The organism is Microbispora amethystogenes (assembly GCF_016863015.1).
Lineage (GTDB): Bacteria > Actinomycetota > Actinomycetes > Streptosporangiales > Streptosporangiaceae > Microbispora > Microbispora amethystogenes.
Window position 1 is genome coordinate 281,281 of sequence record NZ_BOOB01000009.1, and the last position, 113,236, is coordinate 394,516.

Consider the following 113,236-nt stretch of genomic DNA (forward strand, 5'->3'; position numbering starts at 1 on the left):
AGCGTCGAGGTCCTGTGATGTCCTCCTACCGGCTGCCGGACTTCTACCTCCCGTATCCGCCGAGGCTGAACCCGCACGTCGAGACCGCCCGTACGCACACCCGCGGGTGGGCGGCGCAGATGGGAATGCTGGACGACCCGGACATCTGGACCGAGGAGTCGCTCGACGCGATGGACTACGGCCTGATGTGCGCCTACACGCACCCCGACTGCTCCGCCCCCGAGCTGGACCTGGTCACGGACTGGTACGTCTGGGTCTTCTACTTCGACGACCACTTCCTGGAGACCTTCAAGCGCAGCAGGGATCTCGGCGGCGCCCAGGAGTACCTCGACCGGCTCGACGCGTTCATGTCGGACGACCCGCCCGAGCCGGCCAATCCCGTGGAGCGGGGGCTGGCCGACCTGTGGCCCCGCACTGTGCCCGCCATGTCGGCGGCGTGGCGTCGGAGGTTCGTCCGGGTCACCCGGGATCTGCTCCAGGAGTCGATGTGGGAGTTGTTCCACATCGAGCGGGACGCCGTCTCCAACCCCATCGAGTACATCGAGGAACGCCGGAAGGTCGGCGGCGCCCCGTGGTCGGCGGCGCTGGTCGAGCACGCGGCGGGCGCGGAGCTTCCGGCCCGGCTGGCCGGATCCCGGCCGATCCGGGTGCTGACGCAGTCGTTCGCCGACTCCGTGCACCTGCGCAACGACCTGTTCTCCTACGAGCGGGAGGTGCGGGAGGAGGGTGAGCTGTCCAACTGCGTGCTGGTCTGCGAGCGCTTCTTCGGCTGCGACACCGAGCGGGCCGTGGAGATCACCAACGACCTGCTCACGTCGCGGTTGCACCAGTTCGAGCACACCGCGCTGACCGAACTGCCGGCGCTCTTCGCCGATGAGGCGGTCTCGCCGCCCGAGCAGGGGCTCGTCCTCCGGTACGCCAAGGGGCTGCAGGACTGGCAGGCGGGCGGCCACGCCTGGCACTCGGCCTCCAGCCGCTACACCAAGAACGGCGGGCAGGCGGGGATCTTCGGGATGAACGTCTCCCGCGCCCACGTCACGGGCGCGGGCGGCCTGCGCAACCACACCCACCGGCCCTTCGCGGAGGCCGACGTGCGGCTGCCCGAGCCGTACATGCCGTTCGAGGTGCGCGACAACCCGCACCTGGACGCGGCACGCGCGGCCGACCTGGAGTGGTGCGCGGCCATGGGCTTCTTCGACGGGGTTCCGGGCATCCCGGCGACCGCCGTGTGGGACGAACGGCGGCTCGCCGGATTCGACCTGGCCCTGTGCGCGTCCGGCATCACCCCGGACGCCACCGCCGACGAGCTCGTCCTGGCCACCAACTGGCTGGCCTGGGGGACGTACGGCGACGACTACTATCCGCGGGTCTTCGGCGCGGCGCGTGACCTGGTCGGCGCGAAGCTCATGAACCGGCGGCTCAAGGAGCTCATGCCGCTGGACCTCGTCCCGCGGATGACCCCGTTGACCGGGCTGGAACGCGGGCTCGCCGACCTGTGGCCGCGCACCGCCGGGCCGCTGCCGCCCGGCTCCCGCGAGATCTTCCGTACGTCGGTGGAGGAGATGATCGACAGCTGGGTGTGGGAGCTGGCCAACGAGGCCCAGCACCGGGTGCCCGACCCCGTCGACTACCTGGAGATGCGGCGCGCGACCTTCGGCTCCCGGATGACGATGAGCCTCGCCAGGCTCGCGCCGGGCCGGGTCATCCCGGAGGAGATCATCCTGACCCGGGAGTTCCTCGGCATGACCGACGCCGCGCAGGACTACGCGTGCCTGCTCAACGACCTGTTCTCCTACCGCAAGGAGATCCGGTACGAGGGCGAGCTGCACAACGCGGTCCTGGTGATGTCCACGTTCCTCGACTGCCCGCCGCAGGAGGGCGTGACGGTGGTGGACGGGCTCATGACGAGCCGGATGAGGCAGTTCGAGCACATCACCACCGCCGACCTGCCCGCCCTGCTCGACCGGATCGACGCGGGCGAGGCCGTACGGGAGTCGGTCGCGGCGTACGTGACCGATCTGCGCAACTGGATGGCCGCCATCCTGCGCTGGCACCAACGCTCCCGGCGCTATCTCGACGAGGAACTGCGCGCGGGTCCGGTGGCCCGGTGGACCCAGGGCCCGACCGGCCTCGGCACCGCCACCGCCAGGATCGGCTCCCTCGCGTCCGCGTACGGCGGGCCCGCCGGGGACGGCATCGCGCCCGCGCCCGTGCTCCACCTCACGGCGGGTGCGTCGTGAGCGCGCCGCTCGGGCCCGACGGAGCGTCGCGGCTGGCCCTGAGCACCAGGGCCGCGCGCACCCTGGCGACCACCACCAAGACCCCGCCGCAGATGCGCGAGATCACCCCCCGCCACCTGCTGCGGGTGCTCCCGTGGATCGATGTCCAGGGCGGGGTCTACCGGGTCAACCGGCGGCTGACCTACACCCCGGGAGACGGGCGGGTGACGTTCGTCTCGACCGGGGCCGAGGTGCGGGTGATCCCGGCCGAGCTGTGCGAACTGCCGTCTCTGCACGGGTATGCCGACGCGGACGTGCTGGCCGCCCTGGCGGACCGGTTCGTGCAGCACGAACTGGACACAGGCGATCCGGTGCCGGCCGGTCAGGTGGTCCTGGTCGCCCACGGCAAGATCGCCTGTGTCGGCGTCGGCGAGTACGGCGGCGAGACGCTGCTCCGGGTCGTCGCCGACGGGGATCACCTCGGCGATCTCACCGGCCCGGCGGCGGCCCCCGCCAAGGCGCTCACCCGGTGCATCGTGCTCGTGCTCGAACGGCCGGTGGCCGACGAGCTGACCGAGCGCTCCGGCAGCCTGCGGGAGCAGCTGAACCGCCCCGCGGCCGGCCGCCCGGTGAACCGGTACGGGGAGGCGGAGATCGCGCTGGCGGCGGGGCATGTGGGTGAGGCGACGCTGCCGGGGACGTTCGTGGACTACGAGCTGGGGCCGCGTGAGTATGAGCTGAGTGTGGCGCAGACGATTCTGCGGGTGCATTCGCGGGTGGCGGATCTGTACAACGAGCCGATGAACCAGACCGAGCAGCAGTTGCGGCTGACGATCGAGGCGTTGCGGGAGCGGCAGGAACACGAGCTGGTCAACAACCGCGATTTCGGGTTGTTGTACAACGCCGATCTCAAGCAGCGCATCCACACCCGCTCGGGCCCGCCCACCCCCGACGACCTCGACGAACTGCTGGCCCGCCGGCGCAGCTCGCACTACTTCCTGGCCCATCCCCGCGCCATCGCCGCCTTCGGCCGCCAGTGCACCGCCCGGAGCCTGTATCCGGACGTCACCGAGGCCGGTGGCGCGAAGGTCATGGCGTGGCGGGGGGTCCCGATCCTGCCCTGCGACAAGATCCCCGTCACCGACCGCGGGCTCACCTCGATCCTGGTGATGCGCACCGGGACCGAGAAACAGGGGGTCGTCGGGCTGCGCCGCACCGGGCTGCCGGACGAGTACGAGCCCGGACTGTCGGTGCGCTTCACCGGCATTGACGACAAGGCGGTCATCTCCTACCTCGTGACCACCTATCACTCCGCGGCCGTGCTGGTGCCCGACGCTCTCGGCGTCCTGGAAAGCGTGGAGGTCGGCTGAACGCCGCCGCCCTCCACGGCCGCCGTCCGCCCTCGCCGGAAACCGCCGCACATGCGCGGCGCTCCGGCTAGGGTGGCCGCTGGCCGATCAAGAACTGCTCTTCTGAATGCGACGGCGGAGGTCTGTGATCGTGCTGATGGAACGGTCCGGCAGGGCGGAGACGGCGTCGGCCCTGGGCAGCCTGGAGCGCGGGATCGCGATCCTCTTCTGCCTGGCCGTCGGCATGAGACCGATGAACCTCACCCAGGTGCACCGTTCGACCGGGTTCTCGAAGACGACCACGCACCGCCTGCTCGGCGTCCTGCAGGGACGCGGCCTCGTCACCCGCAGGGGCGGCGACTACACGGTCGACGGCCGCTTCGCCGAACTGCTGTCGCCGCGTGGCTGGCCCGTGCAGGGCCGCCGAGTGCCGGACTGCCGCCGGGCGGTCCTGCCATACCTGCTCCAGCTGTACGAGGCCACCCGCCAGACGGTCAATCTCGCCGTGCCCGACCGCGGCGAGGTCGCGTACGTCGAACGGCTGTACGGGCACAACCGCGTCACCTCGCCCTCGGACGGCCTCGACCGCGCCCCGCTCCACTGCACGGCCGCGGGCAAGGCGCTGCTCGCGCATGACGCCGCACTGCGGAAGGCCTTCTACGCCGGTCCCGCACCCCGGCGGATGACGGGCCGTACGGTGACCGGCCCGGTCGCGCTGGAACGCGAACTCGCGGCCGTACGGGTCGAGGGCGTGAGCTACGCGCGGGAGGAGTTCGCCGAGGGGATCTGCTGCGCCGCCGCGCCCGTCTTCGGGCCGGACGGACGGGTGTGCATGGCCGTCTCCGTCGCGGCCCCGGCGGGCGCCGCGGCGCTGCCGCGGCTGGGCCCGGCCGTGCGCAGGACCGCCCACCAGATCACCGGAGTCCTGGGCACGATCCTGGCGCCCGGACCTGAGCGCACCGGGCCCGAGCGCACCGGGCCCGTGTTCGGCCGTGTGTCGGCTCCCACCGGGAACGCCCGCAGGACGGCCGTACGGCAGTAGACGGCGAACGCGGCCGGTTGCGTTTACCGGTGCCGGGGGAGAGTCTTCGATGCCGGCGTGACCTGCGGGGACAGTCGTGAGGCGCGGCCGCCGGCGCATTCGGGGGCGCGACAGGGAGCTGGTGTCATGCGGGTTGAATCGGGGGCGTTCGTCCTCGCCGGGAGGATCGGCCTCGTCGCCGTGCCGGTGATCGTGCTGTCGACGGCGTGCGGAGCATCGGAGCCGGGGACGCGTTCACGGTCCGAGGCCACGCCCGCCGCCGTGTCCACCACCATGTCCACCACCGTTCCGGTGCCGTCGGTCACCCCCGCCCCGGCGGCCCTTCCGGCCGCCGCCGATCCGGAGGCGTGCCGGAACGCCGACTGCGAGGTGGAGGTCCGCCAGGGAGACCGGCTGCGGCTCGACGCCGCCACCGGCCTGGACGCGCTCACGGTGGCCGCCCTCGACCAGGGCGTGGTGCGCCTGCGCTTCGAGGGCTCCTCCGGCGGCTACCGCGTCGAGGGCATGAACGTCGGGGTCAGCCAGGACTGCGTCAACGGCCGCTGCCGGACCAGGGGAGCGCTGACGCTGACCATGGACCGGCCCGCCCGCATCGGCGACATCCACCTCCGGCTGACCAGCGTGCGGCCCGACGAGGTGGTCCTGGCGATCTCGCCGTCCTAGCGGGCCCTCCGCAGGGCCGTCCGCGGCTGGCCACGGAGGGCGGTCCCACGACGGCCCCCGGTCTGGCCCTGCCCGTGCCCGGGAGAGCGTGCCCGGGAGAGCCCGTGCCCGGGGGAGGCGCGGCTTTGGAAACCCCCAGCCTCCGTTAACCACCAGGCCACCCCGCCTCCTTACGGTCGTGGCCATGCCATGGAAGAGCAAGGTCAACGCCGCCGTCGAAGGGATGACCGGTTACGTCATCACCCGGGCCCGTCCGCGGCCCGCACCGGTCCAGCCGCCGCGGGACGAGCCAAGACCACCCGCCGACCCGGAGATCGACCGTCTCCTCCGCGCGCCGGTGTTCGTGCTCTCCCCGGTCAGGTCCGGCTCCACGCTCTTCCGGGTGCTGCTGAACAGCCATTCCAGAATCCACGCGCCACACGAACTGCACGTCCGGCGGATCGCCGTGACGCTCACCACCGAGCCCGTACGGCAGGCCATGGAGGCGGCCGGCCACCGTACGAGCGACATCGAGCACATCCTGTGGGACCGTCTGCTGCACCGGGAACTGGTCAGGAGCGGCAAGGAGATCGTCGTCGACAAGACGCCCAGCAACGTGTTCGCCCACCGTCGCATCACGACGTGCTGGCCGGACGCCCGGTTCGTCTACCTGCTGCGCCATCCCGCCTCGATCGTCCGGTCCTGGCACGAAGCCGATCCGCAGGCGCGGCCCGTCGAGGAGGCCGTACGGCACACGCTGCAGTACATGCGCTATCTGGAGGAGTCCAGGCGCAGGCACGAAGGGCTCGTCGTCCGGTACGAGACTCTGGTCGACGACACGGAAGGCGAGTTGCGCCGGGTCTGCGCCTGGCTCGGTGTCGAGTACGAGCCCGAGATGATCCGCTACGGCGACAAGGGCCACGGCGAGTTCGTGAAGGGCATCGGCGACTGGCGCGACAAGATCCGCAGCGGGCGGGTGCAGCGCGGCCGTCCGCTGCCTCCTCCCGAAGAGGTGGCCGAGCCGCTGCGGGAGATCGCGGCGGCCTGGGGCTACCTCTGACCTGGACCGGGACGCATGGCGCGGCTCCCCTGCACGCCTCCGGAGCGTGAGCGCACCCGATCTGACCGGGAGCGTCAGCAGGGGTGAATGTTTCAGCAAGACGTGCTCCGCCCGCAGCATGGGGTGCGATGCCGGATGAGGTGGTGAAACGGCTCGTTCGCGGCGAACCCTTCCGGGGAGGGGGACGACCGCGTCCTTGACGCGCCGCTTCGCGTCGTATTGGCTCCGCTGCTGCACCACCATCGGCCCAGGAGCGGAGAGACCCGAGGCTGTTAACGCTAACAACCCCACGCTCTGTGCTGGACCGGCGTGTGCGCATGTCCGCAGTTCGGGATCAGATCTCTCTGGAGGGCTGAGATGAAACCGCCCAGCACCGGGACGGAACGGCATCGCTCACGGACGCGCGCGCGGGGGCCGGCCACGGCCCTGGCCGCCGTCGCCGCCGCCACCGCCGTGGCGCTCAACCTCGCGATCCCCGCTCAGGCGGCCTCGACGTTGAAGGCCGCGGCGGAGGCCAGGGGGAGGTACTTCGGCACCGCGCTGACACGGGGAGACCTCGGTATCAGCGCCGAGGTCAACCTCGCCGCGGCCCAGTTCGACATGGTGACCCCCGGCAACGAGATGAAGTGGGACGCCACCGAGCCGTCCAAGGGCTCGTTCAACTTCGGGTCGGGTGACCAGATCGTCTCCTTCGCCCAGTCACACGGCATGCGGGTGCGCGGGCACAACCTGGTGTGGCACGCCCAGCTGCCCGCGTGGGTCGGCGGCGTGCCGCTCAACCAGGTCCAGGGCGTGATGGAGAACCACATCACCACCGAGGCCACCCATTACAGGGGAAAGGTCTACGCCTGGGACGTCGTCAACGAGCCGTACAACGAGGACGGCACGCTGCGCCAGGACGTGTTCTACAAGGCGATGGGCTCCGGCTACATCGCCGCCGCGCTGCGGGCCGCGCACGCCGCCGACCCGAACGCCAAGCTGTACATCAACGACTACAACATCGAGGGCATCAACGCCAAGAGCAACGGGCTCTACTCGCTCGCGCAGTCGCTGCTGGCCCAGGGCGTCCCCTTGCACGGCATCGGGTTGGAGAGCCACTTCATCGTCGGCCAGGTGCCGTCGTCCCTGCAGGCGAACATGGAGCGGTTCGCCGCCCTGGGCCTGGACGTCGCGATCACCGAGCTCGACGACCGCATCCAGATGCCGGCGGACAGTTCCGAGCTGCAACAGCAGGGCACCGACTACGGCAGGGTCGTGAACGCCTGCCTGGCGGTTCCGCGCTGCGTGGGCGTGTCGCAGTGGGGCGTGGACGACGGCCACACCTGGATTCCCGGGACGTTCCCCGGCTACGGCGCTCCCATGATGTGGGACTCCAGCTATCAGCCGAAGGCGGCTTACCAGGCGGCCCTGAGCGCGCTCAACAGCGGCACCTCCTCACCGTCGCAGTCGCCGTCACAGTCGCCGTCGCAGTCCCCGTCGCAGTCCCCGTCGCGGTCGCCCTCGGCGTCGCCGTCGTCCTCCCCGTCGTCCTCGCCGTCGTCTCCGGTTCCGGGGGCGTGCTCGGCGACGATCAAGACGATCAACAGCTGGGGCGGTGGGTTCCAGTCCGAGGTGACGGTGCGGGCGGGCAGCTCGGCGGTCAACGGCTGGACCGTGAAGTGGGCCTGGCCCGGCGGCCAGACCATCAGCAGCCTGTGGAACGGCGTGTCCAGCGGCTCCGGCTCGTCGGTGACCGTCCGCAACGAGTCCTACAACGGCTCGATCGCGGCGGGCGGGTCCACGACGTTCGGCTTCACCGCCAACGGCACCGCGGCCACCCCCACCGCCACCTGCACCAGCCCCTGACCCTGTCACGGGACGGCCTGTGCCGGGCCGGCACCCCAGGCCCGGCACATGGCCGAGACGGCGGCGTACGGCGTGCGGAACTGTCGGTCCGCGTCCGTACGATGTCCCGCATGACCGGGCATGAATTCACGCTCACCGCCACGGGCCCGTTCGACTTCGGCGCGACGCTCCGCTTCGTCGAGGACTGGCCGGCCACCAGCGGGCTGCCCTCCGACGGCCGGACGCTGCGCTTCGCCTACTGCGCCGAGGCCGACTGGCTGCCGATCGGCGTGGCGGTCACCGCCGCGCCGGGCGGGGTCGCCGTACGGACGACCAGGGCCGCGGGGCCGGAGATCCGGGGCGAGGTGGCCCGCATCCTGTCCCTCGACGTGGACGGCTCGGGCTTCGCCGAGATCGGCGAGTCCGACCCGGTGCTCGGTGAGTTGCAGCGCCGCAGCCCCGGCCTGCGGCCGCTGTGCTTCTGGAGCCCGTGGGAGGCCGCCTGCTGGGCGGTGATCGTGCAGCGCTCGTCGATGCTCATCGCCTCCCGGCTCAAACAGCGCATCGCGGAGCGGTACGGCGCCACGGTCGATCTGGACGGCCGGGCGTACGCCGCCTTCCCGCCGCCCGTGTCGCTGCTGAACGCCGACGGGCTCGGCCTGCCCGAGCAGAAGGAGGAGTGGCTGCGCGGCCTGGCCCGCGCGGCGCTCGACGGCGTGCTGACCACCGAGCACCTGCGCGCGCTCGACCCGCCTGAGGCGCTGGCCGAGCTTCGCGCCCTGCCCGGCGTGGGGCCGTTCTCTGCCGGTCTGATCCTGATCAGGGGCGCGGGCGCGCCCGACGCGTTCCCGGGGGACGAACCGCGCCTGTTCGCGATCCTCCGCGAGGCGTACGGCCTGCCGCCGGACGCCCCGGCGAGCGCGTACCGGAAGGTCGCCGACGCCTGGCGGCCCTACCGCTCGTGGGCCTCGTTCCTGTTCCGGTCGTCGATGTACGGAGTCAGGGAGGACCAGCGGGCGGGTGCCGCGGCCGCCCAGGCGGGAAAGGACGTCAGAGCCAGCCTTTCTCCTGGGCGGCGCGGATCGCGGTGATCCGGTTGGTCGCGCCGAGCTTGGCGATGGCGCTGGACAGGTAGTTGCGCACGGTGCCCTCGGTCAGGTGCAGCGCCGTGGCGATCTGCCGCACCGACGCGCCCTCGGCCGCCAGCGACAGCGCGCTACGCTCGCGGTCGGTCAGCGGGCTGTCGCCCGCCATCATCGCCGACGCCGCCATCTCCGGGTCGAGGTAGCGCCCTCCGGCGTGCACCTTGCGGATGGCCGTGGCCAGTTCGTCGGCCGAGGCGTCCTTGGGGATGAAGCCGCGCACCCCGGCGGCCAGCGCCCGCCGCAGATATCCCGGGCGTCCGAAGCTGCTCAAGATGATCATCGCTTGGCCCGGGAGCCCCTCGGCGGCGGTGAGGCCGTCCATCCCGGGCATCTCGATGTCCAGCACCACGACGTCGGGCCGGTGCTCCCGTACGGCCGTGGCCACCTCGTCGCCCCGGCTCACCTGGGCGACGACCTCCAGGTCGGGCTCCAGCCCGAGAAGGGTGGCGATCGCGCCGCGGATCAGATGCTCGTCGTCGGCGAGGAGGACACGGATCATCGGGCCGCTCATCGGGTCACCGCCTCGGTGAGGACGTGCGCGCGGTCGGTCGCCGGCACGACGGCCCGAAGGACGAACTCGCCCGAACCGGTCGGCCGGGCGGTCAGGCTGCCACCGGCGGCGGCGAGCCGCTCGCTCAGGCCGATGAGACCGGTGCCGCCGTCGTCGGCGCTCTGCCCGCCGACCCCGTCGTTGACCATCTCCAGCACCGCCGTCCCGCCGGTCAGTCTCAGCGTGACGCGGGACCGGGTCGCGGCGCTGTGCCGCAGCGTGTTGGTGGCGCCCTCCCTGACCACCCACGCGAGCAGCGTGGCCGCCTCGCCCGGCGGTGTCCGCTCCGGCAGGTCGAGGGTGCACCGGATGTTCGCCGCCTCCAGCACGGCCCGCACGCTGCCCAGCTCGGCGGAAAGGTCGATGGCGCGGTAGCCCCGCACGGCCTCCCGGATCTCCCGCAGGGCGTCCTTGGCCAGCCCGCGCACCGCCGTCATCTCCTCGGTCGCCTGGTCGGGGGCGGCGCGGGCGAGCTTGACCGCGAGCTCGCTCTTGACCGCGATGGCGGAGAGGCTGTGGCCGACCAGATCGTGCAGATCCCGGGCGAACCGGAGGCGTTCCTCGGTCACGGCGAGCTCGGCCTGCGCCTTCCTGCCCTCGTCGACCTGGATGATCATGCGGTAGATCCACAGCCAGAGCCGGTTGCTGTAGGGGAGCAGCGCCAGCATCGGCAGATAGAAGAAGAGGTCGGTGCGCTGCTCGCCGGAGCCGGGAAGCAACAGGAAGTCGAGGGCGGCATACATGCCCGCGGCGCCCGCCGTCAGCGCGACGGCGGTCCGGGCGCTCACCCCGAGCACCGCCACCCCTGTCCACGTCGTGGTCAGCGTGCTCCAGGAGAACGGCAGCATCTCGGACGCCACGCCGGGCACATCCGCCCCGAGGACGATCATCACCAGGGCGACCGCGCCGGAGACGACCACCTCGCGTACGGCGGTCCGGCCGTCGACGGCGGCGCGGACGACGCGGAGGAACAACCAGCTGAAGACCGGAAGACCGACGGCCACGAGGGCGAGACGGCTCCAGCCCACCCCGCCCTCGGTCCTGAACTCGACCACGATCTGGAGCACCGGGCCGAGCCACGCGAACACCAACTCGAGGGCCAGAGTCCAGAAGGTGATGTGACGCGCCCGCTTGATCCCGGCGTTCATGACCCAACCTTACCTATCAGCCCCGGCGCGGATCCCAGCGGAAGAACGCCCGGGCCAGCAGGGCGGCGACGGCGATCCACACGGCGAGCAGGCCCAGGGAGGGCAGGGCGGCGCCCCAGCGCTCCAGGGCGCCGAGCGGCTCATGACCTGCGCCGATGTAGTTCAGCCCGAGGTAGGCGGTCCGCATGATCTCCACGATGGGCGTCATCGGCAGGAACTCGATCGCCGTACGCAGCGCCTGGGGCAGCATCTCCGGCGGCAGCATCACCGGCGAGCCGCCGACCAGGAGCAGCACGACCGGCAGCGTCGCGATCTGTGCCATCTCCCCCGTGGAGGACAGGCCGGAGACGGCCATGGCGAGCAGGGAGAAGAAGGCGGCGCCGAGAAGCGCGGCGAGCAGCAGCAACGGGACGTCCGCCGGGGCCCCGGTGCCCATGACGGCGGACATGAGCGCGCAGAGGATCACCACCTGGCCCAGATACACGGCGGTCGCGCCGAGGGCGCTGCCGCTGAGGATGGCCGTCCTGGTGGCCGGCCCGCCGAGCAGGCGCTTCAGCACCATCTCCTCGCGACGGGAGGTGTAGAAGCCGGCGAGGTTCATGAACGTCGCGAAGATCAGGATGAAGGCCATCATCCCGGTCATCACGTACTGCGTCGCCGGGATGCCGGCGGTCCCTCCGCCGACGCCGTTGGACGCCAGCGCCCCGGCGATCAGCAGCGGCAGCAGGACGGCGTTCACGAAGGCCGTACGGTTGCGGAAAACGAGGGTGAGGTCGACGCGGGCCAGCCGCACCGCCTGTGCCACGTCGTTCATGCGCTCTCCTTCACCACGGAGTGGAAGACGTCCTCGAGCGAGGCGGTCCGGACGGCGAGCCGTTCGAGCGTGACGCCGCGCTCCGCGGCCCAGGCGAACAGCGGCACCAGCGCCGCATGGGCCCGTGTGGCCTGGTCGCCGTCGGCGATGGTGTACGTGACCACGGGCGTTCCGCCCGCCAGGCTGACGCCGGGGGCATGGCCACCGATCAGCGGAAGGGTGTCCAGCGGGATCTCCGGCGGCAGCCGGAAGGAGACGCGGTCGCCGTGCCCGCCGACGACCTCCTCCAGCGTCCCCTCGACCCGGATCTCACCCTCGTGCATGACGGCGAGCCGGCTCGCGAGGTGCTCGGCCTCCTCCAGGTAGTGCGTGGTGAGCAGGATGGTCGTCCCCTCCGTCACCAGTTCGCGGATCAGGCTCCAGGTCGCCCGGCGCGCCTCGGGGTCCATCCCGGTCGTGGGCTCGTCCAGGAACAGCACCTCGGGACGGCCGATGACCGACAGCACGAGATCGAGCCTGCGCTTCTGGCCGCCGGACAACTGCCGTACCCTGACCCGCGCCTTGTCGGCCAGCCCGGCCAGCTCCAGCGACTCGTCCAGTGAGCGGGGGTTCGCGTGCAGGTCACGCCACAGCCCGATGGTCTCGGCCACCGTCAGGTCGGAGAGGAGGCCGTTCTCCTGCAACATGATCCCGACCCGCGGGCTGAGCGCCCGGCGCCTGCGGTACGGATCCATCCCCAGCACCTCCACGGTGCCGGAGGTGGCGGGGCGATAGCCCTCCAGGACCTCCATCGTCGTCGTCTTCCCGGCGCCGTTGGTGCCGAGCAGGGCGAACAGCTCACCCGTGCGGACGGTCAGCGAGACGCCCCTGACGGCTTCAAACTCGCCGTACCTCTGCCTGAGCTCGGTCGCCGCGATCGCCAGATCCAGACCGACCGCCGTTTCCCGTACGTCCGTCGTCATGGCTCAAGGGTGGGTTCTCCGCCGCTTCCCGCCGTAGTCGCCGATGCCACCAGATCGACATGGACCTCGCGGATCGCCACGATGACAAATGTCAAAGGACGCTTGCCGAAGCGTCCTCCCTCTGATCGTCCACTACCGTCGCAGCCGTGCGAATCCTCATCGTGGGCGGCAGCGGCCTTCTCGGCGGCGAAGTCGTACGGCAGGCCACGACGGACGGGCATGTCGTGGCCGCCACCTACCTGACGCGGCCGGGCACGGCGACGGGAGTCGAATGGCTGCCGCTCGACATCCGTGACCGTTCGGCCGTATTTGGCTTGATCGGCGCGATTGAGCCCGACGTCGTCGTCAACGCGGCCTTTCGCCAGCCGGACTGGGAGACGACCGCCGTGGGCGCCGCTCACGTGGCCGTGGCGGCTTCCGGGAAAGGCGGGCGCTTGGTGCACGTGTCCAGCGACGCCGTGTTTTCCGGACAGGCGATCACCTACACGGAAGACAGTGTCCCCGATCCGGTCACCCCGTACGGAGCGGCCAAGGCCGCCGCGGAGGTGGCTGTGCAGGCGATCGATCCCACGGCGCTGATCGTACGGACCTCTCTGATAATCGGTGACGGCGGCTCCGTACACGAAAGCAGGGTGCATGCGCTTGCCGCGGGTGACACGGAAGGAGTCTTGTTCACCGACGACGTGCGCTGCCCGGTGCATGTGAGCGATCTGGCGGCGGCCCTTCTTGAGCTCGCGAAATCTGATCGCGCGGGAGTACATCACGCGGCAGGGGCCGACGCGATGAGTCGATACGAGCTCGGGCGCCTGATCGCACAGCGGGACGGACTCGATCCGGATCGGCTCCCATCCGGCCGGCGCGCCGGCACCGACGTGCCCGGGCCGATCGATGTCCGGTTGGACTGCCGCCACACTCAGCGGTATCTCACGACCAGGCTGCGCGGCGCGCGGGAGTTCCTGAGATAGCCTCAGCGATCAAGCCGGTACGCGGCCTACCTGGAGAGCGGGATCGCGCGTCGGAAGATCCCGCCCCGGCAGGTGCAAGTTGGTATCGATAGCGATAGTATCTCTATCGATACCATCGTTTGGGGATGTGCCATGCGCCGTTTCATCGGGCGGGACCGGGAGCTGAACGTGCTCCGTAACGCCTTCCAGGCAGTTCGGGATGCTGCCGGGTCGGCCAGGCCAGGGCAGTGCATCCTCATCCGGGGGAGGCGGCGGGTCGGCAAGTCGAGCCTCGTCGAGGAGTTCCTCCGGCGTACGGAGACGCCGAATCTCTTCTTCACAGCGGCGGGTGGCACGGCGGAGAACGAACTGGCGGAGTTGCTCGACGCCGTCGCCAGATCCACGCTGCCGGAACGAGAAGTGTTCTCGGAGGAGACCCCGGGGCAGTGGAATGCGGCATTCAGGCTGCTTGCAGAGATCCTGCCCACTGACAAACCGAGCGTGGTCGTCATCGATGAGGTCCCGTACCTCATGGACCGCGTCGACGCCTTCGAGGGCATGCTCCAGCGCGCATGGGACCGCTCGTTGAGCCGCAAGCCGGTACTTCTCCTCCTGGTCGGATCCGACCTGTCGATGATGGAGGCGCTGAACAGCTACGACCGCCCCTTCCACCAACGGGGCCGGGAAATGATCGTGGGGCCGCTGAACCCCGCTGACATCGGCGAGATGCTCAGCCTTCCGCCGGCTGCCGCCTTCGACGCCGCCTTGATCACAGGAGGTCTCCCGCTGATCTGTGCGGAGTGGCAGGCTGGAGCGGATGTCTGGGAATTCCTCCGCCACTCGCTGGACAACCCAATCTCGGCGCTGCTGGTCTCCGCCGAGCGCTCACTGGCCGCGGAGTTTCCACCGCAGGCGATGAGCAGGGAAGTCCTCCGGGCCATTGGAGCCGGGGAACGCACCTTTACCAACATCGCGCGCGCCGCCGGCGGCATCGCCCACACCACTCTCACTCGAGCTACGGATGTCCTGACCGAGAAACGGGTGGTGGCGGCCGAGCTGCCATTCTCCCTGCGGCCGTCGAAGGAACGCCGCTACCGAGTGGCCGATCCTTACCTGCGGTTCTGGCTCGCGTTTCTGGATCCGCACATGGCGGAGATCGAGCGGATGCGCGGAGATCTCACGCTGAGCCGAATCAAGGAGCAGTGGACGAGCTGGCGCGGCCGCGCGATAGAGCCTCTCGTCCGGGAATCCCTCGCCCGTCTCCTGCCGGACGGGCTCCTGCCCGCCACCCCGGCGATCGGCGGGTACTGGACCCGTAGCAATGACGTCGAAATCGACTTGGTGGGTGTCGACAGGCAACCGGTGGCCAAGCAGTTGCTCTTCCTCGGCTCGATCAAGTGGCTGGAGAATTCCGCGTTCGACAGCCACGACCTGGCCGCGCTGCAGAAGCACCGGGCGGCGATCACCGACGAGCCGGTACCACTCGTTGCGGTCTCCCGGAACGGGACCAGCTGTTCTGGGCTACAGGCGGCATACGGCCCCGAGGAACTGCTCAGCGCATGGCGGAGGGCGTGAGCCGGCATCACCGAACTGCTCGCCGGGGCCGGGTTGATCGTCACCGCCCGGCTCCTTAGGAGCCCGGCGAGGGGGAGACGGCAGCACGTCTACCTGCTGGCTCGCAGACCTCAAACCTTGTCGGACTCGCATGCCAGAATCTCCGTGATCTGTCCCGGAAGAGAACAGGATTCCCATGAGCGGCTATGACTGGCTTGATGACGATGCGTTCTGCGCGACCTTAGTCCGCGGCCTCACTCCACACGAGGCGCTGGCCCGCCTTGGCATTGACGTATTCGATGGTGATGACGAGGAAGGCGAGATCGATGAGGGCCTCATCTCTGCCCGATCGGCCGAGGGCGGGGCAATTCTGAGCGAGTGGAACGGCTTCGCCGGCACGCTGGACGAGGTGCTGCGACCCTTGTCGAATGGGACGGTCACGGCGAGTGTCTTCGTCAATGTGAACATGGTCGCGTCCTTCGTCCATTACGTCGACGGCCGCAGGGTCCTGTCCTTCGATCCGCTGTTTCCCGGCAACGAGGATGGCATTTCGGAGGACTACCTGGCCGACCGCGTCGAGCTCGGGCTCGTTGGCGACAATTCGGAGGGCGGGCTCGCCGCTGCCCTGCTGCTGGCCGAGCGCATCACCAAGGTGCGGCCGAACGCTTCAACTGACATCGTGGCCGCCCACGGCGTTTTCGAGTACTGAGCCACTTCCGCTCTGTTACGCCCATAGCTGCGGCTGTGGGTTCCTCCTCGGCCTTGCGATGCGTCCCCCTGGATCCCCGCTCGCGACCGGCAGAATCTGTCAGACACCCCTGAGAGGCCGTTATGAGAGAACATGGCACTCGACGCATGGCGGCCTCCCGCGCGGCCCTCCGTCTCGGGGGGCCGGCCCTGTTCCTTCTCTGCTCCTGCACGCCCCTCGACAGCGATTTCATCCAGGTGGTGAACGGAACGGGCGAGGTGATCACAGTGTCCCTGCAAGGACACCCGCGCCCATTCGCCACGCTGACTCCGAACGCGGCCACGAGCTTCTACCCGCAGGACGAGCAGTGCGACAGGCCGCGTCCGGACGACGCGATGGTGGCACGTACGGAAAGCGGCACGACCTACACGTACGGCCCTCCCCTGTGCCGGGGTAAGACCTGGAACGTCGGCCGCTGACCACCGACCGGCCAGGGTGTCGGATCAGGTTGTCCTCGACGGCCAGGCCGAACTCGTCTGCTGTACATCGCGAGGGCCCGATCGACGTCATTGGCCACGTGGAGGCTGCCCACGTGGGCGTCCCGCCAGGCCCGCTCGATCGGGTCGCCCCGGCTGAGGGAGGTGCCCTGGCTGTCTTGGCAGGATGTCGATCGCCTCCAGCGCCCGCTCGGTGGCGCGCACCTGGTCTCTGCGCACCGCAGGCGCAGCTCGGCCGGGATCCGCCGCGTCATCGACCTGCTCCGCAACGACCTGGTCATCATCGTCGAGCGAGGCTTCGCCTCGCTCGACGACACCGGCGCCCAACTGGTTTTCCGGTTCGCCGCCGCCTACGAACGCCGCGCGCTGGGCATCGGCTCGCACTGGCCCTTCGACCAGTGGGGCCCGCTTCCTGCCCGAGCACACCACCGCCGTCAGCGTGGTCGACCGCGACGGTGCCGGGACCTCAACCTGGCCACCAGCGGTGACACGCACCCGGCCGTTGACACTTCGGCCTGTCCAGCACTAATCAGTAACCCGCCATGCGCTGGTGCCACCATGCGGCAAACTGCCAGGGAAGCAGTCGGTAAGGACGAGGCTCGGGAAGAGTGCGCCTGCGGTATTCCTCGTCAAGGCGGTACACCAGCCGCCCGAGATCACGACGAGCTGCGGGCGGCAGCCGACGCAGTGCGAGTTCCAGGGCGTCACGCGCCACTGCGGGATCACAGCATGGACACTGATACGGCGAGAGATACAGGGTGCGGCCCCGGCGTCGCAGGAAGCTCTTGTATTGATCAAGGGATTCGGCGACGAAGTCCGTCCCCAGTCCTTGGGCCTCCAGCCGCGCGATCGCAGCGCGAGTCCGGCTGGATATGCCGGGAATCTGACGAGCCGATCGCTCCCCTCTTGGGGCTGCTGCCTGGTGAGCGCGGATGGCGCTGGGCGGCCTACGCGGCATCGCCCTTTCTGATCGTCATGATTTGCATCCTGGCACACCTCAACTCCATAGGCCACCCTGCACCGTGCTCCACGAGGACTCGGGATCTTCCCGGAAGCTGGCAGAATCCGGCTGCCGACCTGCGGAAATGCAGTCAAGATCGCTTCGGGTATATCCCGCGACTGGCGACAAGCGGCGGCTCTCGGTGGCGTACGGCTGCGCATGCGATCACGGCACGATCAAGCAGAAACCCCAGGTCGGAGGCCAACCAGGCTGGATGGGGGAGCGCGCCCTGAGGGATTCGAACCCCCGACCGTCGGATTAGAAGCAGACCGCCACCCACCATCCCCATCACCCTCTTGACCTGCACCGATAGCCTTCGGAACCGGTCCGGCCACCGACGTCATCCCGCGCATATCCCGCGAAGGCCCCTGTCCGGAACTTGCCCGTAGTCCGCCTAATGTGCTGGCAAGTGCGCGTGTCTTTTGCATCTCTAGGTGAATGGATGACCAAGCCCGCGAGTCTGTGACAGACTGTCACCTTCCGCCACCATGCAGTCAACCTTCGACGTCGGACGAGGATCATTCAATATGGGCTTCCAGACGCCCCTCTACGAGTTGGCCGAGTACCTGAAGTGGACCACTAGTGGCCACATTCAGCTCCCTGACTTCCAGCGTGGTTACAAATGGGACGATGAGCGTATCCGTCAACTCCTCGTGACGATCCTGCGCGGCCATCCGCTCGGTGTTGTCATGATGCTGAAGACAGGCAACGATCAGATCCGATTCAAGCCGCGCCCACTTGAGGGCGTCAGTCTCCCGGCGGATACCGAGCCCGAGCTGTTGCTCCTCGACGGTCAACAGCGGCTTACCTCGCTCACTCAGGCTCTGACCGGCGATGGTGTGGTCCATACTAAGGACAGCCGCGGCATACTCATGGATCGCCGCTACTACGTGCATATGGCCACCGCGCTGCTTGGCGAAGACCGCATCGACGACGCCATCCTGTCTGTGCCTGGGGACGGTGTCTTGCGCAGCAACTTCGGCAAGGACATCGACCTCGACCTATCCACGCCTGAGCTTGAGCGAGCCAACGGATACTTCCCTGTTCGCCTTCTCTTCGGCGGGGCAGACATCGTTACGTGGCTCTTCGCCTGTGAGGACACGGACGAGGCGAGCAAGTTCCATGCCAAGGTCATACAGCCCTGCTCGACCTACAACATCCCCGCCATCGAGCTCGATAAGACGACTAGTAAGGCGGCCGTCGCCACCGTGTTCGAGAAGGTCAACACAGGTGGGCTACCGCTGAACGTCTTCGAGCTCCTCACCGCCACCTTCGCTGGCGACAAGAAGTACTTCGATACCCATGGCACGGACTTCCGCCTCAACGATGACTGGCACGCGACCCAGAAGGGCTTCGCCGCGCATCCCGTCCTGGCGGCTGTCGAGAACACGGACTTCCTCCAAGCAGTGAGTCTGCTCGCGACCCTCAAGCGGGCCAAGGGGGACATCTCCGGTCGGCCACCTGCCGTGTCCGCCCGGAAGGAGGACTTGCTCAAACTCTCGCTGGACGACTATCTGGAGTGGGTGCAGCCGGTCCGTGACGCCTTTGCCTGGACGGCCACCTTCCTCGCCGATCATCACATCTTCGAAGCGAAGTTTCTTCCCTACCCGAAGCAACTCGTCCCGCTCGCCGCAATCAAGGTTGTCCTTGGTGACGATGCTGACTTGCATGGCGTCCGCGCGAAACTAGCTCAATGGTTCTGGTGCGGCATCATTGGTGAGCTGTACGGCTCGACCATCGAGACTCGGTTCGCCCGCGATATCGAACAGGTCCCTGACTGGGCATGCGGCGCCGAGACGACGACCCCCCGGACCGTTGCAGACTGCACCTTCGCCGCCTCTCGTCTCCTATCGCTACGTACTCGGAACGCGGCGGCCTACAAGGGAATCTATGCCCTTGTCCTGTCCCAGGGCGCCAAAGACTGGATGTACGACAAGGCGCTCGACAAGGTCCAATATGTTGCTCTTGCCGTCGACATTCACCACATCTTTCCGTCCAAGTGGTGTCTCGACCACGACATCGACCCTATGGAGCGGGAGAGCATCGTCAACAAAACGCCGCTTTCGGCCGAAACAAATCGTGCTATCGGAGGTGTGGCGCCCTCCGCTTACCTATCGAAGATCGAGAAAAAAGCCGGCATCAGTCCTGCCCAGCTTGACGCTCTTGTGGATACCCATCTGGCCCACGCTGCGGAGCTCCGGGCAGATAACTTTAAGGCCTTCTTCAACAAGCGCTTAGAGAAGCTGGTGGCCCTCATCGAGGACGCAACTGGCAAGCCCGTGCAGAACGACATCGATGAGGACAACAGCAGTGAGGTCCTGCAGATGTTCGACCCTGAAGACGTCGCAGTCGTGCCCGACCTTGAGGACCTGGAGGTTTGACATGGCACTGGCGAACCGCTGCCGGCACCCAGTGAGAGGGCATCCACGTTGGGCTACCGTAGAGGCGCCTGAGCTCTCTTCAGGTCATCAGGACGCTGTCGCCATGCACTTTGGCCTGGAGACAGGCGTTCAACTCATGGCAGGACGGATGGGAGCGGATCAAGGCGCGCGTTGAGAAGGCGTAAGGGAGCTACACAGCGGTCAGGGGGCCCGGCTTAGGTTGGGCCCCTTTCGCGTGCTCCGGGCTCTTGGAATCGCTCAGACGCGCGCTGCAAGCCTGGTGCACGGACAGGGCCTGAAGTATCCGCCTCCTAAATCTAATGGCGAGCGAGCCGGTAGCGATGTAGCCTGGAAGGCTTTACTGCGGCATATCTAGCGTCTAGGAGGAGAACTGTGTACGGATGGCTGGCACTGGGAGACGAAGGGGACCCTTTCACTTATCTCAGGCACTCTCTCGTCGCCGATCCACCCCGCGCTCCCGGGCGAGGACTTTCGGCCGAATAATATCACCAATTCGCTCGCGAATCCTTCGGCTCGACTCGGCGGGAATTGATCAATGCTTTTGGGCACTGTAAGCGAGCGATGCACGCACTCATCGACGATCTGTTGCATGGGTACGGACTGTTTGTTCGAAACGAAGGTTCGAATTTTCCTAGGAAATCACAGATGCTCCAAGAAATTGGAGTCCTCGCTCTGAGCATTCTAAAAAATTTGAATCTAGAGCGTAACGCCATGGAGCACGATTATCGCGTCCCTGCCCTTGGGCGTGTTCAAGAGACCATAGATGTTCTCGATCTGCTCGTGTCGGCATTTCGTAATCGATGGAAGAAGATCCCTTATGAATGTGTGGTCGGGCTTAGGGATGGAAAAAGTCATGGGCTGTTACGACTGGATCCGTTGGAGGGATGTGTTTCGCTCCATCTCGTCAATCCGCCGCCTAAGACTCTCGCAATGCAACACGGCATCGAGACGATCTGGACGCCAGTGAGAGGCGTAGAAGGCAAAATCTTCCCGCACTTCGAGGTAAATGATGAACCGGCCTGGAAGTATCCGCTCAAGTTCGACAATAAGAAGGGGGCATGGACTCCCTGGCTTCGGTGAATCGCGATTCTTCAGCACGGAGATGGCAAGGTTAAGGCGCCAGAAAGAAGCGCCATTACTGTCTTCTCTGCTGCCACCGTAGAGATTCCAAATACAGAACACCTCGGGTCATTGTTTCATCTCATCAAGGCCGCGGGTTTCAACTCGTATAAAGATGTCGATAATCTCCCATCGCTTGGTCGAAACCCTTTTCCGGTACACGTTACGGCGGACGACGCGCGCCGTCTCGGGTTGTCGTGAGGGATTCCCAAGTCGGCGGGTAATGCTGCTGTCTCGCTGTGGCTCAACGAGGGATCCGCGCGCCGAAAGCCACCGAGCAGGCTGGCGAGGGAGGGGCAGGATCTACGTCATGTGTATCCGCAGCCAACGCTAGGTCACTAACCAGCGCATAGAGAGCGCGCTCGTCGGGTGACCCTGTCAGTCGCCGTCCAGATGAAGCTCCAGCGCGGGATGTGCTGCGCACTCTCGGGCGAGGTCCTCGAACTCCCGGATCACCTGGACCTCTTTGGCCGTCACGGCGAAGGCTCGAAACCGAGCAAGTTCTTCGATGAACTGCGGCATCTCAGCCGATGTCAGGATCAGGCTCCCGTACGGGTCGATCCTCTCCAGCATCGGATTCATGCTGCGCCCACGGATCTGATCGACGAGGCGAACGAACGAATCAGTGTGATCCAACGCCGTCGCAGCGGGCGTAAGCCTCCTGCTCTTGGGGCTGGACCCCGGTTGTTCCACCTGCATCAGCACGGCGTCGACGCCCATGATCACACCTTACCCAGGGCCCGGTTCCCCGCCGGGCCCTTCGGCGTGCCTGGGCCTCGGGATCGTTCCGGAGAGCGGCGGAATCCGGCTGCCGACCTGCGGAAGCGCATCCGAGATCATTCCGGATATGTTCCGGGAGCGGCCGCCTGGGGCTGCATCTGGTGGCGTCCGGCTGCAGCCTCGGCGGCAGCCCGATCATGTGAAAGGCCAGCTCAAAGGGCATCTGGGCTGGATGGGGGAGCGCGCCCTGAGGGATTCGAACCCCCGACCGTCGGATTAGAAGTCCGATGCTCTATCCAGCTGAGCTAAGGGCGCTCGTGCCTAATTCTGCATGATCCGGGGACCAGGTACACACCCGGTTTCCTGGACATGGGTCGAACCGGCCGGTGGCCGGTGGGGATCGGGCGGCGGGACGGTGGCTCGCGGGTGGCTCGTGACGTGCGTGACAAGGTCCCGGATCGGCCCGCCGGGCGGGGTACTCGGGCCGAGCCAGCAGGCGCGTAGACCGCGCCGCAGGTCGATTCCCGATGACGGCACGCGGCGCAGCCGCCCGGAACCGAAATCGTCGGCGACGGCGAGTCCGCTGAGCACGGCCGGCCCTGTCCCCGCGAGTACGGCGGCGCGCACCGTCGTCATGGTGGACAGCGCCATCACGGGCGATGGTCCAGCGGTACACCGCGGCGACGGCGGAGCGCCGGGCCCGCGAGGCGCACGCCCGGCTCTCGCCCGGCGACCGGATCTGACACGGCGGCGGGCGGACCACCCGGGAGCCGCCCCTTGGCGCCCGATTGGGAGAACACGGAGTTCACCGCGTCGTTCGTGGTGGTGACATGACGTTCATCCGATCGGCCGCTGTCCGCCTCGTGGGTACCGTGAAAAACGCAGCTCTGCGCGAGTGGAGGCGTGATGTCTACCTTCTGGGACCTCAAACATCGGCTGGCCGACGCGATCAACGCCCACGACATGCCGGAGATCCTCTCTTGCTACAGCCCGGACGCCGTGTACGTGGGGCCGTCGGGTGTGGCGGAAGGACTCGACCAGATCGCGTGGATATACGAGCAGTTCTTCACGGCGTTTCCGGACTTCCACGCGCTGGCCTGGTTCGAGCTCGGCGACTGCGAAAACCCTGCCGTCACCGAGTGGACCTACACCGGCACCCACACGGGACCTCTCCTCCTGCCCGACGGACGGGAGACGGCCGGTACAGGTCACCGCATAACTCTCCGCGCCACCTGCTCGTCCTTCGTCGAGAACGGCAAGATCAAGACGCATCGTGAGTATTTCGACCAGCTGGAGCTCTACAGCCAGCTCGGCTTCGGTCTGACGAAGTTGCGCCCTGCCGAATACGACCGTTCCGCTGAGAGGAACGGGTCACCGCGAACGGAAGAAATCCGGCGGCTTGCCCATCGCAATGGAAATCTGGTGGTTAAACTGCGTCGGCATGGCCGTACGTGAGATCCCACTCGTCGGAGACGTCTCCGAGGGACTCGTACGGGTGGGGGCGACGGTACGGCGGCCGATGCGCCCCACGTCGCCGTCCGTCCACGCGCTGTTGCGGCATCTGGAGGCCGCCGGTTTCGACCGGGCGCCCCGGTTCCTCGGGGTCGACGATCGGGGCAGGGCGATCCTCACCTATATCGAGGGCATGGTGCCCGCGCGCCCGCTTCCGGCGTACGCGGTGAGCGAGGAGACACTGACCACCCTGGCCCTGCTGCTGCGACGCCTGCACGACGCGGCGGCGACGTTCGACCCGCCTCACGGCGCGACGTGGGAGGACGGCTCGGCGCCGGAGGGCTCGCCCGAACTCGTGGGCCACTGCGACGTGACCCCCGCCAACGTCGTCTTCCGTGACCGGCCCGGCGCGGGGCCCGTGCCGTACGCGCTGATCGACTTCGACATGGCCAGGCCGACGACGCGGTTGTTCGACGTGGTGACGACGCTGCGGCACTGGGCTCCGCTCGCCGACCCGGTCGACCGGGACCTCGCGCAGCGGTCCCTGGACGCGGCGGCCCGGGTGCGGCTGTTCTGCGACGCGTACGACCTGCCGGCGCAGGATCGGCTGAGGCTGGTGGAGACGGCGCGGACGCGGTTCGGCCGGTCGTACGCGCTGATGCGGGACCGGGCCCGCACGAGGGGCGGCGGCTGGGCGCGCATGTGGGCCGACGGCGTGGGCGGCCGGATCAGGCGCGCCGCCGCCTGGCTCGACGCCAACGAGGAGGCACTCCAGGACCACCTCCTCGGCGACGCGCGGGTCCCTGGCACACCCGCGGAACCCGCCTCCTGAACGCCTGGCAGGCCCACGTCCCGAACGCCCCGCAGCCCGCGTTTTGAACACCCCCAGACCGGAGTCCTGACGGTCCCGCACAGCGGGCTCGCCGACCGGCCACCTCGCCGTTCGAGATGAGCCCCCCGCGCCCCATCGGGAGCGTTGCGGAAGAATGCGGGCGTGATCGGGACCATGGACGGTGCCACGGCGGCGGGGCTGCTGGCCGGGGCGGCGATCGACGCCCTCCTCGGCGACCCCCGGCGGGGTCACCCGGTGGCGGTGTTCGGCAGCCGGGCCGCCGCCCTCGAAAAGCTCATATATCGGGACTCGCGGTTGGCGGGGGTCGCCTACACGACCTTCTGCGTCGGCGCCGCGACGGCCATCGGGGTGGTCGCCGAGCGGGTGACCCGGCCGAGCCCGGTCGCGCGGGCCGCCGTCACCGCCGCCGCCACCTGGGCGGTCCTTGGCGGCACGACCCTCGCCAAGGAGGGTGCGCTGATGGCCCGTTCGCTGCGGGACGGCGACCTGCCCGCCGCCCGCGCCCGCCTCCCGCATCTGTGCGGGCGTGACCCGTCCGGTCTCGACGCGGCCGAGCTGGCGCGGGGCACGGTCGAGTCGATCGCGGAGAACACCTCGGACGCCGTCGTCGCGCCGCTCGTCTGGGGCGCCGTCTTCGGCGTGCCCGGTCTGCTCGCCTACCGCGTGGTCAACACGCTCGACGCGATGGTCGGCCACCGGTCACCGCGCTACGCGCGCTTCGGCTGGGCCTCGGCCCGGCTCGACGACGTTGCCAACTACGTGCCCGCCCGGCTGACCGCGCTGCTCACCACCGGTCTCGCCGGTCTGGTGGGCGGCTCCCCGCGCCGCGCGGCCGCCGTGCTCCGCCGCGACGGGCACCGCCACCCCAGCCCCAACTCCGGACGCTGCGAGGCCGCCTTCGCCGGCGCCCTCGGCGTACGGCTCGGCGGGGCGAACGACTACGGTGGCAGGGTGGAGCACCGCCCGGAGCTGGGTGACGGTCCCCGCCCGGCCGTCGCCGACATCCCCCGGTCCGTACGGCTGGCGCGCGCCGTGTCGTACGCGTCGGTCGGCCTGGCCGTCGCCGCACGCCTGGCCCGCTCACAAGCCCGTCGAGGGAGCCGGTGATGAGCCTGCTCGTCCTGCTGCTGGTCTTCGCGGTCGTCTTCAGCGTCGCGGTCGCGGTGATCGTGGTCGCCGTGCTGGCCGTGCGCGCGTCTCGGCGGCCCGCGCCGCCACCACGCGATCGGAATGATCCGTCCCAGGATTGGTAGGTTCGATCGCATGGGCGGAGAAAGCGGAGACAACCGCATCCTGCTGGTCTTCGACGGCGACTGCGCCTTCTGCCAGACGTGCGTGAACGCCGGGCACCGGGTCCTGGGCTACATGCCCGCCGTACGGGCGTGGCAGGGTCTCGATCTCCGCGCGGCGGGGCTGACCCGCGAGGAGGTCATGACGTCCGTGCAGCTCCTGGGCCCGGGAGGGCTGCGTGCCCACGGCGCGCGGGCCATCGGGGTGATGCTCGCGGTGCAGCCGAACGCCGCCTGGCGCGCGCTCGGCCGCGTGATGCTCGCGCCGCCGGTGAGCTGGGCGGCCGAGGCGGGCTACCGCCTGGTGTCACGCTACCGTCACCTGCTGCCCGGTTCCACGACGTGCGGCGTGCCGCCCGTGTGATCGGTGTCGTTGCCGAAGCCGGGAAGAGACGAGGCCGGTAGGTGTCCGGAAGAAGGCATACCCCGGCACCGGGCCGGAGGTCCACCATTGCGGCATGACAGCAGTGGTGGAGACCGAAGGACTGACGAAGTTCTACGGTACGAGACGGGGCCTGGAGGATCTCACCCTCGACATCCGTCCGGGTGAGGTCTTCGGCTATCTGGGCCCGAACGGCGCCGGCAAGACGACGACGATCCGGTTGCTCCTGGACGTGATCCGGCCGACGTCGGGCCGGGCCACGGTCTTCGGGGCGAGCACCCGGGACCCGCGGGTCCGCGCCCGGATCGGTTACCTGCCCGGCGAGCTGGCCCTGGAGGGCGGCGAACGGGCCCGCGACTACCTCCGGTTCCTCGCCGGCGTACGCGGAGGGGTGAGCCGGAGCAGGATCGACGACCTGGCCGAGCGGCTGGACGCCGACCTGTCGGTCAGGATGGGCCGGCTCTCCAAGGGCAACAAGCAGAAGGTCGGGCTCATCCAGGCGTTCATGCACGAGCCCGAGCTGCTCATCCTGGACGAGCCGACGAGCGGCCTCGACCCGCTGGTGCAGCAGGAGTTCCTGGCGATGGTCCGGGAGGCGCGCACGGCGGGCCGCACGATCCTCATGTCGTCACACGTGCTCGCCGAGGTGGAGCACGTCGCCGACCGGGTGGGCATCGTCCGCGCCGGGCGCCTCGTCGCGGTCGAGGACATCGCCGCGCTGCGCGAGCGGGCCGTACGGCACGTGGAGCTCCACTTCGACGCGCCGGTCCCCCGGGAGGACTTCGAGGGGCTCCCCGGCGTACGGGACGTGTCCGTGCAGGGCGCGAGCCTGCGCTGCACGATCGACGGCAGGCCCGACGCGCTGGTCAAGGCGGCGGCCCGCCACACGGTGGTCCACCTGGTCAGCGCGGAGCCGGACCTGGAGGAGATCTTCCTGACCTACTACAGCGAGGAGGAGGCCCGGCATGCCCACGCTGGTGCGTAAGACCCTGGGGGAGTACCGCCGCGCCCTCGTCGGGTGGACGGTCGGGCTGTGCGCGTTCCTCGGGATGTACATCTCGATCTTCGCGAGCATGATGAAGGACCCCGACACCTTCAGCAAACAGGCGATCGCCAAGTATCCCGGCGCGCTCAGGGACCTGATGGGCGGCATGTCCGACATCGCGACCGGAACCGGCTATCTGCAGGCGATCGCCTACCAGTTGCTGGGCCCGCTGCTGTTCACCATGTGCGCCGTGATCCTCGGCAACCGGGCCCTCGCCGCCCCCGAGGAGGCCAAGACGCTGGAGCTCACGCTGACGCTGCCGATCGACCGCCGGCGGTTGCTCCTGGAGCGCTGGACGGCGCTGGCGCTCGGCCTGCTCGGCGTGGCGCTGGTGACGCTGGTGGTCGCCGCCGGGGCCTCGTCCGCCGCCGGCATGGGCGTGCCGTTCGGCCGCATACTCGCCGCCCACACGGGGTTGTTCCTGCTCGTGCTGTTCTTCGGGACGCTGACCCTGTGCGTCGGCGCGGCGTTCGGCCGCCGGCAGATCGCGCTCGCCGTGGCCGGCGTCTGGGGCGTCGCCGGATACATCGTGGAGACCATGGGTCGTAGCGTCGACGCCATCGCCTGGCTGCGCTGGCTCACACCCGTCCACTACTACCTCGACGGGCGCCCCCTCTACCAGGGCTGGCCGTACGGTGACTACCTTGTCCTGCTGTGTGCGACGGCCGTCCTGCTCATGACGGCGCTGCTCGCCTTCGAACGGCGCGACGTAGGGGTCTGATGGACAGCGTTCTCGCTCGCGTGAGCGAGGCGACCGGGGTGCCCGCCGACCTGCTCGGCGGGTTCCTGTCGGTCCTGGCGGCGTCGGCCGCCACCGGCAGGCTGCCCGGCCGCGCCGACATGGACGGCCTGCGCGAGTGCGGCGCCCTCGCCGCCGAGCGCGGCATCCCCCTGCGCGTGCTCGCGGACGCCTGCCTGCACGCCGCCGAGATGACCGCCGGTGGGGCCTTTGGCGCCGTACGGCGGGGCATCGCCGCCTACATCGACGGATACGAGGAGGCCCAGCGCGCCGCCGTACGGCGGGAGGAGGAGGCGCGCCGCCTGTTCGTCGACGACCTGCTGCAGGGCAGGGCCGACGCGGAACGCGCCGAGCACTTCGGCCTGCGCCTGGCCGGCGCGTACGCCGTGAGCGTGGCCAAACCGGGCACGCCGCTGGAGGCGGGCGACCCGCTTGCCGGGAAGATCGAGCAGTCGCTCGTGGCCAGGTTCGGCTCGCACAACATCCTCGTCGCCGCCCGCGACGGCCTGCTCGTGTGCGCCTTCCCGGCCGGGCTGACCGCGGCGAGCGGGGAGTTCACCCACCACGTGCGGGCGGCGCTCACCACGTGGCGGGTGGGGATCGGCCGCCCGCACCAGGGGCCGGGCGGGATCGTCACCTCCTACCGGGAGGCGGCGGGCGCGATCGACCTCGGCGAGCGGCTCGGCCTGCGGGCGCAGGTGCTGAAGGCGGCCGACCTGCTGGTCTTCCCGGTGCTGCTGCGGGACAGGGACGCGATCGTCGACCTGGTCTCCACCGTGCTCGGCCCGCTGACCTCCGCCCGGGGCGGGCCGGAGCCGCTGCTGGAGACGCTGGAGGCCGTCTTCGCCGCGCAGGGCAACCACACCGCCGCGGCGCGCAGGCTCGGCGTCAGCACGCGGGCGATCACCTACCGCCTGGAGCGCATCCGGAGGCTGACCGGCTTCTCGCCCAGCGACCCGACTCAGCGGTTCACCCTGGAGACGGCCGTGCTCGGCGCCCGCCTCCTGGAGTGGCCCGCCCACCCGCTGACCTGATACGCGGAGGCCGCCACTTTCAACGTATAGGGCATGGGGGGACTTGCGGCAAGACCCCGGTGACGGCGCAGAATCGGGGGCCGTGAGCCGGGCCGGGCCGGACTCCGTCCGGAGCCGCGGACGCGCTCACCTTCACCGTGCGGCCGCCCGGCCGTCACCCATGCCCTTACAGAGCCTTCACAGAGGAGTGCCATGCGCGTGCTTCTGTCCACCATCGGAACCCGTGGGGACGTCCAGCCGATGGTGGCGCTGGCCCTGGCGTTACGGGACCTCGGGCAGGAGGCGCGCCTGTGCGTGCCGCCCGACTTCCGCGAGTGGATCGAGGGGCTCGGATTTCCCGTCGTGCCGATCGGTCCCGAGTTGCGGCAGACCGCGTCGGCCGCGCCGTCGGCCGGCCCCCGGGCCCAGGCCCCGCCCACGCCCGAGCAACGACGGCGGATGCTCGACGGCACGGTCGCCGTCCAGTTCGCCACGATCCCGGCGGCGGCCGAGGGCTGCGACGTCATCGTGGCGGGCGGAGCCCTGTCGATCGCCGCCCACTCGGTGGCGGAGCGGAAGGGCATCGGCTACGTCTACGTGAGCTACTGCCCGGCGACCCTGCCGTCCCCGCATCACGCGCCGGTGCCCGTCTGGGGGCAGGCGCCGCCGGACGGGACGGCGGGCAACGCCGCGCTCTGGGACGAGGACGCGCGGCGCTGGAACGACAACGTCGGCGCCGCGCTGAACTCCCACCGGGCCTCGATGGGCCTGGCTCCGGTCGACGACACGCGACGGCACATCTTCACGGACCGGCCCTGGCTGGCCGCCGACCCGGCGCTCGGGCCGTGGCCCGGGCCCGCCGACCTCGAAGTGGTGCAGACGGGCGCCTGGGTCCTGCCGGACCGGCGCCCGCTGCCTCCGGAACTGGAGAAGTTCCTCGACGACGGCGAACCGCCCGTCTGCGTCGGCTTCGGCAGCGTCCGGGCTCCCCAGGGCGTCGCCCGGGCGACCGTGGACGCGGCCCGCGCGCTCGGACGCCGCGTGATCGTGCTGAGCGGCTGGGCCGGCCTGTCCCCGGAGGACGACGGCCCCGACTGCCTGCCGGTCGGCGAGGTCAACCAGCGGGCGCTCTTTCCCCGGGTCGCGGCCGTCGTCCACCACGGCGGCGCGGGCACCACGACCGCCGCCGCGCTGGCCGGGACGCCCCAGGTCGTCGTGCCCCAGCTTTACGACCAGCACTACTGGGCGCGGCGCGTCGGCGAACTCGGCATCGGGACCGCCCACCCGCCCACCGCGCCGACCGCCACGTCGCTGACCACGGCTCTCGGCCGGGTTCTCCGGCCCGAGGTGCGGGACCGGGCCGGGGCCGTCGCGGGCGAGATGCGCGACGACGGCGCCGTGGCCGCCGCGCGGCGCCTGATCGGCATGGCGCCGTCGTCCCAATGAGGAAGTACTCCGGGGGTCAGGGGACCAGCAGGAGCTTGCCGGTCGTACGGCGGCCTTCGAGGTCGTCGTGCGCCCGGCGGGCCTCGGCCAGCGGGTAGCGTTCGGAGACGCGCACCTTCAGCGCGCCGGAGGCGACCCAGCCGAGCACGTCGTCCGCCCGGGACAGCAACTCCTCCCGGGTGGCGGTGTAGTGCCCGAGCGTGGGCCGGGTGAGGAACAGCGAACCGCCCGCGTTGAGCCGCTGGGGGTCGAAGGGCGGCACCGGCCCGCTGGCCGCGCCGTACAGCGCCATCATGCCGCGCGGGCGCAGCGACGCGAGCGACCCCTCGAAGGTGGCGGCCCCGACCCCGTCGTAGACGACGTGCACACCCGAGCCGGTGATCTCCTTGACGGCCTCCGGGAAGCCCTCGTAGCCGATCACTTCGTCGGCGCCGGCCTGCCGGGCGAGCTTCTCCTTCTCGGGGCTGGAGACCGTGCCGATCACGCGGGCGCCGCGCAGCTTGGCCATCTGCACCAGCAGCAGGCCCATGCCGCCCGCCGCGGCGTGGACGAGCACGTCATCACCCGTGCGGACCGCGTACGTGGAGTGGGTCAGGTAGTGGGCGGTGAGCCCCTGGAGCAGCACCGCCGCCGCGAGATCGGGGGACAGGCCGTCGGGCAACCGGACCACCCTGTCCGCCGGGATCAGCGCCTTGGTCGCGTACGCGCCGATCGCACTGGCCGAGGCGACGCGGTCGCCGGGCACGACGTCGGTGACGTCCGGGCCCACGGCCGTGACCGTCCCGGCCGCCTCCGAGCCGGGGATCAGCGGGAGCGGCAGCGGATAGCGCCCCTCACGGTGGTAGACGTCGATGAAGTTGACCCCGGTCGCCGCCACCTCGATCAGCACCTGGCCCGGGCCGGGCACCGGGTCGGGCCGATCGGCGTACTCCAGCACCGAGGAATCACCGTACGCGGAGACGACGATGGCACGCATGCGCAACTCCTGTCTGAGGCATCTTCTGATCTTCCCCAACCCGCCGGGCCCCGCCCGTTGTTCCCGGTCCGCTGCGGCGGGTCTCAGAAGCCCGTCAATGTGATCTTGCCGATCGCGGTGCCCGATTCGAGGATGCGGTGGGCCTCGCGCAGGTTGGCGGCGTTCACCGGGCCGAGGTCCCGGTTGGCGGTGGTGACGACGACCCCGGCGTCGACGAGCCGGGCGACCCGGTCGAGGATGCGGTGCTGGTTCACCTGGTCCGGGGTCCCGAACAGCGAGTGGGTGAACATGAGCTCCCAGTGGAACGCGATGCTCTTCTGCTTGAGCACGCCGACGTCGAGGGAGTCGTGGTCGTCGATCGCGACGATCCGGCCGAACGGGGCGAGCGCCTCGGCGTACGCCGCGAGGTTGCGGTCGGTGCCGGCCGTGCTGAAGACGTGGCTGACGCCCTCCGGCGCGACCTCGGCCAGTTGCTTCGCCAGCGGTCCGCGGTGGTCCACGACGTGGTGAGCGCCCATCCGGCGGGCGAACTCCACCGTCTCGGGCCGGGAGGCCGTACCGATCACGGTGAGCCCGGTCAGGGCGCGCGCGAGCTGCACGACGATGGAGCCGACGCCGCCCGCGGCCGCGGTCACCAGCAGCGACCCGGTCTGGCCGAGCGCGTCGCCGCGCAGGCCAAGGCGTTCGAACAGGCCCTCCCAGGCCGTGAGGGAGGTCAGCGGCAGCGCGGCGGCCTCGGTGAAGGAGAGCGTGGCGGGCTTGTGCCCCACGACGCGCTCGTCGACGACGTGGAAGAGGGAGTTCGCGCCGGGCCGGTCGATCGCGCCGGCGTAGTAGACCTCGTCGCCGGCCTCGAACAGCTCCACCTCGTCGCCCACGGCGACCACGGTGCCGGCGGCGTCCCAGCCGAGCACCTTGGGCTCGCCGCCCGGATCGCTGCTTCGCCGCACCTTGTAGTCCACCGGGTTCACGGCGACGGCCTCCACCCGGACCAGCAGATCGCGCGGGCCGGGTACGGGCACCGGCAGCTCCACGTCCAGGAGGCTTTCCGGGTCGTCGACGGGAAGGCTGCGCCGGTACGCGACGGCGGGCATGGTCTCGTTCCGGTTCTCGGTCATGTCTGTCCCCTCGCTCTTGACGGACTCCGCGCCGGTCGTACGGCTCGGCGGCACGGGCGGCACGGTATCCACCGACGCCTGGTTACCCACAAGGGACACGAGTACCCATCGGGAAACCATCGAGGTGAGAGGGACTCATGCCCCTGGAGGAACCTGCCCCGAGACCAGGCGACGCAGCAGCGGCAGGTCCACGCTCTCCAGGGTCGGCACCGTCGTCACCCCGCTCGCGGTGGCGAGGGGGCCGACCGCGATGACGGCGCAGCCGGCGGCCCGGGCGGAGGCGATGCCCGTCGGGCTGTCCTCGACCGCGACGCACGCCGCCGGGTCGGCGCCGAGGCGCGAGGCCGCGGCGAGGTACGGGTCGGGGGCCGGTTTGTTCCTCGCGCTGTCCCCGGCCGCCACCGACAGCCGGAAGAGGTGCCCGCCGACGCTCTCCAGCACGATGTCCACCACGGTCCGGGGAGACGCGCTCACCAGTACGGCGGGGACTCCCGCCGCGCGCAGGGACTCCAGCAGCGTGACCGCGCCCGGCAGCGGGGTGACCCCGTTCTCGATCCGCCGGACGAAGGCGCCGGTCAGCATGGCCTCGACGGAATCCCGGCCCGGGTCGTCGTTCACCCGTCCGAGGATGTGCGCCGCGGCGTCCTCGACCGGCAGGCCGAAGAGCGCCTCCCGGTCACCCGGCCGCAGCGGGGCGCCGAGGCCGAGCGCGACCTCGGCGCAGGCGTCCCACCACAGATCCTCGGTGTCCACGAGCGTGCCGTCCATGTCGAACAGCACCGCCGCCAGGTGATCAGGCGACGGCATCGGGTTCGGGGACCGCCGCGGTGACCCCGGTCGCCGTACGGGCCGACACGAGCACGGGCCGTTCGACCAGGCGGACCCGTACGGCGGTGCCGGGCGCCAGGCGCGCGGAGTCGTGGCCGGGCACGTCGGCGAGCACCTCGGCGCCGTCGCCCAGCCGCACCCGCAGGCGGGCGGTGGAGCCGCGGAAGGACGACACCACGACCATTCCCTCGCCTTCGCCGTCGGGGACGACCAGCACGGCCTCGGGCCGTACGAGCACGTCGGCCTCGGGCCCGGCGGGCCGGGGGCCCTCCACCGGCAGCGTCTGCCCGAGCACCGTCACCTGGTCGCCCGACAGCAGGCCGGGCAGGTGGTTCATCGCGCCGACGAACTCGGCGACGAACGGGGTCGCCGGCCGGTCGTACAGGGTGGCGGGATCGGCGACCTGCTCCAGGCGGCCGTCGCGCAGCACGGCGACCCGGTCGGCCATCGAGAGCGCCTCCTCCTGGTCGTGCGTCACGAAGATCGTCGTGATGCCGAGGGAGAGCTGGAGGCGGCGGATCTCCTCGCGGAGCGTGACGCGCACCTTGGCGTCGAGCGCCGACAGCGGCTCGTCCAGCAGCAGCACCCGGGGTTCGAGCGCGAGCGCGCGGGCCAGCGCCACCCGCTGCTGCTGGCCGCCGGACAGCTGGTGGGGATACCGGCCGCCCACGTCGGGCAGGCCGACCAGCTCCAGCAGCTCCTGCGCGCGGGCGTGCCGCCGGGCGGCCGGCGTCTTGCGCACCCGCATGCCGAAGCCGACGTTGTCGCGGGCGTTGAGGTTGGGGAAGAGCGAGTAGGACTGGAAGACCATCCCGGCGTCGCGGCGGTTGGCCGGCACCCGCGTGATGTCGGCGCCGTCCACGAGCACCTCGCCCTCGTCGGGCTGCTCGAAGCCGGCGAGGCAGCGCAGCGCGGTGGTCTTGCCGCACCCGGACGGGCCGAGCAACGCGATCAGCTCGCCGGGCTCCACGGTCAGGTCGAGCCCGTCCAGCGCCACCGTGCTCCCGAACCTCCGGCGCAGCCCGCGGAACTCCACCCGGGCGCCGTTCATGAACCACTCCTTTGCCGTGCGCCGGCGGACGACAGGGCGAGCAGCAGCAGCCAGGTGATCAGCAGGCTGAACACCGAGACCGCCACCGACACCTGGGCGTGCGCGCCGGAGATCGTGTAGATCCAGACGGGGAAGGTCTGGAAGGAGAGCAGCCGGGCGATGGTGAACTCCCCGAGCACCAGCGCCAGCGTGAGGAAGGACGCGCCGGCCATCGCCGACCGCATGTTGGGAACGATCACCCGCAGCAGCACGTGGGGCCACGACGCGCCGAGGTTCCTGGCCGCCTCCGACAGCGTGCGCACGTCGATCGCCCCGAGGCCCGCGTCGAGCGAGCGGTAGGCGAACGGCAGCGCCAGCACGACGTAGGCGAGCACCAGCACTATCGGGAATCCGGGGTCCTGCACCGCGATGATCGTCTGGTAGAAGGGCGTGCTCGCGAGGTAGTCGGGGCCCCACCGCAGCACCGTGCTGATCCCGGCCACGAACGTGATCGGGGGCACGACCAGCGGCAGCGTGCAGACCACCTCCAGCACCGGCCGCCACCGCGGCGCGCCGAGCCGTACGGCGACGACGGCGGGCAGCGTCAGCAGCAGCACGATCACGATCGTGGCGGCCCCGAGCCCGAGCGACAGCAGCAGGCTCCCGGCGAAGCCCTCGGCCGAGAAGATCTCGCCGTACGCGTCGAGCGAGAAGCCCTGGTCCGGCGCCTTCACCGTGAAGACGAACGACGCGATCAGCGGGACGAGGAAGTACACGGCGGCGAGGAGGAGGACCACGCCGCGCCAGACCCGGGGACGGCGCGGCCGGCCCGGCCGGGCGGGCGCCGTGCCGGGGACGGCCGGCGTGGTGACCTGGGGGGTCAGCGAAGCCATCGGGCGCTCCTTCGCCGCAGCGGGAGATAGACGGCCATCACCAGGCCCGCGACCACGATCATGTCGAGGCTGAGGGCCAGCGCGACGTTCTCGTGCCCGATCAGGACGTTGCCGGTGAGCGCGTCGGCGATCTTGAGGGTGACCAGCGGGACGCTGGAGCCCACCATCGCCTGCGCCGTCGCGTAGGCCGCGAACGCGCCGCCGAACAGCAGGATCACCCCGCCGAGCAGCGCCGGGGTCAGCACCGGGACGCCGACGTACCGCCAGAACTGCCAGGTGCTCGCCCCGTTGTTCTGCGCGGCCTCGCGCCACTGCGGGCGCAGCCCGTCGAGGGCGGGCACGACCGTGAGCACCATGAGGGGGACGGAGAAGTAGAGGTAGACCAGGGTGAGGCCCCAGAAGTTGTAGAGGCTCCACCCGTGGTCGCCGAGACCCAGGGTCGTGGTGACGACGCCTGAGTTGCCGAGCGTGGCGATCCAGGCGAACGCCAGCGGCACGCCGCCGAAGTTGGCCAGCACGCCGGAGGCGGTCAGCACCCCCTCACGCAGGGCGCGGAACCGGGAGGTCACCACGGCCTGGGCGAGGAACGTGCCGAGCACCCCGCCCAGCACCGCAACGAGCGCCGAGATCTTCACGCTCCCGATCAGGGAGGTGAGGTACGCCCCCTGGAGCGACTCGGTGAGGTTGGCGGCGCTGGGCGTGCCCTCCCTGGTGAACGTGCCGCCGAGGAGGACCAGCATCGGCACGCCGAAGACGATGACGGCGAAGACCAGCAGCGGAACGACCGCCCACCGGCTCTTCGATCCCGTACGGCTGTCGCCCACGACGTCAGCCGGAGACCGCCGCGCCCCACCCGCTCGCCAGGACCTCCTTGGCCTTGTTGACCTGGTCCGGCGTGGGGAAGGCGGGGGTGCCCTCGACCTTGGGGAGCTGGGCGACGAGGGCCGCGTCGGCGCTGCCGTCCTGCTGCATGGAGGGCAGCAGCACCGGCCGGGCGTAGCCCTTCAGCCACAGGTTCTGGCCCTCGGCGCTGTAGAGGAACTCCTGCCACAGGCGGGCGGCGGCGGGGTGCGGGGCCCACTTGTTGATCGCCTGGGAGTAGAAGTTCGCGTACTGGCCGTCGGAGGGGATGACGATCTTCCAGTCCACGCCCTTGGACGCGAACTCCTTGGCGTAGCTCGCCTGCAGGTAGTCCCAGTCGATGGTGATCGGGGTCTCGCCCTTCTCGACCGTGGCGGGGGTGGCCTCGACGGGGTTGAAGTTGCCGTTCTGCTTGAGCTTCTTGAAGAAGTCGATGCCGGGCTGGATGTCGTCGAAGGAGCCCTGGTTGGCGAGCGAGGCGGCGTACACGCCGGCGAAGGCCGCGCCGGCCTTGGTCGGGTCGCCGTTCAGCGCGACCTTGCCCTTGTACTCCGGCTTGAGCAGGTCGGCGAACGTCTCCGGGCAGCTCTTGACCCGCTTGGCGTCGCAGCCGATGGAGACGTAGCCGCCGTAGTCATAGGACCAGGCGCCGCCGGGCTCCTTCTGCCCGTCGGGGATCTTGTCCCAGCTCTGCACCTTGTACGGCGCGAACAGGCCCTCCTGCGCGCCGCTCAGCGCGAAGGCGCTGCCGAGGTCGAGTACGTCGGGGGCGCGGCCCTGGCCCTTCAGCGTCTTGACCGCGTTGATCTCGTCCTGGCTGGAGCCGTCCGGGTTGTCGTTGACGACCTTGATGCCGTACTTCGCCTCGAAGGCCTTGATGATCTCGCCGTAGTTGGCCCAGTCGGGCGGCAGCGCGATGGTGTTGAGCTGCCCCTCCTTCTTGGCGGCGTCGACGAGCTTGTCCAGGCCGCCGAGGTCCTGGGCCGAGGTCGCGGAGGCGGCCTTGGAGTCACCGGACTCCGAACCGCCACCGGCGGTCGTGGGGGCGGCCCCACAGGCCGCGATCACCGAGGTGGTCATTGCGAGCGCGGCCACGAGACCGGCGGTGCGTGCGAACAAGAGTCCCTCCCATAGGGTTCGTGCAACGAACGTAGGCGAACTTGTACAAACAAGCCAGACCAAGTGAGTCGCACCTCGATGTCGGTCACGTGAACGGAAGGGCTCGGCGCGGATGGCCCGTTATGAACACATCGCCGGTGACCTGCGGGACGCCATCGTGCGGGGGGACTATCCGATCGGCGGCCGGCTTCCCTCGGAGGCCGATCTGGCCCTGCGTTACTCCGCCTCGCGGGGGACCGTACGCCAGGCGGTCGCCCTGCTGGCCGCCGAGGGGCTGGTCGGCTCCCGCCAGGGCGCGCGGCGCATCGTACTGGGCAGCGAGCGCAGTCAGAGCTTCACCGAACTGCACAGCTTCGCCCAGTGGGCGCGGTCCATGGGCTACCGCGCCAGCGGGAGCGTGCTGTCCTCCCGCCGCCGCCCGTGCGCGCCCTCCGAGGCCGTACGGCTGTCGGTGGAGCCGGGGGAGGAGGTGCTCGACGTGCGGCGGCTGCGCCGCCTCGACGGTGAGCCCGTGCTGGTCGAGCGCACCGTCTACGCGGGCTGGATCGCCCCCGCCGTGGAGCGGCTCGACCCGGAGTGCGAGTCGGTGACCCAGGAGCTGTACGAGTCGGCCGGGCTGGTCTTCGCGTACGGCGAGCACCTGATCGACGCGGTGGCGGCCGGGGCCGGGGACGCCCGGCTGCTCGGCGTCCGCCGCGGCAGCCCCCTGCTGCGCCAGCGCCGCACCACCACCAGCCAGGAGGGCCGGCCCGTCGAGTGCTCCGACGACCGCTACCGCGCCGGCAGCGTCGCCTTCAGCATCCGCAACTCCACCGCCGCCAACCCCCTCGTCCGCCGCGCCGGAGACTGACCCGCTTGACGGGTCTGTTCACCGCTTCAGCGTGAGCCTCTTCCTCGACGCGCCCGGGAACACGACGACCAGGTGCTCCTCTCCCGCGTCGCCGAGCCGTACGTAGACGCGGAGCCGGTAGCGGCCCTTCCCGGCGATCGCCAGGTTCGGCATCGGGGCGCCCGCGCCCACGTCTCCGCCCTCTTTCTCCGGCACGGTGAGCGTGCCGCTGCGGCTGACGATCGGCACCTCGGTGACCTGGTCCCACCCGGCCGTCCGCCGCGGCGGCGCGGTGCGGAAGGCCTTCACGGTCAGGCACAGATCGATGATGTCCTCGATGTGCCCGACGAGCGCCGCGCTGCCGGCCACTCCGACGAGCGTGCCGCCGTCGTAGGCCCTGTCCGTCGCCCGCTCCACCGCCTCCTCGGCCGCCTCGTCATCGGGGTCGTAGACCAGATAGCCGGCATCGCCGTCGGCGAAGAGGAAGTAGGTGGCCGTGGCCTGGACGACGCCCCTCGTCCGGGGCCAGGGGTCGGGGCACTTCGCGTTCTGCTCGGCGACGTAGGAGGCCTCCGCCGCCCGCTCTTCGGCGGCCGACCGCAGCAGCTCGGGATGGGTCACGCCGATGATCTCCGGGCAGACGTAGACGAGGTCCCACGGGTCGGCGCCCCAGGCGGGCCGCGCGCTCCCTGCCCGCGTCAGGATCGCCTGCTGCTCGTCGCGGTCCTTCGCCCGGCACAGCGCCCGCCCGTACGCGAGGACCTGCTGGTCCGACAGGCTGTCGGGGAACATGGGCGTTACTCCGCCCTCCGTGCTCCGGGCCCGGCACAGGAACGCGGCGTCGCGTTGGGCGGGCTTCAGGTCGCCGAATCTGGGCCGGTCGTAGCAGCCCATGGACCAGCCGGTGTAGTTGAGATGCGGGGTCTGTTCCGGGTGGACCAGCGCGATGACCGGCAGTGTGGCGACGGCCGCCGCGGCGATGCGCGTCGCGTGCCGCCGCGCGGGCGGAAGGTCCGCCGGGCGGCTGTCGGCTGGCATCTTCCGGGCAGGCATCTCCCGGGCGGTCGCCGCGAGCCACACGGTGCCGACGAGCGCGATCGCGTCCATCACGACCAGCACCGCCGCTGTGTCGACGGGGAGTCTCGCGAAGAAGAGGTTGAGCGGGAGCACCAGCGCGACAGTGCTCAAAGACAACCATCCGGCGGCCTGCGTGCCGCGGCTCCACCGGCCGTCGCGCCGCTGCCCGACGAGCGTGAGGACGGTCGCGGCCACTCCGCCCAGCATCAGGACCGCTTCGAGGACGGCGCCTGATCCGAGCTGTGGAAGATCGAGTTCGTCGAGCAGGTCGTCGGCCATCCCGGCCAGCCCGATCGCGAACATCACCCCGGCCGCCGCCCGCAGCACGCGGGAGTGCCAGCGGATGACCAGCAGGTAGAGGACGTCGATCGCGGCCCACAGCGCGAACTGGAAGGCCGCGTCGACCGCGTCGGGGAGCATCTCGATCGGGTATCCCAGCACGAGGGCGTACGCCACTGCCAGATACAGCAGCCGGCGCAGCGCCTTCTCCCTGCGGTCCAGTGCTCCCGGCATGGGGGTACGCAGGATCAGCCACAGGAGCGCGGCCTTCACCGGGGCGGCCACGAGCAGGGCCACGGTCGTCGCGGTGTCGAACCCGCCCGGCGCGAAGAAGTCGCCGGGCGTGTAGAACCCCGCGTAGGCCGGGGGCGACCATTCGACGGCCACCCAGAGCCAGGAGTCGCCGGCCACCAGGCCCGCGCCCACCGCCGCGATGAACAGGCCTACTGTTCCGATCCTGATGATCCGCCACAAACCGTCCGAAGGCATGGAACGCGATCTTAGTGCGGCGCCGCCGTACGGGCGGTTACAGCGATTCCGGCGGGCCGGCCGTCACGCGGCGACGGGGCGGCGGCGGCTCCGCGCCTCGTAGACGAGGGTGCCGGCGACCACGAGGGCGACCACGACGCCGTAGACCAGCGACGTCCCCCGCAGGCCCTGCGTGGTGATGGACACCCCGGCGACCAGCGCCGGGATGCTGAAGGCCAGGTAGCTGACCACGTAGATCGCCGAGATCAGCGCGGCCCGCTCGTGCGGCGCGGCGAGCTGGCTGACCATCCGGAAGGCGCCCAGGTAGGCCGGCCCCCATCCGACGCCGGCCACGACCGCCGCCGCGACGAAGACGCTCAGCGAGGACGTCGCCACGGCGGCGACCAGCAGGATCGTGCCGAGGAGGAGCAGCAGCGTGCCCTCTCGCTGCATGCGCTCCGGGGTGTGCCGCCTGAGCAGCACGGACGCGAGCGCCGAGGACGCGGCGAGCGCGCCGAGCACGAGGCCGGTCACCGCGTGGTCGCGCTCGCCGAACACCGTGGCGAGCAGCGAGCCCCCGACGGAGAGGATCAGCCCGCCGAGCATCCAGGTGGAGATCAGGACGGGCGCCGCGCGCAGGAACGCGCTCCTCGCCGGCGCGGGGACGGACACCTTCGGGCGCAGCGCGGCCACGGCCCCGGGCGTACGCGTGACCGTCTCCGGCAGCACCGCCGTCGCCGCGGCGAGGACGGCGAACGCCGCGGTGAGGATCACGAAGATCAGCCGGGTCGGCTGCGGCGCGTACTGGATCAGGACGCCGCTCCCGATCGTGCCGAGACCGAGGCCTCCGGTGGCCGCCGCGCCGTTGACGAGCGAGCCCAGCCGCGAGCCGTCGTCCGGTTGCAGGTCGAGCAGGTACGCGCCGACCACCCCCACTGCGGCGCCGGTCGCCAGGCCTTGGACGACACGGGCGGCGAAGAGGGCGGCGACGCCGTGCGCCCCGAGGAAGACGGCCATCGCGGCCGCCTCGACGACCAGCGCCGCGGCGAGGACCGGGCGGCGGCCGAGGAAGTCGGAGAGCCGTCCCACGGTGAGCAGGCTGACCAGCAACGCCAGCACGTAGACGGAGAAGATCGCCGTCAGCGTGAGGGCGTTGAAGCCGAATTCGGCCTGGTACACGGGGTAGAGGGGGCTCGGCGCGCTGGAGGCGGCCAGCAGGATGGCGGTGGTGCCCGCCACCAGCCAGAAGGCCGCCGCGCGCGGCAGCACCGGAAGGCGGCGCCGTTCCGGCGCCGGGGTGCCGAGGGATGGTGATCCGTGCAGCAGACTTGTCATCGTGGGCTCCAACCTGCCTACTGTTCGATTTGTATCGAACTGTTGGAACCACACCGTCACGCCGATAGTTCCAAGAAGGTCGAACTGTGAGCAACGCCACAACGCGCCGGCTCCCGCATCCCGAGCTGAAGGACGTCGAGCTTCCCGCCGTCCTGTTCGCGCTCAGCGACCCGGCCCGGCTCGACCTCGTACGGCAGCTCGCGGCGCAGGGGCCGCTGACGGTGGCGCAGTGCCAGGCGACGGAGCCCGGCGTGCCAAAGTCGACCTTCTCCCATCACCTGAAGACGCTGCGTGAAGCCGGGCTGATCCGCAACGATCCGGCCGGTCGCCAGCGCATCGTCACCCTGCGCAAGGCGGAGGTCGACGAACGCTTCCCGGCCCTGCTGGACGCCGTCCTGTCGTCGTCCCCCGCACACCCCCCCGAGTAGGACGGGCCGCGCGCCAAGCCGCATGCGCCCTCGGCAGGGTCCGGCGCTACTCGTCGGGGTCGGCGATCTCGATCACATGCAGGGGGTTGTCCAGGGCGCGAGACGGCTGGTGCCACTTGTCGCCGCGCAGGGTGAGGATGGGACAGACCGACACGTCGGCGATGGCCGCGGCGTGCGCGTCATAGACGTCGAGCCCGGTGACGGCGATCGTGTCGACGAGCTTGGCGGATTGGGCGATGCCCTCCAGCGGAGCGACGAGGGCGTGCTCGAACGCGGCCAGGCCGGCGAGCAGCGCCTGGCCATCCGGCGATCCGCGGCCGTCGAGGAGCGCCCCGGCGGCGGCCAGAGCGGGGACGACGAGAGGCTGGCCCGCCCGGTCGAAGCCTTGCAGGAGGCCGATCAGGTCGGCGTCTCCGCGGACCACAGTGGAAAGGACACTTGTGTCGAGGATGTACGGCGTGGGGGTGAAGTCACTCACCCGGCGCCGCCGGGAATCCGTGCTCGGCGAGCTGGCGGTTCACGTGTCGCATCATTCGGGCCACCCGCGCCGGGTCGGCCTGCCGGGCGCGTTCGCGTAGCAGGGCGAGCGCACGCTGGTCGGCGATGCGCTTTTCCGCGATCACGTCGTTGAAGACGGCGGCCACGCTGGTGGCCTTGCCGGTGGCGACGAGGTGCTCGGCGTACTCGAGTACGTCAGGGTCCACGGTGATGGTGATCCGCGCTTTCCTGTCTCCGCTCATACCCGGAATCATACTCACCGCCTCCCAGGTCGGAAGGCATTATGTGACGCTCGGTATCTCGAAGAACTCCGCGATCAGGTCGGCGGTGTTCACGTCCTGGTTCGTCCTGCCGACGATGGCGGGCGCCTTGCGGGGGCCGGGGATGGTGTGCCCGCCGCCGTGCACCGTGAGCAGCGTCACCGGTGGCCGGCCCTGCTGGCGGTAGTCGGTGCGCTCGGCGGACGTCCCATCGGCCGAGCCCGCCCGCTTCGGCAGCGTCCTGCTGACCGGCTCGTCGGTGATGCCGTTGCGGGCCGCGAAGTAGGCCGCGGTCTCCGGCGCTGACAGGCTCCGCCCGCCGATCCTGAACAGCTTCCGCACCCACCAGCTCGGCTCGCCGCCCGCGTAGCCGACGATGGGGTCCTTCGTACCGTGGACCAGCAGCACCGGCATCGGCACGGACGGCGTGTCGGCCACCAGGAAGTTCTCCGGCGCCGGCATGGTCGCCGCGAGCACCGCCGCCCCCGCGATCAGTTCCGGCGCCTCGTGGGCCAGGCGCATCGCCATCTGCCCGCCGTTGGAGTAGCCGATCGCGAACACCCGCCCCGGGTCGATCCGGTGGCTCGCCACCAGCTTCTCTGTCACCGCGCGGGTGAAGCCGACGTCGTCGATGTTCTCCCTGCGGGCCGGAAACCGGCTCGCCCGGCGCGCGTCGTTCCAGTTGCCCCTGTGGCCGTCCAGGTAGACGACCACCGCCGCGCCGCCGTCCGCCAGCGCGTCGAACGCCTTCCCGGTGAACTTCCGGTGCTTGGCCCCGGTCTGCCGCGACCCGTGGAAGACGAGAACCAGATCACGTGACGGCCTGCCGTCCTCCGGCCCCACCACGGTGTACGTACGCGGCCTGCCGCCCACCTCGACGCTGTCCCGCATCACTGTCCGTCCCCTCCCGTTCAGCCGAAGAAGTCGACGAGGGTGCGGGCGGTCCACTCCGGGACCTCCTCCGGCAGGAAGTGGCCCGCACCCGGCGCCACCACACCGGTCACGTCGACGGCGACCTTCCGCATGACCTGCTCGACCGCCTCGCCCGAGGCCCGCTCGCCGCCGGCGGCCAGCACCGGGACGGTCAGCGGCCCCGCCGCCGCCAGGGCGGCGATCTGGGCCACTCCTTCTCCGGCCCGGTAGAACTCGAAGCTCGCGTGCAGCGCCGCCGGATCGCGCAGCGCCTCGACGTAGACCTCCACCGCGTGCGGCGGAATCGCGTCCGGGGTGGCCGCCTTCGAGGCGAACTGGTGCCCGAAGTAGATCTCCTCCCGCCCGGCCACCATCCGCTCGTTGACGTCCCGCAGGCGGTTGAAGACGAAGTGCCAGAGGTACTCGTTCAGCGCCGGTTCCATCAGCAGCGGCGGCATCGGGGAGAGCCCCGGCAGGATCGCCTCCGCGACGGCGAGCCGGGTAACCCGGTCGCGATGACCGGCGGCGAGCGCGTACCCGACGATCATGCCCAGGTCGTGGCCGGCGACGGCGAAGCGCTCGTGGCCGAGGCCGGTCATCAGGGCGGCCATGTCCCCCGCGAGGGTGGCCGTGTCGTAGCCGGTGGCGGGCTTGCCGCTGGCTCCGACCCCGCGCACGTCGGCGGCGACGACCGTGAAGTGCTCGGCGAGGGCGGGCATCACCAGACGCCAGCCGTACCAGAACTGCGGCCACGCGGGGAGCAGCAACAACGCCGGGCCGGTCCCGCCGGTCACGGCGTGCAGGGTGAGCCCGCCCACGTCGACGGTGCGGCTGGTGAAGGTGTCGGTGAAGCCGTCCGGCAGGTGCGGAACGCCGGTCACGGTGAAAGGCACAGGGATCTCCCGGGGAGAATGGTCCGCCAAAACGGATGACTCATCCGTTTCACTGTAGCACGAATCGGATGGGCTATCCGGTTATGCTTGGGGCATGCCCGCCGCTCCGCTCCGCAAGGACGCCGCCCGCAACTGGCAACGCATCGTCGAGGTGGGCCGCCGGCTCGTGGACGAGGGAACGCCGATCCAGCTCAACGACGTGGCGCGGGCCGCCTCTGTCGGGGTGGCCACGGTCTACCGGCACTTCCCCACGCCGGAGGCGCTGCTCGAAACCGTCGCCACCCCCGGGCTCGAAGCCCTGGTCGCGCACGCCGAGCGGGCGCTGTCCGGCGGCGATCCCTGGACGACGCTGCGCGACTTCCTGTTCGCGGCCGCCGACGCCCAGATCACCGACGCGTCGATCTCCCCGGTGTTCGCCGCACCGGTGAACGCCCTTCCGCACGTCGGCGAGTTGAAGGAACGGCTCGCCGTGCTGTTCGGGAAGCTCCTCGACCAGGCTCGCGCGGCCGGCGTGATCGACCCGGGCGTGACCCAGGCCGACATGGTGCCGCTGATGTGCGGGGTGGCCTTCGCGGCGACCGTCCACCCGGCCACCGGCACCGAGGACCGCGCGGCGACCGCCCGCCGCTACCTCACCTTCCTCCTCGAAGGTCTCCGCACCCGCGCATGATCAGCCCCGTCCGGATCATCCGAGGAGGAGACGCATGAATGCGGTTGTCGTACGTCGTCTCGGCGGCGAGGACTGGCGTACCTGGCGTCGTCTCCGGCTGGCGGCACTCGCCGACGCGCCCGCCATCTTCCACGGGGACCCCGAAGAGGAACGGGCCTACGACGAGGCGCGGTGGCGCGCGTGGACCGAGGACGGTGTCAAGGTGGCCGCGTTCGACGCCGACGTGCCGGTCGGTGTCGCCGCGGGCCGGACCTCGACGGACCGGACCGGGGCCGTGGAGCTCTTCGGCATGTGGGTGCGTCCCGAGGCCAGAGGTGGCCGGATCGCCGAGCGCCTGGCGCTGGAAGTGGTCGCTTGGGCCCGGGAGACGGGACACTCCCTGGTTGAGCTGTGGGTCATCGGCGGCAACGATTCCGCCGAACGGGTGTACCGGCGGCTCGGATTCGAGCGCACGGGCGCGTACGAAGTCCATCCGCACGACCCGGGCCTGCGCAAGTACGTCATGACCAGGGGAACCCGGACTCACCGGTGAGGCGGGGCGGCCGCCGGTCCGAAGAGGCGGTCGAGGTGGTAGCCGACGATCGCGGCGGCGGCCTCGTGGCTGCGTTGCCGGCTGAGGACGCTGGAGGTCAGGCCGTTGGCGAGCGCCAGGAGGGCGGCGACCTCCGTGCGCGGGTCGCGGTCAGGGGTGATGTCCCCGGCCTGCTGCGCGGTGGCGAGCCGGGTGGTGAGGAAGTCTTCCAGGGCGTTGGGCAGCGTGAGCCCGGTCGCGGCGAGGGCCGGGTCGGTGAGGGCGGCGGTGTAGTAGGCGGTCCAGGCCAGGGAGTCCAGCCGGCTCTGCTCGTCGGAGGGAAGGATCGCGCCGAGCACGGCGGCGAAGAGATCTCGCGTGGACGGCCCGCCCGTGGTGGCCGCGGCCCGCTGCCGGACCCGGCGGTCCATGCGGGAGCCCAGCTCGGCGAGGCCGGAGTCGAGCAGGGCCTGCTTGTTCGTGAAGTAGTACTGGACGACGCGCAGCGAGACACCGGCCTCGGCGGCGATCTCACGCATCGACACGGCCTGCAGGCCGCGGGTGCCGGCGATGCGCAGCAGCGCCTCGGTCAACCGCCGCCGCCGCTCGTCGTGGTCCACCTGTTTCGGCATGCGGTTTCCTAGCCCCCGTCCGTGCCGTGCTTCGGCGTCGCGTTCTCGGCCCGGACATGGCCGGCGAAGGCGAGGATCCGCTCGACGACCAGGTCCGGTGCCTCGACGGGCAGCGCGTGCCCGGTGCCGGGCACGATCTCCACCCGCCAGGACGGCGCGACGCCGGCCAGCCGCGCGGCCACCGCCTCCGCGTCGAGCAGCGCGCTGCGGGCGCCCAGCAGCACCTGCACGGGTACGGCCACCTCGCGTATCTGCTCGTCGGTGTAGGCGGGCGGGACGGGCGCACGCCGGCGGAAGGACCAGCCGGCCCGCATCAGCTCCACCAGCCCATCCTCACGCAGTACCCCGTTGTCCACCACGCCGGCCATGCGGTGTCGCGACGTGCGAGGAAGGGTGGAGGCGACGGCCCCGGCAAGGGCCCACTTGATGAACCGCCTGGGCAACGGCGCGAAGCCGCCCGGGTCCACCAGTGTCAGCGCCGCGACCCGGCCGCCCCCGCCGCGCTGCTGTTCCACCGCGGTCCAGCCGCCGTACGAGGAACCCACCACATGCGCGCGCTCGGCTCCGACTGCGGACAGCACGTCGGTGACCCAGCCGCCGACCTCGGCGCCGGTCGCGAGCGGCCGCGTCTGGACCGAGCGGCCGGGTTCGCCGAGCGGGTCGACGGCGAGGACCGGGCGCGTGCGCGCCAGCGGCTCGATGTAGCGGTACCAGGCCAGTGCGTTCCCGCCGGCGCCGGCCAGGAGAACCACGGGATCCCCCGTCGCGGGCCCGGCCCGGAGGATCCGCACCCGGCCGGCGCGGGTCTCGACGTCGGCGGCGTCCACCGGCACCGGCCAGAGCTCGCCGAGCACCCGGTCGTAGACGGCGTGGTACCTGTCACGCGCGGAGTCGCCGGTGAAGGCCGACGGCCGGTCGGGTGTACGCATCGTGCACCTCGTCCCCTCTGAATGGATACAGTCGTATCCTAACGCGCACTCGGCAGAACCGGATGCCGGATAGGGGCGTCCTATGGGGTGTGCGGACGCGGATTCGATGCGTGACGGCGGCGCTGGCCGCGATGACGCTGGCGGCGTGCGGGTCGACTCTGCCCCGCGATCTCGAGACCTGGAACGAGGCCGACGCCATGGGTGGCGAACCCGCCGCGGAGGAGCGCCCGTCGCCCTCCTGCCTGGCGGGTTCGCCGACGCCTCGGCCGGACGGCGCGGAAGGTGGAAAGAGCGGCGGAGAGTGGCGGGGGGCCTACTACGACTACCGCGACCGCCTCGCGGGCCTGGCCGTCACCCGCGAGAAGACCGTCTGGGTGGCCGGCACCCGGGTGCCCGACGCCTGCGGGCCCGAGACGAGAGCGCCGCTGCTGCTGCGGGGAGACGGCGGACGGTGGCGGGAGGTCGCGACTCCACCGGTGGCCGAGCCGCGTGCCGTGGCCGCCGCCTCCGACCGCGACGTGTGGCTGTTCGGGGACGATGCCGCCGCCCGCTGGGACGGGCGGAGGTGGACCACGGTGCCCGGCCTGGGCTGGAGACCGGAGCGGGTGCACGCGGCGGCTCCCGGCGACGTGTGGGCGGTCGTGAAGGCCAACTTTCTGGACGGAGCCGGGGGAGCTGAGATCGAGGGGTCCTGGAGCTCCCGGGCCGATCTGCGGCGCTGGGACGGCACGGCCTGGCGTACGGTACGGCCGCCGCTGGTCGCGAAAGACGTGGACGGCCTGCCCGGCGGTGAGGTCTGGGTGGCCGGTTCGAGCCGTGGCCGGGCGGCCGTCGCCCGGTGGAACGGCTGGTCCTGGAGCACGGTCCCGCTCCCCCCGGTTCCCGCGCTGCATCGGAACCAGCTCTCCGAGCTCGTGGACCTCGCGGTGGACGAGTCGGGCCGGATGGCGGCCGTCGGCTGGGTCGCGTGGGTCTGCGGCACCGAGGAGGAGGACGTGACCTTCTGTGGCAGCACGCTTCTCCTGCGGCGGGAGAACGGACGGTGGAGCTACAGCCTGATGTCCGACCCCGAGCTCGACCCCCACCTGCGGCTGGAGGCCGACGGCCGGGGCGGGTTCTGGCTGTTCTACGCGAAGAACGAGTGGAACACGGCGGTCCGTCACCTGTCGGGCGGCGAGTGGACGCAAGGGACGTTTCCGGTCGGCCCGCTCGGGCACACCCGCCTGGCGTCCGTCGTCAGGGAACCGGGGACGGCGCGCATCTGGGTGGTGGCGGCGGACGACACCGAGCGTGAGGAGCCGCCGTACCGGGGGAGCGGGATCTGGGTGGCCGGATGACCGGCCGGTGACCGCAGCTCGGGCGTGAGAGGCGGGTGTGGCGAACGCCTCCCGAAACGGACAGCCGAAGGCGCCGTGCCGACTTGCGTTCGGCCTCCTGTGAACGTATGTTCGAAGTAGCGGCGATTCTGCCCGAATCATCCGCCCGTCTTCCCCCGGGTGGCCACGAAGCCACAGGGAGAAGGAGTCTTGAGCAGACTTTACGGCGATCCGATCGAGGTGTGGGTGCGGGACGGGCAGCCTGTGCAGTTCGTCTGGCGTGACCGGCTCTACACCGTCCGCGAAATCCAGGATCACTGGGTGGTCGCCCGGGAATGGTGGAAGACCTCGGACGCCGATCCCGGGGAGCGGCGCTTCTGGCGGGTGGGGGCGGCGGCCGGCAAGGAGGTGGGGACCTATGAGCTGCGCTTCGACACCGCGAGCGACGGCTGGCTCCTCCTGAGGGCCTGGGATTGATGGGCCTGGGATTGATGGGCCTGGAATCGATGGGCCGGGGACCAATGGGGCAGGGACCGATGGGAACGCTCCAGGGGCCGCCCTTCGCTCACCTGCACGTGGCGTCGGCCTTCTCGCTGCGGTACGGCACCGCGTTCCCCGGCGCCCTCGTCCGGCGGGCCGCCGAGCAGGGCGCGGACACGCTGGCGCTGACCGACCGCGACGGCCTCTACGGCGTGATCAAGCACGTCCGGGCGTGCCACGAGCGAGGCGTCCGCCCGATCGCCGGCGTGGACCTCGCTCTCGGCGCGGGCCCGCCGACGGCGGGCGGCTCCACCCCGCTCGCGGCCGAAGGGCCGTTCCCGGGCGGGTCCTCGGGCGGAGGGCCGTTCCCGGGCGATGGGCTGTTCCCGGCGCCGGGCCGGCGTGCCGTACGGAGGACGCCGGGCGAGCCGGCGCGGGTCGTCGTGCTCGCGCGCGCCGACGGCTGGGCCGCGCTGTGCCGTCTCGTCACCGCCGCGCACGCGGCGGGGGAGCGCGGCGAGCCGTACGTCACGCCGGGGATGATCGCCGAGCACGCGACCGGCCCGGACGGCGGGCCGCGCCTGACCGTGCTGCTCGGGCCCCGCTCCGGCTTCGGCCGCGCGGTGGCCGAGCGGCGGGACGACCAGGCCCGCGCCCTGCTGGCCGCCTGGCGCGCGGTGCTCCCCGATCTGGTCGTCGAGGTCTCCGACCTGTACGGCTACCGCGACGCGAACGTCGCCGCCCGCATGGTCGGGCTGGCCGACTCGATGGGCGTGCCGGTCGTGCTGACCAACGCGGTCCGCTACCTGGACGCCGCCGACCACCAGGTGGGCAACGTGCTCGACGCCGCGCGCAAGCTCGTGCCCCTCGACGGGCGGCACATCGACGACCCCACGGCCCACGCGTACCTGAAGGACGGCGCGGAGATGGCGCGGGTGGCGGCGCGGATCTGCGGCGGCGACCCCGGCCGGGCCGGGCGGCTGCTGGCCGAGACGCGCCGGGTGGCCGAGCGCTGCGTGCTCGACCCCGTCGAGATCGTGCCCATGCTCGAACCCGAGCGGCCCCGGCTGCACCTGCCGGAGGTCGGCGAGGACCCGATCCCCCGGCTGCGCCGCCGGTGCGAGGAGGGGCTGGCCCGGCGGGGCCTGGACCGCTCGGCGGAGGCCCGCGACCGCCTGGCGGCCGAGCTGGGGATCATCGAACGGAAGCGGCTGTCGGGATACTTCACCGCGGTCGTCGGCATCACCGACATGATCCGGGCGATGGGCGTGCGGTGCGCGATCCGCGGTTCGGGAGCCGGCAGCCTGGTCAACTACCTGATCGGCGTCGGCGAGGTGAACCCGCTCGAACACGGCCTGCTGATGGAGCGCTTCCTGTCCGAGGGCCGTCCGGGCCTGCCCGACATCGACCTCGACGTGGAGTCCGCCCGCCGCCTCGACTGCTACCGCGCGATCCTCGGCCGGTTCGGCGAGGACCGGGTGGCCTGCGTGTCGATGATGGAGACCTACCGCGCCCGCAGCGCGATCAGGGACGTCGGGGCGGCCATGGGCCTGCCGCCGCACGAGATCGACGTCATCGCCAAGGCGTTCCCACAGGTGCGGGCGAGGCAGATCAGGGCCGCGCTGTCCGACCTGCCCGAGTTGCGGGACAGCGGGCTGAACGACCGGTCGCTCCAGGCCGTGTTCCGGCTGGCCGAGCGGCTCGACGGGCTGCCCCGGCACATCGCGCTGCACCCCTGCGGCGTGCTGATCGGCAACTCCACGCTGCGCGACCGCACCCCGGTCGAGCGCAGCCTGCTGGAGTTCCCGATGTCGCAGTTCGACAAGGACGACGTCGAGGACGCGGGCCTGCTCAAGCTCGACGTGCTCGGCGTGCGCATGCAGTCGGCGCTCGCCTACGCGATCCAGGAGGTCGAACGGGTCGAGGGCCGGCGGATCGACCTGGAGGCCGTGCCCCGCGACGACCGCGACACCTACGACATGATCCGCCTCAGCCGTACGATCGGCTGCTTCCAGATCGAGTCGCCGGGGCAGCGCGAGCTGGTCGCCAAGCTGGAGCCGCGCACGATGCACGACCTGATCGTGGACATCTCGCTGTTCCGCCCGGGACCGGTCAACTCCGACATGGTCACGCCGTACCTGGAGACCCGGCACGGCTTCAGGGAGGCGCGTTACCCGCACGAGTCGCTGCGCGAGGCGCTCCGGGAGACCAACGGGGTGGTCGTCTTCCACGAGCAGGTCATGAAGGTCATCGACGTCATGACCGGGGCGGGGCTGGCGGAGGCGGACCGGGCCCGCCGCGCCCTCGGGACGCCGGAGGGCCGCGAGGCCGTGCGGGCGTGGTTCGTGCCGCTCGCCCGGGAGAAGGGGTACGCCTCCGACGTCGTCGAGCAGGCGTGGAGGGTGCTCGACGCGTTCGGCGGGTTCGGGTTCTGCAAGGCGCACGCGGCGGCGTTCGCGCTGCCCACCTACCAGTCGGCCTGGCTCAAGCGGCACCACACCGCCGCGTTCCTCGCGGGCGTGCTCACCCACGACCCCGGCATGTACCCGAGCCGGGTGATCCTCGACGAGGCCCGCCAGTGCGGCGTGGACGTCCTGCCCCTCGACGTGAACCATTCCGGGAAGACCTGGCTGGTCGAGCGTACGGAACCGGTGCGGGACGGTGCCGGGGGGTTCGGCGACGGGTACGGCCTGCGGGTGCCGTTCTCGGTCGTGCGGGGGGTGAGCGAGGCCGAGGTGGACCGCATGGTCGCCGGCCGGCCGTACACCTCGCTCGCGGACTTCTGGGAACGGGCCCGGCCCTCCCGGCCGGTCGCCGAGCGGATCGTGGAGGTCGGCGGGTTCGACGCGCTGCACGGCCTGCGCCCGGGGGAGCCGCGCTGGCGGCCCGGACGGCTGACCAGGCGCGACCTGATCGCCCAGGTCGGCGCGCTCGACCGCGGCGCCACCGGCGCGGCGGGGCAGCTGCCGATGGGGTTCACCGAGCGGGTCGCGCCCGGCGAGCTGCCGGAGATGACCGAGGCCGAGGCCGTCGAGGCGGAGCTGGCGATCCTCGGCATGGACGTCAGCCACCACGTCATGGACTTCTACCACGACCTGCTCGACGCGCTCGGCGTGACAAGGGCGGCCGACCTGCTGCGGCAGCGCAACGGCGCGGAGATCCTGGTCGCGGGGGTCAAGGTCGCCACCCAGACGCCCGCCGTGCGCTCGGGCCAGCGGGTCATCTTCACCACCCTGGACGACTCCACCGGCCCGATCGACCTGACCTTCTTCGAGTCGGTGCAGGCGCACACGGCCGCGACGGTGTTCGGGTCGTGGCTGCTGGCCGCCAGGGGAGTGGTGCGGCGCACCGGGATCAGGGCCGTCTCGCTGCGCGCCGTGCACTGCTGGAACCTCGCCGACCTCGACCACGTGTGGCGCACCCGGGGGCTCGACGCCGTACGCGCCGTGCTCGCCGAGGTGCCCGTGCCGGGCGCCGGAGTGGGCGGGCGGCCCATCGAGTACGGCAACGGCTTCCGGGTGTCGCCCTACTCCGACAACGGGGCCCCGCCCGCCGCGCGGGAGGGACGGCTCCCCGGCCATCCGGGGGAGCCCCAGCGGCGGCTCTGGCACGCCAGTTCCGGCAGTTCGGGCCCTCCGCCCGGCCGCTGACGGGACGCGCCGTCGGCACGCCGCGCGCCGGCGCCGTCCATCGCACTGTCCATCGCACTGTCCATCGCGCCGTCCATCGCGTCGTCCATTGTTCGGTCCGCCGCACCGTCCATCGTGCGGTCCGCCGCGCTGTACGCCAGGTGCTCCATCGTGCTGTGCGCCGGGCGCTCCCTGGTGCTGTGCGGCGCGCCGCTCGGCGTGGCGATCGTTCCGCCCGGTCCTCCCAAGGGCGTTCCGCCGAGTCCTCCCAAGGGCGCTCCGGCCGGGTTGAGGCGAACCGGGAAGCGGGTGGCGCTCCGCCTGTCGCGCCCGCGGCCGGCCACGCCCGTGTGCCGGTCGGTGACCTCGCGGACGGCGGCGCCGCAGAGGATGGCCGCGATGGTCACCGCGGCGACCTGCGGCAGGCCGAGACCGGTCAGCCCGTCCCGCGCCGGGCCCGCGAACACCAGGCCGAGCGCGGCCAGCCAGCTCAGCCACCAGCAGGCGAGCGTCGCCCGCCACCGCACGCGGTCGTCCGCCCCACCACCCGGCGCCCCGGTCGCCCCGGTCGCCCCGGTCGCCCTGGCCGCCCTGGCCGCTTCGGGCTGCGAGGGCGCGCGGCGCCCGTACGCAGGGTGGTTGCCGTCCCCGGCCGTACGCCGTGGGCGTCCCGGACCTCCGCGCGCGGGCGCCGGTGTCTCACGCCACGCCAGGTCGGCGAGGATCGGCGGCATCACCAGGTTGATCCCGGGCACGAGACAGGCCACCGTGAGCACCGCGGGCGGTGTGCCCGGCCGTACGAGCCGCAGCCAGGACAGGTAGGCGCACGCGGCGGCCACGGTCGCGGTCAGCAGCACCAGGACCAGCACGGCGAACGCCGTCGCCGCGCCGCTGACGGCCCGCGCGGCGGGAGAGGCGGGGTCGCCGCCGAATGCCGCGATCTGGGCGGCCAGCCGCCTGCCCCTGGCCTGCTCGAACACGGCCAGCGCGGTCAGCGAGACGACCTGGGCGGCGAGGCCCGCGTACACGCCGGCGGCCGCCCGGCTCACCGGTGACGACGTGGACCCCATCTGGTTCTCCCCTCGGCGCCGCTGTGACCTGCCTCACTCTTATCCCGTCCGCGACGCCGCTAATCAGGCCCCGGCTCGTACGCCGATAGGAGAGGGTTATGTCGTTTGCGGTCCCGGGGGTGGAACATCCCGAGCCGGGGCCGGTGGGAGCGTTCTGAGACGGAGACCGTAGGCCTTCTCCAGTGACGGGTGCTGCCGGACCCGGCACACGAAGTCCTCGAAAACACTGGCATAGCGGTCGCTCGACTCCCGGATTTCCCGTTCCCTTCTGACGAACGGCTCCAGCGCGTCCCACGCCCTGCTCGCCCGATAACCGAGAAGCGGGACGACCAGCCCCTCGTCCGCCACCTTCCGCGCGATGAACGCGCCGCATCCGCTGTAGAAGCCGACGACCTTGGTGACGGCGAGAAACGCCTCCTCGGGCAGCAGCATGCAGCCCGTTCCCGGATCGTGCTCGTCCCGCAGCCGCTGGACGACGTACCGCTCGGCCAGCTGGAATTCCGACGACCGGAATTCTTGAAACAGCTCGACCAGAACGGGGAGCTGGTTGTTGTGGTGCATTATCCGTATCTGCCGCAGTGCCGTCGCGACGGACACGGCGAGCGCGAGCAGAGAGACCGCCAACGTGGCGGCGCCGAGCAGATCCATCCATTCCCTCGCAGTATCGATCCGCTTTTACAGCGAGCCAACGACCGGATTCGCCGAATGGTTTCGCCGGGAGGAGCACCGTCACCCGGCGGTTCCGTCGCCGGAACGGGACCGGTTCTCCCCGGGCACCGCGTGAGACGGCCTCGTACGCCGCCACGAGTCACCGTTCGTTCCCTCTCGGGTCACCCGCGCCATGGAAGGCGCATCCGCAGTTTCCGCATCCGTTTCCTGAGCCTGTTCCGCTTCGGGGTCGTCGGGAGGGAACTGGGGTAGAGCCCATAACTGGTGATCAGGGGCACGTGCCGGGGAACCCGCCAGACCAGGTCCTCGTACATGTTCGCGTACTTGTCGTCGGAGCCGCGGATCTCCCGCTCACGCAGGATGAACGGCTCCAGCGCGTCCCACGCCCTGCTCGCGCGGTATCCGATCAGCGGGACGACGAGGCTCTCTTCCGCCATCCCGCGATAGACGAAGTAACCGAAACCGCTGAAGTATCCGACCACCTTGTTGACGGCGATCCTCGCCTCGTCCGGCAAAGCGGAGCAGCCGGCCTGCGGATCGTGCTCGGTTCCGAGACGCCCCAGGACGTAGGCCTCGGCGCGCTGCCATTCAGCCGACCGGAATTCTTGGAAGAGCTCAACCAGAACGGGGAGCTGATTCGAGTTCCGCATCATCGTCGTCTGCCGTAAGGCGGTCAACACGGATACGACGAGCGCGAGCATGGCGATGGCATCGGACTGGTCCATCGATCTCCTCGGTGATATCTGAGGTCTTTTCACCGATGCCAGCGCCCGATTTCCTCGAATAGTTCACGGTGGATTCCACGTTTCGCGCGCGGTCCCGGGCGCGCCAGCGTGGGCCCACATGTGCGACAAGGGCGAACGTGAGCAGCAGGGAACCGGCGCCGGCGAGGGCCATGGCGGTGCCCGTGCTCGTGATCTCGGCGACCGTCCCCGTCAGGGACGCGGCGACGGCCTGCGTCGTCATCATGCCGCTCATGGCCAGGCCGAGGCCCTGCCCGCAGAGCCGCTCGGGCATCGCCAGCACGAGGCGTTCCTGAACGCCGAGAGTGGACCCGAACCCGAACGACGCCACGGCGACCGCGGCCAGTGCGCCCGGCCCAGGAGGGATCACGAAGAACGCCAGGTAGGGCACGGCGAGCAGAAGGGACAGGGGCAGGATCAGCCGCCCCCTCAGCTCCGGCGTGAGACGTCCCACGACCACGTCGCCGAGGAGCATGCCGGCCCCCGCCGCCACGAACAGCGAGCCGGCCGTGTCCCCGGCGTACGGGACGTAGAGCGCCTCGGCTCCGACGACGAGCCCGTTGGGCAGCCAGTGCGCCAGGAGCAGGCCCCGGGTGCGCCGGTCGGCGAAGAGCGTCCGGTTGCCCGCCCACGTGGCTCGCACGGCTGCTCGTACGGCGCCCGCGGGACCGCGTGAGGGCCTCGGCCGCAGCCCGAACCAGCTCACCCCGGCGGCGCCCAGCGCGGCGAGGGCCGCGGCCAGAAGGGCTCCGGAGACGCCGGCGGAGGTGACCAGAACGCCGCCCGCGGCGAACCCGAGGATCTGCATGACGCCGACGACGATGTTCAGCAGCGCCCGGCCCGGCACGTACTGGTCCCGGCCGAGCACGTCGGCGAGGACGGCCTGCCGGACGGCGACGGCGACGGCGTCACCGGCCCCGAGAAACAGGATCGCGAGCAGGACGGCCCGCACCGGGAGCACGTCCAAGGCCAGGCCGCACAGCGTCACCGCCCTGACGGCCTCCCAGACGGTGAGGGCCGCGCGCGGCGGAAGCCGGTCGGCCAGGGACATCACCGTCAGGGCGACGATCGCCTGCGGCAACAGCCCGGCCAGGAACGCGACCGCCGACAGCAGAGGCGAGCGGGTCACCGCGAAGACCAGCGACGCCAGCGCCAGCTGCTGCATGGTCTTGCCGGCGGTCGTCAGGCTGTGCCCGCCGAAGAGCGCCCGGAACTCGGGCACCCGCAGAACGTCACCGTAACCGACCACGATCGGAATCCTGGGGTAGGCAGGTGAGGCAGGGCCATCCTTACGTGTGGAGGCGAAACATGGTCATGCTCCGGGTCTCGGCGGACGATCTGGTGGGCATCCGGTTCGCCCTGTCGCCGATCGGCGAGACCGTCGCGGCGCTGCAGATCCTCGGCGGGCGCAGCCGCCCGGTGGAACTGCGTCCCTGGCGCGAGTACGGCCGCGCCGTCTTCGCCGGCCTCTGCCGCCGCGACCCCACCGTCGCCGCCCTGGCCGAACTGGTGGCCACCACCTCCTGGGTGCCCGACTTCGTCTGCGCGCCGCCGCCGGACCTGCGGACGACCGTCACCCGGGAACTGACCCGCATCGGTGAAACCCCCGACGAGCGGGCCCTGCGCGACCTGGAGGTGAGCAGCGGCGGCCGTCCGCCGGCCGAGAGCCTCTCGGGCCGGGGAGTCGCGAGGCGCGTCGCCGACAGCCTCTTCTCCGTCTGGAGCGAGCTGGTCGAGCCGATGTGGCCCCGCCTCCAGGCGATCGCCGAGCAGGACATGCTCTACCGGACGGGCCTGCTGACCACGCACGGCTGGTCACGGGCGCTGTCGGGGATGAACCTCGGGGTCCGCTGGCGCGGCAGCGACCGTCTCGAGATCGCCGGCATCGGCGGTCCCGACCGTGCGCTCGACGGCGCGGGCCTGACCCTGGTGCCCTGCACCCTCGGCGGACGATGGCTGGCCCTCGATCCTCCGGAGTCCTGCGCGCTGATCTACCCGGCCCGCGGCGCCGGACGGCTCTGGGGCGGCGGCGGGGTCGCGCCGGACGGCGCCGGCCGCCTGATCGGCGAGACCCGGGCCGCCGTCCTGCGCGCCCTGGACCAGCCGTCCACGACCACGCTGCTCGCCCGCGGGCTCGGCCTCAGCACGGGCGGGGTCGGCGATCACCTGGCGGTCCTGTACGACGCGGGCGCGGTGACGAAGATCCGCGACGGCCGGAGCGTGCTCTATCGGAGGACCCCCCTCGGAGACGCTCTCGTCGAGCCCGGAAGGGGACCAGGAGGTAGGGTCTGACCATATTCGGTCCATGTGCGGGCCGACCGTACACGCCGGGAGGGGACGTGCGGGTCGCCCTGTTCGTCACCTGCGTCAACGACACGCTCTTCCCGGCCACCGGGCGGGCGGTCGTGACGCTGCTGCGCCGGCTCGGCGTCGACGTCGAGTTCCCGCGCGGCCAGACCTGCTGCGGCCAGATGCACGCCAACACCGGCTACCGGGACGAGGCCGTACGGCTGGCCCGGCGCACCGTGGCGGTCCTGCGCGGCTACGACGCGGTGGTCGTGCCCTCGGGTTCGTGCGCGGCGATGATCCGCGAGCAGTACCCGAGGCTGGCCGGGCCGTCCGGGCCCTTCGCCGACGCGGTGGCGCGGGTCGTGCCCAGGACGTACGAGCTCACGGAGTTCATCGTCGACGTGCTGGGCGTGACCGATGTGGGGGCGAGCTTCCCGCACCGGGTCACCTACCACCCGACCTGCCATTCGCTGCGCGGCATCCACCTCGGCGACCGGCCGCTGACCCTGTTACGCCAGGTGAAGGGGCTCGACCTGGTGCCGCTGCCGGGCGCGGAGGAGTGCTGCGGCTTCGGCGGCACCTTCGCGCTGAAGAACGCCGACGTGTCGGCGGCGATGTGCGCCGACAAGGTGCGCGCGGTCCTCGACACCGGCGCCGAGGTGCTGTGCGCGGCCGACAACTCGTGCCTGACGCACATCGGCGGCATGCTCGCCCGGCAGAAGTCGGGCGTACGGGTGATGCATCTGGCCGAGATCCTCGGTGCGGCCGAAACCGACGAGATCGTGGCTGGGCGTCCGGTGAGCGCCCGGTGAGTGCGGAGCGTCCGAGGAGTCCGGAGCGTCCGGAGAGCGTCACCTTCCTCGGGATGCCGGCGACGCGGCCCTTCCCCCGCAACGCCGCGAGAGCCGTACGGGACTCGCAGTTGCGGTTCAACCTCCGCAAGGCGACCCGGACGATCAGGGCCAGGCGGGCGAGCGTGGTCGCGGAGGTGCCCGACTGGGCCGCGCTCCGCGAGGCCGGGCGGGCGATCAAGGACCACACCCTCCGCAACCTCGACCGATACCTGGTTCAGCTGGAGGAGGCCGTCACGGCGGCCGGGGGGCACGTGCACTGGGCCGCCGACGCGGACGAGGCCAACGAGATCGTCGCCGGCCTGGTGAAGGCCACGGGCGAGACCGAGGTCGTGAAGGTCAAGTCGATGGTCACCCAGGAGATCGGGATCAACGAGGCGCTGCTCGACCACGGCATCACGGCGTACGAGACCGACCTGGCCGAGCTCATCGTGCAACTGGGCGACGACCGGCCCTCGCACATCCTCGTCCCCGCGATCCACCGCAACCGCGCGGAGATCCGGGAGATCTTCGCCGGGCGCATGGCGGGCTGGGGCCGTCCCGCCCCAGAGGACCTGACCGACGACCCCGCGGCCCTGGCCGAGGCGGCCCGGCTGCACCTGCGCGAGCGCTTCCTGAAGACGAAGGTCGCGATCTCGGGGGCCAACTTCGCGATCGCCGAGACCGGCACCCTGGTCGTGCTGGAGTCGGAGGGCAACGGGCGGATGTGCCTCACGCTGCCGACCACCCTGATCAGCGTGGTCGGCATCGAGAAGGTGCTGCCGTCCTGGCGCGACCTGGAGGTCTTCCTGCAGCTCCTGCCCCGCAGCTCGACCGGCGAGCGGATGAACCCCTACACCTCGATGTGGGCGGGCGCGACGGAGGGCCAGGAGTTCCATCTCGTGCTGCTCGACAACGGCCGCACCCGCGTCCTCGCCGACGAGGTGGGCCGCCAGGCGCTGCGCTGCATCCGCTGCTCGGCCTGCCTCAACGTCTGCCCGGTGTACGAGCGGACGGGCGGCCACGCCTACGGGTCGGTCTACCCGGGGCCGATCGGGGCGATCCTCACGCCGCAGCTACGCGGCATGGGCTCGGAGCTGGACCGCTCGCTGCCGTACGCCTCCTCGCTGTGCGGCGCCTGCTACGACGTCTGCCCGGTGGCCATCGACATCCCGTCGGTGCTGGTCGACCTGCGCGCCCGCGCCCCGCATCCCTGGCCGGAACGCGCCGGGATGGCCGCCGCCGGCTGGGTGCTGCGGCGGTCGGGACGGCTGGCGCGGATGCAGCGGATCGGGGGGCGGCTGCGGAACCTCGCGCCCCGGCGGCTTCCCGGGCCGCTGGCGGCCTGGACGGACACCAGGGACCTGCCCGAGGTGCCCCGGGAGTCGTTCCGCGACTGGTGGGACCGCACGGACGGAGGCCGCCGATGAGCCGCTCCCGCGACCTGATCCTCGCCCGGGTCCGCCGAGCCGTCGCCGGCGTGCCCGACGTCGAGGTCCCGCGTGCCTACCGCGGCCCGTCCGGGACGCCGGGCGAGATCCGGTTGTTCGAGGAGCGGCTCCGGGACTACCGCGCGGTCGTGCACGTCGTGGACGAGGCGGGTGTGCCGGAGCGCGTCGCGCGGTCTCTCGCCGAGCGCGGGGCGCGGCGGGTCGCCGTGCCCGGGGGGTTCCCCGCGGCGTGGACGGCCGCCGTCCGCGCCGAGCGGGTCGCCGACGAGCCGCCGCCGACCGCCGCCGCTCTCGACGCGCTGGACGGCGTGCTCACAACCTGCGCGGTGGCCGTCGCGGAGACCGGCACGATCGTCATGGACGCCGGGCCGGGTCAGGGACGGCGGGCGCTGTCGCTGGTGCCCGACTATCACCTGTGCGTGGTGCGGGCGGGCCAGATTGTCGCCGGGGTCCCGGACGCGGTCGCCCGGCTGGACCCCCTCCGGCCCCTGACCTGGATCAGCGGTCCCTCCGCCACCAGCGACATCGAGCTGAACCGGGTGGAGGGCGTGCACGGCCCCCGCACGCTCGAAGTGCTGATCGTCGCCTGACGCGGGGCCGGAAGCACGTGGGCGTCAGAAGCGGAGCACGGCGCCGATGCCGTCCGGCGAGTCGATGTGATCGACGAACCACAGCTCCGCGTCCGTCGCGGCCACCGCCCGCGCGATGGCCGCGTCGGCCCGTTCCCGCACCGGCTCCTTCACTCCCCACGCGGCCAGCTCGGCCGGGTCGGCGGACAACTGGGTGGGCTCGGGCCCGATCCACATCGTCGCGGTGGAGGACGGGTCGTCACGCAGCAGCACGGTGCCGACCCGCCGGTCGCGCAGCGCGCGGGCGGTCTCCTGGAGGCCCGCCACGGCCGGTCCGGCCGCGAACGCCCCCAGCAACTCCACGCACCGGCGCTCGACCCAGGCCCGGCAGGCCGCGTCGGCCTCCTGCCGGAAGAGGTGCGGGTCGGCGCCGGGAGCGCGGCTGCCGTGCTCGGCCACCGTGAGCCGCCGTACGACGTCCTTGGCGAGATGGTCGGTCACCAGGGCCCGCGCCTTGGGATCCCCGGCCAGGACGACGACCTCGGCGCCGACGCCGTGCGCCTCCTTCTCCACGACCTCCGCGACGGCCACGGCGTTGCGGCGCCAGGTCTCCTCGACCTCCCGCTCGAAGTTCCGCTGCGACCAGCCGCCCGCTCCGGTCTTCTGGATCGGCCCTTCCGCGACCTCCACGGTCAGCTCGCGCCGCTGTCCGTCGGCCACGACGGCGACGTCGCCTCCGGCCCGGTCGGCCAGCACCTCTATGTGCGGGACGTGCTCGCCGCGCTGCGCGAGCAGCGGCACCACGTGGGGGAGCGGCGACCACCGCGCGGTCTCGCGGCGCGGACGGTGGGCGAGCGGTTCGGTGAGCACGACCTCGCCCTCCCTCGCGAAGACCGCGCGACCGGGCGCCGCCCAGACGGGATCGAGCATCAGCTCCCCGATGGGATCGAGGGCCTCCGGCGGCGCCCCCTCCGCGGCGAGGAGCTCACGCAGGTGAGCCCACCTCCGCTGGACGACGTTGGCCGCTCCTTCGGACGACCGGTCGGTGTCCAGGTAGACCGAGGCGTACGGCCCGCCCGGCTCGTACAGTCCGCGAATGAAGTCGAGTCTCACCAGGTCCCCCTACCAGCGCTGGCGTTCCACTCCGAGCCCGAGGGCCTCCGCCACCTCCCCGATGTTGTGGAACCTCATCTCGGGCAGCCGCCGTACGGCGTCGATGACGGCGTCGGGGGCGTTCTTGCGCTCGGCGTGGTCGAGCAGCTTGACGGGGTCGGCGGGGAAGCCCGCGTCGCTGAGCCAGGTGGCGAGGTGGCTGCGGCGCTCCACATCGGCGGGGGTGATGCCGAGCGGCGTCCCCGGCTCGCGGCCGGGCGGCTGACGGCGCGGTGGCGACATGTCCTGTTCGAGCTGCTGGGTCGGCTCCGTCTCGCGCCACTCCTCGGCCCGGCTGGTCCCGGAGCCCTGCACGAGGCCCTGCGTCTCGTGCTTCTGCTGTTCGTCAAGGCGGCGGCCGTGCTTGTCGCTGCCGCGTTGGATACTCATGACCTCACCTCCCGATTAGGGTCACTGTCGTGCCTCGTACCCGAACCCCCTGCCCCAAACATCGAGAACGGTGACGACGTGCCCTACTTAACCGCCGACGGGCGAAAAATCCCCGTATGTGATGGAGCGATGCGTTGTTCGACGAACGGCTGACGATCAACACCGAGCGGCTGGTCCTGCGGCCGTTCGGCCCGGGGGACGCGGGCCAGGTTCGGGCGATCATCGAGGACGGCGCCCACACCACCGCGCTGCCGCCCGGCGCGCCGGGGCACGCCACCGGGATCGGCCAGTGGCTGGCGCACGGCGTGCACGAGCTGTGGCGCTCGGGACAGGGCATCCACCTGGCGATGCACGCCAGGGACGGGATGGTCGGATCGATCAGCATGTTCAAGGCCCAGTGGGGCGCGGGCATCGCCGAGGTGGGGTACGGCGTGCACCCCGGGTACCGCCGCCGGGGATACGCGACCGAGGCGGTGCGGGGGCTCGCCGGCCGCCTGCTGGGGACGGGGGTGCTGCGCCGCGTCGAACTGCGGGCCAACGCCGACAACCTGGCGTCGATCCGGGTCGCGGAGAAGGCCGGCTTCGTCCGAGAGGGCCTGCTGCGCGGTGCCGGGTTCGAGGACGACGGCCCGCACGACCTGGTGGTCTTCGGCAGGCTCCGCGGAGACGAGCGGCAGGCGCCGCGCCGCCGGATCGAGAGCGAGCGGCTGGTCCTGCGGCCGTTCGCCCGGCAGGACGCCTTCGACATGGTCGAGGCGGTCAGAGGTGACGCGGAGATCGCCCGCTGGATGCCGTGGGCCGAGGGCTACACGCTGGAGCGCGCGCTGGAGTGGTGCACCCGCCTCGCGCACGCGCCGGGCCCCGGCTATGGTGGCAACTTCGCGATACAGCCGCGGGACGGGGGACGGCTCGCCGGCGCCGTCGGCGTGCAGCGCGAGGACCACGAGCGCGGCGACGCGGAGCTGGGGTACTGGATCGCGCCGTGGGCCAGGCGCCAGGGGTACGCCGTGGAGGCGGTCCGCATGGCCACCGCGCACCTGTTCGATCTCGGGTTCCACCGGGCCCACCTGCTGGTGGCGACGGGCAACCGGGCCAGCCAGGCGGTCGCGAGGAAGGCCGGGTTCATTGAGGAGGGCATCATGCGGCAGGCACTGCCTGTGCCGGGAGGCTGGGCCGACGCCGTGCTCTTCAGCATCCTCAACGGGGAAATTTCATGGCAATAGGTAAAGAATCGCTCTAGACCCTGGGCCCTCCGGTCAAGAGACCTCCATGATTGGGGCCGAAAGGTTATTCTCGCCTGCCAGAGCGTCCCGCCGGCCGGCGGGGACGACGGAGCGGCCCGGCCGGGTCGCCGGCCGTCCGGAGCGGACCGGCAGTGAGTGCCGGCGGTGAGTGGAGGCGAGCACGAGCGACTCCATACGACGAGGAAGCGCCCGCCGTCACGCGTGCCCGGCACCCCGCCCACGGCACGACCGGTGAGCACGGGCGCCGCGGCGGAGGCGGGGAATCGGGGAGAGCGGGGGATCGTGAACGACACGCAGGTCAACGCAGGGGAGATCGATTAGATGAAACCGCCGCTGCTGCTCATCGGCCATGGCACCCACGATGAGACCGGCGTGGCCGAGTTCGGCAGGTTCGTCCACCGGCTCCGCTGCCGCCTCGACGGGCTTCCCGCCGAGGTGAGCGGCGGCTTCATCACGAACGCCCGCCCCCAGCTCGGCCAGTCCATCGCCTCCCTGGTGGCCCGGGGCCACCACCACCTGGTGGCCCTGCCGCTCAGCCTGACCGGCGACCGGCGCGCGCTCGGGGACATCCCCGGCACCATGGCCCTCGAACAGGAACGGCATCCGACGCTGGAGTACGACCTCGGCCGCCCGCTCGGGCCCGATCCCCGCGTGCTCAGGCTGCTCGCGGAGCGACTCGCCGACGCCCGCGCCGAGATGCCCCGGTTCGTCGCCGACGAGCCGCCCGCCGAGATCACGCCGGGCGAGACCGCGGTCGTCCTCGTCGGGCACGGCTCCACCGACCCCGCCGTGAACGCCGAGGTCCACCGGGTCTCGCGGCTGTTCTGGGAGACCCACGCCGCCGACCTGCTGACCGTGGAGACCGCGTACGTCTCGCACACCCGACCCGGCGTGCCCGGGGGCCTGGAGCGCTGCCGCAGGCTCGGCGCGAAGCGCGTGATCGTCCTTCCGTACGTCCTGTTCGCGGGCGCCGTCCTCGAACGCATCTGGGCGCAGGCGCTCGCCTACGGCGCCAACCACGAGGGGCTCGACATCCGCTGCGCCGAGGTGATCGGCGACTGCGAGGGCCTCGCCGACGTGGTCATCGACCGGTACGAGGAGGCGCTCGCGGGCGCCGGGCACTCCCCGGGGCCGGTCACGGTCCCCGCCGCGACGCGACCGGCCCCGGCGGTTTCGGGCCGCCCGTCCGTCGTCGGGCCGGTCGCCGTGCCCGCGATCGGGACGGCGGGGCCGGACGTGGCCGTGATCGAGACGCTCGACGCCGACGCTCTCGACGTGGAGACGTTCGACGCCGAGGTGCTCTCCCCGGAGGCGTTCGACGCGGAGGTCTTCGGCACTGAGCCGTTCGATCCCGAGGCGTTCGACGCTGACGCTTTCGATCCCGAGGCGTTCGACCCGGATGCGTTCGACGGTGAATCGTTCGAGGCCGAGGCGTTCGACGGGAGGACGGAGGCCGCCGCCGAGACCGATACCATGATCGGCGCGACCGGCCACGCCGAGGCCGTCACGGAGATCCGCGGCGGTTCCCCCGACGGACCGCTCGCCCAGCCCGGAGTGGCCAGCGCGGTGTAGCCCGGCTCGTTCGGGCGCGACGAGCAGGTGGGCGTGGCGGGCCGGCAGGCCGGCGTACCGGACCGGAGCGCTGGTTCAGCCTCGCGGGCCGACGTGGTGGGCTGACGCGGCGGAGCCGCGACGAAGCGAGGAGAGAGATCATGACGTCCCTCGGCGAGACGCTCGGCGCCGTCCGGCCGGTCGAGCCCGGCCCGATGGCGGAGGCCCGGGCGCATCAGGACCGGCTCACCAAGCCGAGCGGCTCTCTGGGGGTGCTGGAAGACGTCGCGGTCCGGCTGGCCGGCATCGCGGGCGCCTGCCCGCCGCCGCTCCCCGCCCCGGCCGCCCTGGCGATCTTCGCGGCGGACCACGGTGTGCACGCGCAGGGGGTGAGCCCCTGGCCGCAGGAGGTCACCGCGCAGATGGTGGCCAACTTCGCCGCCGGGGGAGCGGTCGCCAACGCCTTCGCCGCGCAGGTGGGCGCGTCGGTGACCGTGGTGGACGTGGGCGTCGCGGCCGACCTGGCTCCCGCCGACGGACTGCTCGTCCGCAAGGTCGCGTACGGCACGGCCGACCTGTCCCAGGGCCCGGCGATGACGCGGGACCAGGCGACCGCGGCCCTGACGGCCGGCGCCGAGGTCGCCCGCGATCTCGTCGCCGCGGGCGCGCGGTGCCTGGTGACCGGCGACATGGGCATCGCGAACACTACCGCCTCGGCCGCCCTGATCTGCGCCTTCACGGGCAGGGAGGCCGCCGGGGTCACCGGGCGGGGCACCGGAGTCGACGACGCGACCTACCAGCGCAAGATCGAGATCGTCCGGCGCGGACTGCGGGCCAACGGGATCGCCGAGGCGGAGGCCGTACCCGGCGGCCCGGACGCCGCGCTGCGCGTGCTCGCGGCGGTCGGCGGGCTGGAGCACGCGGCGATCGCGGGGTTCGTGATCGGCGCCGCCGCGGCCCGGGTGCCGGTGATCCTCGACGGGGTGATCGCCGGAGCCGCGGCCCTGGCGGCGAGCGCGCTCGCCCCGGACACCGTCGGATACTGCCTGGCCGGGCACCGGTCGGCGGAGCCCGGGCACGCGGTGGCACTGACGCACCTGGGCCTGGAGCCCCTCGTCGACCTGCGGCTCCGCCTCGGGGAGGGCACCGGCGGCCTGCTCGCCCACCCTCTCGTCAGCGCGGCGGCGCGGGTGATGCACGAGGTCGCCACCTTCGACTCCGCCGGCGTGGCGGACAAGGGCGATTGAGCCGGTGGACGACCCGTCCGCGGCCCCGCCGGTCTCGTCCGGTGAATGCGGCCGGAGCCCAGCGGGTAGGTTTGCCTCCTAACCATGCACCCTTGACGCAACAGGGAGACTGAGGTCATGGCGCCCTACCTGCTCGGCCTGCGCCTCGACGGGCGGCGTGTGCTCGTGGTCGGCGGCGGACGCGTCGCTCAGAGGCGGATCCCCGCGCTGCTCGACGCGGGAGCCTCCGTCACCCTGATCTCGCCCAGTGTGACCCCCGCGCTGGACGATCTCATCGCCGCCGGGCGGGTGACCTGGGAAGGGCGTCCGTACCAGGTCGGCGACTGCGACGGTGCGTGGCTCGTGCACGTCTGCACCGACCACCGCGAGGTCAACACCGCGGTCGCCGCCGAGGCCGAGGCCAAGCGCATCTGGTGCGTCAGGGCGGACGACAAGGACGCCTCCGCCGCCTGGACCCCCGCGCACGGCCGGGTGGACGAGATCGGCGTCGCGGTCACCGCGGGCGGCGATCCCCGGCGGGCGGCGGGAATCCGCGACGCCATCGTCGGCGCGCTCAGGGACGGGACCGTCGACGCCCGGCGGCACCGCACCAGGCCGGTCGGGGTGGCCCTGGTCGGCGGCGGCCCCGGCGACCCCGGCCTGATCACCGTGCGCGGCCGCCAGCTTCTGGCCCAGGCCGACGTGGTGGTGGCCGACCGCCTGGCGCCGCGCGCCCTTCTGGACGAGCTTTCCCCCGACGTCGAGCTGATCGACGCCGCGAAGGTCCCGTACGGCCGGTCGCTGTCCCAGGAGAAGATCAACGAGCTGCTCGTCGAGCACGCCCGGATGGGCAAGTTCGTCGTACGGCTCAAGGGCGGCGATCCCTTCGTCTTCGGCCGGGGCGGCGAGGAGATGATCGCCTGCGCCCGCGCGGGCATCCCGGTGACCGTGGTGCCCGGGATCACCAGCGCGGTCGCGGTTCCCGGCGCGGCCGGGGTGCCGGTCACCCATCGCGGTGTGAGCCAGGAGTTCCATGTCGTCTCGGTGCACGTCGCGCCCGGCGACCCGAGGTCCACCGTCGACTGGCCGGGACTGGCGCGATCCGCGGGAACCCTGATACTTCTGATGGCGGTCGAAAGGATCAAGGAGATCGCCGAGGCGCTGCTTCGAGACGGACGTTCGCCGGAAACTCCCGTGATGGTGGTACAGGACGGTACTCTTCCGACCCAGCGAGCCGTTACCGCGACCTTGTCGACGGTGGCGGAACGGGTGACCGCGGCCGGAGTGCGGCCTCCGGCGATCGTGATCGTCGGCGAGGTCGTCAAGGTCGGCCAGGAGATCGAAATGGTGCGAGCGGAGCGGGTTCCGTGAGATCGGCAGCCAGGAAGACGCCCGACCACGGGACCGGTGCGGGTTCGGGCGAGGCCGTGACCGGCGAGCCGGGCGCCGGGGATCCGCCACCCGAGTCGCCGGGGGAGCGGACGGTCGCGTTCCCCCAGATCCGCGACGACGTCCCCGTCCTGCGGCCCGGCGATCCGGAGCTCGCGACCCGCCACGCTCCGTCCGAGATCTCCGGCCCCGGCGGACCCGGGACGGACGAGGCCGTGCCCGGCGCGGCGGACGACGGGTCAACTCCGGACGAGGACGGATCTGGGGCGGCGCCCGGAGACGTACGAGACGACGGCCCGGACGACGCCGCCGAGGACGACACGGAGAACGCCGCCGAAGGCGACGCGGACCCGGCGGACGCGGCCGGGGAGGTAGCGGCGGCAGGCGTCGCCGGCGCGGAGGAAGCCACCCGCGCGACCGGCGCGGAGGACCCGGCGGACGCGACGGACCCGGAAGCCGAGGCCGACCCGGAAGCCGAGGCGGGCGCGACCGGCACGGAGGACGGCGAGAACGCCGAGGACGCGGCAGACGGCGAGGACCTACCGGGCGAAGACGGCGAGGACGGCGAGGACCGGGTCCGCGAGATCCCGATGCCGGAACCGGTCTCCGCCGCGCTGACGGACGCGCTCAACCAGCTTCGCACGGCGGTCAAGGACCTGCACTTCGGCCTCGACGTGCCGGGGTCGGAGGAGGCGCGCAAGGCGCAGGCGGCCGTGCTGGCCCAGCTCGACGACTACGTCATCCCGCGCGTCCACCTGAGCACCGCGCCCGCCCTGATCGTCGTGGCGGGGTCCACGGGGGCGGGCAAGTCCACCATCGTCAACTCGCTCGCGGGACGCCGGGTCACGGCCACGGGAGTGCGCCGCCCGACCACGGGCACGCCCGTGCTCGCCGTCCATCCCGGCGACCTCGAGTGGTACGCGCGGGGCGATCTCCTCGGCGGCCTGGAGAGGCTCGACGAGCCCCCGGCCGAGGCCGCGCCCGGCGGCGTCGTCCTGGTGCCGAGCCCGTCGATGCCCGCGGGGGTGGCCCTGCTCGACACGCCCGACATCGACTCGGTCGTGGAGGAGCACCACGAGATCGCGCACCGCATGCTGGACGCCGCCGACCTGTGGGTGTTCGTCACCACGGCGTCCCGCTACGCCGACGCGCCGTCGTGGGGCCTGCTGCGGCGGGCCAAGGAGCGCCGGGCGCGCCTGGTCATCGTGCTGTCCCGGGTGCCGGCCCGGTCCCGCGACGTCATCATGAAGCACTTCGGCCGGATGCTGAAGGAGTACGGCCTCGGCGACGTCGAGCGGTTCGTCATCAACGAGACGTCCGTCCAGGCAGGGCGGCTGCCCGAGATCGAGATCGCCGAGCTGCGGATGTGGCTGACCGGGCTGTCCATCGACGACGAACGGCGGGAGGAGGCTGTACGGACGACGCTGAACGGCGTGCTCAACAGCTTCCGCACCCGCCTGCCCGCGCTCGCCCGGCACCTGGAGACCCAGGTCGCGCTGCGCGCCGACCTGCGCTCCGACGTGGACGCGGCGTACATGGGGGCGCTCACGGACATCGACGAGGCGACCCGGGACGGCTCGCTGCTGCGGGGCGAGGTGCTCGCGCGGTGGCAGGACTTCGCCGGCTCCGGCGACCTCATGCGCACGCTGCAGCTGCGCCGCGGCGCCAAGGGCCAGCACCAGGGCCCCGAGCGGATCCGCGGGCTGAAGGCGGCGATCCGCGCCGGCCTCGAATCCCTGGTCACCTCGGCCGTCGAGCGGGCCGCCGAGGAGGTCGTGACCCGGTGGAGGCAGCGCGCGGGCGCGGGCGACCGGCTCGCCGCGACGCCCGGGCTCGGCCGGCCTCCGGAGGACATCGCCCGCAGGACCGCGAGGACGGTCGCCGCCTGGCAGGAGCACGTCACCGAGCTGATCCGCACCGAGGGCGTGACCAAGCGCTCGGTGGCCAAGCTGGTCTCGTTCGACGTGGAGTCGCTTTCGCTGATCTTCATGATCGGCCTGCTCGGCTACGGCGCCACGGACCCGCAGACCGCCACCGGCGCCGCGGCGCTGCCCCAGCGGCTGCTGCGCGGCCTGCTCGGGGCCGAGTCGCTGCGCAGCATCAGCGCCAAGGCCCGCAGCGACCTGCGGGCCAGAATCGGCCTGCTCTTCGACGAGGAGACGCTCAGGTACGTCGACGCCCTCGACAGCGCGGGCATACCGGATGAGGCCGCGGCGACGCGGCTCTACCAGGCGACGTACAACCTCGAGGTCGCACGATGACGGAGCCCATCCGGCCCGGACGCCCCGGGCACCGACGGTGAGGGATCGATGACGACTGTCAGCACCGCCGAAACGCAGCACGGGCTGGGGTCCAGGCTCGCCGCCCTGGCCAAGATCGTCGAGTTGGGTCAGGGGCGGGTCGACCCGGCGCTGATCACCGAGGCGGCCCAGCTCCTGCTGCGCGCGGGCGACCGGCTCAAGCTGTCGTCCGATCACACCGTCGTCGCGCTCGCCGGGGGCACCGGAAGCGGCAAGTCCTCCCTGTTCAACGCCATCTCCGGGCTGGAGCTCTCACCCACCGGGGCGCGCCGGCCGACCACGGCCCGCACCCACGCCTGCGTGTGGGGCATCGACGGCGCGAGCCCGCTGCTCGACTGGCTGCAGATCCAGTGGCGGCACCGGTTCGCCCGGGCCAGCGCCCTGGACAGGGGCGAGAGCCAGTTGCACGGGCTGATCCTGCTGGACCTGCCCGACCACGACTCGATCCGCGCGCTGACCGATCCCGAGGCCCACCGGCTCATCCAGCTGGCCGACCTCGTCGTGTGGGTGCTCGACCCGCAGAAGTACGCCGACGCCTCCGTCCACCGGCGTTACATCGCCGAGCTGACCGGGCACGACGCGGTGACGGTCTTCGTGCTGAACCAGGCCGACCGGCTCACCTCCGAGGAGCGGGCCGAATGCGCGGGGGATCTGGAGGAGCTCCTCCGGCGTGAGGGCGTCGCCCGCCCCCGCGTGGTCACCACCTCCGCCACCACCGGCGAGGGCGTCGAAGGCCTGAAGGCCGTCCTGGCCGAATCTGTCACCGCCCGGCGCGCGGCCTACCAGCGGCTCGAAGCCGACCTCGACCGGCTGGTGGCGCGGCTGGCGAAGGACCTCCCCGAGATGCTGCGGGTCGAGCCGGCGGTGGACGGCGCGCGGCGTGCCGCGCTCGTCGACGCCCTGTGCGACGCGATCGGCGTCTCCGCGCTCGGCGAGGCGATGGAGAACGTGTACGGCGTCCGCTCGGTCTCCTGGGTCGGGTGGCCCTACGCGCGCTGGGCCGGCCGCGTGCGGCCCGATCCGCTCAAGAGCCTGCGCCTCGGGGCCGTGAAGGACGACATCCGCGGCCTGGTCGGAAGCTCGGTCACGGCCCAGCCCGCCGAGGTGGACAACGCCGTGACGGCGCTCTCCGACGGGCTCACCGCCGGCATGCCGGAACAGTGGCGCGACGGCGTACGCGAGGCCGCCCGTTCCCGGTCCGCCGAGGTGCCCGGGGCGCTCTCCGCCGAACTGGCGGAGGTGGCCCCGCCGCTCGACCGGGTGCCCGGCTGGTGGTGGCTGCTGAAGATCTGGCAGTACCTCCTCGTGGTCATGTTCGCCGCGGGCGTGGCCTGGGCCGGCGCGATCCTGGCGTACGGCGTGTTCAAGGCGGGCCGGCCGCCGGCCGAGGTCCTCGGCGACGTGGCCCTGCTGCCCTGGGTGGGGCTGATGATGATCAGCGTCCTCGGGCTCGGGCTGTTCTCCGCCATGGCGAGCAGAAACTTCGTGGTCCTGGGCGCGGGCAGGGAACGCGACCGCCTGGAACGCGACATGAGACGCCGCGTGGACCTCCTCGCGCAGGACATGGTCGTCCAGCCGGTCGAACGCGAACTCAACCGCTACAACGACTTCTTCGGGGCGATGGCGGCCACCCGCCGCTGACCCCGCCGCTCATCCATGGCCGGTCGTCCACAGGCGCCCGCCCGTCCACAGAACGCGTTTCCGGCCCGTACGGGAACGGCCGTCCCGGCGAGGGTGTCATCCGAGCCCGGCGGGTGACCGGGCCGGAGAGGCACTTCCATGAGCGACATCTACGTCACGCTGAGCGGGAACGTCACCGACGACCCACGGCAGTACCGGTTCCGTGACGGCTCGCGCGTCACGTCGATGCGGATGGCCGTCAACCGGCGCGTGCTCGACCAGCAGACGAACACCTGGCAGACCAGGGACACCACCTACTACGTGGTCCGCTGCTACCGGGGGCTGGCCGACAACGTCCAGCAGTCGGTCCGCAAGGGCCATCCGGTCGTGGTGTACGGCAAGCTGCGGATCAAGCAGTTCGAGCGGGAGGGCGAGCAGCGGTTCTGGGCCGAGATCGAGGCGAGTTCCGTGGGCCACGACCTGAAGTGGGGCATCACCACCTACGAGAAGCCGATCCGTGCCTACTCCGCCGGAGCGGTCAGCGACGACGACCGCCAGGCGATGGAGGACGCCACGAGGGAGTGGGAGCTGACCGGCCGCACCGCCCCCGGCGCCCCTTCCCCCGGGGGCCTTTTCGGGGGCACCCCCTCCGCCGACGGTGGCGAGGCCGACGAGGCCTTCGACGCCCTCGTCGGCGGCCGGAGCACGACCCCGGCGGAGCGCCCCGCCCTCGGTGCCGCCGATGGGGAGCGCGGCGGGCCGACGGCGGGCGCGGAACTCGACGCAGGGCTCGGCACGGAGGTTGGCACGGAGGTCGGCACGGAGCCTGGTGCCGAGGGGGACGCGGGCGTCGTCACGAGCGCGGGGTCCGGCGCGGGGCCGCACGCCGACGACACGGACGACGCCGACGACGCCGACGACTCCCTGCTCCCACGCGCCCTGGCGGCCTGAACCCGCTGGTCGCGGCCGGGCCCTGACGAGCATGGGGCGGCGCTGGGCGTGGGGTGGCGCGTGGGTGGTGGCGTGGGGCACGGGAGGTCGCCGGGCTCCGGGCTCCGGGCAAATCGCCACAGACACCCTCGCAGCCCATCGGAAACAGATGGTCCCGCGCCAAGGGAGCGGTTCCCGTCGCGCGTCGCACACTCCGCAACTATTGTGTTACACATCGTGAGATGCTGATTTGGCGTCGTTGGGGGGCGGGATGACGGCAACCGGTCAGACCTCGGCGAGGCCGCGCGGCGCGATCTGCTCCCGGAGCCGCTGGCCGTTGCTGACCCAGCCGCCCGCCCTCGTGTCCTATGTCTGCGCGATCCTGGCGTTCTACACCGTCCTGGTCGCGGTGCTGGCCAGGGCGACCGTCTTCCATGTCTGCGACCTCGCCATGTTCGGGGCGCTCACGCTGTGCGGCGCGGTCTGCATCGAGGCCACCCGCCGGCTCGGCATGCCCGCGGGCGTGTCCCGTGACCTGCTGTCGGCATGGTGGCTCCCGGCGGCGTTCCTGCTTCCGCCGGTCTACGCCCTGCTGGCGCCCGTTCCGATGCAGATTCTGCTCCAGCTCAGGGTGCGGGCGACCGTGCTCTACCGGCGGGTGTTCAGCGCGGCGGCGATCGGGCTCGCGGCGGGTGCCGCGTCGACGGCCTTCCATCACTGGGTGGTCGTGCCGGCGCGGCTGTCCTCGGGGCAGGGCGGGCCGATCCTGGTCGCCGCGGCCTGCGCGGTGCTGTTCACCGTGCTCAACACGGCGCTGATCGCGGTCGCGGCGCACGCGTCCGATCCCGAGGGCCGCTGGGGCGAGGTCCTGTGGGACCGCGAGCGCGTCCTGCTCGACGCCGTCGAGCTGTGCCTCGGCGTGCTCGTCGCCGTCGTCTGCGGGATCAACCTCGCGCTGCTGCTGCTCGTGCTGCCGCCCGTCGTGCTGCTCCAGCGGAGCCTGCTGCACGCGCAGCTCCAGGCGGCGGCCCGGACGGACGCGAAGACCGGCCTGCTGAACGCGGCCGCCTGGCAGCGGGAGGCGGACACCGAGATCGTCAGGGCGCAGCGGACCGGGAACCCGCTCGCGCTGGTGCTGGTCGACATCGACCACTTCAAGAAGGTCAACGACACGTACGGCCACCTGGTCGGCGACCAGGTGCTCGCCGAGGTGGCCGCCACCCTCCGCACGCAGCTGCGGGAGTACGACGTGGTGGGCCGGTTCGGCGGCGAGGAGTTCGTCGTGCTGCTCCCGGGCGCCGACGTGCACGAGGCGCGGCGGGTCGCCGAACGGCTGCGCGTCCGGGTGAGCCGCATGGCGGTGCCCACCGAGCAGGCGGCGGTCACGGTCACGGTCTCCGCCGGGGTCGCCATCCTGAACATCCACGGCGAGGACCTGCTGGAGCTGCTCGCGGCGGCGGACCTCGCTCTCTACCGCGCCAAGGAACTCGGCAGGGACAGGATCTGCCTCCCCGCCGCCCCACTGGCCCCTCCTCCCCGCAGCGCGGACGGCGCTGCCGGTGCGATCCCCTAGGCTTGAAGGCATGCCGGAGTACATCTACACGTTGCAGCGCGTGCGCAAGGCGCACGGCGACAAAGTGGTCCTCGACGACGTCACGCTGTCGTTCCTGCCGGGGGCCAAGATCGGCGTCCTGGGCCCGAACGGCACGGGCAAGTCCACGCTGCTCAAGATGATGGCGGGGCTGGAGCAGCCGTCCAACGGTGAGGCCCGGCTGATGCCCGGCTTCACGGTCGGCATCCTCCAGCAGGAGCCGCCGCTCAACGACGCCAAGACGGTGCTCGGCAACGTCGAGGAGGGCGTGGCCGAGACCAAGGCGATGCTCGACCGGTTCAACGAGATCGCCGAGCAGATGGCCACCGACTACAGCGACGCGTTGCTGGAGGAGATGGGCCGTCTGCAGGACGCCCTCGACCACCGGAACGCGTGGGACCTCGACAGCCAGCTCGAACAGGCCATGGACGCGCTGCGCTGCCCGCCGCCCGACGCCGACGTCACCCAGCTCAGCGGTGGCGAGCGCCGCCGGGTCGCGCTGTGCAAGCTGCTGCTCGAACAGCCCGACCTGCTGCTGCTCGACGAGCCCACCAACCACCTCGACGCCGAGAGCGTGCAGTGGCTGGAGCAGCACCTGGAGAAGTACCCCGGCACCGTCCTGGCCGTCACCCACGACCGCTACTTCCTGGACAACGTCGCGAACTGGATCCTGGAGCTGGACCGCGGCCGCTGCTTCCCCTACGAGGGCAACTACTCCACCTACCTGGAGGCCAAGGCCGCGCGCCTGAAGGTCGAGGGGCAGAAGGACGTCAAGCGCAAGAAGCGCCTGGAGGAAGAGCTGCAGTGGGTGCGGTCGAACGCCCGCGCCCGGCAGACCAAGAGCCGCGCCCGTCTCCAGCGCTACGAGGAGATGGCCGCCGAGGCCGACAAGTATCGCAAGCTCGACTTCGAGGAGATCCAGATCCCGCCGGGCCCGCGCCTCGGCACGACGGTCATCCGGTCCGAGAAGCTGAGCAAGGGCTTCGGCGACCGGCTGCTCATGGACGAGCTCTCCTTCGACCTGCCCCGCAACGGCATCGTCGGCATCATCGGCCCGAACGGCGTCGGCAAGACCACGCTGTTCCGGATGATCACCGGTGCCGAGACCCCCGACAGCGGGTCGATCACCATCGGCGACACCGTCAAGATCTCGTACGTGGACCAGAGCAGGGGCGGCATCGACCCCGCGAAGAACGTCTGGCAGGTCGTCTCCGACGGGCTCGACCACATCAAGGTCGGCAACGTCGAGATGCCGTCCCGGGCGTACGTCGCGGCGTTCGGGTTCAAGGGCCCCGACCAGCAGAAGCTCGCGGGCATCCTGTCCGGCGGCGAGCGCAACCGGCTCAACCTCGCGCTCACGCTCAAGCAGGGCGGCAACGTGCTGCTGCTGGACGAGCCCACCAACGACCTCGACACCGAGACCCTCTCCAGCCTGGAGAACGCGCTGCTCGACTTCCCGGGCTGCGCCGTGATCACCTCGCACGACCGGTGGTTCCTCGACCGGATCGCGACCCACATCCTCGCGTGGGAAGAGGGCTCGAACTGGTTCTGGTTCGAGGGCAACTACGCCGACTACGAGAAGAACAAGATCGAGCGCCTGGGCGCGGAGGCGGCCCGCCCGCACCGCGTCACCTACCGCAAGCTCACCCGCGACTGACCAGGACCCCCGCGTCCCGTCCCCCGCCGTGCCCGGCGGGGGACCTGGCGGCAGCACCGCGGACACCGCGCCGCCCGGCCGAACCTCGTCGGCCGAACCTCGTGGGCCGAACTTCGTCGGCAGGGGCACTAGTTTTGACTGGTGACCGAGCCGCGCCCCGCTGAGCATGCCCACCGTTACGTCTTCGAGCGCAAGGTGCGCTTCGCCGACATCGACAGCTACGGCCACGTCAACAACGTCCGGTTCTTCGACTACCTCGAAGACGCGCGGGTGTCCATGCTGTGGGAGCGCCCGCGCGACGGCGAGGGCAACCGGCTCGACCTGGTGGTCGCCCGGCAGGAGATCGACTACCGGCGGCCGCTGAACTTCCGCCCCGACCCCGTGCGCGTCGAGGTGTGGGTGACCGAGATCTCCAGGTCGCGGTTCACGCTGGCGTACGAGATCCGCGACGACGCGACCCTCTACGCCGAGGCACGCACGATCCTGGTCGCCTACGACTCCGCCGCCGCGTGGCCGCGCAGGCTCGGCGAGGACGAGGTCGCCTTCCTGCGCCGGTTCTCCGCCCCCGCCTAAGCCCTCCGAGCCCCGGACCCCGTCCTCTCCGGCGACCCGCCTGGGACCGGTCTCTGCCCCCGCCTGGGACCGGCCGCCGAGAAACCGGCGGCCGGTCGCAGGTGGCGGGCGGTCGGACGGCGGGGGAGCGGAGGCGGCGGGGACGCGGGCCGCGCTCAGGTCAGGCGGTGAGCAGCCAGGCGGCGGTGTCGGGCGGGAGGTCGGTGCCGTCGAGCGGGCTGCTGGTGATCAGCACCTGGTCGTGCGGCGGCAGCGGGACCGCGCCCTCGCCGCAGTTGACCACGCAGAGCAGCCGTCCTCGCTGGAAGAACAGCGTCTCTTCGGGTGAGTCCAGCCACGTGATCGCGTCCGGCAGCGTGCCGCGCAGTTCCCGGCGCGTCCGCAGCGCCTGCCGGTAGAACCACAGCGTGGACGCCGGGTCGGCGGCCTGCCGTTCGGCCGTGAGGTCTGCCCAGTCCGCGGGCTGCGGCAGCCACGACCCGCCCGGCCCGAAGCCGTACGGCGGCTCGGTGCCCGACCACGGGATCGGCACCCGGCAGCCGTCCCGGCCCGGCACCTCGCCGTTCGAGCGCGCGAAGATCGGGTCCTGCCGCGACTCGGGCGGCAGGTCGGTCACCTCGGGGAGCCCGAGTTCCTCGCCCTGGTAGAGGTACGCGGAGCCGGGGAGGGCGAGCATGGCCAGCAGCGCCGCACGTCCCCGCGCGAGGCCGGCCCCGGGGTCGAGCGACCCCTGCCCATAGCGGGTGACGTGCCGTACGACGTCGTGGTTGGATAGCACCCAGGTCGGCGAGGCGACGGCGACGAGGGTGTCGTCGATGACCTTGCGGAACGCCGTGGCCGACCAGGGGGCCTCCAGCCAGGCGAAGTTGAAGCTCTGGTGCAGTTCGTCCGGCCGCACGTACAGCGCGAGGTCCTCGGCGGAGTCGGTCCAGACCTCGCCGACGGCGACGCGGGTGCCGGGGTAGGAGTCGAGCACCCGCCGCCAGTCGCGGTAGACGTCGTGCACCTCCGGCCGGCTCCAGATGGGCGACTTGGCGGTGAACCCCGGATCGGTGTCGGGCAGCCCCTCCGCCTTGATCAGCCCCATCGCCACGTCGATGCGGAAGCCGTCCACGCCGCGGTCCAGCCAGAACCGCAGGATGTCGAGGAACTCCTCGCGCACCTCGGGGTTGCGCCAGTTGAAGTCGGGCTGCTCCGGCGCGAAGAGGTGGAGGTACCACTGCCCGTCGGGCACCTGTGTCCAGGCCGGGCCGCCGAAGGTGGACATCCAGTTGTTGGGCTCGCCGTGGCCGCCGCCGGTGCCCTCCGGGCCGCCCTCCCGGAACATGTACCGCTCGCGCTCCTGCGAGCCCCTGGGGGCCGCCAGCGCCTTCTGGAACCACGGGTGGGCCGAGGAGCTGTGGTTGGGCACGATGTCCACCATCAGCCGCAGTCCGTGCGCGTGCGCGTCGGCGACCAGGTCGTCGAAGTCGGCCAGCGTCCCGAACAACGCGTCGACGTCGCGGTAGTCGGCCACGTCGTAGCCGCCGTCGGCCATGGGGGAGGGATAGAAGGGGGTCAGCCAGATCGCGTCGACGCCGAGTTCGGCGAGGTACGGCAGGCGGTCCCGGATTCCCGCCAGGTCGCCCGTACCGTCGCCGGAGGCGTCGGCGAAGCTGCGGACGTAGATCTCGTAGACGACGGCATCACGCCACCAGGGGGTTTTTTCCATGACACATGGGCTGCCCGCTGCTCGCGTTGCTTATGCGTTGACCAGGCTGTGGGCGGCGTAGACCAGGTAGTCCCACAGCTGCTTCTCCCGCTCCGGCGGCAGTTCGAGTGAGCGCACGGCGTCGCCCATGTGGCGCAGCCAGGCGTCCCGCTCGGCCTCGCCGATGACGAACGGCATGTGCCGCATCCGCAGCCGGGGATGGCCGCGCTGCTCGCTGTAGGTCTTCGGACCTCCCCAGTACTGGATGAGGAACAGGCGCAGCCGCTCCTCGGCCCCGGTGAGGTCCTCCTCGGGGTAGAGCGGACGCAGCAGGGGGTCTTCGGCCACACCTTCGTAGAACCGGTGCACGAGCCGCCGGAAGGCGTCCTCGCCGCCGACCACCTCGTAGAAGGACAGGGTCTGCTCGCTGGTCACGGTTTCAGCCTAAGCCAGTTGTCGATCGGTAAGGTCAGGCGGCGAAGGCGATGCCCTTCTCGTCGAAGGTCTTCTTCACCCGCAGCCGCAGCTCACGGGCGACCTCGAGGTGCCGGGCCGGCACGGTCTTCACGCTGACCCGGAAGATGACGGACGTGCCGGACACCGACTCAAGCCCGAAGACCTGCGGCTCCTCGACGATCACCAGGTCGCGGTACTCCGGGTCGTCCCACATGTCGTCGGCGAGCTTCTTGAGCAGGTCGCGCACCGTCGCGATGTCGGCCGCGTACGGAACGGGCACGTCCACCAGGGCCCTCGACCAGCCCTGCGACTCGTTGCCGATCCGGGTGATCGTGCCGTTGCGGACGTACCAGACCTTGCCGTCGGCGTCGCGCAGCCGGGTGATGCGGAGCGTGACGGCCTCCACGGTGCCGGTGGCCACGCCGGTGTCGATCACGTCACCCACGCCGTACTGGTCCTCCAGGAGCATGAACATGCCGGCGATGAAGTCCTTGACCAGCTCCTGCGCGCCGAAGCCGAGCGCCACACCGATGATCCCGACGCTGGTGAGCAATGGCGTGATCGGTATCCCGAGCTTCGAGAAGATCATCAGCGCCCCGGTGCCCAGGATCACGACGGACGCGAGGCTCCGCAGCACCGAGCCCATGGTCTCGGCGCGCGCCCTGCGACGCTCGGTCATGATCGCCGCCGCGGCGTCCACGCTCGTCAGCACCGTCTTGCCGCGCAGCCGCTCCGGCAGCACGCCCACGCTCGCCCGCACGGTGAGCCGGGTGATCAGCCGGAGCGCCACGTTCCGGACGATCAGCGTCCCGGCCAGGATCAGGACGACCATCACGAGCACGTCCACGATGCCCGCCACGAGCTGCACCCAGGCGGGGAAGTCCCGGTCCGGGAAGGCGCTGTTGAGCACCGTGCAGAAGGCGCCCTCGCTCTTCTCGCACGCCGCCGACACGCTGGCCGCGATCGCGTCCGGGTCGGGCAGGCTCGGGCTCGGCTCTGGGCTGGGTGTCGCGGGCGACAACGGCAACACGAGGTGGATCCCCCCACGGATCGGATCGAGGCAGCGGTTGAACGAAGTCAATACTGCCGACAGATCCGGCCTCCGTCACATCGCCGGGGGGACGGGAGCGCGTCCGGCGCCGCGGGGGCGGTCCGGCATGCTCCGGTGACGGCACGGCAGGGCGTGGGCACGCACCCGGAAGCGCGCCCGGCGCCGTTCTCCGGGAGGGGATCCCTTCGGTGACCGCCCCGCCCCGCCTGCCTCGGCGGGGCCGGACGGTGGTCGGTGCGGCTACTCGCTCACCGCGGCGAGCACGCGGGCGACCTTTGACGCCGCTCCGGCGGGGTCGTCCGCCTGGTGCATCCGCTCGCCCCAGGACCACCAGTAGTCCGCCGCCCGGCAGACGACGTTCTCCGTGAGGCTGGTCGCGGCGGGGTTGATGACCCGCACGTAGGCGCGGCCCGAAGGGGTGTGTACGACTCGCGCGAGCAGGCCCCGCGCGTCGAGTTCGGCCACCAGACGCTCCAGGCGCAGGAAATCCTCGTTCCCCACCGCCAGTCCTCCTTCATTTCGTTCCCGGCGGATTGTGTACTTTGCGTTTTCACTCGCTCACTCTGGTGCGCCCAAGATGGCCCACTGACTCGCCCGGGTCAACGCCGGGTCAAGAAGAGCGGTGGAGGAAAACCCCTGCCGGGTGAAAGAAAACCCCCGCCGGGAGACGATCCTTAGTCAATCTGTTCCACTTGGGGACTTGGCCTCGCAAAGGGTGTTCCATCATTATGGTGTGGGCGGAGTGCGACGGGCGAGTCACCCTCCGTGACTGATTCGGGATCGGTCAAACACGCGGCCGCCAGTGCGGCCGGGCCACGAGAGAGGGGCCGGGATGTCCGGCAGGCAGCTCAGGGAGACGGAGATCGCGCGCAAGGTCCGGGCGCAGGGCCTGGCCGACGGGTACACCCTGGCCCAGATCGCCGGGCAGATCTACGATGCCTGCGGGCAGCGGTTCGGCACGACGCGGGTCAAGGCCCACCGTCTCTCGCACGGCGTGGCGCTGGCCGACGTGATCGAGCAGGTGCGCGCCCTCTTCAAGAGGGACGGCAAGTCGGTGCCCGGCATCGGCGAGACGCTACTGTCCGCGTACGAGTCGGGCATGAAGCGGCCCGGCCCGGAATACCTCCACTATCTGTGCTTGGTCTACCACGTCGAGCCGCTCGCCCTGGGCTACGACGGCCCGTGCATCTGCGGCCACGGGCACGAGTTTCTCGTGGACGCTTCCTTCGAAGACAACAAACCACGCAATTCACCCGCTCCGTGGGCGGGGCCGGCGTCGCCGGCCTCGCCGGACAACTGCACCCCTTCGTTGGACGGGGGCGAGGAGGACGAGAACGTGCTGAGGAGGACGCTGTTGAGGCTCCTTGCCGGCGGCACCGTGAGCGCGGCCGGCCTGAACGAGCTCAACGAAGAGGTGCTCGGCGCCGTGGAGAATCTCCGGCGGCGGATGGACGAGACGATGGTGGCTGCCACCGTCTCCCCGGCGATGCTCGACCAGTGGGAGCAGGCCACCTCGGGGTTCGGCCGACAGTACATGAACACCCCGCCGGTACGGCTGCTCTGTGACGTGATGCTGGAGTTCGCCGCCGTGCGCAAGGCGCTGAACCACCGCCAGCCCGTCGAGATGCAGGAGCGGCTGTGCCGGATGTCCGCGCAGCTCGCCGGGCTGTCCGGCATGCTCATGATCGATCTGGGCGACCAGCGGCTGGCCCGCTCGTTCTTCCGCACCGGGCGGATGGCGGCCGACGAGACCGGCGACCGCGCCCTGCGCGCCTGGGTGACCGCCCGGGAGTCGCTGGTCCCGCTCTACTACGGCGACCCCCGTGAGGCGCTGACGCTCGCCAAGAAGAGCCGCGACCTGGCCGGCACGACGCCGTGCGCGGCACGGACCATGGCGCCGGTGGTCGAGGCGAGGGCCCTGGCGAAGATCGCCGGCCTCGGCGGATCGCGGCACGACGTGGTGGAGGAGGCCAAGCGGGCCCTGCACCGGGCCAGGGCGGCCTTCTCGCAGATGAACGCCAGCGACCGGGAGGACCCGGCCTTCGGTTACACCGAGCGGCAGCTCTACTTCTACCAGGGTGACGTCCTGGTGAGGCTGGGGCAGACGGTGGAGGCCGACGTGATCCTGGAGAAGGCGCTCTCCCACTATTCGGACGAGGACCTGCTCGACCAGACCCTGATCCGGTTCGACCGGGCGCTGTGCCGGCTGATCGAGGGCGACGTCGAGGCCGCGCTCCAGCTGGGCCGGGCCGCGATCGAGTTGGTCGACAAGGACCACCGGACCGACCTCCTGCTCAAGCCCGGATACGACCTGGAGAAGGCGGTGCGGGCCAAGCACGGCGACTCGCCCGAGCTCAAGCAGTTCCGGGAGATGCTCGCGGAGAGCCGGGTGGGCATCCCCAAGGACCTGATCAAGGACGTCGGGTGAGGAGGATGAGTGGCAGAAGAAGCGTCGGCGGGTGACCTGGTGCGGGACGCCCTCCGGGGAGCCGGTGAGAGCGAGGCCGCCCCGCTGCGGATCCGGCGGTACCGGTGGCCGGACCTCGACGCCGTGTGGTCCCTGCACCAGGTCGGCCTGGCCGAGGTGGGCGTAGTGCCGGGTGACGGCGTCTACTACGACGACGACTTCCCCCGGATCACCGAGGTCTACCTGGCGGCCGGGGGTGACTTCCTCGTCGGAGAGGTGGCCCCGGCGGGGATCGTCGCCATGGGGGGCCTGCGGCGCATCGACGGCCACACGGCCGAGATGTGCCGGCTCCGGGTCCACCCCGACCACCAGCGGCGTGGTTACGGCACGCGGATGACGGAGGCGCTTGAGGAGCGTGCCCGCAGCCTCGGCTACTCCACCCTGCGCGGCGACACGACACTGCGGCAGGTCGCCGCGCTGACGCTCTACCGCAAATCCGGATGGCGCGAGTTGCGGCGCGAAGCCCGAGGCGACAATGTCGTGATTTATATAGAGAAGCAGCTGAGCGCCGTCGTTTCCCCGCTTTTCCCGCGATAGATAATGGTTACATCTCTTGGCGGATAGCTGATCGCTGCGAATACTTGTGCCTTGTCCACAAGAGTGGGGAAAGAGGCATGATGAAGAAGATCATTATCCGCAAACCGGGAACGACGAAGCTCAGCGGCACGTCGAGCGTCATTCACAAGGGGTGAGGCGCCGCCCGAACCACATCTGGGTCCGGGGGGACCTCGCCCGGGACCGCGTGGCGGCGCTCCGCGCACTGGAGACGCCGCCCCCTCTGGCCCCCGTCGTCAACGGGCACCGCAGGCTGCGCGGTCCGTACACGATCGGCGGCGCGCTCCTGCGCGCCATCGTTCCTGCCGCCCTGGAGCGTTCCCCGGGCCTGGTGGCGGACCACGACATCGAGATCCGCGCGGTCGCACCCAGCCTGCGCCCGCTGGTGCCGGCCCGCCGCCAGACCATCGAGGCCCGCCTGCCCGAGGACGAACGGATTCTCGTGCCCGCGCCGCGCCGTACGCTCAGGATCGCCAACGGGATCGCGGAGCTCGTCCGCGACCACCTCGCCGGGCCGCGCACGCTGCTGGCGGACAACCTGCACGAGGCAGACCCGGCGGACCGCGAGCTGCTGGGCGTCCTGGCCCGCCGGGTGCCCGATCTCACTCTCGCCCTGGGCTCCGCCGAGCCGGCGTGGGAGGGCATGCGGCCGGTGGAGGCGCGGCCCCTGGACGGGCCGCCGGACGACTACCTGGCCTCTGACTGCACTTCCGACGACCCCCGCGCCTACCGGGCGTACCTGTCGCTGACGGCGGAGGAGCGGGCGCGACGGCACGACCTGAGGGCGGCCGAGCTCGGCGCCGGCGCCGAGTCGGCGGAGAGCGCGCTCGGCGCGGTGCCCTACCACCTGGAGCACGGCGGCGACCCGGACGCCGCCACGCGGGCGCTGTGGGCGGCGGTGGACCACTGCGTCGCCGAGGGCTTCCTGCACGCGGTCGTGGAGCTGGGCTCGCGCGGGCTGCGGCTCTGCGAGCCGGGGTCCGAACCGTGGTGGCGCTTCGTCCATCGCACCGCGACGGCGCTGGCCGGGCTGGGACGGCGCGAGCAGGCGCAGGAGCTGTACGACCAGGCGCGGAGGGTCAGCGTCGATCCGGTCGTGCACGCCGCCGCGGCGTACGGCACGGCGATGCTGGACGCCCGGGAACGTGACCCGGCGCGACGCGACCTGCCGAGGGCCAGGGCGTGGATCAACGAGGCGATCGCGATCTCGACGCTGCTGCCCGACCGGCGGGAGCGGGCGTTCAAGCTCGGCTTCGACCAGAACGGCCGGGCGCTCGTCGAGCTGCGCGAGGGGCGGCTCGACGCGGCGCTCGGCCTGGTCGAGTCGGCCCTCGACCTGGCCCGGTGCGACCTCCCGCCGGACGCTCACTCCCAGCACCGGATGGTCCTGCACGCCAACCGCGCGCAGCTCCTCGCGCGCCTGGGCCGCCGGCGGGAGGCGCTGGCCGACTTCGACGCCGCCATCGGGATCGACCCGGCCTTCCCCGACCACTACCTGGACCGGGGAAACCTGCTGCTGGAGATGGGGCGGACCGAGGCGGCGCTGGCCGACTACGAGACCGCGATGCGGGTCAGCCCGCCGCTGCCCGAGGCCTACTACAACCGGGCGGAGCTGCGCCTCGCCGCCGGAGACCTGGACGGCGCGCGGGCCGACCTCGGCCACGTGCTCGACCTCGACCCCGGCTGGCTCGACGCGTACGTCAACCGGGCCGGGATCCTGGAGATGCTCGGCGAGCACGAGGCCGCCCGGCGCGACGTGGAGGCGGGGCTGGCCCTGGACCCCGGCAACGCGCACCTGCACGGCGTGCTGGGGCAGCTCGAGACGGCGGCGGGACGGTACGCCGAGGCGGGGCTCGCGTTCGACGCGGCGCTGGCCGCCGACGCCGGCCTGGCCTCGGCCTGGGCCAACCGGGCGACCCTGCGCTTCGCGACCGGCGACGCCCCGGGAGCGGTGGAGGACCTGACCCGGGCGATCGAGCTGGGGGAGGACGCCGCCCTCTACTTCAACCGTGCGACCGCCCTGGACGCGCTCGGCCGCCGCGTCGAGGCGCTGCTCGACCTCCGCCGCGCGCTGGCCCTCGCCCCCGGCGACCCCGACGTACGCGCGGCCCTGGAGCGCCACGAGAAGGAGAGCTGACCCCGGGCCCCCGGCCGGGCCGGGCGGGTCAGGGCGCGGTCGCGAGCAGGCGGTCGATGATTTCGGGCAGCTCCAGCGGGTCGAGCGGCTCGGGCAGGGCGGAGAGGGCGGAGATCTCGTGCCAGGCCAGGCCCAGGAGGGCGCCGCTCTCCTCCTCGGTCAGCTCGGCCGAGGCCACGGGCGGCGCCACGCCGAACCGGGCGAGATAGAAGCGCTCGGTCTTCACGTAGTGCCGGCCGAGCCAGTGGAAGTCCCGGTGCACCGGCACCCACCGGTCCTGTACGGCCTCGCCGGGCAGGCCGGTCTCCTCCCACAGCTCCCGGCGGGCCGCCTGGAGCGGCGACTCGCCGGGCTCGATGCCGCCGCCCGGGGGCTCCCAGAACGTCCGGCCGGCGAGCGGGTCGTGCCAGCGCATCAGCAGCACCCGCGACCGGTCGTCCACGCACACCACCCGCGCGGCCGGCCGGTCGTCCGTCGTCGCCGTCTCCACGTGCCCTCACCTTCCGGGTGACTGCCCCTACCCTGGAACCCGGTACCGACTTCCCTCTGAGGATCTGACTGAGCATGAGCGCTGATTACGTGCTGACCCTGTCCTGCCCGGACCGGCCCGGAGTGGTCGCGGCCGTGTCGGGGCTGCTGGCCCGCCGGGGCTGCAACATCATCGAGAGCCAGCAGTTCGGCGACCCCGTCGCGGAGCGGTTCTTCATGCGGGTGCAGTTCGCCGGCGAGCCCGCGATCGACGAACTGCGGGCGGAGTTCGCCGCGCTCGCCCCCGAGTTCGCCATGGACTTCCAGCTCTTCGATCTCGCGGTGCGCACACGGGCGCTGGTGCTGGTCAGCCGGTTCGACCACTGCCTCAACGACCTGCTCTACCGGGTGCGCTCGGGCCTGCTGCCGATCGAGATCGCGGGTGTCGCGTCCAACCATCCCGACCTGCGCCCGCTCACCCAGTCGTACGGGGTGGACTACCACCACCTGCCGGTCACGCCGGAGACCAAGCCGCGGCAGGAGGCGGAGATCCTCACCCTCGTCGACCACTACCAGGCCGACGTGGTCGTGCTGGCGCGGTACATGCAGGTGCTCTCCGAGGAGCTGTGCGCCAAGCTCGCGGGCCGGATGATCAATATTCACCATTCGTTCCTGCCGTCCTTCAAGGGCGCCAAGCCGTACCACCAGGCGTACTCGCGCGGGGTGAAGCTGATCGGCGCCACGGCGCACTATGTGACGCCCGTCCTGGACGAGGGGCCGATCATCGAGCAGGAGGTCGCCCGGGTGAACCACACCCACTCCCCGGAGGACCTCGCCGCGATCGGCCGCGACCTCGAATGCCAGGCGCTGGCCCGGGCCGTCCGCTGGCACGCGGAGCACCGCGTGCTGCTGGACGGCCACAAGACCGTCATCTTCCCGCGTTAGGACAGCTTCAGGCCGGTGTGCCGGGCCAGGAACGCGAGCTGGTCGGCCACGAGCTCGACCGACCTGCTCACGGCCCTGGCGCCATGCCCGACCTCGGTCTCGTTACGAAGCAGGATCGGCCGGTCGCCCGCCTGGGCGTGCTGCAGGGCCGCGGCCATCTTCCAGGCGTGCAGAGGGTGGACCCGGGTGTCGGAGCCGAACACCGCGAACAGCGTGGCCGGGTACGACACCCCCTCCCGCACGTGGTGGTACGGCGAGTAGCTCCACAGCCAGGCGAACTCCTCCGGCACGTCGGCCGAGCCGTACTCGACGTTCCAGGTCGCCCCGAGCCCGAACCTCTCGTAGCGGATCATGTCGAGCAGGGGCGCCGAGCAGACGACGGCCGCGTACAGGTCGGGGCGCTGGGTGAGCGCGGCGCCGACGAGCAGGCCGCCGTTGGAGCCGCCGGAGATGGCGAGCCGGTCCTGGCTGGTCACCCCGGTGGCGATGAGGTGCTCGGCGGCGGCGTGCAGGTCGTCGAAGACGTTCTGCTTCTTGCCCAGCATCCCGTCCCGGTGCCACTGCTCGCCCTCCTCGCCGCCGCCGCGCAGCTGGGCGACGGCGTAGACGCCGCCCGCCTCGACCCAGGCGAGGGTGGTGGCCGAGAAGCCGGGGTTCATCGGCACGCCGAAGCCGCCGTAGCCGTACAGGATCGTGGGACGCGGCCCGGAGCCGGGGCGCGAGGTGACCAGCATGCGCACCTCGGTGCCGTCCTTGGACCGGTAGACGACCTGTTCGGTCGTCGCCTCGGGCACCTCCACCGAGCCCGGGGGCGCCTCCCAGAGCGTCGTCTCGCCGGTGAGCGCGTCGTACCGGAAGATCGCGGTGGGGGTGATGTCGTCGGTGTAGCTGAACCAGGCCTCGTGCCCGCCCTCGGGACGTTCCAGGATCCCGCCGACGGACCCCAGCCCCGGCAGGGGGACGTCGCCGATCCGCTCGCCGCTCTCCAGAGCGTGGAGGGAGATCTCGCCGATCGCGTGGCGCGTCCAGCCGACGAGCAGGACGGGCTCGGGCATGTCGTCGAGGATCGCGAAGTCGGACAGCACCGCCTCCGGGTCCTCGGGGACCAGGTCGCGCCAGTGCTCGGGGCCGGGCGTGTCCGGTGAGGTGACGCAGACACGGCCGCGCGGCGCGCCGAGGTCGGTGAAGACGTAGAGCCGGCCGTCGCGGCCGAAGTGGAGCCCGGTCTGGGCGTCGACGTCCTGCTGTACGGCGACCAGTTCCGGCGCCTCCGGCGAGGACGCGGCGAGGTCGGCCACCCACAGGTCGTTGCGCGGTGCCGTGCCGCGGGAGGCGGAGATCGACAGCCGGCGGCCGTCGAGGGAGACCGACACCCCGTAGTAGTTGGTCTTCTCCAGGCCCTCGCCGAAGATCATCACATCGTCGTCGGGGGACGTGCCGACGCGGTGCAGGTAGATCCGCCGGTGGAACTGCTCCTCACCGGCCGGGACCTCCGACGGCGCGAGCCTGCGCACGTAGTAGTACGCCTCGCCGCCGGGGATCCAGGCGACGGGGGAGTAGCGGCAGCGGTCGATCGGCCCCTCGACCCGCTCTCCGGTCGCCACGTCGACGACGTACAGGCGCGACTCCTCGTCGCCGCCCACGGAGATCTGGTACGCGAGCCGGTCGCCCTCCTTGCTCGGCTGGAAGGAGTCGAGGGTGGTCAGCCCCGAGGGATCGAGGACCGTGGGGTCGAGCAGGACGCGCTCGCCGGCCTCGTCCGCGACGTACAGGACCGGGTGCTCCTGCTCGGGAGAGCGGCGGGTGAAGAAGCGGCGCCCGCCGCGCCAGGACGGCGTGCCGACCGATCCCGACCGCAGCAGCTCCGCCACCCGGTCGCGGAAGTGGTCGCGCCCCTCAAGCTCGGCGGACCGGAACAGGGTCTCCTGCGCGTCCAGCCACTCCTTGACCTCCGGGGCGTCCGAATCCTCCAGCCAGCGGTAGGGATCGGGAACCGGCGTTCCGTGGAGGTCGTCGACGATGTCGTCACGGCGGGCGGACGGGTACTGCGGTCGGCTCATTCTGGCACTTTAAATCAGGTGAGGGACTGGGGCGGTACATAGTCCGTACCCGGCCAAGACTGGAGTAAAGGGATGATCGGCTGGGCATAGAACCAGCAGGCGTTCCCGTCGTTCACCTCATCGACCCCGGTTATGGGGTGGCGGAGGGGCCGCCGAGAAGGCCACACTTTGGTGAAGGGCGGTGCCGTGGTGACGATCCGCTGGGCCGTCCGGCGGAGGTCCCTGTGACGGAAGCATCCGGGTCCCAACCAGCGGGGCCACAACCCAGGCGCACAGCCGAGGCTGCTGCGGAGGTCGGCTGATGCGCCAAGTCCTGCTCTTGAACGCCACGTACGAGCCGCTGACCACGCTGTCCCTGCACCGGGCGGTCATCCTGGTGCTGAGAGAGAAGGCGGACGTCGTCCACCGGGACGGCCGGGGAGCGGTGCTCCGATCGGCCACCCGCACGCTCGACGTTCCCTCGGTGATCCGGCTGCGGCGCTACGTCCGCATCCCGTACCGGACGCGCATCCCGCTCACCCGGGCCGCGCTGATGCGACGGGACAACTTCCGCTGCGCCTACTGCGGCCAGCGGGCCGAGACGATCGACCACGTGATCCCGCGCTCCAAGGGAGGCCCCCACACCTGGGAGAACTGCGTCGCCTCGTGCATGCCGTGCAACCACCGCAAGGCCGACCGGCTGCTGGAGGAGCTGGGGTGGGCGCTGCGCGTGGCCCCGGCGGTGCCGCACGGCGCGCACTGGCGGCTCATCGGCGCGCAGCTCGACGGAGATCCGCAGTGGGCGCCCTACCTGGTGGAGACGGCGGCGTAACAGCGTCATGACGTGGACGATCACCTCCGGAGTGGAGGAGTACGCCGCGGCGGCCGAGCCCTGGCTGTTGCGTGATCCCGTCCGCAACACGGTCATGCTGACCGTGTTGCGCGGGATCCGCACCGGCCAGTTCGCCGACGACCTCCTCATGGGCTGGCTGACCGGCGAGGAGGGCGAGGTCGCCGGCGCCTTCAGCCACACGCCACCGCGTCCGCTGGTGCTCGGGGACGTGCCGCCCGGCGCGCTCCCCGCGCTGGCGGCCGCGCTCATCGAGCGGGACCGGGAGATCGCGGGCGTGACCGGTCCGGTCGACGCCGCGGAGACCTTCGCGGGGGCGTGGTGGCGCCCGGCGACCGGCCGCACGGCGCAGCGCCTCTACCGGCTCGGCGCCCTGCGGCCTCCTTCCGCGAAGGGAAAGCCGAGGATCGCCGGGCCGGACGACCTGCCGCTCGCCGTACGGTTCTTCCGCGAGTTCCAGGAGGAGGCGCACGTCGAGCGCACCGCCGATCCCACCCCGGTCGTCGCCGCCCGCCTCAACCGGGACGAACTGCTGTGGTGGGAGGACGACGACCGGCCGGTGTCGATCGCCGGGGTGTCCGCCCCGATCGCCGGCATGTCCCGCATCGGGCCCGTCTACACCCCGCCCGAGCTACGCGGCCGTGGGTACGGCAGCGCCGTCACCCACGCGGCCACCAGGAAGGCGCTCGACGAGGGAGCCACCGAGGTGCTGTTGTTCACCGACCTGGGCAACCCGACGTCGAACTCCGTCTACCAGCGGCTCGGCTACCGGCCCATCGCGGACTACGTCACCGTCCACTTCGAGTGAGGCGCCCGCCGCCGCGGATCGGCCGTACCCTGGACGCATGCCTCGCTATGACTACCGTTGCCGCGCGTGCGGATCGACGTTCGAGCTCAACCGCCCCATGGCCGAGGCCGGCGACCCGGCGGCCTGCCCCTCCGGCCACGACGACACCGTGAAGCTGCTGTCCACCGTCGCGGTCACCGGCAAGGCGTCCGGGGCCCCCGCCGCCCGTCCGGCGGGCGGCGGCTGCTGTGGTGGAGGGTGCTGCGGGGGATAGCCCCGAGCCGGACTTGAGTCCCGGACGGCCCGCAGGTGTGTGCTGTGCACGCCTGCGGGCCGTCCGCGTTCCACGGGCCGGAGAGCGCATGGGGGTCGGCCGATGCGGCTTTGTCCATGACAGGGCGGACTTTTGACTGCCAAACATAAAGTCTGTGTTAAGCAAGACTATCTTTCGACTTTCCCGGAAGTTAGTCTCTGCCTCAGAGACACCCCCGGCGCGGGCGCTCCGCCCGCGCAGCCTCTCTCTCAGCGAGGTGACGTTCTTGCCTGCCCTCCTTCCTCCTCTTCGGAACGTCCGCAGAAGCCTGATCGCGCTCGGTCTCGCCGGCGCGCTGACCATCCCCCTCTGCGCTCCGGCGAGCGCGACAGGCCCCGGCGGGCCACCTGGCGGTCCTCCCGCGGGCGGCCCCGCCGCGCCCCGCCCGTCCACGGCGACCGGCGAGAACGTCGCGAACCCGGTGCTCACGGGACCGATCGCGAACACCTCTCCGGTCGGGAGCGCCCAGCACGGGTATCCGTTCCTCGCCACCGACGTCGACCTCAGATCGGCGGGCTACGTCGAGCAGGAGTTCTTCGTCTCCGGCACGGCGACGCGCTACGCGACGCGCGGCACCGACACGGCGACCGTGGTCAGCACCGGCAACCCGTACCGCACCCGCCTCGTCGTGCGCCGCCCGGCCGACGCCCGCGCGTTCAACGGCGTCGTGATCGCCGAGTGGTACAACGTGAGCAACCAGTGGGACCAGGAGGTCGACTGGTTCCAGTCCCACGAGCACCTGATCCGGGAGGGGTACGCCTGGGTCGGCGTCTCCGCGCAGCGCGCCGGAGTGCACTCCGCGACCGGACTCAAGGCGTGGAGCCCGGCCCGCTACGGGACGCTGGACGTGACCGCGGGCGGGACGGTCAACGACGACAGCCTGTCCTACGACATCTTCAGCCAGGCCGTGAAGGCCGTCCGCGGCGCCACCGGCAAGAAGGGACCGCTCGGCGAGCTTCCCCGGCCGCGCTACGTGATCGCGACCGGCCACTCGCAGTCGGCCGGCCGTCTGGCGAACTACTACAACGCGGTCCAGCCGCTCGCGAACGTGCTCGACGCGGTCGTGCTACACGGCGGAGGGGGCGTGCTCCGCACCGACCTGCCGACGCCGGTGTTCCGCGTCAACTCCGAGGGCGACGTGAGCGGCGGCATCCTGCCGGCGGCCGCCCGTGCCCAGGCCGACTCGGCGATCCTGCGCAGCTGGGAGGTGGCCGGGGCGTCACACGGCGACTGGAAGCTCATCCGGGACTACGGCCCGCTGCGCAAGCGGGACATCGGCAGCTATCCCGGTGGCTATCCGGGTGAGCCGCAGACGTGCGCGCTGCCCTCGCTGTCCCGCATCCCCCAGCACATGGTGCAGAACGCGGCGTACGACCACACGCTCGCCTGGATCGCCTACGGCGTGCTGCCTCCGGCGGCACCCAAGATCCAGATGACCGACGCGGTCCCGCCGGCGATCGCCCGCGACTCCCTCGGTCTCGCGCTCGGCGGCATCCGCCTCGCGCAGCAGGAGGCGCCGCTGCGGATCAACACCGGCACCAACACCGGCCCGGGCTTCTGCTTCCTCGACGGCAGCTCACTGCCGCTGACCGGCGCGCAACTCGCCCAGCTCTACCCGGCCCCGCGGTCGTACGCCGACAAGGTGGTGGCGACGACGCTCGCCGACGTCAGAGCCGGGTACATCTCGCGGTCGTTCGCCCGCGACCCCGCCTGGTACTCCGACATCCGCGACCTCATCGGCGAGTACGTCGCCTCCGGCGCCGTCACCGAGGCCGTCGGGGCGACACTGGAGGACCGTCTCCGGCACGCCGAACGGGCCGGCCTCGCCGGCGACGAGCCTCCCGCGATCGCCCACCTGCGGCAGCTCGCCGAGCGGGCGGGCAAGCAGATCACGGACGCCGCGGCGCGGGACGGCGTGGTGCGGGTGACCCTCGCGCTTGCCGACCTCCTCACCGAGGCCCGGAAGCTGGACCAGCCCAAGGGCCACTAGACATGCCCCTGATCCTCCGGCCCTGAGCCGGTAGTCCGGGCCGGAGGATCAGGCGACACGGTTCGAGGCGAGGAGCCGGACGGGTCAGGCGGCCGTCGGGCGCCTCACCCGGGGCCGGCGCTGGAACGGCAGGTAACGCTGCGGCAGGTGCGCGCGGGCCGGCAGGTCGGTCGGCTCGACCGCCAGGATCCGGTCGAAGCGGAACGCCCTGATCGACCGCCTGAGGCGGCACCAGCCGACCAGGTACCAGAACTCGCCGTGGACCATGCAGGTCACCGGCTCGACGTCGCGAACCGACAAGCGGCCCCCGGCGTCGTGATATTGGATGCGGATCACCAGACGGGCGGTGATCGCGCCCGCCACCGCCCGTACCCGCCGGGCGACGTCGGTGGGGAGCGGGGTCGTCAGCGTGGTGAGGGTCGTGGCGATGACGTCGTCGTCCAGGTCGAGGTGCTGGAACGCGTGGCGCAGGCCGCGCCGGGCGGTGACCGACTGGGGGCCGGCTCCGAGGTGAGCGAGGGACAGGGCGAGGGCGGCGAGTTCCTCGGCGGTCAGCGTGTGCCGAATGACGTTGGCCATAGTCTGACAATAATCATCAGGACTGACATTTTCCCGAACGGGTGCTCGGAAGACTGGACAGGTTCGCCTGACCTTACGGCCACCTTCTCCTGACCCTTTCGCCCGCCGCCGCGGACCGCCTAAATCGCTTTCCGGCCCGGCCCGCCGGCGGTAGTTTCTCGGTCGTGCATCCTCCGATCGAGCCCTACGACCATGGGCACCTGGACACCGGCGACGGCCACCTCGTCTACTGGGAGGTCTGCGGGAACCCCGAGGGCAAGCCCGCGCTCGTCGTGCACGGCGGTCCCGGCTCGGGCTGCACGCCCCGCCAGCGCCGGGCCTTCGACCCCGGCCGCTACCGGATCATCCTCTTCGACCAGCGCAACTGTGGCCGGAGCCTGCCCCACGCGAGCGACCCGGCGACCGACCTCACGACCAACACCACCCACCATCTCGTCGCCGACATGGAGCGGCTGCGCGAGCATCTCGGCGTCGACCGGTGGCTGCTCCACGGCGGGTCCTGGGGTTCCACGCTCATCCTCGCCTACGCCGAGGCCCACCCGGAGCGGGTGTCGGAGATCGTCCTCGCCGGTGTCACCATGACCCGCCGCTCCGAGATCGACTGGCTGTACCGGGGCGTCTCCCGCTTCCTCCCCGAGCAGTGGCAGCGCTTCCGGTCCGGGGTTCCCGAGGATGAGCGCGACGGCGACCTGCTCGCCGCGTACGCCCGGCTGATGTCCGACCTCGACCCGGACGTACGGGCCAGGGCGGCGCACGCCTGGACGGCATGGGAGGACGCGGTGATCGCGCACGAGGTCAACGGCGCGCCGAACGCCTACAGCGACCGGCCCTCCCCGGCCCTGCAGGCGTTCGTCAGGATCTGCGCCCACTACTTCTCGAACGCCGCCTGGCTGGAGGAGGGCGTCCTGCTCCGCGACGCGCACCGGCTGGCGGGCATCCCCGGAGTGCTCGTCCACGGCCGCCTCGACCTCGGCGCGCCGCTGGAGACCGCCTGGCAGCTGGCCAGGGCCTGGCCGGACGCGCGTCTCGTCGTGGTGGACGACTCGGGTCACACCGGCAGCGACGCGACGCGCCGGGAGATCCGGGCCGCGCTGGACCGCTTCGGGGCCGCGCCGCCCGGCTGACGGCCGGCATCCAGCCCCGCCGCCCGGAACGCGGCCGGGCCCGCGACCCCGCCGGGAGGCGGGGCGCGCGGGCCCGGTGACGGTGTCGTGGTTACCGCGACAGCTGGGTCAGGTCGCGGGAGGCGCCGGTCGAGGCGGAGGTGGTCAGCGCGGCGTACGCCTGCAGGGCGGCCGAGACCGGCCGGTGCCGGTCGCGCGGCCGGTAGCCGCCGAGGTCGGCCAGCAGCCGCTCGCGGCGGGCGGCCAGCACGTCGTCGGCCACCTTGAGCTCGATCGAGCGGCCCGGGATGTCGATCTCGATGACGTCGCCGTCCTCGACCAGGGCCATCGTGCCGCCCTCGGCCGCCTCGGGGGAGGCGTGGCCGATGGACAGGCCGGACGTGCCGCCGGAGAAGCGGCCGTCGGTGACCAGGGCGCACGCCTTGCCCAGGCCGCGGCCCTTGAGGAAGCTCGTCGGGTAGAGCATCTCCTGCATGCCGGGGCCGCCCTTGGGGCCCTCGTAGCGGATGACCACCACGTCACCGGGCTTCACCCGCTTGCCGAGGATGCCCTCGACGGCGTCCTCCTGCGACTCGAACACCACGGCGGGGCCGGAGAAGCGCCAGATTGACTCGTCCACCCCGGCCGTCTTGACGACGCAGCCGTCCTGGGCGAGGTTCCCGTACAGCACGGCGAGGCCGCCGTCCCGGGTGTAGGCGTGGTCGAGGTCGCGGATGCAGCCCTCGGCGCGGTCGAGGTCGAGAGAGTCCCAGCGGGCGCTCTGGGAGTACGCCTTGACGGTGCGCACGTTGCCGGGCGCCGCGTGCCACAGCTCCAGGGCCTCCTCGGTGACCTCCGGAGACTTCGGGTCCCACTTGGCGATGTACTCGGCCATGGAAGGGGAGGACACGGTCGGCAGGTCGCGGTGGATCAGGCCGGCCCGGTCCAGCTCGCCGAGGATGCCGGGGATGCCGCCCGCCCGGTGCACGTCCTCGACGTGGTACTTGGCCGTCGCGGGGGCGACCTTGCACAGGCACGGCACCCGCAGCGACAGCTCGTTGATCTCCTTGAGCCCGAAGTCGACGCCCGCCTCACGCGCGGCGGCCAGGATGTGGAGGATCGTGTTGGTCGATCCGCCCATGGCGACGTCGAGCGCCATGGCGTTCTCGAAGGCCTCGCGGGTGGCGATGCTCCGGGGCAGGACCGACTCGTCGTCCTCCTCGTAGTAACGCCGGGCGAGGTCGACGATCCCACGGCCGGCGTTCTCGAACAGGGCCTTGCGGGCCGTGTGGGTCGCCAGCGTGGTGCCGTTGCCGGGCAGGGCCAGGCCGATCGCCTCGGCCAGGCAGTTCATCGAGTTGGCGGTGAACATGCCGCTGCAGGACCCGCAGGTCGGGCAGGCGTTCTCCTCCATCGCCAGCAGGTCGGCGTCCGACACGCTCTCGTCGGCGGAGGCGATCATCGGGTCGATCAGGTCGAGCTTGCGGCCCGGGACCTTGCCGGCCTCCATCGGGCCGCCGGACACGAAGATCGTGGGGATGTTGAGCCGGAAGGCGGCGAGCAGCATCCCGGGGGTGATCTTGTCGCAGTTGGAGACGCAGACCAGCGCGTCGGCGCAGTGGGCGTTGACCATGTACTCCACCGCGTCGGCGATGAGCTCGCGGGACGGCAGCGAGTAGAGCATGCCGCCGTGGCCCATCGCGATGCCGTCGTCCACGGCGATCGTGTTGAACTCGCGCGGGATCGCGCCCGCCTCGCGGACCGCGCCCGCCACCACCTCGGCGACCTCGCGCAGGTGCACGTGGCCGGGCACGAACTGGGTGAAGCTGTTGGCCACGGCGACGATCGGCTTGCCGAGGTCGCTGCCCGCTACGCCCGTGGCCCTGAGCAGCGCGCGGGCGCCGGCCATGTTCCTGCCGTGCGTGACAGTGCGGGACCTGAGAGCGGGCATCGAGGGACCCCCATCCGGAGACGTCTGAGTCTTCAAATGGTACGGCCAGTGCCCGGTTGCCGAGACCCGGTGTCCACGTCCCGGGACGGCGCGCCGTCCTACTCGGGGTAGCGCGCGGGCAGCACGCGCTCGGCGGCGCGGTAGATCGCGTCGATCTCGGCCGTGGTGAGCGACCTCTCCCGCTTCGTGATCCACTTGCGGACCAGGCCGCCGGAGAAGACGTCGACGTCCCGGATGTTGAGGATCCGCCAGGGGATCGCCGGCCCGTAGATGGCCAGGGACGGCACCACGGTGATCTCCCGGCCGAGCGCCTTGCTGATCAGGTCGCTGGCCTGCGCGGCCTCCCACCGGGCCTCGTCGAGACGGGGCTTGCGGTTGAACGGGCCGTGGAAGAGCTTGCGGTGCGTCTGGACCCGCACGGGCAGCCGCTTGTCCCACTTCTCCGAGTCCACCGCGTACACGCCGGTGGGCCCGACCACGAGGTGGTCGATCTGCGCCTCGCTGCCGGGGATGGCCCGGGCGTGCAGCGTCAGGTAGCCGCTCCGTTCGAGCTTCTTGAGCTGGGCCTCGGTGCGGCGCTCCGCCGCCGAGGCCCGCCGCCAGGCGGGAACCGTGGACATGGTGCGCGCGCGGTAGACGGAGTCGGCGGCCCACGCGAGGATGGCCGCGGTGAGCCCGATCCGCCAGCCGCCCAGCAGCACGCCGAACACCACCCCCGCGGCGAGCGCCACCAGGGCGCGCCGGCGCAGGTGCCGGTATCTCGGGTCCTGCAGCAGGCCGCGGAGCGACGCCCGCTCCACCGGAGCGTACTCGGGGGGCGCCGCCGCCTCGGGTGGGGCCGAAGGGCGCTCCGCCTGCTCCGATGCCTGGTCACCGACCCAGATGGGTGACGTATCGTGACCGTCGTCTGGCCTTAGACCGGTATCCACATCACTCACGGTAGTTGAGTCGTCTACAGCTTGCCTAGTGTTGAATGGTTCATACTTTTGTTGCCTGCTTGAGCTGATTTGAAGCTCGAAAGGCCGGGTATCTTCTCTAGATATCCCCGGCCGGGCGGCCTACGGTTCGGAAGCGTGGCGCACATTCACGACCTTACCGCCCTTGAGCAGGCGGCAGCCGTACGAACGGGTGAACTCTCCCCCGTCGAGATCGTCGAGCACTACCTGGAGCGGATCGAACGGCTCGACTCCGGTGTGGGGGCGTTCGTCACGGTGACCGCCCAGCGGGCCCTCGACCAGGCCCGCGAGCAGGAGGCCCGGATCGCCGCGGGCGACGCCGGCGACCATCCGCCGCTGCTGGGCGTGCCCGTCCCGATCAAGGACCTCAACTTCGTCAAGGACGTGCCGCTCTACTTCGGCTCGGCCACCTACGAGGGGTTCGTCTCCCCGGTGGACGACAGCGTGGTCGAGCGGCTGCGGGAGGCCGGCACGGTCATGCTGGGCAAGACCAGCACCCCGGAGTTCGGCCTGCCCTGCTACACCGAGACCTACGTGAGCGAGCCGGCCCGCACCCCGTGGGACACCGGGCGCTCCGCCGGTGGTTCGAGCGGCGGCGCCGCGGCGGCCGTCGCGGCCGGCCTGGCGCCCGTCGCCCACGGCAGCGACGGCGCGGGATCGATCCGCATCCCCGCCTCCGTCTGCGGCCTGTACGGCATCAAGCCCAGCCGGGGCCGGATCTCCTTCGCCCCGATCGTCCCCGATCTGGCGGGGCTGTCCACGAACGGGCCGCTGGCCCGGAACGTCGCCGACGCCGCGGCGCTGCTCGACGCGATGGCCCACCACAACCCCGGCGACCTCTACCACGCGCCGCCGCCCGCGCTCGGGTCGTTCTCGGCCTATGTGGGGCGCGACCCGGGCCGGCTGCGGATCGCCAGGTTCGCCGAGCCCGCAGTGCCCGGCGCGGAGGTCCACCCCGACGTGCTCGCGGCGTACGAGAGCGCCTCGGCGGCGCTGGAGGCGCTCGGTCACGAGGTGGAGGAGATCGCCCCGCCGTTCGGCCCGGACATCGTGCCCGAGTTCGTCAAGCTGTGGTTCAGCTTCGCGTGCATCCACCCGGTCTCCAAGGAGCTCGAACCGAAGCTGCGCCCGCTCACCGCCTGGCTGCGCGAGCGGGGCCACGCGCTCTCGGCACCCGAGTTCCTGCACGCGCAGTCGGCGCTCCAGCTCGCCACCCGTTTCGCGATGCTCGTCACCGACACCTACGACGCGGTGCTGTCGCCGACCGTCACCCAGCCGCCCGTGCCGGTGGGCTGGTTCGAGGACGTGGACTCCCCGGAGGAGACGTTCGAGCGGATGAAGCGGTTCGCGCCGTTCGCCGCCATCTACAACGTGAGCGGCCAGCCCGCCGTCAACCTCCCGCTGCACTGGACGCCCGGCGGCCTGCCCGTCGGCGTCATGCTGGCCGGCCGGTACGGCGACGAGGGCACCCTCATCTCGCTGTCGTCGCAGGTGGAGGCGTCCGTCGGCGGATTCTGGGGCGACCGCAGGCCGTCCATGTGGTGACGACCTAGCGCAGGAGCTCCACGACGTGCGCGGAGACGTCGGCGAGCAGCGTGGCGGGACGCACCGGCGCCGCCGCCACGGCGGAGATCAGGGCGGGCAGCCCCGGCAGCGGGAAGCCGTCGTCCGCGGTGACCGCGCGGGCCGCGTCGTGCTTGGCCAGCGCGGCCCGGCTGCGGTCCCACGCCTCCAGCGTCTCCTCAGGCGACGGCACGCCGAACCCGTGACCCACCGGGGCGGCGTGCCGCAGCCGTACGAGCGGTGTCTCGGCGAAGGCCAGCGCGACGCGGCAGCGCGCCGCCAGGTCGCCGGGGTCCGGCACCCAGTCGAGGGCCGGGCAGGGGGTGCGGCACCGGCCCGCGCAGGTGCCGAGGGCCCCGGCCACCTGGCTGTGCTGCCGGTCGAAGTAGGCCCGCCAGCCCGTGGGCGGCTCCACCGCCACCCGCAGCGTGCGCTCGGCCGCCGACCGCTCGGCCCGGGTGTGGTCGCACTCGTGGTCGGCCATGGCCCCGAACCTGCTGCCGGGGGCGCGCAGGCCCTCCGGCCACCGGGCCGGGTCGCCCGCGTGCCCGAGCGCGGGCTCGAAGGCCAGCAGCGGGAGATACTCGCCGCAGATGTGCACGGCCGCGATCATCGAGCTCAGCTCGCGCCGCCGCCAGCGGGCCTCGATCACCTCCAGGAGCAGCGCGTACGCCGGGCGCAGCGAGTCGAGCGCGCCCCGCGGCTGCTCCCTCGGCGTCTGCGGCATGTGACACGCGCGGGCGCGCCGGCGGAGGCCGGCGGGCACCGTCTGGGCGTCGATCTCGGCCGCGAAGTCCTCGGCGTCGAGTGTGAGCAGCCGCTGGCCGAACTCGCAGACCGACGCCACGCGGGCCGCCCGGGCGTCCTCCCCGAGCACGGCCGGCGCGAGCGCGCCGACGTCGCCGAACGAGTACCTCCGGGCCAGGGCGATCAACAGGTCTCGGGCTGAGTGCACCCGACGACCCTACTCACGACGCCGGTGGCGGTATGGACGGGTTCGATCAGGATCGGTGGGCCCGTGGGCGTCGGGATCGGGCAGGATCCGCACCTCGCCCAGGTTCTCCGGCGCGTCCATCAGGTGCTCGCCGGTGTCGTCGTAGGAGGCGGCGTCTCGGAGGCGCGAGCCCTCGACCACCTCGATCCGCCTGATCCAGCCGGTTCTCCGGCCCGCCACGGCCCGCACCCGGTCGCCCTCGCGCAGGGGCTCCCACAGCTCCCCGCTCAGGCACATCGCCCTGACCTCGCGGGCCCGCCCCTCGTCGATCGCGCACCAGTAGGTCCACTTGGCGTTCTCGCCGCCCTTGCCGCCGTCGCGGAAGCGCCGCAGCCGTACGACCTGGCCCTCCACGGTGACCGGGCCGGTCAGGTCGGAGAGCGCGAACAGGATCGGCGGCCCGGCGACCGCCAGGCCCACGGCGAGGGCGGCGGGCACGACGAGCCCGTCCGGCCACAGGTCGAAGGCGGAGGCCGCCACCAGGACCATCCAGGCGGGGAAGCCGGTGAACCAGCCGGCCGCGAGGCCCCGCATGACGGCCGAGCCAGGCGGCCGGCCCCACAGGAGGCGGGACGGATAGCGGACGTGGACGACGTGCCACATGCCGCCATAGTCGGACCACGCCCGGCTGTCGTCGGCGGGGGTGCTCACCGGCAGGCTCGTGACGGCCCGCGGCGCCAGGCCGAGGGCGGCGGCGTACGCGAGGTGGCGGCCCCAGATCGTGACCGAGGCGGCGGGCTGCTCGGCGAACCGCCCGGTCGTCCCCAGGTGCGCGCGGACGCCGAGCCAGTGGGCGGCGGCCCTGGCCCCCTCGGCCGTGCCGCGCTCGCCGTTCAGCCGCCCCATGAGCGCGAGGAGACCGGCGAAGGAGACGACCGCCGCGCCGACCCCGGCCTCGTGGTCCTTGTCGGAGATGTTCGCCGCGACGCCGATCACCGCCGCGGGCAGCGCCGCCGCGGCGGTGAGGAGCGTCGCGTGCGCCCGGCTCCAGCGCGGCCGGGACAGACCCTGCTCCCGGGCCTCGGCGATCACCTTCCTGCGGAAGCTCTTCCACCACCGGCCGAGGTCGCGCGAGCCCTCGGCCAGCGCGCCCGTGGCCACCACCCCGTCGACGGCCAGCGAGCGGACGTGGTCGTAGACGAGCCGTTCGTACGGGAGCAGGCCGCCCGGGTCGCGCCGCATCCGGACGAGCGACAGCTCCGGCCCGATCTCCTCGACGCCGACGACGCCCCTCGCGGCGAGGTCCAGCAGGGTCGCCGAGGCGGCCTCGTCGCACAGCCGCCAGCCGCCGGTGATCAGGTCGACCACCGCGGGGGACTGGGGGGCGAGGTTCGCGGTGGCCGGCCCCGTCTCGACGTCCGGGTTCCTCGTCGCCGCGGCGAGCGCGAGCAGGAGCAGCAGCCACAGGCCGGTCACCGCCGCGGCGGCCGTCCAGGCGACCATGACCATGATCAGAACCTGACCTGTACGGGACCGCGCTCCTCGCCGGGAGCCCGGAAGTACTCGCGGGGCGTGAAGCCGGTCATGCCCGCCACGATGTTGGCGGGCACCGTCTGGATCGCGTTGTTGTAGGTCAGCACGGCGTCGTTGTAGTACTGCCGCGAGTAGGCGATCCGGTTCTCGGTGGTGGCGAGCTCCTGCTGCAGTTCCGCGAAGTTGCCGCTCGCCTTGAGGGCGGGGTAGGCCTCCGCCACGGCGAACAGGCTCTTCAGCGCGCCGGACAGCATGTTCTCGGCCGCCGCCTGCTCCGCGGGGCCCTGGGCGCCGATCGCCCGGGAGCGGGCCGCGACGACGGACTCCAGCGTGGCCCGCTCGTGGGCGGCGTAGCCCTTGACGGTCTCCACGAGGTTGGGGACGAGGTCGTGGCGGCGCTTGAGCTGCACGTCGATCTGCGCCCAGGCGTTGTCGACGGAGTTGCGGCCACGCACGAGGCGGTTGTAGACGGAGACGAGCGTGGCGACGAGGACGGCCACGACGGCGAGGGTGACGATCATGGGGATCACGGGGGCCTCCTGCACGGACGACGATCCGTGGCCGTTCACCCTGGGAAGACCCGCCGCCGTCCGCACGCGCGCCGGTGGGGGCACGACGTACGGCCGGGATGGCGGGCGGCGGGGCGCGGCGGAGGGGGCCCGCCGCGCCCGCGCCGGGTGAACGGCCCGGCCCCCTCATGTCACCCCGGTGCTCTTGCACCGGGCTTGCGCCCCGCTTTCACCCGCCCGGCGGCCCTCCCTCACGAAGGCGGCCGGGCGGGCTACCCGTCACGCGGAGGCGTCGCGGGCCTGGGCCCGCAGCGCCCGGCTGACGCCGTCGGCGCCCTCCAGGAGCAGGCGCCGCAGCGCGTGCGGCGGCTGCTGGGCGCTGATGAGGTCCTGCGTCCTCGCCACGGTCTCCGGGCGGATCAGCAGGGCCGGGTAGCACCCGATCGCGAAGTTCTGCGCCATGTCGGAGGTCCACTTGGTCCAGATCCGCCCGACCTCCTCGAAGTACCGGTCGCCGTACGGCTCCAGCAGCTCGGGGTGGTGCGGGTCCACGAAGCCGAGGATCGTGGAGCGCAGCAGGGCGCCGCTCAGCTCGCCGCCCACGATGGCCGCCCAGGACCGGGCCTTGGCCTCCGGATCCGGGATCGCCGCCCGCGCGTTGGCCGCCGAGCGTTCGCCGGTCGCGGTGGCGTCGCGGGCCAGCTCGGCGTCGATGTCGGCGGCGCCGAGGACCCCGCGGGACACCAGCCCGTGGACGAGCGTCCAGCGCAGGTCGGTGTCGACGGCCAGACCCTCGGGCACCTCCGTGCCGTCCAGCACGCCCTTGAGGAACGCCAGGTCCTCCTCGGAGGTCGCGGTCGCGGCCAGGGCGTTGACGTAGGCGAGCTGGTGGTCCGAGCCCGGCTCCGCCGAGGCGACGAGACGGCGCAGCGCGCCGGCGAGCTCGCCCAGGCCGGTCGCCCGCCACGCGGGGTCGGCGTACTGCTGCACGGCCTGACGGGCCTGGCGCAGCACCGTCTGGACCACGGTGATGTCGCGCACCGAGTCGATGCCGGACACGACCAGCCGGACGTAGTCGCGGGTGGCCATCTCGGCGTCCCGGGTCATGTCCCAGGCGGCCGACCAGCACAGGGCGCGCGGCAGCGACTCGGTGAACGCGGTGATCCCGCCGTTCACGAGCGTCTGCAGCGACCGCTCGTCGAGCCGGATCTTCGCGTACGTGAGGTCGTCGTCGTTGATCAGCACGAGGTCGGGCCGGGTCTCGCCGACCAGCTCGGGCACGGCGGTGCGCGCCCCGACGATGTCGAGCTCGACCCGCCGGGTCCTGGTGAGCACGCCCTCCCGCAGGGAGTACAGGCCGACGGCGACGCGGTGCGAGCGCAGCGTCGGGTGCTCCGGCGTGGCCTCCTGCAGGACCTCGAAGCCGAGGAACCGGCCCTCGTCGTCGGTGGTGAACGACGGCCGCAGGGTGTTGACGCCGGAGGTCTCCAGCCACTCCTTCGACCAGGACGACAGGTCGCGGCCGGAGGTGCGCTCCAGCGCCGACAGCAGGTCCTGCAGGGTGGTGTTCTTCCAGGCGTGCTCGTTGAAGTAGTCGCGCACGCCGGCGAGGAAGTTGTCCAGCCCGACGTAGGCGACGAGCTGCTTGAGGACCGAGGCGCCCTTGGCGTACGTGATGCCGTCGAAGTTGACCTCGACGGCCTGCATGTCGGGGATGTCGGCCGCGATGGGGTGGGTGGAGGGGAGCTGGTCCTGCCGGTAGGCCCAGGACTTCTCCACGTTGGCGAACGTCGTCCACGCGCCCTGGCCCCAGCGGGTGGCCTCGGCCTGGCACAGCACCGACATGTAGGTGGCGAACGACTCGTTCAGCCACAGGTCGTCCCACCACCGCATGGTGACGAGGTCGCCGAACCACATGTGGGCCATCTCGTGCAGGATCGTCTCGGCCCGGCGCTCGATGATCGCGTCGGTGACCCGCGAGCGGAAGACGTAGTCCTCCAGGAACGTCACCGCGCCGGCGTTCTCCATCGCGCCCGCGTTGAACTCCGGCACGAAGAGCTGGTCGTACTTGCCGAACGGGTAGCGCAGGCCGAAGACGCGGTGGAAGAAGTCGAAGCCCTGCTTGGTGACTTCGAAGATGTTGTCCGGGTCGAGGTGCTCGGCCAGCGAACGCCGCACGTAGATGCCGAGCGGGATGCCGTCGTGCTCGTCCCGCACGACCGCGTACGGCCCGGCGATGAGGGCCGTGATGTACGTCGACATGGGAGGGGTCGGCGGGAAGTGCCAGCGCCTGGCGGCCTGCAGCGTGCCGTGCCGCCCGTGGTGCTCCTCCAGCTCCTCGACCGAGTCGGGGGAGCCGTTCGACACGACCTCCCACTCGGCGGGCGCGAGAACGGTGAGCTCGAAGGTCGCCTTGAGATCGGGCTGGTCGAAGCAGGCGTACATCCGGTGCGCGTCCGCCGTCTCGAACTGGCTGTGCAGGTAGATCTGCTGGTCGACCGGGTCGACGAAGCGGTGCAGCCCTTCGCCCGTACGCATGTACGAGCAGTCGGCGTCGACGCGCAGTTCGTTGCGCTCGGCCAGGTCAGGCAGCGGGAAGCGGCCCTTGTCGGCGTCGTAGGTCCGCACGTCGAGATCCCGGCCGTTCAGCACCACCTTCCGCACGTGGGCGCCGTGCAGGTCGATGAACGTGCCCGCCCCCGGCCGGTCGGACGTGAAATGGACCGTCGTGATGCTCTCGTACCGCTCCTCGCCCTCCGTCAGGTCGAGTTCGACCTGGTAGGACTGGACCGTGAGCAGCCGAGCACGCTCCCGAGCCTCGTCACGTGTCAGATTCCCTGCCACACCCACTCCTCATCGCATGATCAATCCCCCGGTTCCCCGTCGCCCCTTCGCGTACAGGGATGGATGAATCCTGCCACGTCACGGTCACAGGACGGATTCGACATCGCCCCTACCCGGAATAGGAAGCCGCTCGACGGCCCTCTTGACAGGGCCTTCCGGCCGGGGCTCGCGTTCTGACAGTGCAGGCGCGAGGATGAGGAACATGCGTCAGATCTACGTGAACGGGGACTGGGCGCCGTCCTCCTCGCGCGAGGCGGTCGAGGTCGTCAACCCGGCGACCGAGGAGATCGTGGACCGGGTGCCCGCGGGGTCGGCCGCCGACGTGGAGTCCGCGGTCGCCGCCGCCCGCGCCGCCTTCCCGTCCTGGGCGGCGGCGGAGCCCGCCGAGCGCGCCGCGCTCCTCGGGACGGCCGCCGCGCTGCTCAGGGACCGCGCCCGGGAGATCGCCGCGACGATCGCCACCGACATGGGCGCGCCGCTGACGCTCGCGCTGAAGGTGCAGACGCTGATGCCCGCCGAGGTGCTGGCCTCCTACGCCGACCTCGCCAAGCGGTACGACTTCGACGGCGGGCGGGTGGGCAACTCGCTGATCGTCCGCGAGCCGGTCGGGGTGGTCGGCGCGATCACGCCGTGGAACTACCCGCTCCACCAGGTCGTCTGCAAGGTGGCCCCGGCCCTCGCGGCCGGCTGCACGGTGGTGCTCAAGCCGAGCGAGGTCGCGCCGCTCGCGGCGTACGCGTTCGCGGACATCCTGCACGAGGCCGGCCTGCCGCCCGGCGTGTTCAACATGGTGAGCGGGTACGGCCCGGTGGTCGGCGAGGCCGTCGCCGCGCACCCCGGCGTGGACATGGTCTCCTTCACCGGCTCCACCAGGGCCGGGCGCCGGGTCGCCGCCCTCGCGGCCGGGACGGTCAAGCGGGTGGCCCTGGAGCTGGGCGGCAAGTCGGCGAACGTCATCCTCCCCGGCGCCGACCTGGAGAAGGCGGTGAGGAACGGGGTGGCCGCGGCCTACATCAACTCCGGCCAGACCTGCTCGGCGCTGACCCGGATGCTCGTCCACCTGGACCAGTACGACGAGGCGGTCCGGCTGGCCGTGGAGGCGGCGGCGAAACACGTCCCGGGCGACCCGTTCGCCGAGGGCACCCGGCTCGGCCCGCTGGTGTCCGCGGCCCAGCGGGACCGGGTGATCGGATACCTCAACCGGGGTCAGGAGGAGGGGGCGCGCCTCGTGCTCGGCGGAACCGGCAACCCCGTGGGCCGCGGCTACTACGTCGAGCCCGCGGTCTTCGCCGGGGTGGCGCCGGGCATGGCCGTCGAACAGGAGGAGATCTTCGGCCCGGTGCTGTCGATCATTCCCTTCGCCACCGCGGACGAGGCCGTCGAGATCGCCAACGGCACGCCGTACGGGCTGTCGGGGGCGGTCTGGGCGGGCACCGAGGAGGAGGCGCTCGCGGTCGCCCGCCGCCTGCGCACGGGCCAGGTGGCGGTCAACGGCGGCCGGTTCAACCCGATGGCGCCCTTCGGCGGCTACAAGCAGTCGGGCGTCGGGCGTGAGATGGGGGAGTTCGGCCTGGAGGAGTTCCTGGAGACCAAGGCGATCCAGCTGTAGGGGCGCCTCAGGGCGCCTGGAGCAGGATTTTGCGGCGCTCGTCCTTGCCCAGCCGGTCGACGTACAGCGTGCCCTCGAGGTGGTCGAACTCGTGCTGGAAGCACCGGGCGAGCATGCCCCGGGCCTTGACCGCCACGGGCCGGCCGAGCTTGTCGACCCCGCGCAGCGTGACCCCGGCGGCGCGGACGGTGGGGGCGTAGAGCGGCTTGCCCGTCTCCTTGCCCGGCACCGACAGGCAGCCCTCCTCCTCGACGACCTCTCCCGGGTCGTCGATCGTCAGCTCCGGGTTGACCACGTGGCCCTTGCGGTTGCTGATGTCGTAGACGAACAGCCGCCGGCCCACCCCGATCTGCGGCCCGGCCAGTCCCACACCGTCGGCCTGGTACATCACCGCGAACATCTCGTCGACCAGGCGGCGCAGCTCCCTGTCGAAGTCCGTCACGGGCTCCGCGGGGGTACGCAGGACGGGGTCGCCGACGTAGCGGATCTCGCGCATGACACTCCTGCTCCGGCATGAGGTGGTGTAAGAGCCACTGGCGGTGTTCGTCTCTTACCTTAGTGGAGGCCGGGGTCACGTCCGCCAGAAGTCGTCTGGGAAACTTGTCCCGTGCGTGTCTACATCGGTGCCGACCATGCCGGCTACGAGCTCAAGAACCACCTGGTCTCCTGGCTGAAGGAGCAGGGCCACGACGTGGAGGACTGCGGTCCCCACGTCTACGACGCGGAGGACGACTACCCGCCGTTCGTGCTGCGCGCCGCGCAGGGCGTCGTCGCCGACGAGGGCAGCCTCGGGGTGGTGATCGGCGGCTCCGGGAACGGCGAGCAGATCGCCGCCAACAAGGTGCGCGGGGTGCGCGCCGCCCTCGCCTGGAACGAGGACACGGCCCGGCTCGGGCGCGAGCACAACGACGCCAACGTCATCAGCATCGGCGCGCGGATGCACACGCCGGAGGAGGCCGCCCGGTTCGTCGAGGTCTTCCTCGGCACGGCGTTCTCGGGCGCCGAGCGGCACGCCCGGCGGATCCGCCAGCTCGCGGAGTACGAGACGACCGGCGAACTGCCGCCGCTGCCCGCCTGAGCCGAGCGGCCCGAAGACGCTCGGCCTGAAGGCGCTCCGCCTGAGGCCGCCCGGCCGGCGGGCGCCTGACGGCCGGCGTCAGCGGCCGTCCCGGTCACGACCCCGGCGGGACTCCCGCCGGGTCGCCGTCTCGTCGCGCAGCGGCCGCCGCTCGGCGGTCTCCTGCTGCTCCCGGCTCGGCCGGGACACGTCGCGGGCCCGCATGGCCGTGGTCGCGGTGATCTGCAAACTCTGCAGCGCCATATCGCGAGCGTACGCCCCGGGCCGCGAACGTGCGATCGGATGCGCGGACATCCGCACCGGACGGCCGGGACCGCGATCGGGGTGTGGCCCGTGATCTTCGGCCGGAGTAGGCTGAGAAGATCACGGGACACGACCCGGGCGTCGGTCAAGCGGGTGCCGCCACCTGGGATGTCCGGATACAGTCGAGGCCATCATGACTTCCCGTCCGGCGCCGCTGATCTCTCCACGGCTGCGCGCCTTTCTGGCGCGCGTGCCACTCCTGGTGCCGTTGGTCCGTTTTGTCAGAAAGGTGTGGTCGAGGGACCGATACCTCCTGATCGCCCTCGTCGCGGTCACCGTGGTCATCGGGGTGCTCGACGCGGAGGTCTCGGCGTACTGGTTCTCGCCGTCGCTGCTGATCCTCGTCACGCTGATCGCCGGCCTCCAGCTCCGCCTGCGCAGCCTGGCCATCCTGCTGTGCGTGGTCGCGGCGTCCCTGGCGTACATGGGATCGACCAGAGGAGTGCTCGCCGTCGGGCCGGGCCTGCTGATCACGATGGGCTTCACCGCCGCGCTCGCGTGGACGATGGCGCGGACGCGGGGCAAGCTCGGCGTGCAGGGCCTGCGCGGCGACGCGATGCTGCTGGAGCTGCGCGACCGGCTCAAGCGGCAGAGCGAGCTGCCGCCGCTGCCCAAGGACTGGGGCGGCAAGGTCGTGCTCAAACAGGCCGGAGGATCGTCCTTCGGCGGCGACTTCGTCGTCTCCATGCGCGAGGGCGACCGGGTCCAGCTCGCCGTTGTCGACGTGTCGGGCAAGGGCGTCGACGCCGGCACCCGCGCGCTCATGCTCTCCGGCACGTTCGGCGGGCTGCTCGGCTCGGTGGACGACTTCCTGGCCGCCTGCAACTCCTACCTCCACCGCCAGATCGGCGACGAGGGGTTCGTCACGGCCGTCCACCTGACACTCGACCTGTCGACGGGGGAGTACACGATCACCTCCGCCGGGCACCCGCCGGTGGTCCGGTTCGACTCCGGGTCGGGCACCTGGCGGGTGTCCACGGCCAAGGGGGTCGTGCTCGGCGTCGTGCCCGACCTGGCCTGTGAGACCGACAGCGGCGTGCTGCGGAAGGGCGACGCGCTCATGCTGTACACCGACGGGCTGATCGAGCAGCCCGGCCGGGACATCGACGCCGGGCTCGACCGGCTGCTGGGGGAGGCCGAGCGACTGCTGCCCTCGGGCTTCCGGGACAAGGCGCGGCAGCTCGTGCAGGCCATGTCGTCCGGTCACAACGACGACTGCGCGCTCGTCCTCATCTGGCGCCCCTGAGCCCCGCCGGGGCGGGTCCCTACAACCAGCCGTACTCGGTGGCGATGCGGACGGCGTCCACCCGGTTGCGCGCCCCGGTCTTCACCAGGACGCGCGACAGGTGGTTGCGCACCGTGCCGGCGGACAGGCCCAGCTCGGCGGCGATCTCCTTCGAACGCGCGCCGCCCGCCGCGAGGCGCAGCACCTCGTGCTCCCGAGGCGTGAGGGGGCACTCGGCGGCCTCCAGGGCCGCGACCGCGAGCTCGGAGTCGACGACCCGGCGCCCGGCGATGATCCGCCGTATCCCGTCGGCGAGTTGCTCGGGGCCCACCTCGATGCTCAGGTAGCCGAGGGCCCCGGCCGCGAAGGCCCGCTTGAGGTGGCCGGGGTTCGGCTGGGCCGACAGCAGCATCACCCGGCATCTGGGCGCCTTCTCGACGAGCCGCGCGGCCAGGCTCGGACCGTCCGCGCCCGGCAGGTCCGCGTCGATGACGGCGGCGTCGGGCCGTACGTCGAGGGCGGCGGGCACGATGTCCTCACCGGACCCGACGTCCGCGACCACCGTCAGGTCGCTCTCTCCTTCGAGGGAGGCGACCAGGCCTCGCCGCACCAACGGAAGGTGTTCGGCTACCAGGATCCGGATCAAGACGCTCCCCTCTGGACGGTCTCTCAAAGGGTGATCGACCAATTGCGTACTGTCAACGGAGTGTCCAGGTTCGGCCATGTATGAGCAACGCGCCGGTTCGCCGGAGAAGGTCGCGCCCTTGTTCCGGTGGGCTACTCTCGGAGGGTGCGACGACTGCCACGGCATCTTCTCCGACTCGGGGGTACGCGCTGATGAGCTGGCTCATCGTGGCCGGATTCGTGATCGTCTTCGTCGGTCTGCTGGTCTCCATCGCGCTGCACGAGATCGGGCACCTGGTCCCGGCCAAGCTGTTCGGCGTCCGCGTGACGCAGTACATGGTCGGCTTCGGGCCGACGCTGTGGTCGCGCCGGCGCGGCGAGACCGAGTACGGCGTGAAGTGGATCCCGCTGGGCGGCTACATCCGCATGGTCGGCATGCTCCCGCCGCGTCCCTCCGACGACCCCGGCAAGCTGCGCAGCGTCTCGACGGGCCCCTGGCAGGGGCTCATCGAGAACGCCCGGGCGGTCGCCTCGGAGGAGATCCGGCCGGGCGACGAGAACCGCGTCTTCTTCCGCAAGCCCTGGTGGCAGAAGGTCATCATCATGACCGGCGGCCCCGCGATGAACTTCGTGCTGGCGTTCGTGCTGTTCGCGGTCGTGATGATGGGCTTCGGCGTGCGGACGATGAAGCCGGTCGTCTCCTCGGTGTCCAAGTGCGCGATCCCGGCGGCCGAGGCCGCGCACCGGGACTGCCGGCCCGGCGACCCGCTGACGCCCGCCGCGAAGGCGGGGCTGCGGCCGGGGGACCGGATCGTCGCCGTCGGCGGCACGCCGGTCGCCGGCTGGGAGGCGGCGACCCGGCTGATCCGGTCGCACGGCGCCGGGGCGACGACGCTCGGCATCGAGCGCGACGGCCGGAGCACGACGCTGGACGTCGACCTGATCGCGCAGGACATGCCCTCGCAGACCGACCCCGACAAGGTGGACAGGAACGTCGGCTTCCTCGGCGTCAGCCCGACGGTCGTCGTGGAGAAACAGGGCCCCGGCTACGTCCTCGGCCAGATGTGGGACCTGACCGAGCGGACCGCCGCCGCCATGGTCAACATCCCCAAGAAGATGGTGGGCGTGTGGAACGCCGCCTTCTCGGGGGAGAAGCGCGACCCGAACGGGCCGATCGGCATCGTCGGCGCCGGCCGCCTCGGCGGTGAGATCGCGGCGTCGGACATCCCCGTCGAGAGCAAGATCGAGGTGTTCATCAGCCTGCTGGCCGGGCTGAACCTCGCGGTCGGCATGTTCAACCTCATCCCCCTGCTGCCGCTGGACGGCGGTCACATCGCCGGCGGCCTATGGGAGGGCCTCAAGCGGGCCTTCGCGCGGGTGCGCCGCCGCCCCGTGCCGGGATACGTGGACGTGGCCAAGGCGCTCCCCGTGACGTACGTCATGGCGGCCCTGCTGCTCGTCATGGGCGGCCTTCTCATCTACGCCGACCTGGTGAACCCCGTCCGCATCTCGGGCTGAACGGGGCTGAACAGGCTGGGCCGGGCCGGGCGGACCCGGCCCGGCGCGCGGGTCCCTACTCGCCCGTCGCCCCGTCGATGCGCTCGCGCATCAGGTCCGCGTGGCCGTTGTGCCGCGCGTACTCCTCGATCATGTGGAGCATGATCCAGCGCAGTGAGTAGTGGTCGCCCTGGCGGGCCGTCTTCGTCATCGCGTCCAGATCCGCGCAGGCCGCCTCGGCCGCCCGCGCGTGCTCGATCTCCCCCTGCCAGGTGGAGAAGGCCTCCTCGGCGGACGCCGTGTCCACGTTGTCGAACTCGCCGTCCGGATCGTCGTCGCTCCAGTAGATGCCCCCGAGGTCCTCGCCGGCGAGCCGCCGCCGGAACCAGCTCCGCTCGACGTCGGCCATGTGCCGTACGAGGCCGAGCAGCGACATGGACGACGGCGGGGTGGAGCGCAGTCGCAGCTGCTCCTCGGTCAGCCCCTCGCACTTCAGGGCCAGCGTCTGGCGGTGATAGTCGAGGAAGGCGCGCAGCGTCTCGCGCTCGCCCGCAGCGGCCGGAGGATCGGTACGTGTGTCGGTCATCCCGCCATCCTTCCCCGGTCCCCGGCGGCCGGCCACTTCATTACCGCCCGCGGGGAGACTGGGCTTGAGTCTCCCGTAGGGGGAGACGCGAGAGTGCAGGCATGGACGGCGACACGTTCTTCACGATCGGAGCCCTGGCCCGGCGGACCGGCCTGACGGTCAAGGCCATCCGGTTCTACTCCGACACCGGAATCGTGCCGCCGGCAGACCGCAGCCCGGCCGGCTACCGGCTTTACGACATCGGCGCGCTCGCGCGTCTGGACCTGGTGCGCACCCTGCGTGATCTGGGGCTCGACCTCGCTGTCATCCGGCAGGTGCTGGAGCGGGAGGTCTCGGTGCCCGAGGTCGCGGCCGCGCACGCCGACGCGCTGGAGGTGCAGATCCGCACCCTCCGACTTCGGCGCGCCGTACTGCGCGCGGTAGCCAAGCGGGGCTCCACCCCCGAGGAGATGGACCTCATGCACAAACTCGCCAAGCTCTCCGACGACGAACGCCGGCGCCTGATCACCGGCTTCATCGACGACACCTTCGGCGGGCTCGACGCCAACGCCGAGTTCGTCGCCATGATGCGCTCGGCCATGCCCGAACTGCCGGACGACCCCGAACCCGAACAGGTCGACGCCTGGGTGGAACTCGCCGAGCTCACCCAGGATCCCGACTTCCGCGCCGCCGTCCGCCGCATGGCGGAGTACCAGGCGGCCCAGCGTGCGCAGGGCGACCGCACCGGGCTCCACCACGAGCTCACCGAAACCGTCCGCGAGAGCGTCGGCCGCGCGCTCGATGCCGGTATCGCTCCGGGTTCGGCCGAGGCCGCATCCGTCGTCGACGCCCTCACCGCGCGGTACGCGCAGACCTTCGGCCGAGCCGACGACGCCGGCTTGCGCCGCTGGCTGCTGACACGCCTGGAGATCGGCGGCGATCCCCGTGCGGAACGCTACTGGCACCTGCTGGCCGTCATCAACGGATGGCCTGCCCCGCCAAGCCTCGCACCGGTGTTCACGTGGTTCGCGGAAGCCCTGCGCACGCACACCGGGCAGCAGTCCCACGTGCGGTAGTCCCGCACCCGGCGGCCGCCATCGAAGCGCCGGCGCGGTTCGCTAGTACATCGAGATGTGGACGTGGTCGTAGTGGTTGGCGGTGACGCCGCCGCGGTCGGACATCGGGCGCCAGCCCGGATGACCGAGGTTGTAGATGCGTTGCCGCCAGATCACGTACATCACGCCGAGCTTCGGGCCGTTCTTGATGGCCCAGGCGGCCAGGCTGTCGCCGAGCGCCTGCATCTGCGCCGAGGGCATGGAGCCGCCCGAGCTCATCATGAAGTCGCAGGCGCGGCCGAGGGGGTGCTCGCCGCTGTTCTCGGCCCGGTAACAGCCGACCGGGAAGCCCAGATCGAAGTGGCTTTCCACCTCGGACCGCATCAGCCGCATCCGGGGCGTGATGTTGTCGGCTCCGGCCGGCAGTTCGGGCGCCCACGAGCCGCTCGCCCTCCGGCCCGGGGCGATCGGGACCAGGCGGTCGATCTTGTCCTGGATGTCGTCGATGAGCTTCTCGGCCTCCCGGCGCTGACCGGCGACCTCCGCGGCCTGCGACTTCAGCGACGAGGTGAGCGCCTTCGCCGCCTCGGCGGCCTTCTGCCGTTCGGCGCGGACCTCGTCCACGCGCGCGAGCCTCGCGGCCTGTTCCTCCTTGAGCTGGTAGGCCACCGCGGAGACGGTCAGGTTGGGCAGGACGCGCACGCTGTCGGTCTGGTACCGCAGCCGGACGAACTCCCGGACCTCGTCGAGGGTCGCCGTGTAGTCGGCCTCCGCCCTGCTCACGCGGGCGCGCGCCGCCGCCTCGTCGTCGCGTGCCTTGGCGAGCGCGACCCGCTTGGCGTTGTAGTCGGCGATGAGCCGGTCGACCTTCTTCTGCAGGCCGGCGAGCTGCTTCTTGAGCTGCTTCTCCGTCGGCTTGGGGGCGGCGGCGCCCCCGGCGGCCGTGCCGAGGACGAGGGCCGCGGCGGTGAGCACGCCTGCGGCCAGGGGGAACGCGCGGGGCAGAGCCCACTCCTCTCCATCTGCCGACCGGGTTAGCTGACGGGTGCGGGCTGGAGGAGCCCGGGCAGCGACGTGCCTTTACCCCAGAGGCGTGAACGGGTCCCCGGCTCCCGGGCGAGGCGCCCGGGATTAGGCGGCACCGGCTGTGACCGGTGGTGCCAGGGATACTAGTGGTAAAGAAAAGGTGACTGCCACCCCAAGTCGCAACCGTACGGAGATCAGTCCGTTACCACCTCGCGCAGCATGCGGGCGGCCTCCTCCGGGAGCACGTCGTTGACGAAGGCGCCCATCGCCGACTCCGATCCGGCGAGATACTTCAGCTTGTCCGCCGCCCGCCGGATCGTGAAGAGCTGGAGGTGGAGGTAGGCCAGATCCCGCCGGTAGGTGACCGGCGCCTGGTGCCAGGCCGCGACGTACGGCATGACGACGCCGAACAGCCCGTCGAGGCGGCGCAGCACGTCGATGTACAGCGGCGCGAAGGCGGCCCGCTCCTCCGGCGACAGCGCCGGGATGTCCGGCACCCGGCGGTGCGGGTAGAGGTGCACCTCGAACGGATACCGGGCGGCGGCCGGGACGAAGGCCGTCCAGTGCTCGTTGGCGGCGACCACGCGGGGCCCCCTCCGCTCGGCCGCGAGGACGTCCGCGAACAGGTTGCCGCCGCGGTGCCGGGCGGCGGTGTCCAGCATCTGCCGGGTACGCGGCGTGACGTACGGATAGGCGTAGATCTGCCCATGCGGGTGCGGCAGCGTGATGCCGATCTCGGCGCCGCGGTTCTCGAAGCAGAAGACCTGCTCCACGCCGGGCAGCGCGGACAGTTCGGCCGTGCGGTCGGCCCACGCCTCGACGACCAGCGCGGCCCGCTCGTCGCCGAGCGAGCTGAAGGAGGCGTCGTGGTCGGAGGTGAAGCAGACGACCTCGCAGCGCCCGATCCCCGGCCGCACCTCGCTCAGCCCGCCCACCTGCTCGTACGCGCCGGTGTTGAAGCTGAACGACGGGAAGCGGTTCTCGAACACCGCCACCTCGTACGGCGAGGGGATCTCCGAGCCGGGATGCCCGGGGCAGAGCGGGCACTCCTGGGCGGACGGCAGGTGGGTGCGGGTCTGTCGGTGCCGGGCGACGGCCACCCACTCGTCCATGAGCGGGTCGTGCCGCAACTCGGACGCGAGAGGGCGCGCGGGCAGATCCCGGGGGTCGGCGGCGGCGTGGTCGGCGTCGTCCCGGCGGTCGAAGTAGATCAGCTCCCGGCCGTCGGCCAGATGGGCGATGGTGCGCTTCACGGTGCGATCTCCAGCTTCACAGTGCTCTTTCGCGGCGTCACGGCGGCGTCGCAGCGGCGTCGTGCGGCGTTGTCGGGATTGCCGTCGGGAGGGTCTGTCACAGGGAGGCGGTCTCCAGGGGCGCCTCGCCGGACGGATCGGTGAGGAGAAGCTCGCCGGCCTGCTCCG

General features: G+C 71.7%; 106 protein-coding genes, 1 tRNA gene and 1 riboswitch (2 of these 108 running past the window's edge). Of the genes, 60 read left to right on the plus strand and 47 right to left on the minus strand.

Annotated elements, in window-relative coordinates; all coding sequences use genetic code 11:
- The 8 genes from Mam01_RS07080 to Mam01_RS07115 form a co-directional block, all read left to right on the plus strand.
- Positions 1-18, plus strand: the end of a protein-coding gene (locus tag Mam01_RS07080; protein ID WP_239101106.1) for a family 2B encapsulin nanocompartment shell protein. It extends 1,383 nt beyond the left edge of the window; the window shows 18 of its 1,401 coding nt (coding positions 1,384-1,401); its start codon lies off the left edge, out of view; its stop codon occupies positions 16-18.
- Positions 18-2,240, plus strand: a complete 2,223-nt coding sequence (locus Mam01_RS07085; protein ID WP_204284583.1) for a terpene synthase family protein — start codon at positions 18-20, stop codon at positions 2,238-2,240. Before Mam01_RS07080 ends, Mam01_RS07085 begins: the two co-directional genes overlap by 1 nt.
- Positions 2,237-3,589: a family 2B encapsulin nanocompartment shell protein gene (locus Mam01_RS07090; RefSeq protein ID WP_204284584.1), complete on the plus strand. Its 1,353-nt coding sequence runs from the start codon at positions 2,237-2,239 to the stop codon at positions 3,587-3,589. The genes Mam01_RS07085 and Mam01_RS07090 overlap by 4 nt, the downstream gene beginning before the upstream one ends.
- Positions 3,590-3,713: 124 nt before the next feature.
- Complete coding sequence (locus Mam01_RS07095) at positions 3,714-4,610, plus strand: IclR family transcriptional regulator (RefSeq protein WP_204284585.1); 897 nt, start codon at positions 3,714-3,716, stop codon at positions 4,608-4,610.
- Between the two features lie 126 nt (positions 4,611-4,736).
- The gene (locus tag Mam01_RS07100) at positions 4,737-5,273 is read left to right on the plus strand and encodes a hypothetical protein (protein ID WP_204284586.1); all 537 of its coding nucleotides are present in this window, start codon (positions 4,737-4,739) and stop codon (positions 5,271-5,273) included.
- Between the two features lie 184 nt (positions 5,274-5,457).
- Positions 5,458-6,312 (plus strand): sulfotransferase family protein, encoded by an 855-nt coding sequence (locus tag Mam01_RS07105; RefSeq protein ID WP_204284587.1) that lies wholly within the window; start codon positions 5,458-5,460, stop codon positions 6,310-6,312.
- Between the two features lie 357 nt (positions 6,313-6,669).
- Complete coding sequence (locus Mam01_RS07110) at positions 6,670-8,157, plus strand: glycoside hydrolase family 10 protein (protein WP_204284588.1); 1,488 nt, start codon at positions 6,670-6,672, stop codon at positions 8,155-8,157.
- A 110-nt stretch (positions 8,158-8,267) separates the two neighbouring features.
- Positions 8,268-9,227, plus strand: a complete 960-nt coding sequence (locus tag Mam01_RS07115) for a DNA-3-methyladenine glycosylase family protein (protein WP_204284589.1) — start codon at positions 8,268-8,270, stop codon at positions 9,225-9,227.
- Here the strand turns inward: Mam01_RS07115 and Mam01_RS07120 are convergent.
- From Mam01_RS07120 to Mam01_RS07135, 4 genes are read right to left on the minus strand one after another with little or no spacing between them, the layout of a single operon-like run.
- Complete coding sequence (locus Mam01_RS07120) at positions 9,187-9,780, minus strand: response regulator transcription factor (RefSeq protein ID WP_204284590.1); 594 nt, start codon at positions 9,778-9,780, stop codon at positions 9,187-9,189. The genes Mam01_RS07115 and Mam01_RS07120 overlap by 41 nt on opposite strands.
- 8 nt (positions 9,781-9,788) lie before the next feature.
- Complete coding sequence (locus Mam01_RS07125; protein ID WP_204284591.1) at positions 9,789-10,979, minus strand: sensor histidine kinase; 1,191 nt, start codon at positions 10,977-10,979, stop codon at positions 9,789-9,791.
- Positions 10,980-10,995: 16 nt separating this feature from the next.
- Positions 10,996-11,793: an ABC transporter permease gene (locus Mam01_RS07130; RefSeq protein WP_204284592.1), complete on the minus strand. Its 798-nt coding sequence runs from the start codon at positions 11,791-11,793 to the stop codon at positions 10,996-10,998.
- The gene (locus Mam01_RS07135; protein ID WP_204284593.1) at positions 11,790-12,755 is read right to left on the minus strand and encodes an ABC transporter ATP-binding protein; all 966 of its coding nucleotides are present in this window, start codon (positions 12,753-12,755) and stop codon (positions 11,790-11,792) included. Before Mam01_RS07135 ends, Mam01_RS07130 begins: the two co-directional genes overlap by 4 nt.
- 146 nt (positions 12,756-12,901) lie before the next feature.
- On the opposite strand from Mam01_RS07135, the gene Mam01_RS07140 reads away from it, so the two are divergent.
- The 6 genes from Mam01_RS07140 to Mam01_RS07170 all read left to right on the plus strand — a co-directional run bounded on the left by Mam01_RS07140 (position 12,902) and on the right by Mam01_RS07170 (position 20,920).
- The gene (locus Mam01_RS07140; protein WP_204284594.1) at positions 12,902-13,720 is read left to right on the plus strand and encodes a sugar nucleotide-binding protein; all 819 of its coding nucleotides are present in this window, start codon (positions 12,902-12,904) and stop codon (positions 13,718-13,720) included.
- Positions 13,721-13,852: 132 nt separating this feature from the next.
- Positions 13,853-15,274 carry an ATP-binding protein gene (locus Mam01_RS07145; protein ID WP_204284595.1) on the plus strand — a complete coding sequence of 474 codons (1,422 nt, stop codon included), beginning with the start codon at positions 13,853-13,855 and terminating at the stop codon, positions 15,272-15,274.
- Positions 15,275-15,449: 175 nt separating this feature from the next.
- The gene (locus tag Mam01_RS07150) at positions 15,450-15,962 is read left to right on the plus strand and encodes a DUF6461 domain-containing protein (protein ID WP_204284596.1); all 513 of its coding nucleotides are present in this window, start codon (positions 15,450-15,452) and stop codon (positions 15,960-15,962) included.
- Between the two features lie 266 nt (positions 15,963-16,228).
- On the plus strand, positions 16,229-16,420 hold the full coding sequence (locus Mam01_RS07155) for a hypothetical protein (protein WP_204284597.1): 192 nt from the start codon (positions 16,229-16,231) through the stop codon (positions 16,418-16,420).
- 1,545 nt (positions 16,421-17,965) lie between these two features.
- On the plus strand, positions 17,966-19,819 hold the full coding sequence (locus Mam01_RS07165) for a GmrSD restriction endonuclease domain-containing protein (RefSeq protein WP_204284598.1): 1,854 nt from the start codon (positions 17,966-17,968) through the stop codon (positions 19,817-19,819).
- A 582-nt stretch (positions 19,820-20,401) separates the two neighbouring features.
- Positions 20,402-20,920 carry a hypothetical protein gene (locus tag Mam01_RS07170; protein WP_204284599.1) on the plus strand — a complete coding sequence of 173 codons (519 nt, stop codon included), beginning with the start codon at positions 20,402-20,404 and terminating at the stop codon, positions 20,918-20,920.
- Positions 20,921-21,337: 417 nt separating this feature from the next.
- On the opposite strand, the gene Mam01_RS07175 is transcribed toward Mam01_RS07170, so the two are convergent.
- The 3 genes from Mam01_RS07175 to Mam01_RS07185 all read right to left on the minus strand — a co-directional run bounded on the left by Mam01_RS07175 (position 21,338) and on the right by Mam01_RS07185 (position 22,330).
- Positions 21,338-21,679: a hypothetical protein gene (locus Mam01_RS07175; protein ID WP_204284600.1), complete on the minus strand. Its 342-nt coding sequence runs from the start codon at positions 21,677-21,679 to the stop codon at positions 21,338-21,340.
- Between the two features lie 241 nt (positions 21,680-21,920).
- Positions 21,921-21,994, minus strand: a tRNA-Arg gene (locus tag Mam01_RS07180).
- A 6-nt stretch (positions 21,995-22,000) separates the two neighbouring features.
- The gene (locus Mam01_RS07185) at positions 22,001-22,330 is read right to left on the minus strand and encodes a LysR substrate-binding domain-containing protein (protein WP_204284601.1); all 330 of its coding nucleotides are present in this window, start codon (positions 22,328-22,330) and stop codon (positions 22,001-22,003) included.
- Between the two features lie 255 nt (positions 22,331-22,585).
- On the opposite strand from Mam01_RS07185, the gene Mam01_RS07190 reads away from it, so the two are divergent.
- The 9 genes from Mam01_RS07190 (at position 22,586) to Mam01_RS07230 (ending at position 29,898) form a co-directional block, all read left to right on the plus strand.
- Complete coding sequence (locus Mam01_RS07190) at positions 22,586-23,134, plus strand: ester cyclase (RefSeq protein ID WP_204284602.1); 549 nt, start codon at positions 22,586-22,588, stop codon at positions 23,132-23,134.
- Entirely contained in the window at positions 23,121-23,963 is an 843-nt protein-coding gene (locus Mam01_RS07195) for a phosphotransferase (RefSeq protein ID WP_204284603.1), read from the plus strand. The genes Mam01_RS07190 and Mam01_RS07195 overlap by 14 nt, the downstream gene beginning before the upstream one ends.
- A gap of 174 nt (positions 23,964-24,137) precedes the next feature.
- Positions 24,138-25,091 carry a cobalamin biosynthesis protein gene (locus Mam01_RS07200; RefSeq protein ID WP_204284707.1) on the plus strand — a complete coding sequence of 318 codons (954 nt, stop codon included), beginning with the start codon at positions 24,138-24,140 and terminating at the stop codon, positions 25,089-25,091.
- The gene (locus Mam01_RS07205) at positions 25,091-25,237 is read left to right on the plus strand and encodes a hypothetical protein (protein WP_204284604.1); all 147 of its coding nucleotides are present in this window, start codon (positions 25,091-25,093) and stop codon (positions 25,235-25,237) included. The genes Mam01_RS07200 and Mam01_RS07205 overlap by 1 nt, the downstream gene beginning before the upstream one ends.
- A gap of 10 nt (positions 25,238-25,247) precedes the next feature.
- Complete coding sequence (locus Mam01_RS07210; protein ID WP_204284605.1) at positions 25,248-25,637, plus strand: thiol-disulfide oxidoreductase DCC family protein; 390 nt, start codon at positions 25,248-25,250, stop codon at positions 25,635-25,637.
- A 94-nt stretch (positions 25,638-25,731) separates the two neighbouring features.
- Positions 25,732-26,640, plus strand: coding sequence for an ABC transporter ATP-binding protein (locus Mam01_RS07215; RefSeq protein WP_150935174.1), 909 nt, complete (start codon positions 25,732-25,734; stop codon positions 26,638-26,640).
- Positions 26,621-27,421, plus strand: coding sequence for an ABC transporter permease subunit (locus Mam01_RS07220; protein ID WP_204284606.1), 801 nt, complete (start codon positions 26,621-26,623; stop codon positions 27,419-27,421). The genes Mam01_RS07215 and Mam01_RS07220 overlap by 20 nt, the downstream gene beginning before the upstream one ends.
- Entirely contained in the window at positions 27,421-28,473 is a 1,053-nt protein-coding gene (locus Mam01_RS07225; protein ID WP_150935172.1) for a PucR family transcriptional regulator, read from the plus strand. Before Mam01_RS07220 ends, Mam01_RS07225 begins: the two co-directional genes overlap by 1 nt.
- A gap of 192 nt (positions 28,474-28,665) precedes the next feature.
- The gene (locus Mam01_RS07230) at positions 28,666-29,898 is read left to right on the plus strand and encodes a glycosyltransferase (RefSeq protein ID WP_204284607.1); all 1,233 of its coding nucleotides are present in this window, start codon (positions 28,666-28,668) and stop codon (positions 29,896-29,898) included.
- Between the two features lie 16 nt (positions 29,899-29,914).
- On the opposite strand, the gene Mam01_RS07235 is transcribed toward Mam01_RS07230, so the two are convergent.
- From Mam01_RS07235 to Mam01_RS07265, 7 genes are all read right to left on the minus strand, one after another.
- Positions 29,915-30,874, minus strand: coding sequence for a quinone oxidoreductase family protein (locus tag Mam01_RS07235; protein ID WP_204284608.1), 960 nt, complete (start codon positions 30,872-30,874; stop codon positions 29,915-29,917).
- Between the two features lie 83 nt (positions 30,875-30,957).
- A complete protein-coding gene (locus Mam01_RS07240; RefSeq protein WP_204284609.1) occupies positions 30,958-31,992 on the minus strand; it encodes a zinc-binding alcohol dehydrogenase family protein in 1,035 nt (344 codons plus the stop codon).
- Between the two features lie 135 nt (positions 31,993-32,127).
- A complete protein-coding gene (locus Mam01_RS07245) occupies positions 32,128-32,799 on the minus strand; it encodes an HAD family hydrolase (protein WP_204284610.1) in 672 nt (223 codons plus the stop codon).
- Positions 32,786-33,871: an ABC transporter ATP-binding protein gene (locus Mam01_RS07250; RefSeq protein WP_204284611.1), complete on the minus strand. Its 1,086-nt coding sequence runs from the start codon at positions 33,869-33,871 to the stop codon at positions 32,786-32,788. Before Mam01_RS07250 ends, Mam01_RS07245 begins: the two co-directional genes overlap by 14 nt.
- On the minus strand, positions 33,868-34,743 hold the full coding sequence (locus tag Mam01_RS07255) for an ABC transporter permease (protein WP_204284612.1): 876 nt from the start codon (positions 34,741-34,743) through the stop codon (positions 33,868-33,870). The genes Mam01_RS07250 and Mam01_RS07255 overlap by 4 nt, the downstream gene beginning before the upstream one ends.
- On the minus strand, positions 34,731-35,567 hold the full coding sequence (locus tag Mam01_RS07260; RefSeq protein ID WP_239101107.1) for an ABC transporter permease: 837 nt from the start codon (positions 35,565-35,567) through the stop codon (positions 34,731-34,733). The genes Mam01_RS07255 and Mam01_RS07260 overlap by 13 nt, the downstream gene beginning before the upstream one ends.
- 4 nt (positions 35,568-35,571) lie before the next feature.
- Positions 35,572-36,723, minus strand: a complete 1,152-nt coding sequence (locus Mam01_RS07265) for an ABC transporter substrate-binding protein (protein ID WP_239101108.1) — start codon at positions 36,721-36,723, stop codon at positions 35,572-35,574.
- Between the two features lie 112 nt (positions 36,724-36,835).
- Here Mam01_RS07265 and Mam01_RS07270 point away from each other — a divergent pair, with 112 nt between their 5' ends.
- Positions 36,836-37,573 carry a GntR family transcriptional regulator gene (locus Mam01_RS07270; protein ID WP_204284613.1) on the plus strand — a complete coding sequence of 246 codons (738 nt, stop codon included), beginning with the start codon at positions 36,836-36,838 and terminating at the stop codon, positions 37,571-37,573.
- An 18-nt stretch (positions 37,574-37,591) separates the two neighbouring features.
- On the opposite strand, the gene Mam01_RS07275 is transcribed toward Mam01_RS07270, so the two are convergent.
- Positions 37,592-39,397, minus strand: a complete 1,806-nt coding sequence (locus Mam01_RS07275) for a hypothetical protein (protein WP_204284614.1) — start codon at positions 39,395-39,397, stop codon at positions 37,592-37,594.
- A 63-nt stretch (positions 39,398-39,460) separates the two neighbouring features.
- Positions 39,461-40,771, minus strand: a complete 1,311-nt coding sequence (locus Mam01_RS07280; protein WP_275408912.1) for an MFS transporter — start codon at positions 40,769-40,771, stop codon at positions 39,461-39,463.
- A 26-nt stretch (positions 40,772-40,797) separates the two neighbouring features.
- Here Mam01_RS07280 and Mam01_RS07285 point away from each other — a divergent pair, with 26 nt between their 5' ends.
- Positions 40,798-41,139, plus strand: coding sequence for an ArsR/SmtB family transcription factor (locus Mam01_RS07285; RefSeq protein WP_204284616.1), 342 nt, complete (start codon positions 40,798-40,800; stop codon positions 41,137-41,139).
- A gap of 46 nt (positions 41,140-41,185) precedes the next feature.
- Here the strand turns inward: Mam01_RS07285 and Mam01_RS07290 are convergent, their stop codons facing one another.
- From Mam01_RS07290 to Mam01_RS07305, 4 genes are read right to left on the minus strand one after another with little or no spacing between them, the layout of a single operon-like run.
- Entirely contained in the window at positions 41,186-41,563 is a 378-nt protein-coding gene (locus tag Mam01_RS07290; RefSeq protein ID WP_204284617.1) for a hypothetical protein, read from the minus strand.
- 46 nt (positions 41,564-41,609) lie between these two features.
- A complete protein-coding gene (locus Mam01_RS07295) occupies positions 41,610-41,879 on the minus strand; it encodes a hypothetical protein (protein ID WP_150935162.1) in 270 nt (89 codons plus the stop codon).
- A gap of 39 nt (positions 41,880-41,918) precedes the next feature.
- Positions 41,919-42,788 carry a CE1 family esterase gene (locus Mam01_RS07300; RefSeq protein ID WP_204284618.1) on the minus strand — a complete coding sequence of 290 codons (870 nt, stop codon included), beginning with the start codon at positions 42,786-42,788 and terminating at the stop codon, positions 41,919-41,921.
- Between the two features lie 20 nt (positions 42,789-42,808).
- Entirely contained in the window at positions 42,809-43,702 is an 894-nt protein-coding gene (locus Mam01_RS07305) for an alpha/beta fold hydrolase (RefSeq protein ID WP_239101109.1), read from the minus strand.
- A gap of 94 nt (positions 43,703-43,796) precedes the next feature.
- Here Mam01_RS07305 and Mam01_RS07310 point away from each other — a divergent pair, with 94 nt between their 5' ends.
- Positions 43,797-44,372: a TetR/AcrR family transcriptional regulator gene (locus tag Mam01_RS07310; protein ID WP_204284620.1), complete on the plus strand. Its 576-nt coding sequence runs from the start codon at positions 43,797-43,799 to the stop codon at positions 44,370-44,372.
- A 34-nt stretch (positions 44,373-44,406) separates the two neighbouring features.
- The gene (locus Mam01_RS07315; RefSeq protein WP_204284621.1) at positions 44,407-44,904 is read left to right on the plus strand and encodes a GNAT family N-acetyltransferase; all 498 of its coding nucleotides are present in this window, start codon (positions 44,407-44,409) and stop codon (positions 44,902-44,904) included.
- Here the strand turns inward: Mam01_RS07315 and Mam01_RS07320 are convergent.
- Positions 44,895-45,515 carry a TetR/AcrR family transcriptional regulator gene (locus tag Mam01_RS07320; RefSeq protein ID WP_204284622.1) on the minus strand — a complete coding sequence of 207 codons (621 nt, stop codon included), beginning with the start codon at positions 45,513-45,515 and terminating at the stop codon, positions 44,895-44,897. The genes Mam01_RS07315 and Mam01_RS07320 overlap by 10 nt on opposite strands.
- An 8-nt stretch (positions 45,516-45,523) precedes the next feature.
- Complete coding sequence (locus Mam01_RS07325; RefSeq protein ID WP_204284623.1) at positions 45,524-46,444, minus strand: alpha/beta fold hydrolase; 921 nt, start codon at positions 46,442-46,444, stop codon at positions 45,524-45,526.
- A 110-nt stretch (positions 46,445-46,554) separates the two neighbouring features.
- On the opposite strand from Mam01_RS07325, the gene Mam01_RS07330 reads away from it, so the two are divergent.
- The 3 genes from Mam01_RS07330 to Mam01_RS07340 all read left to right on the plus strand — a co-directional run bounded on the left by Mam01_RS07330 (position 46,555) and on the right by Mam01_RS07340 (position 51,890).
- Positions 46,555-47,781 (plus strand): hypothetical protein, encoded by a 1,227-nt coding sequence (locus Mam01_RS07330; RefSeq protein ID WP_204284624.1) that lies wholly within the window; start codon positions 46,555-46,557, stop codon positions 47,779-47,781.
- A gap of 189 nt (positions 47,782-47,970) precedes the next feature.
- The gene (locus Mam01_RS07335) at positions 47,971-48,237 is read left to right on the plus strand and encodes a DUF6504 family protein (RefSeq protein ID WP_150935154.1); all 267 of its coding nucleotides are present in this window, start codon (positions 47,971-47,973) and stop codon (positions 48,235-48,237) included.
- Positions 48,238-48,296: 59 nt separating this feature from the next.
- Entirely contained in the window at positions 48,297-51,890 is a 3,594-nt protein-coding gene (locus tag Mam01_RS07340) for a DNA polymerase III subunit alpha (RefSeq protein WP_204284625.1), read from the plus strand.
- A gap of 1,145 nt (positions 51,891-53,035) precedes the next feature.
- Here Mam01_RS07340 and Mam01_RS07345 read toward each other — a convergent pair.
- From Mam01_RS07345 to Mam01_RS07355, 3 genes are all read right to left on the minus strand, one after another.
- Complete coding sequence (locus tag Mam01_RS07345; protein ID WP_204284626.1) at positions 53,036-53,587, minus strand: DUF4760 domain-containing protein; 552 nt, start codon at positions 53,585-53,587, stop codon at positions 53,036-53,038.
- 182 nt (positions 53,588-53,769) lie between these two features.
- On the minus strand, positions 53,770-54,333 hold the full coding sequence (locus Mam01_RS37850) for a DUF4760 domain-containing protein (protein ID WP_444980301.1): 564 nt from the start codon (positions 54,331-54,333) through the stop codon (positions 53,770-53,772).
- Positions 54,224-55,600 carry an MFS transporter gene (locus Mam01_RS07355; RefSeq protein WP_204284628.1) on the minus strand — a complete coding sequence of 459 codons (1,377 nt, stop codon included), beginning with the start codon at positions 55,598-55,600 and terminating at the stop codon, positions 54,224-54,226. The genes Mam01_RS37850 and Mam01_RS07355 overlap by 110 nt, the downstream gene beginning before the upstream one ends.
- A gap of 59 nt (positions 55,601-55,659) precedes the next feature.
- Here Mam01_RS07355 and Mam01_RS07360 point away from each other — a divergent pair, with 59 nt between their 5' ends.
- From Mam01_RS07360 to Mam01_RS07375, 4 genes are read left to right on the plus strand one after another with little or no spacing between them, the layout of a single operon-like run.
- Positions 55,660-56,643, plus strand: a complete 984-nt coding sequence (locus Mam01_RS07360; protein WP_204284629.1) for an ArsR/SmtB family transcription factor — start codon at positions 55,660-55,662, stop codon at positions 56,641-56,643.
- Positions 56,644-56,690: 47 nt separating this feature from the next.
- Complete coding sequence (locus Mam01_RS07365) at positions 56,691-57,452, plus strand: (Fe-S)-binding protein (RefSeq protein WP_204284630.1); 762 nt, start codon at positions 56,691-56,693, stop codon at positions 57,450-57,452.
- A gap of 53 nt (positions 57,453-57,505) precedes the next feature.
- Positions 57,506-58,900 carry a lactate utilization protein B gene (locus Mam01_RS07370; RefSeq protein ID WP_204284710.1) on the plus strand — a complete coding sequence of 465 codons (1,395 nt, stop codon included), beginning with the start codon at positions 57,506-57,508 and terminating at the stop codon, positions 58,898-58,900.
- Entirely contained in the window at positions 58,897-59,511 is a 615-nt protein-coding gene (locus Mam01_RS07375) for a LutC/YkgG family protein (RefSeq protein WP_204284631.1), read from the plus strand. Before Mam01_RS07370 ends, Mam01_RS07375 begins: the two co-directional genes overlap by 4 nt.
- Before the next feature lie 24 nt (positions 59,512-59,535).
- Here Mam01_RS07375 and Mam01_RS07380 read toward each other — a convergent pair whose 3' ends face one another.
- Positions 59,536-60,603, minus strand: coding sequence for a baeRF2 domain-containing protein (locus Mam01_RS07380; RefSeq protein ID WP_204284632.1), 1,068 nt, complete (start codon positions 60,601-60,603; stop codon positions 59,536-59,538).
- 9 nt (positions 60,604-60,612) lie between these two features.
- Positions 60,613-61,032 carry a DUF2795 domain-containing protein gene (locus tag Mam01_RS07385; RefSeq protein ID WP_204284633.1) on the minus strand — a complete coding sequence of 140 codons (420 nt, stop codon included), beginning with the start codon at positions 61,030-61,032 and terminating at the stop codon, positions 60,613-60,615.
- A 134-nt stretch (positions 61,033-61,166) separates the two neighbouring features.
- Here Mam01_RS07385 and Mam01_RS07390 point away from each other — a divergent pair, with 134 nt between their 5' ends.
- The 10 genes from Mam01_RS07390 to Mam01_RS07435 all read left to right on the plus strand — a co-directional run bounded on the left by Mam01_RS07390 (position 61,167) and on the right by Mam01_RS07435 (position 75,113).
- Positions 61,167-62,255 (plus strand): GNAT family N-acetyltransferase, encoded by a 1,089-nt coding sequence (locus tag Mam01_RS07390; protein WP_204284634.1) that lies wholly within the window; start codon positions 61,167-61,169, stop codon positions 62,253-62,255.
- 342 nt (positions 62,256-62,597) lie between these two features.
- Entirely contained in the window at positions 62,598-63,848 is a 1,251-nt protein-coding gene (locus Mam01_RS07395) for a sirohydrochlorin chelatase (RefSeq protein ID WP_204284635.1), read from the plus strand.
- A gap of 140 nt (positions 63,849-63,988) precedes the next feature.
- Complete coding sequence (gene cobT, locus Mam01_RS07400) at positions 63,989-65,074, plus strand: nicotinate-nucleotide--dimethylbenzimidazole phosphoribosyltransferase (RefSeq protein ID WP_204284636.1); 1,086 nt, start codon at positions 63,989-63,991, stop codon at positions 65,072-65,074.
- A gap of 117 nt (positions 65,075-65,191) precedes the next feature.
- Positions 65,192-66,424 (plus strand): uroporphyrinogen-III C-methyltransferase, encoded by a 1,233-nt coding sequence (gene cobA, locus Mam01_RS07405; RefSeq protein ID WP_204284637.1) that lies wholly within the window; start codon positions 65,192-65,194, stop codon positions 66,422-66,424.
- Positions 66,421-68,703 (plus strand): GTPase, encoded by a 2,283-nt coding sequence (locus Mam01_RS07410; protein ID WP_239101110.1) that lies wholly within the window; start codon positions 66,421-66,423, stop codon positions 68,701-68,703. Before cobA ends, Mam01_RS07410 begins: the two co-directional genes overlap by 4 nt.
- Positions 68,704-68,751: 48 nt before the next feature.
- The gene (locus Mam01_RS07415; protein WP_204284638.1) at positions 68,752-70,383 is read left to right on the plus strand and encodes a GTPase; all 1,632 of its coding nucleotides are present in this window, start codon (positions 68,752-68,754) and stop codon (positions 70,381-70,383) included.
- A gap of 138 nt (positions 70,384-70,521) precedes the next feature.
- Complete coding sequence (locus Mam01_RS07420) at positions 70,522-71,313, plus strand: single-stranded DNA-binding protein (protein WP_204284639.1); 792 nt, start codon at positions 70,522-70,524, stop codon at positions 71,311-71,313.
- Between the two features lie 250 nt (positions 71,314-71,563).
- The gene (locus Mam01_RS07425; protein WP_204284640.1) at positions 71,564-72,865 is read left to right on the plus strand and encodes a GGDEF domain-containing protein; all 1,302 of its coding nucleotides are present in this window, start codon (positions 71,564-71,566) and stop codon (positions 72,863-72,865) included.
- Positions 72,866-72,875: 10 nt separating this feature from the next.
- Positions 72,876-74,540: an energy-dependent translational throttle protein EttA gene (ettA, locus tag Mam01_RS07430; protein WP_204284641.1), complete on the plus strand. Its 1,665-nt coding sequence runs from the start codon at positions 72,876-72,878 to the stop codon at positions 74,538-74,540.
- A gap of 141 nt (positions 74,541-74,681) precedes the next feature.
- The gene (locus tag Mam01_RS07435; RefSeq protein WP_225311675.1) at positions 74,682-75,113 is read left to right on the plus strand and encodes an acyl-CoA thioesterase; all 432 of its coding nucleotides are present in this window, start codon (positions 74,682-74,684) and stop codon (positions 75,111-75,113) included.
- A 160-nt stretch (positions 75,114-75,273) separates the two neighbouring features.
- Here the strand turns inward: Mam01_RS07435 and Mam01_RS07440 are convergent, their stop codons facing one another.
- The 4 genes from Mam01_RS07440 to Mam01_RS07455 all read right to left on the minus strand — a co-directional run bounded on the left by Mam01_RS07440 (position 75,274) and on the right by Mam01_RS07455 (position 78,811).
- A complete protein-coding gene (locus Mam01_RS07440; protein ID WP_150935138.1) occupies positions 75,274-76,824 on the minus strand; it encodes a glycoside hydrolase family 13 protein in 1,551 nt (516 codons plus the stop codon).
- A 30-nt stretch (positions 76,825-76,854) separates the two neighbouring features.
- Positions 76,855-77,238, minus strand: a complete 384-nt coding sequence (locus Mam01_RS07445) for a globin (protein WP_150935137.1) — start codon at positions 77,236-77,238, stop codon at positions 76,855-76,857.
- A gap of 34 nt (positions 77,239-77,272) precedes the next feature.
- Entirely contained in the window at positions 77,273-78,289 is a 1,017-nt protein-coding gene (locus tag Mam01_RS07450) for a mechanosensitive ion channel family protein (protein WP_239101111.1), read from the minus strand.
- A 261-nt stretch (positions 78,290-78,550) separates the two neighbouring features.
- Positions 78,551-78,811, minus strand: coding sequence for a hypothetical protein (locus tag Mam01_RS07455; RefSeq protein ID WP_204284642.1), 261 nt, complete (start codon positions 78,809-78,811; stop codon positions 78,551-78,553).
- Between the two features lie 331 nt (positions 78,812-79,142).
- Between Mam01_RS07455 and Mam01_RS07460 the strand changes: the two genes are divergently transcribed.
- The 3 genes from Mam01_RS07460 (at position 79,143) to Mam01_RS07470 (ending at position 83,469) form a co-directional block, all read left to right on the plus strand.
- Positions 79,143-80,738: an NsdA family TPR-like regulatory protein gene (locus tag Mam01_RS07460; protein ID WP_204284643.1), complete on the plus strand. Its 1,596-nt coding sequence runs from the start codon at positions 79,143-79,145 to the stop codon at positions 80,736-80,738.
- Positions 80,739-80,747: 9 nt separating this feature from the next.
- The gene (locus Mam01_RS07465; protein WP_239101112.1) at positions 80,748-81,314 is read left to right on the plus strand and encodes a GNAT family N-acetyltransferase; all 567 of its coding nucleotides are present in this window, start codon (positions 80,748-80,750) and stop codon (positions 81,312-81,314) included.
- A gap of 151 nt (positions 81,315-81,465) precedes the next feature.
- Positions 81,466-83,469 (plus strand): tetratricopeptide repeat protein, encoded by a 2,004-nt coding sequence (locus Mam01_RS07470; RefSeq protein WP_239101113.1) that lies wholly within the window; start codon positions 81,466-81,468, stop codon positions 83,467-83,469.
- 28 nt (positions 83,470-83,497) lie between these two features.
- On the opposite strand, the gene Mam01_RS07475 is transcribed toward Mam01_RS07470, so the two are convergent.
- Positions 83,498-83,959 (minus strand): NUDIX hydrolase, encoded by a 462-nt coding sequence (locus Mam01_RS07475; protein ID WP_204284644.1) that lies wholly within the window; start codon positions 83,957-83,959, stop codon positions 83,498-83,500.
- Between the two features lie 74 nt (positions 83,960-84,033).
- Between Mam01_RS07475 and purU the strand changes: the two genes are divergently transcribed.
- Positions 84,034-84,882, plus strand: a complete 849-nt coding sequence (gene purU / locus Mam01_RS07480) for a formyltetrahydrofolate deformylase (RefSeq protein WP_204284645.1) — start codon at positions 84,034-84,036, stop codon at positions 84,880-84,882.
- Here the strand turns inward: purU and Mam01_RS07485 are convergent.
- On the minus strand, positions 84,879-86,942 hold the full coding sequence (locus Mam01_RS07485; protein WP_204284646.1) for a prolyl oligopeptidase family serine peptidase: 2,064 nt from the start codon (positions 86,940-86,942) through the stop codon (positions 84,879-84,881). The two genes, purU and Mam01_RS07485, sit on opposite strands and share 4 nt — an antisense overlap.
- Positions 86,943-87,243: 301 nt before the next feature.
- On the opposite strand from Mam01_RS07485, the gene Mam01_RS07490 reads away from it, so the two are divergent.
- The 4 genes from Mam01_RS07490 to Mam01_RS07505 all read left to right on the plus strand — a co-directional run bounded on the left by Mam01_RS07490 (position 87,244) and on the right by Mam01_RS07505 (position 90,861).
- Positions 87,244-87,753 (plus strand): HNH endonuclease, encoded by a 510-nt coding sequence (locus Mam01_RS07490; RefSeq protein WP_150935129.1) that lies wholly within the window; start codon positions 87,244-87,246, stop codon positions 87,751-87,753.
- Between the two features lie 7 nt (positions 87,754-87,760).
- Positions 87,761-88,579 carry a GNAT family N-acetyltransferase gene (locus Mam01_RS07495; protein ID WP_204284647.1) on the plus strand — a complete coding sequence of 273 codons (819 nt, stop codon included), beginning with the start codon at positions 87,761-87,763 and terminating at the stop codon, positions 88,577-88,579.
- 37 nt (positions 88,580-88,616) lie between these two features.
- Complete coding sequence (locus Mam01_RS07500; RefSeq protein ID WP_204284648.1) at positions 88,617-88,832, plus strand: FmdB family zinc ribbon protein; 216 nt, start codon at positions 88,617-88,619, stop codon at positions 88,830-88,832.
- A gap of 265 nt (positions 88,833-89,097) precedes the next feature.
- The gene (locus tag Mam01_RS07505) at positions 89,098-90,861 is read left to right on the plus strand and encodes an alpha/beta hydrolase domain-containing protein (RefSeq protein ID WP_204284649.1); all 1,764 of its coding nucleotides are present in this window, start codon (positions 89,098-89,100) and stop codon (positions 90,859-90,861) included.
- Between the two features lie 84 nt (positions 90,862-90,945).
- Here Mam01_RS07505 and Mam01_RS07510 read toward each other — a convergent pair whose 3' ends face one another.
- Positions 90,946-91,440 carry a helix-turn-helix transcriptional regulator gene (locus Mam01_RS07510; protein WP_150935125.1) on the minus strand — a complete coding sequence of 165 codons (495 nt, stop codon included), beginning with the start codon at positions 91,438-91,440 and terminating at the stop codon, positions 90,946-90,948.
- Between the two features lie 164 nt (positions 91,441-91,604).
- On the opposite strand from Mam01_RS07510, the gene pip reads away from it, so the two are divergent.
- Complete coding sequence (gene pip / locus Mam01_RS07515; protein WP_204284650.1) at positions 91,605-92,564, plus strand: prolyl aminopeptidase; 960 nt, start codon at positions 91,605-91,607, stop codon at positions 92,562-92,564.
- Between the two features lie 91 nt (positions 92,565-92,655).
- On the opposite strand, the gene ilvD is transcribed toward pip, so the two are convergent.
- Together ilvD and Mam01_RS07525 are read right to left on the minus strand one after the other, a co-directional pair.
- A complete protein-coding gene (gene ilvD / locus Mam01_RS07520) occupies positions 92,656-94,494 on the minus strand; it encodes a dihydroxy-acid dehydratase (protein WP_204284651.1) in 1,839 nt (612 codons plus the stop codon).
- 98 nt (positions 94,495-94,592) lie between these two features.
- The gene (locus Mam01_RS07525; protein ID WP_239101114.1) at positions 94,593-95,294 is read right to left on the minus strand and encodes a nuclease-related domain-containing protein; all 702 of its coding nucleotides are present in this window, start codon (positions 95,292-95,294) and stop codon (positions 94,593-94,595) included.
- A gap of 273 nt (positions 95,295-95,567) precedes the next feature.
- Here Mam01_RS07525 and Mam01_RS07530 point away from each other — a divergent pair, with 273 nt between their 5' ends.
- A complete protein-coding gene (locus Mam01_RS07530; RefSeq protein ID WP_150935121.1) occupies positions 95,568-96,995 on the plus strand; it encodes an amidase in 1,428 nt (475 codons plus the stop codon).
- Between the two features lie 4 nt (positions 96,996-96,999).
- On the opposite strand, the gene Mam01_RS07535 is transcribed toward Mam01_RS07530, so the two are convergent.
- Genes Mam01_RS07535 through Mam01_RS07545 form a run of 3 tightly spaced genes read right to left on the minus strand, consistent with a single transcriptional unit; the run spans position 97,000 to position 100,001 of the window.
- Positions 97,000-97,968, minus strand: coding sequence for a hypothetical protein (locus tag Mam01_RS07535; RefSeq protein WP_204284653.1), 969 nt, complete (start codon positions 97,966-97,968; stop codon positions 97,000-97,002).
- Positions 97,969-97,977: 9 nt separating this feature from the next.
- Complete coding sequence (locus tag Mam01_RS07540) at positions 97,978-99,450, minus strand: DUF2207 family protein (protein ID WP_204284654.1); 1,473 nt, start codon at positions 99,448-99,450, stop codon at positions 97,978-97,980.
- 8 nt (positions 99,451-99,458) lie between these two features.
- Positions 99,459-100,001, minus strand: a complete 543-nt coding sequence (locus Mam01_RS07545; RefSeq protein ID WP_239101123.1) for a LemA family protein — start codon at positions 99,999-100,001, stop codon at positions 99,459-99,461.
- Here Mam01_RS07545 and Mam01_RS07550 point away from each other — a divergent pair.
- Positions 100,000-100,161 (plus strand): hypothetical protein, encoded by a 162-nt coding sequence (locus tag Mam01_RS07550; protein WP_204284656.1) that lies wholly within the window; start codon positions 100,000-100,002, stop codon positions 100,159-100,161. The genes Mam01_RS07545 and Mam01_RS07550 overlap by 2 nt on opposite strands.
- Before the next feature lie 107 nt (positions 100,162-100,268).
- On the opposite strand, the gene pepN is transcribed toward Mam01_RS07550, so the two are convergent.
- Positions 100,269-102,833 (minus strand): aminopeptidase N, encoded by a 2,565-nt coding sequence (gene pepN / locus Mam01_RS07555; protein WP_204284657.1) that lies wholly within the window; start codon positions 102,831-102,833, stop codon positions 100,269-100,271.
- Positions 102,834-103,035: 202 nt separating this feature from the next.
- Between pepN and Mam01_RS07560 the strand changes: the two genes are divergently transcribed.
- Positions 103,036-104,442, plus strand: coding sequence for an aldehyde dehydrogenase family protein (locus tag Mam01_RS07560; protein WP_204284658.1), 1,407 nt, complete (start codon positions 103,036-103,038; stop codon positions 104,440-104,442).
- Between the two features lie 7 nt (positions 104,443-104,449).
- Here Mam01_RS07560 and def read toward each other — a convergent pair whose 3' ends face one another.
- Positions 104,450-104,938, minus strand: a complete 489-nt coding sequence (gene def, locus Mam01_RS07565; protein WP_204284659.1) for a peptide deformylase — start codon at positions 104,936-104,938, stop codon at positions 104,450-104,452.
- Positions 104,939-105,049: 111 nt separating this feature from the next.
- Between def and Mam01_RS07570 the strand changes: the two genes are divergently transcribed.
- Positions 105,050-105,520, plus strand: coding sequence for a ribose-5-phosphate isomerase (locus Mam01_RS07570; RefSeq protein ID WP_150935115.1), 471 nt, complete (start codon positions 105,050-105,052; stop codon positions 105,518-105,520).
- 78 nt (positions 105,521-105,598) lie between these two features.
- Here Mam01_RS07570 and Mam01_RS07575 read toward each other — a convergent pair whose 3' ends face one another.
- Positions 105,599-105,763, minus strand: coding sequence for a hypothetical protein (locus tag Mam01_RS07575; protein WP_191910227.1), 165 nt, complete (start codon positions 105,761-105,763; stop codon positions 105,599-105,601).
- Between the two features lie 193 nt (positions 105,764-105,956).
- On the opposite strand from Mam01_RS07575, the gene Mam01_RS07580 reads away from it, so the two are divergent.
- The gene (locus Mam01_RS07580; protein WP_204284660.1) at positions 105,957-107,069 is read left to right on the plus strand and encodes a PP2C family protein-serine/threonine phosphatase; all 1,113 of its coding nucleotides are present in this window, start codon (positions 105,957-105,959) and stop codon (positions 107,067-107,069) included.
- Positions 107,070-107,088: 19 nt separating this feature from the next.
- Here the strand turns inward: Mam01_RS07580 and Mam01_RS07585 are convergent, their stop codons facing one another.
- Positions 107,089-107,736, minus strand: coding sequence for a LuxR C-terminal-related transcriptional regulator (locus tag Mam01_RS07585; RefSeq protein ID WP_307819890.1), 648 nt, complete (start codon positions 107,734-107,736; stop codon positions 107,089-107,091).
- A 149-nt stretch (positions 107,737-107,885) separates the two neighbouring features.
- Here Mam01_RS07585 and Mam01_RS07590 point away from each other — a divergent pair, with 149 nt between their 5' ends.
- The gene (locus Mam01_RS07590; RefSeq protein ID WP_204284662.1) at positions 107,886-109,190 is read left to right on the plus strand and encodes a M50 family metallopeptidase; all 1,305 of its coding nucleotides are present in this window, start codon (positions 107,886-107,888) and stop codon (positions 109,188-109,190) included.
- A gap of 55 nt (positions 109,191-109,245) precedes the next feature.
- Here Mam01_RS07590 and Mam01_RS07595 read toward each other — a convergent pair whose 3' ends face one another.
- The gene (locus Mam01_RS07595; protein ID WP_204284663.1) at positions 109,246-109,755 is read right to left on the minus strand and encodes a DinB family protein; all 510 of its coding nucleotides are present in this window, start codon (positions 109,753-109,755) and stop codon (positions 109,246-109,248) included.
- A 101-nt stretch (positions 109,756-109,856) separates the two neighbouring features.
- Between Mam01_RS07595 and Mam01_RS07600 the strand changes: the two genes are divergently transcribed.
- Complete coding sequence (locus Mam01_RS07600) at positions 109,857-110,810, plus strand: MerR family transcriptional regulator (protein ID WP_204284664.1); 954 nt, start codon at positions 109,857-109,859, stop codon at positions 110,808-110,810.
- A gap of 42 nt (positions 110,811-110,852) precedes the next feature.
- Here Mam01_RS07600 and Mam01_RS07605 read toward each other — a convergent pair whose 3' ends face one another.
- The 3 genes from Mam01_RS07605 to Mam01_RS07615 all read right to left on the minus strand — a co-directional run.
- Positions 110,853-111,764 (minus strand): VldE C-terminal domain-containing protein, encoded by a 912-nt coding sequence (locus tag Mam01_RS07605; RefSeq protein ID WP_239101115.1) that lies wholly within the window; start codon positions 111,762-111,764, stop codon positions 110,853-110,855.
- Between the two features lie 34 nt (positions 111,765-111,798).
- A riboswitch (cyclic di-AMP (ydaO/yuaA leader) is annotated at positions 111,799-111,937 on the minus strand.
- A 72-nt stretch (positions 111,938-112,009) separates the two neighbouring features.
- Entirely contained in the window at positions 112,010-113,068 is a 1,059-nt protein-coding gene (gene galT / locus Mam01_RS07610) for a galactose-1-phosphate uridylyltransferase (protein ID WP_204284665.1), read from the minus strand.
- A gap of 97 nt (positions 113,069-113,165) precedes the next feature.
- Positions 113,166-113,236, minus strand: partial view of a DeoR/GlpR family DNA-binding transcription regulator gene (locus tag Mam01_RS07615; protein WP_204284666.1) — the end only. Its footprint extends 736 nt past the window's final position; the window shows 71 of its 807 coding nt (coding positions 737-807); its start codon lies beyond the right edge, outside the window; the stop codon is at positions 113,166-113,168.

Excerpts from the sequence above, each read along its gene's own strand:
- Mam01_RS07145 (WP_204284595.1), top strand. The coding sequence starts at position 13,853 with ATGCGCCGTTTCATCGGGCGGGACCGGGAGCTGAACGTGCTCCGTAAC.
- ilvD (WP_204284651.1), bottom strand. The coding sequence starts at position 94,494 with ATGCCCGCTCTCAGGTCCCGCACTGTCACGCACGGCAGGAACATGGCC.
- Mam01_RS07510 (WP_150935125.1), bottom strand. The coding sequence starts at position 91,440 with ATGGCCAACGTCATTCGGCACACGCTGACCGCCGAGGAACTCGCCGCC.
- Mam01_RS07415 (WP_204284638.1), top strand. The coding sequence starts at position 68,752 with ATGACGACTGTCAGCACCGCCGAAACGCAGCACGGGCTGGGGTCCAGG.
- Mam01_RS07500 (WP_204284648.1), top strand. The coding sequence starts at position 88,617 with ATGCCTCGCTATGACTACCGTTGCCGCGCGTGCGGATCGACGTTCGAG.
- Mam01_RS07215 (WP_150935174.1), top strand. The coding sequence starts at position 25,732 with ATGACAGCAGTGGTGGAGACCGAAGGACTGACGAAGTTCTACGGTACG.
- Mam01_RS07300 (WP_204284618.1), bottom strand. The coding sequence starts at position 42,788 with ATGCGGGACAGCGTCGAGGTGGGCGGCAGGCCGCGTACGTACACCGTG.
- Mam01_RS07185 (WP_204284601.1), bottom strand. The coding sequence starts at position 22,330 with ATGGCGCTGTCCACCATGACGACGGTGCGCGCCGCCGTACTCGCGGGG.
- Mam01_RS07590 (WP_204284662.1), top strand. The coding sequence starts at position 107,886 with ATGAGCTGGCTCATCGTGGCCGGATTCGTGATCGTCTTCGTCGGTCTG.
- Mam01_RS07170 (WP_204284599.1), top strand. The coding sequence starts at position 20,402 with ATGCACGCACTCATCGACGATCTGTTGCATGGGTACGGACTGTTTGTT.
- Mam01_RS07540 (WP_204284654.1), bottom strand. The coding sequence starts at position 99,450 with ATGGTCGCCTGGACGGCCGCCGCGGCGGTGACCGGCCTGTGGCTGCTG.
- Mam01_RS07245 (WP_204284610.1), bottom strand. The coding sequence starts at position 32,799 with ATGCCGTCGCCTGATCACCTGGCGGCGGTGCTGTTCGACATGGACGGC.
- Mam01_RS07200 (WP_204284707.1), top strand. The coding sequence starts at position 24,138 with ATGGACGGTGCCACGGCGGCGGGGCTGCTGGCCGGGGCGGCGATCGAC.
- cobT (WP_204284636.1), top strand. The coding sequence starts at position 63,989 with ATGACGTCCCTCGGCGAGACGCTCGGCGCCGTCCGGCCGGTCGAGCCC.
- Mam01_RS07190 (WP_204284602.1), top strand. The coding sequence starts at position 22,586 with ATGTCTACCTTCTGGGACCTCAAACATCGGCTGGCCGACGCGATCAAC.
- Mam01_RS07575 (WP_191910227.1), bottom strand. The coding sequence starts at position 105,763 with ATGGCGCTGCAGAGTTTGCAGATCACCGCGACCACGGCCATGCGGGCC.
- Mam01_RS07225 (WP_150935172.1), top strand. The coding sequence starts at position 27,421 with ATGGACAGCGTTCTCGCTCGCGTGAGCGAGGCGACCGGGGTGCCCGCC.
- Mam01_RS07420 (WP_204284639.1), top strand. The coding sequence starts at position 70,522 with ATGAGCGACATCTACGTCACGCTGAGCGGGAACGTCACCGACGACCCA.
- Mam01_RS07425 (WP_204284640.1), top strand. The coding sequence starts at position 71,564 with ATGACGGCAACCGGTCAGACCTCGGCGAGGCCGCGCGGCGCGATCTGC.
- Mam01_RS07250 (WP_204284611.1), bottom strand. The coding sequence starts at position 33,871 with ATGAACGGCGCCCGGGTGGAGTTCCGCGGGCTGCGCCGGAGGTTCGGG.
- Mam01_RS07150 (WP_204284596.1), top strand. The coding sequence starts at position 15,450 with ATGAGCGGCTATGACTGGCTTGATGACGATGCGTTCTGCGCGACCTTA.
- Mam01_RS07275 (WP_204284614.1), bottom strand. The coding sequence starts at position 39,397 with ATGCCTTCGGACGGTTTGTGGCGGATCATCAGGATCGGAACAGTAGGC.
- Mam01_RS07295 (WP_150935162.1), bottom strand. The coding sequence starts at position 41,879 with ATGAGCGGAGACAGGAAAGCGCGGATCACCATCACCGTGGACCCTGAC.
- Mam01_RS07545 (WP_239101123.1), bottom strand. The coding sequence starts at position 100,001 with ATGATCGTCACCCTCGCCGTCGTGGCCGTCCTCGTCGCCACGCTCGTC.
- Mam01_RS07495 (WP_204284647.1), top strand. The coding sequence starts at position 87,761 with ATGACGTGGACGATCACCTCCGGAGTGGAGGAGTACGCCGCGGCGGCC.
- Mam01_RS07550 (WP_204284656.1), top strand. The coding sequence starts at position 100,000 with ATGGGGATCACGGGGGCCTCCTGCACGGACGACGATCCGTGGCCGTTC.
- Mam01_RS37850 (WP_444980301.1), bottom strand. The coding sequence starts at position 54,333 with ATGGACCAGTCCGATGCCATCGCCATGCTCGCGCTCGTCGTATCCGTG.
- Mam01_RS07165 (WP_204284598.1), top strand. The coding sequence starts at position 17,966 with ATGGGCTTCCAGACGCCCCTCTACGAGTTGGCCGAGTACCTGAAGTGG.
- Mam01_RS07345 (WP_204284626.1), bottom strand. The coding sequence starts at position 53,587 with ATGGATCTGCTCGGCGCCGCCACGTTGGCGGTCTCTCTGCTCGCGCTC.
- def (WP_204284659.1), bottom strand. The coding sequence starts at position 104,938 with ATGCGCGAGATCCGCTACGTCGGCGACCCCGTCCTGCGTACCCCCGCG.
- Mam01_RS07600 (WP_204284664.1), top strand. The coding sequence starts at position 109,857 with ATGGACGGCGACACGTTCTTCACGATCGGAGCCCTGGCCCGGCGGACC.
- Mam01_RS07325 (WP_204284623.1), bottom strand. The coding sequence starts at position 46,444 with ATGCGTACACCCGACCGGCCGTCGGCCTTCACCGGCGACTCCGCGCGT.
- Mam01_RS07490 (WP_150935129.1), top strand. The coding sequence starts at position 87,244 with ATGCGCCAAGTCCTGCTCTTGAACGCCACGTACGAGCCGCTGACCACG.
- Mam01_RS07240 (WP_204284609.1), bottom strand. The coding sequence starts at position 31,992 with ATGACCGAGAACCGGAACGAGACCATGCCCGCCGTCGCGTACCGGCGC.
- Mam01_RS07580 (WP_204284660.1), top strand. The coding sequence starts at position 105,957 with ATGACTTCCCGTCCGGCGCCGCTGATCTCTCCACGGCTGCGCGCCTTT.
- Mam01_RS07360 (WP_204284629.1), top strand. The coding sequence starts at position 55,660 with ATGGTCATGCTCCGGGTCTCGGCGGACGATCTGGTGGGCATCCGGTTC.
- Mam01_RS07230 (WP_204284607.1), top strand. The coding sequence starts at position 28,666 with ATGCGCGTGCTTCTGTCCACCATCGGAACCCGTGGGGACGTCCAGCCG.
- Mam01_RS07320 (WP_204284622.1), bottom strand. The coding sequence starts at position 45,515 with ATGCCGAAACAGGTGGACCACGACGAGCGGCGGCGGCGGTTGACCGAG.
- Mam01_RS07385 (WP_204284633.1), bottom strand. The coding sequence starts at position 61,032 with ATGAGTATCCAACGCGGCAGCGACAAGCACGGCCGCCGCCTTGACGAA.
- Mam01_RS07125 (WP_204284591.1), bottom strand. The coding sequence starts at position 10,979 with ATGAACGCCGGGATCAAGCGGGCGCGTCACATCACCTTCTGGACTCTG.
- Mam01_RS07375 (WP_204284631.1), top strand. The coding sequence starts at position 58,897 with ATGAGCCGCTCCCGCGACCTGATCCTCGCCCGGGTCCGCCGAGCCGTC.
- Mam01_RS07310 (WP_204284620.1), top strand. The coding sequence starts at position 43,797 with ATGCCCGCCGCTCCGCTCCGCAAGGACGCCGCCCGCAACTGGCAACGC.
- Mam01_RS07235 (WP_204284608.1), bottom strand. The coding sequence starts at position 30,874 with ATGCGTGCCATCGTCGTCTCCGCGTACGGTGATTCCTCGGTGCTGGAG.
- Mam01_RS07270 (WP_204284613.1), top strand. The coding sequence starts at position 36,836 with ATGGCCCGTTATGAACACATCGCCGGTGACCTGCGGGACGCCATCGTG.
- Mam01_RS07395 (WP_204284635.1), top strand. The coding sequence starts at position 62,598 with ATGAAACCGCCGCTGCTGCTCATCGGCCATGGCACCCACGATGAGACC.
- Mam01_RS07175 (WP_204284600.1), bottom strand. The coding sequence starts at position 21,679 with ATGGGCGTCGACGCCGTGCTGATGCAGGTGGAACAACCGGGGTCCAGC.
- Mam01_RS07560 (WP_204284658.1), top strand. The coding sequence starts at position 103,036 with ATGCGTCAGATCTACGTGAACGGGGACTGGGCGCCGTCCTCCTCGCGC.
- purU (WP_204284645.1), top strand. The coding sequence starts at position 84,034 with ATGAGCGCTGATTACGTGCTGACCCTGTCCTGCCCGGACCGGCCCGGA.
- Mam01_RS07485 (WP_204284646.1), bottom strand. The coding sequence starts at position 86,942 with ATGAGCCGACCGCAGTACCCGTCCGCCCGCCGTGACGACATCGTCGAC.
- Mam01_RS07115 (WP_204284589.1), top strand. The coding sequence starts at position 8,268 with ATGACCGGGCATGAATTCACGCTCACCGCCACGGGCCCGTTCGACTTC.
- Mam01_RS07210 (WP_204284605.1), top strand. The coding sequence starts at position 25,248 with ATGGGCGGAGAAAGCGGAGACAACCGCATCCTGCTGGTCTTCGACGGC.
- ettA (WP_204284641.1), top strand. The coding sequence starts at position 72,876 with ATGCCGGAGTACATCTACACGTTGCAGCGCGTGCGCAAGGCGCACGGC.
- Mam01_RS07105 (WP_204284587.1), top strand. The coding sequence starts at position 5,458 with ATGCCATGGAAGAGCAAGGTCAACGCCGCCGTCGAAGGGATGACCGGT.
- Mam01_RS07340 (WP_204284625.1), top strand. The coding sequence starts at position 48,297 with ATGGGAACGCTCCAGGGGCCGCCCTTCGCTCACCTGCACGTGGCGTCG.
- Mam01_RS07135 (WP_204284593.1), bottom strand. The coding sequence starts at position 12,755 with ATGACGACGGACGTACGGGAAACGGCGGTCGGTCTGGATCTGGCGATC.
- Mam01_RS07120 (WP_204284590.1), bottom strand. The coding sequence starts at position 9,780 with ATGATCCGTGTCCTCCTCGCCGACGACGAGCATCTGATCCGCGGCGCG.
- Mam01_RS07205 (WP_204284604.1), top strand. The coding sequence starts at position 25,091 with ATGAGCCTGCTCGTCCTGCTGCTGGTCTTCGCGGTCGTCTTCAGCGTC.
- Mam01_RS07315 (WP_204284621.1), top strand. The coding sequence starts at position 44,407 with ATGAATGCGGTTGTCGTACGTCGTCTCGGCGGCGAGGACTGGCGTACC.
- Mam01_RS07440 (WP_150935138.1), bottom strand. The coding sequence starts at position 76,824 with ATGGAAAAAACCCCCTGGTGGCGTGATGCCGTCGTCTACGAGATCTAC.
- Mam01_RS07195 (WP_204284603.1), top strand. The coding sequence starts at position 23,121 with ATGGCCGTACGTGAGATCCCACTCGTCGGAGACGTCTCCGAGGGACTC.
- Mam01_RS07370 (WP_204284710.1), top strand. The coding sequence starts at position 57,506 with ATGCCGGCGACGCGGCCCTTCCCCCGCAACGCCGCGAGAGCCGTACGG.
- Mam01_RS07110 (WP_204284588.1), top strand. The coding sequence starts at position 6,670 with ATGAAACCGCCCAGCACCGGGACGGAACGGCATCGCTCACGGACGCGC.
- Mam01_RS07460 (WP_204284643.1), top strand. The coding sequence starts at position 79,143 with ATGTCCGGCAGGCAGCTCAGGGAGACGGAGATCGCGCGCAAGGTCCGG.
- Mam01_RS07085 (WP_204284583.1), top strand. The coding sequence starts at position 18 with ATGTCCTCCTACCGGCTGCCGGACTTCTACCTCCCGTATCCGCCGAGG.
- Mam01_RS07130 (WP_204284592.1), bottom strand. The coding sequence starts at position 11,793 with ATGAACGACGTGGCACAGGCGGTGCGGCTGGCCCGCGTCGACCTCACC.
- Mam01_RS07220 (WP_204284606.1), top strand. The coding sequence starts at position 26,621 with ATGCCCACGCTGGTGCGTAAGACCCTGGGGGAGTACCGCCGCGCCCTC.
- Mam01_RS07100 (WP_204284586.1), top strand. The coding sequence starts at position 4,737 with ATGCGGGTTGAATCGGGGGCGTTCGTCCTCGCCGGGAGGATCGGCCTC.
- cobA (WP_204284637.1), top strand. The coding sequence starts at position 65,192 with ATGGCGCCCTACCTGCTCGGCCTGCGCCTCGACGGGCGGCGTGTGCTC.
- Mam01_RS07255 (WP_204284612.1), bottom strand. The coding sequence starts at position 34,743 with ATGGCTTCGCTGACCCCCCAGGTCACCACGCCGGCCGTCCCCGGCACG.
- Mam01_RS07595 (WP_204284663.1), bottom strand. The coding sequence starts at position 109,755 with ATGACCGACACACGTACCGATCCTCCGGCCGCTGCGGGCGAGCGCGAG.